Genomic DNA, 106,667 nt, shown 5'->3' on the forward strand with positions numbered 1-106,667 from the left:
CGAGATCGCGTTGGTGATCACCGTGGCCACGATCGCGAACAAGAACGAGAAGCCGTAGGCCCTGAGCACCCGATCGTCGCGGAAGATGTTGACGTAGTTCGCGATGCCCACGAAGTCCCACGTGCCGTATCCGGCGTAGTTCGTGAAGCTGAAGAAGATGCCGATGATGACCGGCAGGGTGTGGAACAGCGCGAACGCGATGACCGCCGGCCACACGAACCAGTAGAACGCGCGGGGCGCGAGCTTCCTCCGCTGACGCGACGGCGCCGAGTCACCCGCCGCCTGTTCCGTCTTCACGGTGGATGTCGTGAGAATGGCCATCTCAGTCCTCCTCGGGGGTGATCGTGCGGGCGGCGACCTTGCGCCACTCGTTGTCGAGGGTGCGGAGCGCGGCATCCGCGTCTTCGTCGTAGAGGAACTGCTGCACGACGCCGACGAGCGGGATCGCAGCGGGCACCTGGTGATCGATGAATCCGGTGATCTGTCCGTCGTCGAAGTACGGGGCGATCGACTGCAGGGCCGGGTCGTCGCTCAGCTCGGCGTCGGTCACAGACGGGACCATGGTCTGCGAGGCCGCGAAGCGCTCGATGATCTCGGGCTGGAAGAGGAAGTCGATGAAGCGCAGGGCCTCTTCGCGGTGGGGTGTGTCGCGGGCCATGGTGACGGCGACGTCGACTCCCGACACCAGCATCCGATCGGCCGGGTCCTCCGGCACCGGGTACGGGAAGATCGCGGCGTCGATATCGGGATTGACGGCCTTGACCGGGCTGAGCGCCCAGATGCCCTGGAGCATCATCGCCGCTCCGCCCTGCGCGAAGAGCGAGGTGCTGTCGTCGTAAGAGGCGCCGCGGTAGCCCTCCTGCGAGTACTGGAACAGCTGAGCCTGACGCTCCATCGCCTCGGGGAAGTCCTTCTCGAACGACACGGGCGAATCCGGTCCGACCGAGTCCCCCTCGGCGCGCATCTCGTCGAAGAAGCCGTCCTGGCTGTAGTACGCGCCGATGCCGTTCCACGACGGCATCGCGGTCCAGTTCTCGGCGAGCGATGTCGAGAACGGAGTGATGCCCCGCTCGACGAGCGTGTCGCACAGCGCGATCAGCTCGTCCCAGGTCTCGGGCACCTCGAGGCCCTGCTCCTCGAAGATCGCACGGTTGTAGATGATGCCGTTGGCGTTGTTGACGTATCCGAGGCTGTTCACCTCGCCGTCGGCGTTGCCGAGCTGCGCGAGGATCTCCTGCACGCCGGGATTGATCGTGTCGAGCACCGGCTCGTCCGAGAAGTCGTAGAACACCCCGGCCTCGGCGAGATCGCCGAAGTTCCCGTTGCCGTTGAGGGTGATCACGTCAGGGGTGCGGTCCTTGACGAGCAGCGTGCGGATCAACGTCTCCGAGTCGGCGACCTGGTTCTGCACCACCCTGATGTCGGGGTTCTCCGCCTCGAACTCGGCGATGATCTCGTCGAAGTCCTCGAGCGCTTCGCCCTTGAACTGGAAGAAGTCCAGGGTCGTGACCTCGGAGTCGGCGCTCGACGCGCACCCTCCCAGGGCTCCGGCGAGAGCGACCACGGCTACAGCCGCGGCGACCCCTCGGAGCGGATGGATGATCTTCATGTGCTGCGCCTCCTTGCGCGAGTGCGAGCCGGCCGAGACCGGCCCGGGTCAGTTGTCGGTGGTGATCTCGACCACGGTCGCTCGACCGGGGTACTGAACGGGGGGACGGATGCCTGCCACGGCGAGCTGGCGTCCGGTGAGCTCGACGCCCTGCAGCGCCCAGAGCAGCTCGGACTGTCCGGCGTCGGGGCGCGCTCCGGCGGGAGCGGCGATCGAGACGCGGTAGGTGCGGTCCTGGTCGAGACCGGGGAACCGCACACGGCCGGCGGGGTACGCGACCGAGGTGGTCTCCTGAGTGATGGTGAAGACGGCTTCGGAGGCGTCGGCGGCCACGATCCCGCGCACGTCGATGCCGTCGTCCGTGCCATCGACGTGCACGACGTGGCCGGTGGCGATGAGCGGTCGGATGCGCTTGGCATAGTCGACCCAGGCGGCGATGCGCGTGCGGTCGGCGTCATCGGCGACCGATATGTCACGTTCGATGCCGAAGTGTCCGATCAGGGCGATCGCGGCGCTGAGGTCGAGGTCGGTGACGCGACCTGTCGAATGCACCGTCTCGCTGGTGATGTGCGCACCCATCAGTTCCGGCGGCAGCAGCAGACCGGTGTATCGCTGGATCGAAAGACGCTCGAGCGGATCGAGGCAGTCGCTCGTCCAGATGCGGTCCGTGCGGTCGAGGATGCCGAGGTCGACGCGTGCGCCTCCCGACGCGCAGCTCTCGATCTCGAGGCCGGGGTGCTGCGCCTTGAGCTCGTCAAACAGCCGGTAGGCGGCAAGCGTGTGCTCGTGAACCAGGGCGCCGGAGCCCGGTCCGCGTCCGGCATCGACGAGGTCGCGGTTGTGATCCCACTTGAGGTACGCGATCGGGTACTCGTCGAGCAGGGCGTGCAGGCGGGCAGCGATGTAGGCATACGCGTCGGGGTGCGCGAGGTTCAGCACCTGCTGCTGCCGTGCCGACGGTGGCAGCTCGACGCGCGAGCGCAGGATCCAGTCCGGATGCTGACGCGCCACGTCGCTGTCGGGGTTGACCATCTCGGGCTCGACCCACAGGCCGAATTCCATGCCTCGCGCCCGCACGTGGTCGACGAGGGGGTGCAGCCCCTCTGGCCATACCGTCTCGTCGACATGCCAGTCGCCCAGGCCCGAGGTGTCGTCGCGGCGTCCGCGGAACCACCCGTCGTCGAGGACGAACCGCTCGATGCCGACCTCCGCGGCGGCATCCGCCAGGTCGGTCAGGCGGGTGAGGTCGTGGTCGAAGTACACAGCCTCCCAGGTGTTCAGCGTGACAGGACGCGGCCGCTGCGGATGCTGCGGGCGGGCCCGCAGCTCGTCGTGGAAGCGCCAGGAGAGCTGGTTGAGGCCGTCTCCCCAGGAACCGATGATCCAGGGTGTCGTCAGAGTCGAACCGGGCTCGATGGTGATCTCGCCTGAGCCGTAGAGCTCTCCGCCCGCGAGGAACGCCTCCCCCGTGACCATGCGCTCGGCCAGCAGGGTGTGGTTGCCGCTCCAGGCGACATGGATGCCGTGCACGCGCCCGTGCTCGAATCCGAACCCCGGACGCCCGGCGCAGAGCAGCAGGGTCGCATCGGCGCCGGGGCGTCCGCGACGGCTGTCGCGGCTGTAGCTGCCGAACGTGAAGTCGTGACGCTGCGGGGAGCGCTCGCGCAGATGACGCCCGGTCGTGTCGAGGACCTCGGTCGCATCCCACGGGAGCGGGAAGGCCGCGGTGAGCCGCTGCACCGTGTACGGGCTCGTGCCGCTGTTGCGGAGGGTGATCCGCTGGTGGAACAGACCGCCCTCGCCGACCCGCAGCTCGAGCGTCGCGGCAAGGCGCTCTTCGTCGTCGGTCAGCGAGATGCGCGCGGAATCGGTCGTGGCGTCGACGCCCGAGACCGCCCAACGGATGCTCACGCCGTTGCCGGCGCGGTGGCCCTCGATCCCGGGGGTTCCGAGCCATCCGTGGGCCGGTGTCGGGAGAACCGAGAGGACGGGCGTGACGTCGAGGCCGCCGGACACGCGCTGGGGCGTCGCCGCCAGGGCGAGGCCGCGCAGAGTGGCCGAATTGGCGTCGCCCAGGTCTTCACCCCAGTGCACGATCGACGGCGGCGAGACCATCGACACCACGACGCTGGTCCCTCCGGCACGCAGGTGCAGGACGTCGGCGTTGCGAACGTCCAGCGGTGCCGTCGGTTCAAGGATCACGTCATTGGAATGCATGGATTGTTTCTATCACGGAATTAATTAGGCGGTCAAGGGCGCGCGCGGGGGGTCCGGAGTCATTGATATATGCCATGATGAAAGAAACGAGGGGGTTGCGAGTGCTATCAGAGAGCGAAGCAGCGGTCGCGAAGACCGTGCTGATCCACGGCCCCATCTCTCGCACAGCCCTGGCCGCCCGCCTCGGCCTCTCTCCTGCCAGCCTCACCCGCTTGACCCGCCCCTTCGTCGATCGCGGCATCCTCGTCGAACTCGATGACGTCGCCGAAGGCGTGGGCAGGCCGTCCCGACCGCTGGAGATCTCGTCCGATCTCGGCAGCTTCGTCGGCGTGAAGATCACCGGCGAGCATGTGTACGCCGTGCTGACCGACGTCCGCGCCCGCCTGATCAGCGAGCACGTCGCCGCACTCGAGTCGCACGCGCCCGCAGACGTGCTCGACGCGGTGAAGAACGCCGTCGAGCGCGTTTCGGGGTCGACCCCTCCCCCGGTGGGCATCGGCGTGAGTCTCGGTGGCATCACCGACGGCACCACGGTGGAGTGGGCGTCCTTCCTCGAGTGGACCGACGTGCCGTTCGGCACCATGCTCGCGCGGGCGACCGGCCTCCCTGTGCGGGTCGAGAACGACCTGATCGCCCTCACCGAGGCGGAGCGCTGGTTCGGAGCAGGCAGGGGCCTCGACGGATTCGCCGTGATCACCATCGGTGCCGGCGTGGGCTACGGACTGGTCGCCGGCGGCGGCGTCGTGCGCACGCCCGACGCGGGGATCGGGCTCGGAGGACACATCCCCCTCGATCCGCACGGCCCCATCTGCCAGGAAGGGCACCGCGGATGCTCTCAGGCGATGCTGACCTCCGGATCCATCGCCGCCCAGGCCACCATGGCGCTCGGCCGACCACTCACCTACGACGAGGCCCTCGATGCGGCGGAGTCCGGCGACCGGGCGGCATCCGCCATCGTGCACGACAGCGCCCGCGCACTCGGCCGGCTCATCGCCCTGTCGGCGAACCTGACGCTCTACTCCGACGTCGTGCTCGCGGGTGAGGGGATGCGGCTCTTCGACGTCGCAGAGGAGACCGTCCGTGCGACAGTTCTCGAGTCGCGGGACCCCCGAGCCTCGGAGGTTCGTCTGCACATCGACGACAGCGGATTCACGGGCTGGGCGCGAGGTGCCGCCGCGGTCGCCATCCAGGATGCGTTCGTCAGACTCGACTGATCCACGGTTGCTGCGTGTCGTCCGACCGCGCTGTGTCAAGGTCGCCGGCGAAGTCAGAGGGCCCGGGTAGCGTGGGATGGAGCCGGCCATCGCCGCATCCATCCCCGCTGTGCGCGGGATACGAGAAGAGGTCCATGATGGGCGGGACCCCACCGTCGAAACACCCTGGCACGTCGAACTCCATCGTCGTGACCGGTGCCCGCGTGCACAACCTCCGCGACGTGAGCGTCGAGATCCCCCGCGACTCGCTGGTGGCCTTCACCGGCGTCTCGGGTTCGGGAAAGAGTTCGCTGGCATTCGGCACCCTCTATGCCGAGGCACAGCGTCGCTACTTCGAGTCGGTGGCGCCGTATGCCCGGCGCCTGATCAGCCAGGTCGACATCCCCGACGTCGACGGCATCGAAGGCCTGCCCCCGGCGGTCGCCCTGCCCCAGCAGCGCACGGCGGGCAGCGCACGGTCGACGGTCGGCAGCGCCACGTCGATCGGCAACGTCGTGCGCATGCTGTTCTCTCGCGTCGGAACGTATCCGCCAGGAGCCGACCCGCTGTTCGCCGAGGACTTCTCGGCGAACACCGTGCAGGGCGCGTGCCCGCGATGCCACGGGATCGGGCAGGTGTACGACGTTCCCCTGCATCTCATGGTTCCCGACGAGTCACTGACGATCCGCGACCGCGCGCTCGATGCGTGGCCGCGGGCGTGGCACGGCAAGCAGCTCATCGACAGCCTGATATCCCTTGGCTACGACATCGACATCCCGTGGCGAGATGTGCCGGAAGAGCAGCGGCAATGGGTGCTCTACACCGAGGAGTCCCCTCAGGTTCCGGTCTTCACCGATCGCGGTCCGGCCGCTGTGCGCAAGGCTGTGGCGGCCGGCATCGAGCCGTCGTACATGAGCACCTTCGTCGGCGTGCGGCAGTACGTGCTCAACACCTTCGCGAACTCGAAGAGCGCGAAGATGCGCGAACGCGCGGCGAGCTACATGGTCAGCGTCCGCTGTCCCCTCTGCGACGGGCGCCGGCTGAAGCCCGAGGCGCTCGCCGTGACGTTCGCGGGTCTCGACATCACCGAGATGGCCGCGCTCCCCCTCGCCGATCTGGCGACTCTGCTCGAGACCGAACTCGATCGGCTCGACGACGACGGCTCAGAAGAATCCCGCGCCGGCGCCCTCGCCCCCGAGAAGCGTCTTGCGGCGCACCGGCTCGTGAACGAGCTGCACGATCGGGTCTCCCCCATCATCGAGCTCGGTCTGGGCTACCTCTCACTGGACCGGTCGACGCCCACCCTCTCATCGGGCGAGCTTCAGCGCATGCGTCTCGCGACGCAGGTGCTCTCGCAGCTGTTCGGGGTCATGTTCGTGCTCGACGAACCGTCCGCCGGCCTCCACCCCGCCGACGGCGAAGCGCTGGTGCGCATCCTCCGCTCGCTCCGGGATTCGGGCAACACGGTGTTCTTCGTGGAGCATGCGCTCGACGTGATCCGGAACGCGGACTGGATCGTCGACATCGGCCCCGGCGCCGGCGCCACCGGGGGCGAGATCGTCTACTCCGGTCCGATCGACGGGCTGCGGCAGGCGGAGAGCTCCCAGACCCGGCGCTACCTCTTCGCGGATGAGCTGCGCGACGCGATCCCGCACGAACCGCTGCGCGACCCCCGGGTCCCCGACACCGTGCTCGAACTCGCCGATGTCTCTCGGAACAACCTCCGCAGCGTATCGGTCTCCATCCCCCTCGGCTGCCTCACCGCCGTCACGGGCGTCTCGGGTTCGGGCAAGTCGTCGCTGGTCACCCAGGCGCTGCCCGATCTGCTGCAGAAGAGCCTCGCCAGTGAATTGGACAGCGCGACGATCGATGCGTCCGCTGACGAGCAGAACCGCGCGGCCGCCGACCCCCTGATGTCCGCCGTGACCACGGAGACGACCGGACGCGCCTCCGGTCCCGCCGGCCGCGTGAGACGCGTCGTGCAGGTGAGTCAGAAGCCCATCGGTCGCACATCGAGGTCGAACGTGGCCACCTACACCGGCCTCTTCGACCGTGTGCGCGCACTCTTCGCCGCGACCCCCGAGGCACGCAGACGGCGCTACGCCGCGAGTCGCTTCTCGTTCAACCTGGCGAGCGGACGATGCCCCACCTGCAAGGGCGAGGGCACGGTCGAGGTCGAGCTGCTCTTCCTCCCCACCGTCCACGCTCCATGCGGCACGTGCGGCGGCACCCGCTACAACCCCGAGACCCTCGAGATCGAATTCGAGGGCCACACGATCGCCGACGTCCTCGCGACCAGCGTGAACGATGCGCGCGCGATCTTCGCCGACGACGCCGAGGTCACCCGGCATCTCGACGCCCTCCTCGACGTCGGTCTCGGGTATCTGCCGCTCGGCCAATCGGCGACGGAACTCTCCGGCGGCGAGGCGCAGCGCGTGAAGCTGGCATCCGAACTCCGCCGCGCCCAGCACGGCGACACGCTCTATCTGCTCGACGAGCCCACCTCGGGGCTGCATCCGTCCGATGCCGATCGTCTGCTGGTGCATCTGCAGCACCTGGTCGACGCCGGCAACACCGTCGTCATGGTCGAGCACGACATGCGCGTCGTCGCGCAGGCCGACTGGGTGATCGACATGGGGCCCGGCGCGGGCGACCTCGGTGGGACGGTCGTGGCGGAGGGGACGCCGCAGTCGGTCGCCGCCGCAAGCGGAAGCACGACCGCGTCGTACCTTGCCGCCGCCCTCGCGGCCCACGAGCGCGGAGGCGGCGTCTGACGCCGGGTTCGCTAGCCTCGTCTGTATGCGTCGCTCATTCTCGGTCGTGCCCCTCGCCCTGCTCGCCCTCGCACTCTCGGCGTGCACGCCGCCGATGGACGACGACACGAAGTCCGCACTGAACAGTTCGGCCTGCATGTGGGTCGACACCGTGGCGACCCAGGCCAACATGAGCATGGTCTCCGTGGATCCGACGGCACTGGTGACGGCCGGTGATCACCTCCGCGACGGGATCTCCCTCCCCGAAGGCGACCTCCGGAACGCGATCGCGGCCGCGGGAGACGCCGCGCCCGAGCTCGAGGCGAAGACGGTCATCCTCCCCGCAGACCTCGACTCGTTCAACGAGCATCTCGACACGATCGCGTCGATCTGCGCTGATCTCGGTCATGATGAGGTCGATACCCGCGTGAAGTATCCCGATTCCGACACCACCGTCGAGGTTCTCGACGGCTCGTACGGAGGATGATCACAGACCCGAGAAAGACACTCTCATCGGGATTTCATACTGCGGAGACGAGGGGATTTGAACCCCTGGTCCCCTTGCGGGGACTCCACCTTAGCAGGGTGGTGCACTCGGCCGGACTATGCGACGTCTCCAGGCATCCGGTCCGTGAAGATCGGATGCACCTTGCAAGCATAACGGGTTCGGCGGGCAGCCACGAATCGAGACTCAGGCCCCCGGCCGGGTCATCTGCAGGACTCGAGCACGAATGCAGGAGCACACCGGTCAAAATCCTCCTGCAGCCGTGCCCCGGTCCTGCAAACGGCACGGCGAATGCCGCACAGCGGACGGGGCAGCCACGAATCGAGACTCAGGCCCCGGGGCCGCTCGACTCCCGCACGACGAGTTCGGGCTGGAATCGCACACGACGATCGTGCTCGACCCCGTCGAGCTCCTTCAGCAGCAGATCGACCCCGGTCCAGCCGAGCAGCCTAGCGGGTTGGCGCACCGAGCTCAGCGGTACGACGGTCGCCGAGGCGAAGTCGATGTCGTCGTAGCCGACCATCGCGATGTCCTGAGGCACGCGGATGCCGGAGCCGAAGCTGAACGCCTGCAGCAGCCCGACGGCGAGCAGGTCGTTCGCGGCGAAGACGGCATCCGGGCGTGAGCCCTCGGGCCGCGCTGCGATGGCCTCGCCCGCGGCCCTCCCCTGGAGCACGGTGAGCGCGGACTGCTCGAAGATCTCGAGACTGGCATCGGGATGCGCGGCGACCGCCGCCTGCACGCCGCGCAGACGATCGGCGACCTGCTGCACCGACTGCGGACCACCGACGAATGCCAGACGGCGACGCCCCGACGCCAGCAGGTGATCGGCGGCCAGGCGCCCGCCTTCGACGTCATCGACCGAGACCGAGGGCAGCACGCCCTCCTCCACCTCGCGGTCGACAAGGATCACCGGCATGCCGCCCGTGGCGAAGCGATGCACGGCCGAGAGGTCGTCGGTGGCCGGGGTGAGCAGCACGCCGTTGACCCGTTGCTCCTGGAAGAGCTCGAGGTGCGCGACCTGGCGCTCGTCGCGCTCGTCGCTGTTGCCGAGCAGCACGGTCATGCCGGCATCCGCTGCTCTGTCCTCCGCGCCGCGCACGACGTCGGCGAAGAACGGGTTGCCGATGTCCGGCACCACGAGCCCGATGCTGCGGCTGCGACCGGCGCGCAGCTGCCTGGCCGCGTCGTTGCGCACGAAGCCGAGTTCCTGGATCACGCGCTGCACGCGCTCGACGGTCTTCGCTGAGACGCGCTCGGGCTGATTCAGGACGTTCGAGACGGTGCCGACCGAGACGCCGGCCGCAGCCGCGACGTCCTTCACCCCTACCGCCATGGCCTGCCTCCGTCCGTCCGCGCGTGCGCCACGACTACCTTCTCACTCCGCGGGCTGAACTCCGCGCCGACGACGCGCGGGCACGGCGACGACGGCGAGCGCCGCGCAACCGATGCCGGCGATGAAGAGGGGCGTGAGCGCCCAGGTCACGACACCGGCGAAGACGGCGGCCGCGGCGATATACGCCGCTCCGGCGACATCCCCCGCGACCGTCGCGGGGACCGCGCGCACGGCCGCTGTCCACCCGAGCGTCGGAGACCACGCGCCGGCCGCGAGCAGCACGGCGACCGCGAGGACGAGAAGCCCTGCCCACCCGATCACCGCGATGGCCTCACCCCCGGGCAGAGCGCCCGAGCCTGCGAGCACGACGTCGACCGTGAGAACTGCGGCGATCACCGCAGCCGGGACTCCCACCCGTAGCGAGGGCAGGATGCCGATGCGCACGTCGTCCCAGAACAGCGCCGTGCGCGAGTCTTCGGCAGCGACGAACCGCCGCAGGTGTCGGATGCCGGCAGCCAGAGCGATCGGAACGGTCACGACCCCGAGGGCGATGATCGTCATGAGCAGCCCGACCATGAGCACCTCGCCGAACAGGCCGAACTTCGACGTCGCTCCGGGGTTCACGCCGGGTTCGACACCGGCGACCGTGGGGCCCGCGCCCGACCGCGCCTCACGCGTCGCCGCACGGTTCGCCTGACGTCCTGCCCTGGTGACCGACATGGCTAGCCCTTCAGTCCCTGCGTGGCGACGCCGTCGACGAGGAAGCGCTGGAAGACCACGAAGAACAGCAGCACCGGCACGAGGGCGACGAACGAGGCCGTGACCGTCGCGCCGTAGTCGGACGACGAGGTCTGGTCGTTGTAGAGACGCAGCGCGATCGGCAGCGGATAGTTCTCGGGGCTCGTAAGGTAGAGGAGAGGTCCGAGGAAGTCGTTCCACGCCCAGATGAACGAGAAGATCGCGCAGGTGATCAGCGCGGGCTTGATGAGCGGCAGGATGATCGACCAGAAGATCCGCAGGTGTCCCGCGCCGTCGATGCGCGCCGCCTCGTCCATGTCGCGGGGCATCTGGCGGATGAACTGCACGAGGAGGAAGACGAAGAAGGCCTCGGTGGCGAGGAACTTCGGCAGGATCAGCGGGATGAAGGTGTCGACCCATCCGAGCTGGTTGAAGATGATGTACTGCGGGATGATCACGACGTGGAACGGCAGCAGCAGCGTGCCGATCATCGCGGCGAACAGCACGCCGAGTCCCTTGAACTGCACGCGGGCGAACGCGTACGCGGCCAGCGCCGACGAGAGCACCGTGCCGACGACGGCCGAGACCGCGAGGATCAGCGAGTTCAGGAAGAAGCGCCACATGGGCACTCCGGCGATGCCCTCCATGACCTTGCCGTAGTTGTCGAGCGTCGGCGCCTGCGGGATCAGACCGGGGTTCTGACCGAACTCGGAGTTCGGCTTGAACGTCGACAGGAACAGCCACAGCAGCGGGTAGAGCACCACCGCGGTGAGGACGAGGAGTCCGATGAACCAGATGACGGTCTGCCAGGTCTTGCGCTTGATGCGGCGACGCGGGGGCGTGTCTGATGCCGTGACGACAGCCTCGGTGGTGGGGGTGGTGATGCTCATTTGTCGTCTCCCGAGTAGTGCACCCACGACCTCTGGGTGCGGAAGAGGATGAAGGCGATGACCGCGACCACGACGAGGAGAACCCAGGCGATCGCCGCGGCGTAGCCCATCTGGCCGTCGCTGAATCCGCGCTTGTAGAGGTACACGGTGATGAAGTTCGTCATGCCGGCGGGGCCACCGGTGCCGTTCGAGATGATGTACGCCGAGGCGAACACCTGGAAGGCGCCGATCAGGCCCAGCAGCAGGTTGAAGAAGATCACCGGGGAGAGCATGGGGATCGTCACCGCGCGGAACCGGCGGTAGGCGTTGGCGCCGTCCATCTCGGCGGCTTCGTAGAGCTCCTTCGGGATCTGCTTGAGCCCCGCGAGGAAGATGACCATCGTGGCGCCGAACTGCCAGACGGCGAGCAGGATCATCATCGGGAGCACGAGGCTCGGGTTGCCGATCCATCCGCCGAGATCGATGCCGAAGATCTGCAGCCCGCTGTCGACCGGACCGTCGGAGGAGAACATCGCCCGCCACACGATCGCGACCGACACCGAGCCGCCGATGAGCGAGGGGGCGTAGAACGCGGAGCGGAAGAAGCCGGCGCCCTTGTCGCGGTAGTTCAGGAGCATCGCGACGGCGAGAGCGGCAGCGAGGGTGATCGGGGTGCCGATGAAGACGTAGACGAGCGTGATCTGCGCCGACTGGATGAAGTTCGGGTCGCTCGTGAAGAGCCGGATGTAGTTGTCGAGCCCGATCCACTTGGGCGGCTGGAAGATGTTGTACTTCGTGAAGGAGAGGTACAGCGAGTAGATCATCGGCACGGCGGTGAGACCGAAGAAGCCGATCAGCCACGGGGTGAGGAACGCATAGCCGGTCGCGGTCTCGCGCCGCACACGTGCGCGCTGGCCGGGCCGTGCAGGTTCGTTCTCGGGGCGGCGGCCGCTGCGCAGCGCCCGCCCTCGCCCGGACTTCGTGCCCGTGACGATCGTCCTGGTCGCCGTCGTGCTCATGACAGCTCCTTCCGAAGTGGATGGGATGCGGTGGGCCGGGCGCATGCCGCCCGACCCACCGACGGGATCACTGGTTGAGGACGACGTCCATCTCGGAGAAGAACTGCGTCACGGCCTCGTCGACCGTCGTGGTGCCGAAGTTCAGCTCGGTGCCCAGCACCCGGAACTTCTCCTCGAGGGTGCCGTAGCCGACGATCGGCACGGGCGGGGCGTCGCCGAGACGGTCGGCGATCGACTCCTCGTAGTCCTTGACGAGCTGGCTCATCGGGTCGAGCTCTGCGGCCTCGAGAGCGGTCTCGGAGGCGGGGAGGCCGCGGTTGGTGCCGAAGATCTCACCGGACTCGGGAGAGTTGACCAGGAAGTTGACGAGCGTCGCCGCCGCCTCCGGGTGCTCGGTCTTGGCCGAGATCGTGTGCAGCATCGAGGGCTTCAGGTACAGATCCTTCGCGCCCTCCTTCGTCACCGGCGGGGCGACGAGGCCGAGCTCGGTGTAGCTCTCGCCGAGGTTGGCGAGGTAGCCCGCACCGAAGTTGTCCCACGTCAGCTCGCTGGCGTTCTTGGCGGCGTCGAACGCCGTGAGCGGGTTGAGCTCCTCGACCACCTGCTGCGGAACGACGACGCCGTCGCGGATGTCGTCGCCGGACTCCCAGAACTCCTTCAGACGGTCTTCGTCGAAGCCGGGGGTGCCGTCCTCGTCGAACAGGTTCTTGCCCTCGCTGCGCAGCTGCAGCTCGAAGTTCTGAATACGACCCGTCCAGTCGGAACCGCCCCAGAACTCGCCCGCGCCGGCGTCGGTGATCTCACCCATCCACTCGTCGTAGTCGGCCCAGTCGCCGCCGGCGAACTCCTCGACGCCCGCGGCCTCGAGCAGCTGGGGGTTGGTGAAGACCGCCCACGCGTTGGTGGACGTCGCGATGCCGTAGGTCGTGTCGTCGACGACGCCGATGCCGAGGATGTTCTCGGGCAGCGGGTCGGTGTCGATGACGGATCCGAGGTAGGGCTCGAGGTCGAGCAGCAGGCCGTTCTCGGAGTACTGACGCAGGTAGGAGTAGTCGAACTGCATGACGTCGGGAAGTCCGCCGCCCGCGGCCTCGGTCTGGCGCTTCTCCCAGAACTCCGGGAATCCGAGGAACGTCGCGTTCACCGTGATGTTCGGGTATTCCTCGTTGAATGCCTCGATCGCCTGGTTGTAGAGGTCGGCGCGGACGTCGTTGCCCCAGAAGGCGAGGTCGAGCGTGACCTTCTCGTCGGGGTCGTACGTGGGCTCACCCTCGGGGCTGCTGCCGCCGGCGCAACCGGCGAGCACCAGCGCGGTGCTCGTGGCGACGGCCGCTGCGGCCGCCAGACGCTTCTTGCTGAACATCGTTGTCCTCTCTGATGAACGTCCTCGTTCGGCAGGGCCGCGGAACGCCTGTGTCCATGTGGTGCGGGATGCGATCTCCATCGTGCGGGGAAAACGCTTACCTGCACGCTAATCCAGATTGAAACGTTTCGCAACCGGCAATTCAGAGGGGATTACATCGATTACCGCGGGGTGTTCCAGTCTTTCACGACGAGGTTCCCGGCTTCGACGTCGAGACCCAACCGATATACCGCCGCACGCCTCTGCTCGCCCGTCGCCGCATGCGCCGGCGCGCCCTCGGCGGCGCCGAAGAAGTAGAACCACATGTCAGCCCCGTGACGCACATGCGCTCCGTGGTTGCCATGTCCCCCGTTCGGCAGATCGGCGAGGATCACGGCATCCTCATCGCCCTGACGCGTCCAGCGGATGCCGTCGTCGGAGCGATACACGCCCATCCCCCGCCACTCGTCGACGATCATCCACCAGAAGCCGCCGAGCTCGAACACCGTCGGCCCTTCGTGCGGGCGTCCCCCGATCGCGACGCCGTCGAGCGACCAGTCCGTGAGATCGGGCGAAGAGGCGACCATCGTCACCGAGTCCGCCGCCTCATCCTTGTACCAGAGACGCCACAGCCCGTCGGGCGTGCGCGCCACGGCCGCATCGATGACCCGATCGCTGCTCAGCGCGAGCGGCGCCCGACGCTCCCACCGACGGAGATCGTCGGAGACGTACTCCACGATCTCGCGCACGAATCCGGGCCATCGGTCGGGGATGCCGTCGATCTCGGTCAGATACATGCGCCAGCGCGAGCCGTCCCAGACGACCTCGGGGGCCCAATGCGTGCGGTCGACCTCGGTGGGCGGCGGGCCGGGCTCCAGGACGAGATCGGATGCCGCGGGCTCGAGCGTCCCGTCATAGCGCCAGTGCACTCCGTCGGCCGACGTCGCGACCCCGATGCGGCTGCCGTGCACCCAGGACACCCCTGGTCCGGCATCCGCGAGGCTCGCTCGGCGCTGGGTGTAGAACATCCACCACCGCCCGTCGGCGTCGATCACGACCCGCGGGTCGGTGGCTCCGTCGTAGACCGGATCGCGATAGAGCTCCCTCATCGCCGCAGATCGGTCACGGGGCTCGCGAAGCCGGCCCGGTGCGTGGGGTGCGAGCCGAGCAGCTCGGGCGTGATCACCGCGCCGTCCGCGGTCGCCGACGCGTAGATCGCCGCCACGATCTCGAGCGAGCGTGCGGGTGCGTCGGCCGTGGGCGGCAGAGGCGCGTCGTCGAGCAGAGCATCGAACACGTCTCGCAGCAGCGGCTCGTGGTCGCTGCGCTCCTCGGCATCCGGGAACCGCCAGCCCTCGGCCTCCGATTCGAAGCCCGGCGCCGGGGTGATCCGCCAGTTCTCATGCCCGTGGCCATAGACGTGATCGACCGTGATCGTGGCCTTCTGGGTGTCGATGCGGATGGAGCTCGCCTCCCGCGGCGACACGGCGCTCGTGATGAGCTGCGCGACCACGCCCTGTTCGAAGACGACCGTCGCGGTCGACACGTCTTCGGTCTCGGTCTCTCGGTCGAGCCGCCAGAGCCTGCCCTGCACCGACGACCAGTCGCCCAGCAGGTGCGCGAGCAGGTCGATCTGGTGGATGCCGTGTCCCAGGGTCGTGCCACCCCCCTCGGTCTCCCACTTGCCCCGCCACGGCACCGCGAAGTAGTCGGCGTCGCGGAACCAGAGCGTCTGGCACACCGCGACCAGCGGGCGTCCGAGCGCTCCGCTCTGCAGCAGCGCTCGCACGTGCGCCGCGGCCGTGCCCGTGCGCTGCTGGAAGACGACCGCCAGCTGCCGCCCGGCGGCCACGGCTCCTGCGCGCATCTCGTCGAGTTCGTCGAGCGACGGTGCCGGGGGCTTCTCGACGATCACGTGCGCGCCCGCCGCGAACGCGGCGAGAGACTGCGCGCGGTGCGGCCCCGGCGGCGTGCAGACGAGCACGACGTCGGGCTGCTCGGCGGCGAGCATCTCGTCGAGGTCGCCGTAGGCGGCCGAGATGCCGTAGCGCTCGGCGAACTCCTGTGCCTTCTCCCGACTCAGGTCGGCGACCGCGACGAGTTCGGCGCGCGGGTAGGCGGCGACCGCGCGGGCGTGCGCGTTCGCGACGGCCCCGGTGCCCACCAGGGCGGCGCGGAGGGTCTTCTCGGCTGTCATCGTTCCTCCTCGGGACGGTGGGTCGGGATCATCTGATGCCGTTCTGCACCAGGTGCAGGCGGGCGTATCGCCCGTCCGCGGCGAGCAGCTCGTCATGCGAGCCCTGTTCGACGATACGTCCGTGCTCGAGCACGACGATGCGGTCGGCCTGGCGGATCGTCGACAGACGGTGCGCCACCACCAGAGTGGTCCGCCCACGCATGAGTCTCTCCAGGGCCTCTTTGACGAGCCCCTCGGATTCCGGGTCGAGGGCGCTGGTCGCCTCATCGAGCAGCAGGATCCGCGGATCACGCACGAGGGCCCGGGCGATGGCCAGACGCTGGCGCTGTCCACCCGAGAGGCGCGCTCCGCGCTCGCCGACCACCGTGTCCCACCCCTGCGGCTGCTCGCGCACGAACTCCCACGCGTTGGCGTCTCGCAGAGCCTGTTCGACACGATCGGGTGTGACGTCGGGCATGCCGTAGGCGATGTTGTCGAAGACCGACCCCTCGAACAGCACCGACTCTTGCGGCACGACCGAGATCGAGCGGCGCACGGTACGCAGGTCGAGCTCCTGCATGTCGGTGCCGTCGAGCACGATGCGACCGCTCGTCGGCCGGACGAAGCCGAGCACGAGATTGAGGAGGGTCGACTTGCCCGAGCCGGACGACCCGACGAACGCGACCGTCTCACCGGGCGCTATGCGCAGATCTATCTCGAACAGGGCGTCCTCGTCGGCATCCGCGTAGCGATGCGTCGCGGAGTCGAGCACGATCTCGCCGACGACGGCCGAGACGACGCGCTTGCCGGAGTTCTGCTCGACGTCGGGCTCCTGCAGCACCTCGGCGATCGAGCGCACCGACTCGAGACCTCGGGCACCGACCGGGATGAGCATGAGGAGCTGCGTGAGCCCGCCGGTCAGCAGCGTGAAGTAGCTCGAGAGCATCACGACCTCGCCCGGCGTGATCGGGAGGAAGCCGGTGAGCGCACACACCGCAGCGAGCATGAGACACGCGACCCCCAGCAGCTGCATCGCCACCCATGAGATCGAGGCCACCCTGCCGTTCAGCAGGTCGAGGTCGAGTCCGGCGCGGCGGACTCCATCGGCGCCGCCCGCGACGCGGTTGATCGCCGTCTCCTCCAGTCCGTGAGCTCGCGTTACCGGGATCAGCGATGCCATCTCGCCGACGCGGGCCGACAGGGTCTCGATCTCGCGCCGGAACACCTCATTGCGACGCTGCGATCGATTGCGCATGCCGTAGCGGATGCCGATGGCGATCGGCACCGCGAGGGCGTAGACGGGAAGGAACTGCGGCACGGTGACTGCCGTCATGCTGAGTGCACCGAGCATCACCATGGTCGACGACAGCAGCGGATGCGTGACCTGCTGCAGCATGAGCTCGACGTTCTCGACGTCTCGCACCACCTTCGTCTGCACGATCGAGGAGCTCATCCTCGTGTGGTACCCGATCGAGAGGCTCTGCAGTCGCGCCGTGAGGGCGTTGCGGAGGTCGGCACCCAGGTCTCGCACCACCGTCATGAAGTTGCGCGTGTAGATGATGTGGTTCGGGTAGTTCTGCAGCAGCAGCACAGCAGCCAGGGCGAACCACCACAGCACCTCGGCGACATCACCGTCGCTCGCCACCACGTCGATGATCGCGGCGGTGATCACCGGGAGGAACCAGAGCGGGATCTCCTTGATCGCGAAGGCGGCGATCGCGAAGGTCAACCTCCAGGGTCGACGGGCGACCAGGCGCAGCACAGACCGGGTGGGGTGATCACCGTCGATGAGCGCGGCCGGATGGGAAAGCGCTTTCTGTGCCATGGTCCTATCGTAGAGTCAGCGCACCCGTCTGGGAAGCGCGGCGATCCGGATCGGCAGGAGCACCATGACCTTCGACGCAGCATTCGACTGGGCCCGCGGGCATGTGCAGGCGGAACGCCTGCCCACGGCCGTGCTCGGCATGGCCACCGCCGACGGGATCATCGACCTCGAGGGGTTCGGCGCCGCGACGGATGCGGTCTATCCGCTGTTCTCGATCACGAAGGTGCTCACCGGCATCACCGCGACGCGAGCCATCGAGCGGGGACTGCTCACACCGAACACGCCTCTGACGGACGCGCTGCCGGAGTTCGGCGCCTCGCGCGACGACATCGTGCGGCTGTGGCATCTCGCCTCTCACACCTCGGGAATCTCCGAGCCTGCTCTCGACACCGCGCGTCCGCTGCGTGATGAGCTGCTCAGCCAGGGGCGGGACTTCGCCGCGGGCACCGCGTCACGCTATTCCACCCTGGCCTTCGAGGGCATCGCCGCCCTGATCGAGCACGCGACGCGGTCGACGTGGGATGCCGGCACGTTCGACTGGGCGCATCAGATCGGCGCGATCGGCCTGACCCTCGACACGAGCGAATCCGTCGGAGTTCCGGATGCGGCGGCGGGCGGTCTCGACCTCGACCGGTTCCACGCCACGCGCGCTCCCGGCGCAGGGCTGCTGGGCAGAGCCGAGGACCTGCTCCACCTCGGCGCGGAACTGCTGCGCATCGGGAAGGGCGCGAAGGGGGGCATCCTGTCGCCGGCAGGGCTGGCGATGATGCTCCGCCCGCTCACCGGGCAGATCCCCCGCCTCGACCCGTACCCCGCCGAGCGGGGTCAGGACTGGGGCTTCACCGTCAACCTGCGCTCGCGAGCGGCGGGGCTCGTCGATCGCGACGTCTTCGGTCACGGCGGATGGGCCGGCACGGAGTTCTGGGTGCACCCGACGGCGGGCATCTGCTGGGTGCTGCTCACCAACGCGGCCGTGCGCCCGGGCGTGGATGCCGACGAACTCGACAACGCCATCGTCGCCGCGGTCTAGCCGCCGACCCTCGCTTGACACGTCGCCCACCCCGTGTCTAGGGTTGACCCATTGAATGAAACGATTCAAAACTGCTCGATGAAGAGAGAACCATCATGACCCGCGTCGCGTTCCAGTTGCAGGTGCGTCCTGAACTGCTCGACGAATACCTCGCCCGCCATTCCCCCGTCTGGCCCGAGATGCTGGCCGAGATCTCAGCCGCCGGCCGCCGAAACTACTCGCTGTTCCTCGCCGAGGGCGGCACGCTCATCGGCTACTACGAGACCGACGACGACGCTGCCGCTCAGGCCTACCTCGCCGCGTCCCCCGTCGCCGCGCGCTGGGAGGCCGAGATGGGGCGCTTCTTCGTCGACCTCGGCGGCCGCCCCGACCAGGCGGCCACCCCGCTCACCGAGGTGTTCCACCTCGAAGATCAGCTCGCCGCGGCGAGCGCCCCCTCAGCATCCGACAACGACACGATCACGACCGAAGGCAGCGCCTCATGAGCATCCTCTCGTCCGACAATCTCGCCGCCCTCGAGCAGCAGGGCATCGAACTCCCCAGCTGGGCGTTCGGCAACTCGGGCACCCGCTTCAAGGTGTTCGGCACGCCGGGCACGCCCCGCGACCCGTGGGAGAAGATCGCCGACGCCGCGCAGGTGAACAAATACACCGCGCTCGCTCCCTCGGTCGCCCTGCACATCCCGTGGGACCTCGTCGACTCGTTCTCCGATCTGCGCAAGCACGCCGAGGATCTCGGCGTGACCCTGGGCACCATCAACTCCAACACCTTTCAGGACGACGACTACAAGTTCGGCGCCCTGACCCACGAAGACGCGGCGATCCGGCAGAAGGCGATCGACCACCACCTCGCCTGCATCGACGTGATGGACGCCACGGGCAGCCGCGACCTCAAGATCTGGCTCGCCGAGGGCTCGAACTACCCGGGCCAGGCCGACCTGCGCGGCCGCCAGGACCGCTTGCAGGAGTCGCTGCAGCAGATCTACGCACGTCTCGGCGATGACCAGCGCCTCGTGCTCGAGTACAAGTTCTTCGAGCCGGCGTTCTACCACACCGATGTTCCCGACTGGGGCACGTCGTACGCCCAGGTCTCGTCGCTGGGCGACAAGGCGATGGTGTGCCTCGACACGGGCCACCACGCCCCCGGCACGAACATCGAGTTCATCGTCATGCAGCTGCTGCGCCTGGGCAAGCTCGGCTCGTTCGACTTCAACTCGCGCTTCTACGCCGACGACGACCTGATCGTGGGCGCGGCCGACCCGTTCCAGCTGTTCCGCATCCTGTTCGAGGTCGTCCGCGGCGGCGGTCTGAACAACCCCGACGTGGCGTTCATGCTCGACCAGTGCCACAACGTCGAAGACAAGATCCCCGGCCAGATCCGCTCGGTGCTCAACGTGCAGGAGATGACGGCACGCGCGCTGATCGTCGACCGCGACGCCCTGACCGCCGCGCAGAAGTCGGGCGACGTGCTCGCCGCCAACGCCGTGTTCATGGATGCGTTCTACACCGACGTGCGTCCCGCGCTCGCCGAATGGCGGGAGAGCCGCGGACTCGCGGCCGACCCGATGGCCGCCTACGCCGCATCGGGATACCAGCAGAAGATCGCCGCCGATCGCGTCGGCGGCGTGCAGGCCGGCTGGGGCGCCTGAGCCCGCACAACCGACCCGTCGGGGTGCGGGAGCCGATCCCCGCATCCCGACGTCTCACCCACAGAACGGATGATGTCGTGAACGAGCAGGTGCTCGACGGACCACACGGGCCGCTGCGCGTGCGGGTGTACGTCCCGGCCTCTCCCGCCGGTCCCGGCCTCGTCTGGGTGCACGGCGGCGGTTTCGCGGCCGGTGACCTCGACATGCCGGAGGCGCACTGGGTCGCGCAGAGCTTCGCCGATCGTGGCATCGCCGTGGTGTCCGTCGACTATGCGCTGGCCCCCTTCCCACGCACCTGGGCTGCGGCAGCCGGGGCACCCGAACGCGAGGGCGTGCACTACCCGATCGCCTCCGACGAGGTCGAGGCCGCCTTCCGCTGGGCTGTCGAGTCGGGTCTCGCCCCGGGGCCCTGGTCGATCGGCGGAGCCAGCGCCGGCGGCAACCTCGCGGTGGGCGCCGCGCTCCGACTCAGCCACAGTCCTGGACCCTTCCCCGCGCTCGTGGTGCTCGCCTATCCGACGGTGCACGCAGTGCAGGGCGCCCCCGATGCCGCGCTGCGTGCGGCTCTCGACGCGGACCCCGACGCCGATGTGTTCGGCCCCGAACCGGTGCGCGGGATGTACGAGAACTACCTCGGCGGGCCGGTCAGAGGCGGAGACGTCTACGCGATTCCCGGCACCGCATCCCCCGCCCAGCTCTCGCACTTCCCCGCCACGATCATGATCAACGGCGAGGTCGACGAGCTGCGGGTCTCCGGTGAGGCGTTCGCCGTCTCGCTCCGGGAGGCCGGAATCGACGTCGACGTCTCGACCGAGCCCGGCACTCGCCACGGCCACCTCAATCAGCCCGAACTCGCGGCGGCGACAGCATCGATCGATCGCTTCGCCGCCCGCATCCTCGCCACGTCTCCAGAGAACAGGGAACAGCCATGACCAACCCCACCGCCGCCGCCCTCATCGAGCGGTCGAACCGCCTGGGCTCCGACCCCAAGAACACCAACTACGCCGGTGGCAACACGTCGGCCAAGGGCACCGAGACCGACCCGGTCACGGGGCAGCCCGTCGAGCTGATGTGGGTCAAGGGATCGGGTGGCGACCTCGGAACCCTCACCGAGCAGGGACTGGCCGTGCTGCGCCTCGACCGCATGCGCGCGCTCGTCGACGTCTACCCGGGCGTGGATCGCGAAGACGAGATGGTCGCGGCCTTCGACTACACGCTGCACGGCAAGGGCGGCGCCGCCCCGTCGATCGACACCGCGATGCACGGCCTCGTCGACGCCGCGCACGTCGACCACCTGCACCCCGACTCGGGCATCGCGATCGCAACCGCCGCCGACGGCGAGGCGCTCACGACGAAGATCTTCGGCGACAAGGTCGTGTGGGTGCCGTGGCGTCGCCCCGGGTTCCAGCTCGGACTCGACATCGCGGCGATCAAGGCCCAGAACCCGCAGGCCGTCGGCACGATCCTCGGCGGCCACGGCATCACCGCCTGGGGCGACACCTCGGAGGAGGCCGAAGCCAACTCCCTCTGGATCATCGACACCGCGGCCGCCTACATCAAGGCGAACGGCACGGCCGACCCGTTCGGCGGAGTCCGCGCCGGATTCGAGGCCCTCCCCGAGGCCGAGCGGCGCGAGCGCGCTGCCGCGCTGGCGGGCACCATCCGCGGCATCGCGTCGACCGACAAGCCGATGGTCGGCCACTTCACCGACTCCGACGTCGTGCTCGACTTCCTGGCCTCCGAGCGGGCTCCTGAGCTGGCGGCTCTCGGCACCAGCTGCCCCGACCACTTCCTGCGCACCAAGGTCAAGCCGCTGATCCTCGACCTGCCCGTAACGGCATCCGCCGACGAGCAGATCGCCCGCCTGCACGAGCTCCACACCGAGTACCGCGCCGACTACCAGGCGTATTACGACGCGCACGCGACCGCCGAGTCGCCCGCGATCCGCGGTGCCGACCCGCTCATCGTGCTGGTGCCCGGCATCGGCATGTTCTCCTACGGCGCCAACAAGCAGACCGCCCGCGTCGCCGGCGAGTTCTACGTCAACGCCATCAACGTCATGCGCGGCGCTGAGGCACTGTCGACCTACTCCCCCATCTCCGACGCCGAGAAGTTCCGCATCGAGTACTGGGCGTTGGAGGAGGCGAAGCTGCAGCGGATGCCGAAGCCGAAGTCGCACCAGGGCCGCATCGCCTTCGTCACGGGAGCCGCGAGCGGCATCGGAAAGGCCATCGCCACGCGTCTCGCGGCAGAGGGCGCCTGCGTCGTCGTCGCCGACCTCGACCTCGAGAAGGCGCAGGCCGCCGCGGCCGAACTCGGGAACGCCGACGTCGCGATCGGCGTCGCGGCGAACGTCGCCGATGCGGATGCGATCCAGGCCGCACTGAACGACGCCGTGCTCGCGTTCGGCGGTGTCGACCTCGTCGTCAACAACGCCGGTCTCTCACTGTCGAAGCCCCTGCTCGAGACCACCGAGAAGGACTGGGACCTGCAGCACGACGTCATGGCCAAGGGCTCGTTCCTCGTGTCGAAGGCCGCAGCCCGCGTGCTCATCGACCAGAAGCTCGGGGGCGACATCATCTACATCTCGTCGAAGAACTCCGTGTTCGCGGGCCCGAACAACATCGCCTACTCCGCGACCAAGGCCGATCAGGCCCACCAGGTGCGACTGCTCGCCGTCGAGCTCGGCGAGTTCGGCATCCGCGTCAACGGCATCAACCCCGACGGCGTCGTGCGCGGTTCGGGCATCTTCGCCTCGGGCTGGGGCGCGAACCGCGCCGCCACCTACGGCGTCGCGGAAGAGGACCTCGGCCAGTTCTACGCCAACCGCACGATCCTCAAGCGCGAGGTCGTTCCCGAGAACGTCGCGGATGCCGTCTACGTGCTCACCGGCCCTGAGCTCAGCCGCACCACGGGCCTGCACATCCCGGTCGACTCCGGCGTCGCCGCGGCGTTCCTGCGATGACGATCCGGTCCGTCGCCGCCGTCGACCTCGGAGCGACCAGCGGTCGCGTCATGATCGGCCGGATCGGCGACGGCCGGCTCGACCTCGAACTCGTCTCGCGCTTCCCCAACGGTCCCGTCGAGCGCGAGGACGGCCTGCACTGGGACTTCGCCGCGCTGTACGAGCACGTCGTCACCGGCCTGGCCGAGGCGGTGCGCCGCGAGCCGGGCATCGAGAGCATCGGCATCGACTCGTGGGCCGTCGACTACGGACTGCTGCGGGACGGCGAGCTGCTCGCGGAGCCCTTCCACTATCGCGACGAGCGCACGGCTCGGGGCGTCGACGAGGTGCACGCGATCGCGCCCTTCGCCGAGCTGTATCAGCGCAACGGGCTGCAGTTCCTTCCGTTCAACACGCTGTACCAGTACCGCGTCGACGCACATCTCGCCGACGCCGACACAGCGCTGCTCATCCCCGACCTCATCGCGTTCCTGCTCACGGGCACAGCGGTCGCCGAGCGGACGAATGCGTCGACGACGGGCCTCCTCGGCGTCGAATCCGGCGAATGGGACACCGAGCTGGCCGATCGCCTCGGTATCCCGTCGACCGTGTTGCCGGCGCTCGTCGACCCCGGCGACACGATCGGCACGCTCCGACCCGAGCTCGCCGCGCGTATCGGCAAGGAACTCCCCGTGATCGCGGTCGGCTCGCACGACACCGCATCCGCCGTCGTCGCCGCTCCCCTGTCGACGCCGCATTCCGCGTACATCTCGTGCGGCACGTGGGGCCTGGTCGGCGTCGAGCTGATCGAACCCGTGCTGACGGATGCAGCACGAGAGGCCAACTTCACGCACGAGCTCGGCGTCGATGGGCGCTACCGCTTCCTGCACAACGTGACGGGGCTCTGGCTGCTCAGCGAGACCGTGCGGGCGTGGGAGGCGGAGGACGGCTCCTCGATCGATCTGCCGGAGCTGCTCGCCGCCGCCTCCGCCGTCACCGATGACGTGCCGCTGTTCGACGCGAGCGATGCGTCGCTCAGCGCACCGGGTGACATGCCTGTGCGCATCGCGGCGCTTCTGGGTTCTGCGGCGCCGTCGTCGCGATCCGCGTTCACCCGGTCGATCGTTGAGTCGATCGCGACGGCGTTCGCGGATGCCGCGCAAACGGCATCCGATCTGTCAGGGCGCGAGCTCGACCGCATCCATCTGGTGGGAGGCGGCTCGCTGAACCGTCTGCTCTGCCAGGCGACGGCCGATCGCACCGGGTTGCCCGTGCTCGCGGGTCCGGTCGAGGCGACGGCCCTGGGCAACGTGCTCGTGCAGGCTCGCGCTCTGGGCGCGGCCCCGCAGACCCTCGAAGAGCTGCGCGCCCTCGTCGCGGCCACCCACGAGCCGGAGCGCTTGGACCCGCGCTGATCCACAGGGTCCGCAGCCGCCGCAGCCTCTCGCAGCCGCACACTCGGCTGCCCAGATCACAGATGGATGCCGAGAACACCCCGTCCCGGCATCCATCCGTACTTCCGACAGCCATTCGGCCGCGGCTGCACCCTGTGCGCAACACAACCGAGGCACGAAGAAGGGCGCCGAGGCCGACGCCCCGACGCCCCTCGCGACTCCGACTCAGAAGTCGAAGTCGCCGATGTTGTCTGCGTTGAACTCGAACGGGTCGCCGAGCAGCACGACGCCGTCAGCCCCGACGGTGTACTCGCCCAGGTCGCCGGCCTCGAACGTGTCGCCCTCTTCGCCGGTGATGTCGCCCTCGATCAGCGCCTTGGCAGCGAAGGCCGCCAGGTAGCCGAGGTCGGCCGGGTTCCACAGGGCGAACGCGGTGACGGTGCCGTCTTCGACGTACTCGCGCATCTGGTTCGGGGTGCCGAGACCGGTGATCGCGACCTTGCCCTTATAGTCCGAGGTCGAGACGTAGCGAGCCGCAGCCGCGATGCCGACCGTGGTGGGCGAGATGATGCCCTTGAGGTTCGGGTGGCTCTGCAGCAGTGCTGCCGTCTTGTCGAACGACGTCTGGTCGTCGTCGTCACCGTAGACGGTCTCGACGAGCGTGATGTCGGGGTAGTCGCTGGCGATGTACTCCTTCATCAGGTCGATCCAGGCGTTCTGGTTCGTCGCGTTGGCCGATGCCGAGAGGATGGCGACCTCGCCGGCTCCGCCGATCTGGTCGGCGATCAGGTCGACCTGCACCTTGGCGATGCCCTCGGAGTCCGCCTGGTTGATGAACAGGTCGCGGCACTCGGGGTTGGTGTCGGAGTCGAAGGTGACCACCTTGACGCCGGCGTCGCGGGCCTCGTTCAGCGCGTCGCAGATCGCCTTCGGGTCGTTGGCCGAGACGACCAGTGCGCCGACGGCCTGCTGCGTCGCGGTGTTGATGTAGCTGACCTGAGCATCGGGGGTCGCCTCAGCCGGTCCGACCTCGGCGAACGTGCCGCCGAACTCGTCGACCGCGGTCTTGCCGCCCTCGCTCGAGGTGTCGAAGTAGGGGTTTCCGAGGTTCTTGGGCAGGAACGTGATGGCGAGGTTGTCGGACCCGCCTTCGGATCCGGAGCCCGAGTCGCCCGACCCGCCGCTGGTGTCGGCGCAGCCGCTCAGCACGAGCGCTGCGGCCACGGCGACCGCCGCGAACCCCGCGATCTTCTTACGTGCAAACATCATTGTTCTTCCTTTCGTGATGATCACCGCAGGCGGATGCCGACGATGAGAGGCTGCCTCATGGTGCGGGAGAGGCTGCTACGCGCAGTGGCGGGCCGGCCTTCGCTCGGACGCGCTGCGCCCAGGCGAGGACGCTGGCTGCGACGACCGAGAAGATCAGCAGACCGCCGGTGATGATGTTGATGACGTCGCTGGTGACGCCCGCGAGGCGCAGGCTGCTGCCGAGCACCCCGATCAGGAGCACCGCGGCGACGACGCCGTGCAGATGACCCCGGCCCCCGAAGACCGACACACCGCCGAGCACGACCGCCGCGATGACCTGCAGTTCGAGGCCTGTGGCGTTGTCGCCTCGGGCGCTGCCGAATCGCAGGGTGTAGAAGATCCCGGCGAAGGCGGCGACCACCCCCGAGAGCACGAAGAGGATGAACTTCGTCCGCTCGACGTCGACGCCCGAGAACCGGGCCGCGTCCTTCGAGAGCCCGATCGCGAACACTCCCCGCCCGAACGGCGTGAAGTGCAGAAGCACGACGAACACCACGAGCAGGATGAGGAACGGGATCACGATGTAGGGGATCGTCGTGCCCGCGATCTTCGCCTTCGCGAGAGCGGTCCACGTCTCGGGGAAGTCGGTCACGGCCGTGGTGCCGAGCAGCCCGACGGCCAGACCGCGGAAGAGCGCGAGCGTGCCGATGGTGACGGCGAGCGACGGCAGACCGACGATCGTGACGAGGAAGCCGTTGAACGCCCCGCCGACGATTCCGACGACCAGTGCCGCGAGCGCCGCGACCTCGAACGGCGCGCCGGACTCGGTGAGCACGCCCGTGACGACGCTCGCGAGCCCGACCATCGACCCGACCGAGAGGTCGATCTCGCCGGTGATCATGACGAGCGTCATCGGCAGGGCGATGAGCAGGATCGGGGCGACGTCGAGCAGCAGGTAGTTGACCGTGATCGGCTGCGCGAAGCCCCGGATCGTGACGGCCGCGACGAGCGCCACCAGCACGAGCAGCCCGATGATCGCGAACTCGCGGTTGATGAAGATGCGCCGCCAGAGCGGACGGTCGTAGTCGCGGATGACACGTGTCGACGTGGTCGTCGTTGTCGTGGTCATGATTCGTCCCTCGCCTCGATGAGCTGGCGTCTCTGTCTGACCGCGAGCACCCGGTCGAGCACGATGGCCCCGATGATCAGCACTCCGACCACGGCACGCTGCCAGAAGTCCGGGATGCCGAGGATCGGCAGCGCGCGGTTGATGGTCATCAGCAGCATCGCCCCGATGGCGGCGCCCCACACCGTGCCGACGCCTCCCGTGATGGCGATGCCGCCGATGACGGCGGCGCCCACGGCATCCAGCTCCCAACCGCTGCCGGCCTGCGAACTGATGGATCCGTAGCGCGCGGCGTAGAAGACGCCCGCGAGGCCTGCGAGCGCACCCGAGAGCACGAACGCCGAGAGCACGCGGCGGGTGACCTTGAGGCCGTAGAGCTCGGCGGCGGACGGGTCGGAGCCGATCGCGTAGTACTCACGACCGCCGCGGATGTTGCGCAGATACCAGGCCGCGAGGGCGAGCACGATCACGGCGATGATCGTCAGCACCGGGATGAAGAGGATCTGCTGCGTGCCGAGCGCGAGGAAGTCCTTGGGCATGTCGGACGCGTTGATGCGGTCGCTGCCGGTCCACAGCACGTTTATGCCGCGGTAGGCATACAGGGTGCCGAGGGTGATCACCATGGCCGGCACTTTCGCGAACGCGACGAGCGCGCCGTTGACGAGGCCGAGGAACGCGCCGAGCAGCACGGCAGCCAACACGACGACGACGATCGGGATGCCGGGCACGTCGACGAACAGGCGTCCCGTCAGATACGCCGTCAGTCCCATCACCGATCCGACCGACAGGTCGACGTTGCGGGTGATGATCACGATCGCCTGACCGACCGCGACGAGCATGAGGATCGACGGAGTGAGCAGCAGGTCTCGCCAGCCGTCGGAGCTGAAGAGGAAGGCGGGGTTCTTGATGGTCGCCGCGATCACGACGAGCACGAGCGCGGCGAGGATGCCGAACTCGCGCGCGCGGCCGATGCCGCCGGGCTTCTTCGCGATCGCCGGAGCGGCGGCCGCGGGTGCGGTGGTGGTGCTCATGAGTGCAGCTCCGATGAGTGGGTGGCGGCGAACATGACGTTCTCGCTGGTGGCGTCGTCACGGGAGATCTCGGCGGTGATGCGGCCTTCGCGCATCACGAGCACGCGATCCGCCATGCCGAGGACCTCTGGCAGCTCCGACGAGATCATCAGGATGCCCATGCCCTCGCCCGCGAGCTGCGACAGCAGCCGGTGCACCTCGGACTTCGTGCCCACGTCGATGCCGCGAGTCGGCTCGTCGATGATGAGGACGCGCGGGTCGGTGGCGAGCCACTTGGCCAGCACGACCTTCTGCTGGTTTCCGCCCGAGAGGGTCGATGCCACGGTGTCGAGCGCGTGCGTCTTGACCTCGAGGCGGGATGCCCATTCCTTGGCGGCGCGGTTCTCGATGCCGCTGGTGATGAGTCCCCACTTCGCGAGCCGTCGGCGGATCGCGAGCGTGATGTTGCCTCCCACGCTGGCGTCGATCACGAGGCCCTGCTTGCGGCGGTCCTCGGGAACCAGCGCGAGACCGCTGCGCATCGCGGCGGTCGGGTTGCGGCGGGCGACGGCCGCTCCGACCATCCGCACCTCCCCCTCGTCGTAGGGGTCGACGCCGAAGATCGCGCGGGCGACTTCGGAGCGACCGGCGCCGACAAGGCCCGCGAGGGCGACGATCTCGCCCGCGCACACCGTGAACGAGATGTCGTGGAACACGCCTGGACGGGTGAGGCCGGTGACCTCCAGCAGCGGCTCGCCGACGACGGCCTCCTGCTTGGGGAACAGCTCGGTGACGTCGCGACCGACCATCTGGCGCACGAGTTCGTCGACCGTGGTCTCGGCGATGGGAGTGGTGTCGATGTATGCCCCGTCTCGCATGACCGTGACGGTGTCGCACAGATCGAACACCTCGTCGAAGCGGTGCGAGATGAAGAGGATGGCACGGCCCTCGTCGCGGAGGCTCCGGGCTACCGCGAACAGTCGATCGACCTCCACGCCGCTGAGTGCGGCGGTGGGCTCGTCCATGATCAGCACGCTCGCATCGAGAGAGATCGCCTTCGCGATCTCGATGATCTGCTGGTCGGCGATCGACAGCCCCTCCGTGATGCGGTCGGGGTCGAGACTCACGCCCAGACGGCGGAAGATCCGGTCGACCTCGGTGCGCATGGCCTTGCGATCGATGCGGCCGAGGATGCCGGTGGGCTGGCGCCCCATGAAGATGTTCTCGGTGACCGAGAGATCGGGGAACAGCGTCGGCTCCTGGTAGATGACCGCGATGCCGGCGGCCTTCGACTGGGCGGTGCTGGTGAAGTCGACATCCTCGCCGTGCAGACGGAAGTCGCCCGAATCACGGCGGTAGAGACCGGCCATGATCTTCACGAGCGTCGACTTTCCCGCGCCGTTCTCGCCGATGAGGGCGTGGATCGAGCCCGGGCGGAGCGTCAGGCTGCCGGAGCGGAGTGCGACGACGGGGCCGAAGGACTTCACGACCCGATGCAGCTCGAGCGCGGTGGGGGGAGCGCTGCGGGCGGAGGCTGCGTCTACCACTGGCTTTCCTCTCCGTTGAGGGGGATGATGATCGGAATGAACTCTACCTGAATCGATTCAAGCTCGTTTCAGGCTAGTGTATGTGATGCCGGTCTCAGGTCAACCCCTGATGCCGAAGCGTGATCCGCCCGACGACGAGAGGACAGCCGAATGCCGATCAGCATCCGCGATGTCGCCGTCCGTGCGGGCGTCTCCGTCGGCACGGTCTCGAACGTCCTGAACCGGCCCGACGAAGTCTCCAGCGAATCGGTCGAGCGCGTGACGCAGGCGATCGAGGAGCTCGGCTACGTGCGCAACGACGCCGCCCGAAAACTCCGGGCAGGCGTGAGCACGACGGTCGGATTCGTCGTGCTCGACGGACAGAACCCCTTCTACAACGACGTCGTGCGCGGCGCGGAAGACGAGGCGTCCAGCCACGGCATCGCCATTCTCTACGGCAACACCGACGACGATCCCTCGCGCGAGAAGGTCTACCTCGATCTGTTCCGCGAGCAGCAGGTGCGCGGACTGCTCATCGCTCCCTACGGCGACGTCATGACCCAGCTGCGGAGGTTCCGCGCGAGCGGGATCGCGACAGTGCTCGTCGACCGGTTCAGTGCCGACAGCGGATTCTCGTCGGTGTCGGTCGACAGCGTCGCGGGCGGCCGCCTCGCGGTCGAGCACCTCATCGAGGGCGGGCGTCGGCGCATAGCCTTCGTCGGCGGGCCCTTCGACATGCGACAGGTCACCGACCGGCTCGCCGGCGCTCGTGCCGCCGCCGAGAACGCCGCCGTGCACGTCGAGCTCGAGGTCGTGCCGACGGCGGCGATGACGGTCGACGAGGGCGTCGCGGCGGGCGCACGGCTGCTCACCCGCCCTCGACGCGAGTGGCCGGATGCGCTCTTCGCCGCGAACGACCTGCTGGCCCTCGGACTGCTGCAGTCGCTCGTGTCCGGCGGACGCCTGCTCGTCCCCGACGAGATCGCGCTGATCGGCTTCGATGACAATCCGTTCGCCGCAGCCGCCGCGGTGCCGCTGTCCTCCATCCGGCAGCCCAGCCGCATGATCGGGCGGACCGCGCTGCGCATCGTGCTCGAAGAGGCGGCGGACCCCGAGAGCATCCCCCGTCAGACCGTGTTCCCGCCGGAGCTCATCGTGCGCAGCTCGACCGGCGGCTGACCCGGCGGGACGGGTCGATCGATGTCCGGCGGAGCGGATCCCCCCTCGTGTACGATGGAGGGAAAGCGCTTCCCCACGTGAGATCGATCAAGGATGACGATGACGAAGACCCGCTATGCCCTCGCCGGAGCCGGAGCCCGCGCACAGATGTACGTCGAAGGGATCCTCGGCACGCACCGCGATCGCGCCGAGCTCGTCGCGATCGTCGAGCCGAACCCGGTGCGGGCCGCCCACTATGCCGACCGCATCGCGGAGGTCGGCGCACCCGCGCCGCGGCTGGCCGCGCCGGGCGAGCTCGAAGAGGTGATCCGCGACGAGCGCGTCGACCGGGTCATCATCTGCTCGCGCGACGACCTGCACGCCGAGCTGATCGTCCGTTCGCTCGAGGCGGGCGCCGACGTCGTCGTCGAGAAGCCGCTCACGATCGACGCGGCGAGCGCCGCACGCATCGAACACGCCGTCGAGCGCACCGGTCGCCGGGTCGTGCTGACCTTCAACTATCGCTACTCCCCCCGCAACAGCGCGCTGCGCCAGGTGATCCAGGACGGCGCGATCGGCGACGTGACCTCCGTCGACTTCTCCTGGATGCTCGACACGAACCACGGCGCCGACTACTTCCGCCGCTGGCATCGCGAGAAGAAGAACTCCGGCGGGCTGCTCGTGCACAAGTCGAGCCACCACTTCGACCTCGTCAACTGGTGGATCCGCTCCCAGCCGACTCGCGTCTTCGCCTCCGGCGGGCTGCGCTTCTACGGTGCCGAGAATGCGGCGACCAGGGGTCTGGGAGAGCGTCCGGCCCGCGGGACGCATGACGACGGCGATCTGTTCGAGCTCGACCTGCGCACCGACGAGCGTCTCACTGCTCTCTACCTCGACGCCGAAGAGCACGACGGATACCGGCGCGACCTGGACGTCTTCAGCGAAGGCATCACGATCGAAGACAACCTCGCGCTCGTCGTCGACTACGCGTCGGGGGCGACCATGTCGTACTCCCTGAATGCGCACTCCCCCTGGGAGGGCTACCGCGTCGCGGTCAACGGCACGCTGGGTCGGGCCGAGCTCGAGGTGGTCGAGCGGGGGGCCGTGCTCGCCGGCGAGGGCCTGCACCCGCACATCGACCCCAGCCTCTCCGGCGGTGACGGCACGACCACCCTGCGCCCGGAGAGCGAGCGACTGATCGTGCAGCGCCACTGGGAAGAGGCCTACGAGGTGCCGATCCACGGCGGCGACGGAGGGCACGGCGGCGGAGACGAGCTGCTGCTGTCCGACGTGTTCGACGGCCCCGGCGACGACCCGCTCGCACGTCCGGCGGACTGGACCGACGGCATCCGCTCCATCGCCGTCGGCATCGCGGGCAACCGCTCGCTCGAGACGGGTCTTCCCGTGAGCGTCGACGACCTCGGGATCGCCCTGCTGGCCCGCCGATGAGGATCGTCGTCACCGGCGGCTCGGGTCGGCTCGGGCGCACGCTCGTGGCCGGTCTTGCGGATGCCGGGCACGAGATCATCTCGATCGACCGGGAGCCGACCGCGGCGCTCGACCGGGAGGGGGTCGAGCAGTCGTCCCTCGATCTGACGGATGCGGATGCCACGGCATCCGCTCTCGCCGCGACATCAGCCGATGCGCTGATCCATCTCGCGGCGATCGCTGTGCCCTTCAGTGCGCCCGAAGACGTCATCCTCCGCACGAACGCCGCCCTCGCCCAGTCAGTGCTCGGCGGAGCGGTGCGCGCCGGCATGCACCGCATCGTCGCCGCATCGAGTCCCACCGTGATCGGTTACGGCGCACCCCGGGGCTGGGTTCCCGAGAGCCTCCCCCTCGACGAGACATCGCCGACCGAGCCGTGGAATGCGTACGCCCTGTCGAAGCTGCTGATCGAGCAGACCGTCGACATGCTGCGGCGTCAGACGGGCGACGACGTGCGGTTCGCCTCCTTCCGGCCGTGCTACGTGATCGCCCCGGAAGAGTGGGCCGGCGCACTCACTCAGCAGGGCCACACCGTGCTCGAACGCCTCGATGATCCGGCGCTCTCCGCGCCTTCGCTCTTCAACTATGTCGACGCCCGCGATGTCGCGGCCTTCGCCCACACGCTCCTCGCCGCGCTCGACGACATCCCGAACGGCGAGCGGTTCTTCGTCGGCGCCGAGGATGCCTTGGCCCGCCGCCCGTTGAACGAGCTGCTGCCTGAGTTCCACCCGGGCACCGAGCGCGCGGCTGCGGCCTTGACCGGCTCCGCCCCCGCCTTCTCGTCCGACAAGGCCGCCCGCCTGCTCGGCTGGCGGCCGGCCCGCACGTGGCGCACAGAGCTGGCACAGCCGTGACGACGATCCGCAGCCTGACCTCTCGCCTGCAACGGGTGCCGCTGACGCGCCCGTGGGCCGCCGACGTCACCTCGGTCGGTGTGATCGCGACCCATGTCGTGCGATCTGACGGCGCGGAAGGATGGGGCTTCTCGTGGAGCCCGCAGATCGGTGCGTCCGCCGTGCACGCGCTGCTCGACCACGACATCGCCACCGCCGCGGTCGGCCGCTCCGCCACGCCCGTCGAATGCTGGCAGGGGATGTGGGAGCACCTCCATGAGGCCGGGGGCGGGGGGATCACGACGATCGCACTCGCCGGTCTCGACCTCGCGCTGTGGGATGCCGAGGCGCGGTCGAGCGGTCTCTCGGTGTCGGAGTCGATCGGCCGCCGCCGCGAACGGGTGCGCACCTACGGCTCGGGGGTGAACCTGCACTACTCGCTCGACGACCTGCTCGCCCAGGTGCAACGGTGGATCGATGCGGGATTCGAGGCGGTGAAGATCAAGGTCGGAAAGCCCGACATCGCCGAGGACGTCGACCGCGTCGGCGCCGTCCGCGAGCTGCTCGGCCCCGATCGAGGGCTGATGATCGACGCGAACCAGCGGTGGGATCTGGCGCGGGCGACCGCATCCGTCGAGGCCCTGTCGCGCTTCGACCTCGCCTGGATCGAAGAGCCGTTGCGCGCCGACGACCTCGACGGCCACACGGAACTCGCGCGACGCATCGACGTGCCGATCGCGCTCGGCGAGAACCTGCACACGGCACATCGCTTCGGCGACTTCCTGCGTGCGGGGGCGGCACAGATCGTGCAGCCGAACATCGTGCGCGTCGGCGGCATCACGCCGTTCCTCCGCATCGCCGAGGTCGCCGCCGAGCACGGCGTGGCCCTGCACCCGCACCTGCTGCCGGAGCTCTCGGGCCAGCTCGCTCTGTCATTGCCTGACACGGCGGCCGAGATGCTGGTCGAAGACGTCGAGGATGCCGGATTCGGAGCGCTCGGCGCTCTGGCCGACCCTTCGCCGGTGACAGTCGCCGACGGCTGGCTCACCGAGAACGCGCACGACGGACTGGGGCTTCGGTTCTCTCCCGTTCTGTCCGCCGATGCGTCCAGCCGCGATCAGGCCTGAGTCAGCACCTGTGCGTTCGCCTCGTCGAGCAGCTCCTCGACCTGCTCGTGCGTGACGTCGATCCCCGGGAATCCGATCAGGCGCCCGATCGGGAACGACGCCATCATCTTCTGCATGGCCTCGTCGTTGGGCATCATCGATGCGGCCGACGAGTCGGCGCCGCTCAGTTCGCCCAGGAACCCGCCGAGCGCGTCCATCACGATGGGACCGGCCACCGGGTGCGCGACGACATCGCCGATCGAGGAGTTCATCGTGAGGGGAAGCGAGACCACATCGCCATCGACCTCCACGCGCACAGACGAGCGGATGTCCCGGCTGGATGCTGCGACCTCGACCGCGTACTGGCCGCTCTCGACGACCCAGCGGTCGACGCGGACGTCCCAGTAGGCGAGGTCCTCACGGCGGATGACGAGGTCGACCGTGCGCGTCTCTCCGGCGGCGAGCGCCACCGAGGCGAATGCCTTGAGCTCGCGGGGCGCGCGCTGCACGACGGATGCCACCGGCGTCGCATACACCTGCACGATCTCGCGACCGTCGCGCGCTCCGGTGTTGCTCACCGCGACGCGCACGGCGATGTCGCCGTTCCCGGCCACCGTGGCCGAGGCATCGCCATACGAGAACGTGGTGTACGAGAGTCCGTGCCCGAAGGGGAATGTCACATCGAGCCGCTTGGCGTCGTACCAGCGGTAGCCGACCAGCACCCCCTCGCCGTAGCGGACGTGACCGAACTCGCCGGGGAAGCTGCCGAACGACGGGTTGTCCTCGAGGCGCACCGGCACCGTCTCGGTGAGTTTTCCCGAGGGGTTCACGGCGCCGTAGAGCACGTCGGCCACGGCACCGCCGCCGGCCTGTCCGAGCAGCCAGGTCTCGACGATCGCCGGCACCCGGTCGGCGAAGGGCAGAGCGACGACGCCGCCGTTCGAGAGTACGACCACGGTGGTGGGGTTCGCCTCGATCACGGCGTCGAGCACCGCGAGCTGAGCCGCGGGAAGATCGATGTGCTCGCGGTCGAAGCCCTCCGACTCCTCCGCGGCGGGAAGGCCGAGGAAGACGACCGCGACATCGGCCGCCGCGGCCGCAGCCACCGCCTCGGCACGCAGATCGTCGGATGAGCGACCGGATGCCGCGATGTCGCCGCCCTCCACGGCGAAGCCGGCCGCGTATGCCACGTTGTCACCGCCGATCGCGCGCAGCTCATCCAGCGCCCTGTCGACCCTGGTCGGGTTGATGAGCGACGACCCCGCTCCCTGGAACCGCGGTTCGGTCGCGAACGCCCCGATCACCGCGATCCGCTGCTCGGCGGCGAGCGGCAGAAGGTCGCCGTCGTTCTTCAGCAGCACGATCGAGCGGCCCGCCGCCTCTCGGGCGAGCGCATGGTGCGCGTCGACGTCGAGCGGGCCGGACACGGACGGACGCCGCTGGGCTTTGCGGACCAGGTCGATCGCGCGATCGGCCGCGGTGTCCAGCACGCTCTCCGCGAGCTCGCCGGCGCGCACGGCGGCGACGAGCTGCGCATCCGTCCGCCCACCGGACGACGGCATCTCGAGATCGAGGCCTGCCGCGACACCCGCGACGCGGTCGTTCACGGCGCCCCAGTCGGACACGACGAGCCCGTCGAAGCCCCAGTCGTCGCGGAGCACCTGGGTGAGCAGCCACGGGTCCTCCGAGGCGTACACGCCGTTGATGCGGTTGTACGAGCACATGACCGTCCAGGGCTGAGCGTCCTTGACCACGCGCTCGAAGCCGCGCAGGTAGATCTCGTGCAGCGGACGCGGGTCGACGTCGGAGCTCGCGCGCATCCGGTCGAACTCCTGGTTGTTCGCGGCGAAGTGCTTGAGCGAGGTTCCGACCCCCTGCGACTGCACGCCGCGCACCGAGGCGGCGCCGAGGACGCCCGAGACGATCGGGTCTTCCGAGAAGTACTCGAAGTTGCGGCCGCACAGCGGCGATCGCTTGATGTTGATGCCGGGTCCCAGCACGATCGCCACGTCTTCGATGGCCGCCTCGACGCCGATGGCAGCGCCGACGCGTTCGATGAGCTCGGGGTCGAACGACGAGCCGATGCCGACAGCCGGCGGGAAGCAGGTCGCCGGCACACTGCTCGACAGACCGAGGTGGTCGGTTCCCCCCGACTGCTTGCGCAGGCCGTGCGGCCCGTCGGTCATCATGATCGACGGCAGACCGACGCGGTCGATGGCCTTCGTGGTCCAGAAGTCGGCGCCGCTCGTGAGCGATGCCTTCTCCTCGAGGGTGAGATCGGATGCCGAGGTGTCGGTCATGGTCTTCCTTTCGCAGCGACGGCGATGTCTTGCGAAAACTATATGCCAGTAAGTATTGGATCTCAAACGTTGTTCAGGATTACTCTCGAGGGATGGCACGACGAGGTTCATACGCGAAGGGCGTCGCCAGACGTGAGGAAATCCTCGAGAGCGCTCTCGACGTGATCGGGCGCAGGGGTTACCAGAACGCCTCCCTCAAGCAGATCGCCGAGATCGTCGGTGTAACCCCCGCCGCCCTGCTGCACTACTTCGGCAGCAAGGAAGAGCTCTTCACCGAGGTGCTGCGCACGCGCGACGAGCACGACGAGATGGCTCCCCGGCCACAGAGCCCTGCCGACGCGAAGTCCGCGTTCATCGACGTCATCCGCCACAACACAGAGGTCCCCGGCGTCGTGGAGCTGTTCTCACGCCTCGCGGTCGATGCCGTCGATCCCGCGCATCCGGCTCATCGATACTTCCTCGAACGCAGCGAGCGGCTGCGCGAGAGCATCACCGACGCCTTCGTCCACGATGCGGACCGCCGAGCGGCGCTCGACCCCGACACCATGGCACGCGTGATCCAGGCGGTCGCCGACGGGCTGCAGCTGCAGTGGATGATCGACCGCTCGGTCGACATGCCCGGCATCATCAGCGCTCTCATGGATGTGCTGTACCCGCCGCTGGGCGAGGCCGACGAGCCGCCGCGCTGACCGGGAAGAACCGCCCACGGCTGCCGGGCAGCGGAGCGGCGCTTCGTGAACCCGGATGCGGTCAGCGCACGAAGGTCAGCGCGCGAAGGTCAGCGCACGTTTCCGTTCGAGCAGGTCTGCTGTGCAGCAGAGTTGCCCTTGATCGTGTCGGGCAACGCCACAACGTTCTCGGGCGTCGCCGCCGGGTCGGTCGCTGCGGGGTCGGGCGTCGTGCCATCCGCGGGCGTCTCAGTCGCCGGATCCGTGACGACGACGCCGTCGTTCTCCGTGTTCTGGTGCGTGACCTGCAACTGCGCGTTCTGGTTGATCGCGTCCCACATGGACTCGGCTGATGCCTTGTCCGGCACGACACGGTTGGGGTCGGCCGGGTCGGTGAACGTCGGGTACTGCAGGAAGACGATGTCCTCGAACGGCACCGACTTGACCGCGAGAGCGATCTGGACGATCTTCATCGGGTCGGCCAGCGACGTGCTCGCCTCGACGTTGTCGAGTCCGGTCGTCGCGAGCTTCAGCATCATCGGGACGTTGCCGAGCGTCTCGCCGCTGATGAGCGTCCGCGCGAGGCTCGACATGTACTGCTGCTGGTTGCCGATGCGGCCGAGGTCGCTGCCGTCGCCGACGCCGTGCCGCGTCCGCAGGAACTGCAGGGCGGTGATGCCTTCGATCACGTGGTTTCCGGCGGCGAGGTCGAGCCCCGTGTAGCGGTCCTTGATCGGAGAGGCGAGGCACACCTCGACACCGCCGATCGCGTTGGTGATCTCGATCACGCCGCCGAACGTGACCGAGGCGGCGAACTGGATCTCCTGACCCGAGAGGTCGGAGACCGTCTTCGCCACGCAGTTGAGTCCGCCGTCGGTGTAGGCGACGTTGATCTGCTGCTTGGTCATCGCGGAGTGCACCTGGCCCTCGGCGTCCTCGCACTCGGGGATCGGCACCATCATGTCGCGCGGAAGGCTGACGACGGTGATCCGGCGCGGCTCCTCCGACACGTGCATGAGGAGGTTCACATCGTTGAGAGTGCCCTCAGAGTCCGCACCGGTGCAGCGATCGCCGAAGTACTGCGCGTACGCCTCTTCGCACGTGTCGACACCGGTGAGCAGCAGGTTGAATCCGCCCTTGTACTCGCTGATGTCGGGCGGCAGCTCTGTCGTGCTGTCGAGTTCGACCGCATTGGCCGACACCGTGCTCGAGAGGTCGTAGACGATGTAGGAGACGACCCCGAAACCGCTCACGAGGACGACGGCGAGACCGATCGCGATGAACTTGAGAAGCTGACTGAGGGGGCCCGGCGAGTGGAGCTGTCCGTGGCGCGCGATGGTTCGACGGCGGCGGGTGTGAGGACTCACTCGGGGCCTTTCGGTTCAGCGTGCGGTGCGGGGCACCGTCCCTGGAATGCGGAGGGTGTGGGATTCGAACCCACGAGACATCTCTGCCCACTGGTTTTCAAGACCAGCTCCATCGGCCACTCGGACAACCCTCCCGACAGACGAATCTGCCGACAAGCCGTGAGTCTAGCCGAGTTCTATTCTCCCGCGCTGACCTGGGCGGCCGCTGGAAGCGTGTTCAACGCCATCGCGAGGCCTCCGTCCTCGACGGCTGCGGTCACCTCGCCGGCTGCATCCTTGACCTCAGTCGGCGCCTGCCCCATGGCCACCGCACGTCCGTCGAGCCCCAGCGCCCAGCCGAACATGCCGATGTCGTTGCGTCCGTCACCGGCGACGAAGACATGTCCGGGCTCGATTCCGAGCTCGGAGCGAACACGCTCGAGCGCCGTGCCCTTGTCGACGCCCTGCGGTGCGATGTCGAGCCACGCCGTCCATCCGATCGCGTACGAGACCTCGTTGAGCCCCGCGTCCGCGACGAGGCGGTGGAAGTCCTCCTCGTCGTGCCCCGGCGACACGACGACGACGCGCGAGACCGGCTCGGCGACCAGCTCTTCGAAGCCCACCTGCCGTCCGCCGTCGAGGGTCCAGTCGTCCAGATGCTCGGTGAAGAGCCGCAGACCGGAGCCGAGCTCGACCATGTAGCGGGCATCGGGCAGCCGGTCGCGCAGCAGAGCGAGCACGGGCGACGGATCGAACGTCTCGATGTGCCACCGCTCCCAGTCGTCACCCACCCGGCGCATGGTCACCGCACCGTTCGAGCACACCACGAACTCCGGTGCCAGCTCGAGCTGCTCGACCCAGCGACGCGTCGCCATCCAGCTGCGTCCGGTGGCGATCGTCACCTCATGGCCGGCGTCCCGCAACCGTGCCACCGCTTCGGGCACGCCAGGGCTCATCGTCTCGTCCTGCAGGATGATCGTGCCGTCGACGTCGAGCCCGACGAGCCAGGGCGCTGTCACGCGGTCGGCTCCAGAACCTCGAGCCCGCCGAGGTACGGGCGCAGGACCTCGGGCACGCGCACCGAGCCGTCCGCCTGCTGATGCGTCTCGAGAAGTGCGACGATCCACCGGGTGGTCGCCAGCGTGCCGTTGAGGGTGGCGACGGGCTGCGTCTTCGCGGTCTGACCCTCCTGAGCCTCGGGTCGGTGCCTGATGTCGAGGCGGCGGGCCTGATAGGTCGTGCAGTTCGAGGTGGAGGTGAGCTCGCGGAACGCGCCCTGCGTGGGAACCCACGCCTCGATGTCGTACTTGCGCGCGGCGCTGGAGCCCAGGTCGCCGGCGGCCACGTCGATCACGCGGTAGGCGAGGCCGAGCGAGGTCAGCATCTCCTCCTGCAGCGCGACGAGGCGCAGGTGCTCGGCCTCGGCGTCCTCCGGATCCGTGTAGACGAACATCTCGAGCTTGTTGAACTGGTGCACCCGGATGATGCCACGGGTGTCCTTGCCGTGCGAGCCCGCCTCACGGCGGTAGCACGTCGACCAGCCGGCATACCGCAGCGCACCTTGGCCGAGGTCGAGGATCTCGTCCTTGTGGTAGCCGGCGAGGGCGACCTCGCTGGTGCCGACGAGGTAGAGATCGTCGTCCTTGTCGAGGTGGTACACCTCATCGGCGTGCTCGCCGAGGAATCCGGTGCCCTGCATGATCTCCGGCCGCACCAGCGTGGGCGTGATGAGCGGCACGAAGCCGTTCTGCAGCGCCTTGTCGAGCGCGAGATTCATGAGCGCGATCTCGAGACGTGCCCCGATGCCGCGCAGGAAGTAGAAGCGGGCGCCCGAGACCTTCGCACCGCGCTCCATGTCGATCGCGCCCAGGATCTCGCCGAGCTCGAGGTGGTCGCGCGGTTCGAAGTCGAATGCGGGAACCTCGCCCACGCGGCGCAGCTCGACGAAGTCCGCCTCTCCACCGGCAGGAACGCCGTCGACGACGACGTTCTCGATGCGCGCGAGGGCGGCGGCCAGGACGTCTGCGGCCTCGTTCGCCGCCTGCTGCGCCTGCTTGACGCGGTCGGCGAGGTCCTTGACCTGAGCGACGAGCGCCGCCTTCTCCTCTTTCGGGGCCTTCGCGACCTGCTTGCCGAACGCGTTCTGCTGCGCCCTCAGCTCTTCGAACGCGGCGAGCGCGGCCCGACGCGATCGATCGGCCTCGAGCGCGGTGTCGACGGTGCCCTGGTCATTGCCACGGGCGGCCTGAGAGCGGCGGACGATCTCCGGATTTTCGCGGAGGAGTGCGAGGTCGATCATCCACCAAGTCTATGGTGCGGCCCGGGCGCGTCCGCCGCGACCGGACCGGCGAACGCCCGGGCTAGAGTAGCGCCATGACCACGAGCGCCACCGGCCGACGCCAGGCAGCGCTCGTCTACAACCCGATCAAGGTCGACGGCACGCAGCTGCGGGAACGTGTCCGCGTTCTCTCGCACGAGGCCGGGTGGGAGCATCCGGCCTTCTATCCGACCACGATCGACGACCCCGGTCAGGAGGTGACGGCCGAGGCTCTCGCACGCGGGGTGGATGTCGTGCTCGTGGCCGGCGGAGACGGCACGGTCCGTGCTGTCTCCGAGGCGATCGCCAACACCGGGGTGCCGCTCGCGATCCTGCCCAGTGGCACCGGCAACCTGCTGGCACGCAACCTCGGACTCCCGTTGACCGACCCCGACGAGATGATCCGCGCGGCGCTCGGCGAGTTCCGGCACGCGATCGACATCGGCTGGGCACGCCTGACCAGAGAGAACGGCGAGCACGAGGAGCACGCGTACGTCGTTCTCGCCGGTGTCGGGCTGGATGCCGACATGATCGCCAACACGCGTCCCGACCTCAAGAGATCGGTCGGCTGGATCGCGTACGTCGATGGGGCCGCGAGATCACTCGTGACCGCCGAGCCGTTCCGATCCGTGTTCCAGATCGACGACGGGCGCCTGCACTCGACGAAGGTGCACAGCATCCTGTTCGCCAACTGCGGCACTCTGCCTGCGGGAATCGCCCTGATCCCCGACGCCTCCATCACCGACGGCGTCCTCGATGTCGCCGTGATCCAGCCCACCGGCGTCTGGGGCTGGCTCGGCGTGTGGCGCAAGATCTGGTGGGACAACTCGGTGCTGCGCCGCTCCCGCGCCGGCCGCCGTGTGCTCGAGCGCCGAGGCAGAGACGCGTCGGTGCACTATTTCCGGGGCGCCGTCGCCGAAGCCGCCGTGACCTCCGCCACCCCCATCGAGCTCGACGGTGACGAGTTCGGGATGGCGGTGCGCGTCACATGCCGCGTGGATCCCGGCGCTCTCCTGCTGGCGCTGCCCGGCGATCACCCCGTCGCATCGCTCTGAGGGGCCGAGCCGCCCGCTCCTGGCTCGAGGTCAGCCGCGCACCTCGACGGTGCCGTCGAGGTTCCCGCCGACGAGCGTGAGGGTGAAGGCGTCGTCGTTGACGGCATCCTCGCCGAACTCGAGGATCGTCGCGCGCGGTGCCATATCCATGGTGCACACCTGGCCGTCGTCGGTCGTGAAGGTCGCCGTGCCCGACGCACCCGAGCCCTCGAGGCTCTCGACCACCGGCGGGCAGCTCGATGAGCCCCAGGTGAGCAGGACCAGCGAACCGTCATCGAACCAGCCGGCGCTCGGCGTGTACTCGGTCGAGGAGCCGGGGGTGCCGGTGAACGACGGGTCGCCGTCGAGGTCGACGTCGTCGACCATGTCGCCGTAGGTGACCTGCAGAGTGATCTCCTTCGTCGGATCGACTCCCTCGGGCAGCGCCCCGACGCTCGCCCGCGGTGCGAGGTCGGCCGTGCACGCCTTCTCGGTCTCGCCTCCGCCGTCGACGTCGACCAGCGTGACCGACACGGTCTGGCCCTCAGCAGTGATCTGGTCGACCTGCGGAATGCAGGTGGACGATCCGAACGTCACCACCGCGAACATCCGGCCGTCGTCGAGCAGCGCGCCCTCGACGTCATCCGAGTCATCCGTGCTCTGCCCGGGTCCGCTCGAGGGGTTCGAGGTCGCCTGCGACCCCGTGGCGCCGGGCCCGATCGTGCACCCCGCGAACAGCAGCACGGCGGCGAGGGACGAGAGTGCGGCGATGACGCGCGACGGGGTGCTCATGCCACTCAGGGTACCGGCCGCGGTCTTCGAGGGCACCCCTGTCTTGCGGCCCTACTGCAGCGCCGAGGTGAGACGGGCGAGGTTGTCGAGCACGGTCGACCGCAGGGGCTGCTGCATCCACTCCTCGAGGGTCAGCTCACGACTGAGCGAGCGGTACACGTCTTCGACCGCTCGCATCTCGACGACGAATTCCTCACCGCGGACCAGCATCGACACCTCGAGGTTGAGGCCGAACGACCGCATGTCCATGTTGCTCGAGCCGATCACCGCGACCTGGTCGTCGACGGTCAGGCTCTTGGTGTGAAGGATGTACGGCTTGCGGTACATCCAGATCCGCACCCCGGCCCGGAGCAGCGCCTCGTAGTAGCTGCGCTGGGCGTGATAGACCATCGCCTGGTCGCCCTGTTCGGAGACGAACAGTTCGACCGCGACACCACGGTCGACTGCGGCGGTGACCGCGAGCAGCAGGGCTTCGTCCGGCACGAAGTACGGGCTGACGATCATGATCTTCTCTTTGGCCGCGTAGAGCAGCCCGAGGAACAGACGCAGGTTGTTCTCGACCTCGAACCCGGGCCCCGACGGCACGACCTGGCAGTCGAGGTCACCCGACCCCGCCTGGGCGTGCGAGATGTCGATCTCCTGCAGCACCTCATCGGTCTCGCTGTACCAGTCGCTGAGGAAGATGGCGTTGACGCTCAGCACGACCGGTCCGTCGATGCGCACCATGAGGTCGACCCAGTGCAGCCCGCGCTTGATGTTCTTGGGCAGGTTGTAGGTCGAGTCCGTCACATTCTGCGAACCCAGGAACGCCACCTTGCCGTCGACGACGAGGAGCTTGCGGTGATTGCGCAGGTCGGGCCGCTGCATGCGCCCCTTGAGCGGCTGCACGGGAAGCATGAGGTGCCAGTTCGCGCCCATCCGGTTCAGTCGCGCGACGGTCTGCCGGTACTTCGGTTTCCACCGGTTCGCCCAGTGGTCCAGAAGCACTCGAACATGCACACCGCGCTCGGCGACCTCTTCCATCGCGCGGAAGAAGTTGTCGGTCGACGCATCGGACTGGAGGATGTAGAACTCGATGTGGACGTAGTCCTCGGCCTTGCGGATCTCGTCGGCCATCGCATCGAGCGAGTCCTGATAGTCCGCGATCAGGTGCGCGCCGTTGTCGCCGGAGATCGGCAGCGCTCCGAGGCGGTGGTTCATCTCGACGAGCGGGGGGAACCAGCTCGGCGCGTTCGGACGGAGAGTGCCGAAATGGAGGTGCTCGCTCGTCTCGGCGATGTACTCGTTGATCTGATCCTGCTTGCGGCGCCGCGCGCGCGGCAGCCGCGGATTTCCGATGAGCAGGAAGAGGAACACGCCGACGAACGGGATGAAGAAGACCGCGAGCAGCCATGCCATGGCCGCGGTGGGACGACGATTGCGCGGGATGATGATGATCGCCGTGATGCGGATCGTCAGGTCGAGGGCGATCAGGAACGCCGCGGTCCACCATGCCCAGATCTCGGGGGTCATCCCTCGTCCTCTCGGCCGCTCGGCACTTCAACGCCGGGCGCTTCAGTGGGCACCGACGAAGGTGCGCTGGCTACACAGTAGCCGATGGTTCCGACGCCGCTCAGGAGCGCGGCGGCAGACCGCGTGCGGCCCGCTCCTCGGCCTCGATCCGTGCGTGCACCTTGCGCTCTGTGCGATCGAACCGCAGGATCCCGCGGAGCACGAAGAAGAACACGACGCTCACCCCGATGGTCGGAATGATCGACCATGCGGCTGCGAGCCAGAAGTTCTCCATGCCTCCATGGTACGCGACCCACTGCTCCTCCACACTCGGTCGCGGGAGGCGGAACGGCGAGCGGCGCTGTGGAACCGCACCACGACGACCATCGTGCGATGAGACTCGCCCGATGACAACAGTGCTCCGCGCCTCCGGCTCCGCTGAGTTCCTCAGCATCGTCCCCTCCCTCGCAGGCTTCACCCCCACCGAGAGCCTCGTGCTGCTGCCGTTTCGCGGCCCACGCACGTACGGCGCCATGAGACTCGACCTCCCTCACGATCGCGACGATCCTGCAGACTACGCAGACGCCGCGATCGGTCTCGTCTCGCGTGTCGACCGAACCGACGCGGTCGCCCTCGTGGTCTACACGGATGATGCCGTGCAGCAGACCCGCGACGGGCTGGTGCTGCCCTTCGCCGTCGAGGTCGACGAGCTCCTGGGTCGGGCGGAGGACGCCGGCCTGCGCATCGTCGATGCGCTCTGCGTGACCTCCGACGGATGGTCGAGCTATCTCGACGACGACCCGCAGATACGCTCCCTCGATCGCTGCGCGCCCGAGGTGCCCGGCATCGGCGACGTGTCAGGCGACCAGCACTCGGGTGCTGCACTGCCTGCGGCGGACTTCGCCGGCAAGGAGCGGGTGGGGCGCGCGCTTCGGGACATCACCGCCCTGCTCGAACGAGGCAGCGCGCCCGGGACGAAAGGCACGGAGGACCCTCAGGCGATCGCCGCTCTCGTCCTGCTCGAGGACCTCCCGGCATTCTTCGAAGCGGTCCTCGCGTCGCCGGAGGAGCTGCCGCCGTTCGCCACCGCCGCACTCCTCTGGTGCCTCGAGCGACCGCTTTTCAGAGATGTGGCGCTGATGCAGTGGGCCACCGATGTCCGCGGCGGGGAGCGCACGCTCGAGGCGCAGCTCGACTTCGCGGGCGCGAAGACGGCGGTGCCGGACGACCTCGGCGACGTCTTCCTCGGCCGGGGTCCCACTCCCGATCCGGCGCGTCTCGGAGCGGCGCTCTCGCTCGTCCGCACGGCCGCCGCGCTCGCGCCTCGCGCGATGAGGCCCGCTGCGCTCACGGCTGCGGCATGGCTCTCCTGGGCGCTCGGCCGCTCCAGCCACGCCGCGCAGTACCTCGATCTCGTGCGGGCGATCGATCCGGAGTACGGTCTCGCGGCGCTGCTCGCGACGATGATCGACGCGGCGATGCTGCCCGAATGGGCATTCAGACGCGGTGCGACGCCCGCTACTTGACCAGCGGGAAGAGGATCGTCTCGCGAATGCCGAGCCCGGTGATCGCCATCAGCAGACGATCGATGCCCATACCCATGCCCCCGGACGGCGGCATGCCGTGCTCGAGCGCCCGCAGGAACTCCTCATCGACCGGCATCGCCTCGACATCGCCTCGTGCGGCGAGCTTGGCCTGCTCGACGAAGCGCTCGCGCTGGATCACGGGGTCGACGAGCTCGGAGTACCCGGTCGCCAGCTCGAAGCCGCGGATGTACAGGTCCCACTTCTCGACGACGCCCTCGATCGACCGGTGCTCGCGCACGAGAGGCGAGGTGTCGACGGGGAAGTCCATCACGAAGGTCGGACGCACGAGGTCGCCCTTCACGAAGTGCTCCCACAGCTCTTCGACGAGTTTGCCGTGCGTCGCCTGAGCGGGCAGGTCCACACCGTTCGCCTCGGCGAACGCGATGAGGTCCTCGACGGGTTCGCTCGGAGTGATCGCGCGACCGGATGCCGCCGAGAGCGACTCGTACATCGAGATCCGATCCCACTCGCCACCGAGGTCGTACTCGGTGCCGTCTGCCCAGGTGACCGTGGTCGAACCGGCGACCGCGATCGCCGCCTGCTGCACGAGCTCCTGCGTCAGCGCGGCCATCTGGTTGTAGTCGCCATAGGCCTGGTAGGCCTCGAGCATCGCGAACTCCGGGCTGTGCGTCGAGTCGGCGCCCTCGTTGCGGAAGTTGCGATTGATCTCGTACACCCGCTCGATGCCGCCGACGACAGCGCGCTTCAGATACAGCTCAGGTGCGATGCGAAGGTACAGCTCGGTGTCGAAGGCGTTGGAGTGCGTGATGAACGGCCGAGCGGACGCTCCTCCGTGCTGCACCTGCAGCATCGGCGTCTCGACTTCGAGGTAGTCGTGGCTGGTGAATGTCGCCCGGAGGCTCGCGTTCACGGCGGCCCGGGCGCGCACGGTGGTGCGGGCCTGTTCGCGCACGATGAGGTCGAGGTAGCGGCTGCGGACGCGTCCCTCTTCACTGAGCTCCGAGTACGCGTTCGGGAGCGGCAGGATCGCCTTCGAGGCGATCGCCCAGTCGTCGGCCATGATCGACAGCTCGCCGCGACGGCTGGAGATCACTTCGCCGTGCACGAAGACGTGATCGCCGAGATCGACGTATTCCTTCCACTCGGCGAGCGACTCCTCACCGACGTTCGCGAGCGAGATCATCGCCTGGATCCGCGAGCCGTCGCCGGCCTGCAGCGTGGCGAAGCAGAGCTTGCCGGTGTTGCGGCTGAACACCACGCGGCCGGCGACGCCGACGACGACGCCCGTCTCGGCTCCCGCCTCGAGCTCGCCGTACTCGGCGCGCAGCGCAGGGATCTGGTGTGTCACAGGCACGCTCACCGGGAAGGCTCCCCCACCGGCATCCGTCCGATTCGCGACCAGTCGCTCGCGCTTCGCCAGGCGCACGGCCTTCTGCTCGTGAACGTCTTCTTCGGTGGCGGCGGTGGTCGTCTCGGGCGCGGCAGACGCGTCAGTCATTCGGGGCTCCTTGAAAAGTCGTGTCCAGTTTACCGAGGTCCGCTCCCTCGCCCCGCGGTCGGGACTCGCTAGCCTCGAACCATGGCAGCCACCAGACTCGCCCGCACGCTCATCACAATCGGTCTCACAGCCGCGGCACTGATCGTGTCGGCGGCCCCGGCGGCTGCGTCAGGGCCCGCGCCGGCCGTCGACTCGACAGTGGTCCGCACCGATGTGGACGACTTCTCGTACGCGTCGTGGGATGCGCGGTACGAGGTGGGACTGGACGACGACGGGCGCTCGCGAATGCACGTCACCGAATCCCTCACGGCGCGATTCCCTGATGCCGATCAGAACAAGGGGATCGTCCGAGGACTGCCCACCAGCTACGAGGACGCCTGGCTCGACGTGCGGGTGCTGTCGGTGACCGACGAGACCGGGGCAGACGTCCCGTTCGAGACCGACGAAGAAGACGGACTGCTGCTGATCCTCACCGGAGACGACGACTTCGTGCACGGGCTCACGACCTATGTGATCGAGTACGAGATGCGCGACGTGATCCTGGCGGCGGACTCGGGAGTCGACGAGTTCTACTGGGACCTCCTTCCGCTCGACAGCACCCAGTCCATCGAGGTGTTCGACGCTGACATCACGTTCGACGACGCGATGACGGAGCGCATGACCGGCGACGCGCGCTGCTACGCCGGATACCAGGGGTCGACGGATGAATGCGAGCTGGTCGCATCCGCGGACGGCTCTCGGTTCAGCGTCGAGGCGGCGGACCTCGCCCCCGGCGAGGGGATCACCGTCGCGGTCGGTTTCGAGTCGGGCACTGCGACGCAGCCCGCCGCTCGGCAACCGAACCCCGTCACCGACACGGTGCCCGCGATCGCCGCACTCGGCGGAGTCGCGCTCTCCGTCGGCAGTTGGATCGCGGTATCCGTGTTCGCGAGGAAGCGACGGACGTCGAGCGGCATCATCGTCGCGCAATACGACGCTCCGGATTCCCTGCCGCCGCTGGTGGCCGCCGCAATCGTGCCCGGCGCAAAAGACCCGATACCCGCCGAGATCGTCCACCTCGCGGTGCGCGGTCTGCTGCGCATCGAGGAGGGCACCGACGTCGAGCAGCCACGGCTACGACGTCTCCCCGGCGGACGGATCCCCGACGAGCTCGACGCCCAGGCACTGGACGCTCTGTTCGCCGACGCGGACGCGGAGGGCGTCGCCGAGCTCCCGAATGCGAGTGAGGGCTTCGCCGCTCGCATGAAGACGCTCTCGCAGAGCGGTGTCGATGCGGCAGCCTCGCGCGGGCTCACCACCAAGGCACGCAGCAGGGGCGCGATGATCCTGCAGTGGTGCGCCATCGCTCTCGTCGCTGCCGGGTTCGCCCTCGGCCTTTCGGGAATCATCGCCGGACGCGTCACGGCCATCCCCGCGTTCGTCGCGATCGCCTTCGGCCTGTTCCTGGTTCTGCTGTCGTCGTTGTACGGATTCTCGAAGCACACCGTCCTCACCCCCGAGGGCGCTCGGCAGTATGAGTACCTCATGGGCGTACGGGAGTTCATCCGCGTGGCCGAGGCCGACCGCCTCACGATGCTGCAGTCCTACTCCGGAGCCGAGAGGCGCCAGGACGGCACCGCGAACGTGATCGTCGTCTACGAGCGCCTGCTCCCCTACGCGATGCTGTTCGGCATGGAGAACGAGTGGGGCGCCGTTCTCGAGCAGGTCTATGCCTCCGAGCGACGTGGGGCGTCGTGGATCGGTGACCCCGGCATGCCGTTCGTCTACGCACAGCTCGCGGCGTTCACGACTTCCTCCCACGCGTCCGCGACGTACTCGGCACCGAGCGCGGGCTCGTCGTCGAGCGCAGGCGGATCCTTCGGCGGCGGGTTCTCAGGCGGAGGAGGCGGCGGCGGGTTCTCCGGCGGCCGCTGAGCTCGGAGCAGCCGTCGAGATCAGAGCAGCGGCGGAGGCGGGGATGCGTCGCGAAGCGCCCGCTCGACGGTCGACTGCACCAGGGCCGAGAGATATCCGCCGGGATTCTCGACGCCCAGTTCCCCGAGGCGCGCGGTGGACTGGCCGATGATCGAGCGCGAGAACTCGGTGACGGTGTGGATCGCGTCGGCATACGCTTCCCGATCCGCCTCCGAGATCACCACCGGCTCGCATCCCATCTCGACCGCCAGTGCCTGCGCGATGGGGAGCACACCGGCGGGGGCGGTGACCGCCGCGTAGCTGGCCTGCAGCTGACGCAGATCGATCGACGTGCCCGTGAAGGTGATGGCCGGATGCACGGCGAGAGGGATCGCTCCGCTCGAGGCCGCCGGTCGCAGCACCTCGATGCCGTGACCGGGGTCGGTGTGCAGCACGAGCTGGCCGAGCTGCCACCCTCCGACCTCGGCGATGCCGGCGATGAGTCCCGCGAGCTGATCGTGAGGCACGGCGACGACGACGAGCTCGCTGCGACGCACGACCTCCAGCGCCTCGAGGATCGGAACGTCCGGCAGCACCGCGGATGCCCGGTCGTCATCGGAGCCGCTCGTGATCCCGGTGATCGCGTGACCCGCGCCGGCCAGGGCAGCACCGATGACCGGTCCCACACGTCCGGCGCCGATGATGCCCACACCGAGGCGCCCATCGCGTCGCGTCGGATCACTCACCGTTCGACGCCGGAGGAGCGGGTGCCGCGGGCGAAGCCGCGGGCGGTGCCGGCGGAGCCGCGGGCGGTGCGGGCGGAGGGAGGGGGGCGCCAGAACCGGGTGTCCCGGCATCCGCTTCCGCGACGGGGTACCCGGGCACATGCGCTCCCTCGGCATCCGTCACGTACTCCCCCCACCGGTGGGTGTGATCGCGCGCGGCCGCGGCGACGGCCGCCGAGCTCACCCCGTCGAGGAGGAAGAGCGCGTCGTCGCGCTCGAGGCCCGACAGAGTGCCCGTGATGAGCCCCTGCACAGAATGCACCTGCGCGCCGGAGACGCGCTGCGCGCGGTCGATCGGCCCCTGCGAGAGCGACACCCCCTGCAGCCGAGCGAGCGGGAAGATCGCCAGCTTGCGCCAGACGATTCCGCGCCGGAGCAGGAGTCCGAACTCGGTCAACGCGAAGCCGTGCCGCTTCCACGACACAGGTCGGCGCCACCAGGCGCGCCGCGGCATCGTCCGATACGGATCGCCCTCGACCGGTCCGAGAATGCCGTGCTCCCACACCAGGGGAATATCGGTGATCGGAGCATCGGGGAGGATCAGCGCGAGCACGCGTTCGACGTCGGCGCGCTTGCCGACCGGCAGCACAACGTTGAACTGCTGAGCCGAGCCGGACGACTGCTGGGCGGCGCTCTTGCCGCTCATGCGGTTGATCCTGATGGTCCACCAGCCGAAGGGACGCCACAGCAGCGACTGGGTGACCTCGACGGCGAAGATGCGCCCCGGCGGCAGCGTCTCGGTGACCGTCGTCAGCAGACCGTAGGTGATGCGGACGCCGTCGGGCGTGGGAGCGATCGAGTAGCGCAGCGACTTCGAGATCTGCGCCCAGGTGATTCCGGCGATCGCGATGACCATGGGGATCCCGATGCCCAGCGTGATACCCAGACCCAGGAACCCGCCGATCGGATCGCCGTCCAGAAGCGAGCCGATCGCGACGCCGCCGACGGCCACACCGAAGATGATTCCGAAGAAGACGAGCCAGAGCACGCTCGAGATCAGCTGGGATCCGACCAGTCGACCCGTGGGGATCTTGACCACGCTCTCGGGCTCGACGTCGGCGAGGTCGACGCCGCTGATCAGGCCGTTCACGCCGGCGTTCATCGATCCGACCAGCTGCGCTCGCGCCGAACCCGGCGCCGCTGCCGCGGGGCCGACCTCGGAGGAGCGCACGCCTGCCGCGGCATCCGCAGCCGTGAGCCTCGCCGCACGCGCTCCCGAGGCGAGGCGCAGGATGTCGGTGCGCACAGCCTCTGCGCGCGGAGTCGCCAGGTACTCGAGCTCGACGTTCGAGTCGGTGCCCGCGCCGACGACCTCGAGCTTCGCGAGCCCGATGATGCGTGCCGGGAAGGGACGGGTGAGGTTCACGCCCTGCACCCGATCGAGCGGAGCACGGCGATGCGAGCGGAAGACGATGCCCTTGCGCACCTCGACGTGATCGCCTGTGATCCGGAACTGCTGGAAGCGCCAGACGATCCAGAAGACGAGGACGAGGACGAGGACCAGCGCGAGCACGCTGAGCAGCACGATGACGATGAGGTTGTTCTGCAGCACCCAGTCGACGGGGTCACCGCTGTTGAAGTCCTCGAGGTGCGCCTCCTCGGGGGTGAAGAGGTCGACGAACCAGGCGATGAGCCGATCCCTCAGGTTGGCGATCGCGATTCCCGCGATGATGATGAGCGCCAGCCCGCCCTTGAAGAGCGGGGTGAGGGGATGCATCCGGTGCCACTCGCCATCGGCAAGGGTCTCCGGCCCGGTGGTCCCGACGGTCCGCTCCCCGGTCGGCGCCGGAGCCTGATGCTCGCTCACAGGCCCGTCCGGCGGGTCTCGGCGACCTCGATCAGGGTGTCGCGCAGGGCTTCTGCGGCCGCCTGCGTGAGGCCGGGGATCTGCACTCCGGTCGTCGCGGCGGCGGTGACCATCTTGAGCTGGGTGACGCCGAAGGCGCGGTCGAGCGGCCCCTGGGTGATGTCGACGAGCTGCATGCGCCCGTAGGGCACGGCGATCATGCGCTGCCAGAGGATGCCCTTGCGGAAGACGATGTCGTCTTCGCGGAGCATGTACCCGATGGCCTTGGCCTGTCTCGGGAGGATGATCAGCGTGAGCAGCGTGATGAGCACGACGACGGCCGCGGGGATCCACACCCACGTCTGATGCAGGACCAGTGCCAGCACGATCGCGACCGCCAGAACGACGGCGATGAAGATCAGGTTCTGCAGGATCTGCGAGACCACGTAGCGCGGGGAGATCTGATGCCAGGCCCCGTCGAGCTCGAGCCTCGCCTCACTGCGCGCGGTGCGCAGCTGCGTGTATGTGCCCTGGTCGAGCGCTGCGCGGTCAGTGACCTCCGCCGTGTTCAGCGGGGCCGGGATCCCCGGCTCGATCTCTGGGTTCTGAGTCATCAGGATCCTTCGGAAGTGTGCAGAACTGTTCGGCGATGAGCGCGGCGACGACCAGCACGATCGCACTTCCGATCAGGGCCAGCATCGCCACAGTCGACCCTACCGGGGGATCGATCGGCCGGGAGAGGAGGAACGCGAGCAGACCTGCACCGAACCCCGCCATGATCGCGCCCAGCAGACTCGACGCGCGGGCGAGCGTCACGGCACGTGTCGCACGGAACGGATCGATGCGGATGCCGTTGCGCACACTCGCGCGCACGGGCCAGGCGACGCCCAGAGAGGCTGCGGCGATGAGCAGCAGCAGCACGGGAAGCAGCAACGACGGGGTGAACGTCGTGCGGCCCATCGCCGTCAGCATGTGGTCGAGCACGAAGCCTCCACCGGCGGAAAGCACGGCGAGGACCACGAGGAGTCCGATCGAGGTGCGCTTCATCGCTGCTCGCGACGTCGCAGATCGGCGACGAGGTCGGCCACGCGGCCCGAGCCCGGGAGCACGGCGTCGCGGTCGAGTTCGAGCCAGGGCTCGAGCACGAACAGCCGCTCGAATGCCCGGGGATGCGGGAGCTGCAGCCCGTCGCCGTCGGCCGACTCGTCGCCGTAGGCGATCAGGTCGAGGTCGAGCGTCCGATCGCCCCACCTCTCATGGCGCTCGCGTCCGTGCTCGTCTTCGATCGCGTGCAGCATGCCGAGCAGGATGGACGGAGCGAGGCGCGTCGTGACGAGCGCGACCGCGTTCACATAGCCGGGGGCGTCGGGATCCGGCCCGTCGAGCCGAAGCGCCACCGTCTCGACCAGCGAGGACAACCGCACGTCTGTGACCAGCGGCAGTCGGGAGATGCGCTCGGCGGCGGAGCGGATCGTCTCTTCTCGATCTCCGAGGTTGGCACCGAAGGCGACGACCGCGACGGCCTCCGCGCGTCCCGGCCGCGGACCGGGAACGGACGGCGGGTTCGCGAGATTGCGACTCATCGCGACTGCTCCCCGGCACCCTGCGGTCGCGACCGATGCACAGTGACGGCGACGTCCGAGAAGGTCAGCGCGATCGGAGCATGCGGCTTGTGCACGGTGACCGTGACGGAGTGAACCCGGCTGTCGGCGAGCGCGACGGCCGCGATGCGCTCGGCGAGCGTCTCGATGAGGTTCACCGGTTCTCCCGAGACGACCTGGGCGACAGCCTCGGCCAGTTCTCCGTAGTGCACGGTGTCGGCGACGTCGTCGGATGCGGCGGCATCCTGCAGCGGCATCCTGAGGCGCAGGTCGATCGTGAACTCCTGACCGTTCTCGCGCTCGTGGTCGTACACGCCGTGACGACCGAAGACGGTGAGTCCCGTCAGGACGATCTCGTCGAGAAGCTCCATGATTCATCCCTCCCAGGCATGCACGATGGCCAGAGCATCGCGGGTGGCACCGACATCGTGCACTCGGACGGCCCAGACTCCGGCACGGGCGGCGAGCGCGCTGGTCACCGCTGTCGCGAGGTCACGGCGTGCCTCGGAGACCCCGGCAGGGTCTGCATCGAGGGTCTCCGCGAGGAATCTCTTCCGGGAGGTGCCCACCAGCACCCGTGGGCCGAGTGCGATGATCTCGTCGAGCCCGCGCAGGACGCCCCAGTTCTGGCCGCCCTTCTTCGAGAACCCGATCCCCGGGTCGACGATCAGCCGCGACGGTGCGATGCCCGCGGCGGCCGCCTCTCCCATGCGCTCGCGCAGCTCCCCCGCGACCTCGCGGGCGGCACGACGATACTCGGCGTGCGCGTACATGTCGGCGGAGAACCCTCTCCAGTGGCCGATCGCGTAATCCGCGCCGGACTCGGCCACCGCAGCGAGCATGTCGGGGTCTGCCAGCCCGCCGGAGACGTCATTGACGATCCGCGCGCCGGCTCTCACAGCCGCCGCGGCGGTCGACGCGTTGATGGTGTCGACGCTCACGGGTGCCCCGGCTGCGGCGAGGCCCTCGATCACGGGGAGCACGCGCTGCTGCTCCACGTCGGCTCCCACGCGCTCGGCGCCGGGCCTGGTCGACTCGCCGCCGACGTCGAGCACCATGGCGCCCTCGGCGCGCAGCCGAAGCCCGTGCTCGACGGCCCGATCCGCGTCGAGGTAGCGGCCGCCATCGCTGAACGAGTCGGGCGTGACGTTGACGATCCCCCAGATGCCGGTCACGGGTGCCCCGCGTTCGAGGCGCCGATCAGCGTGATGAGCTCTGCTCTCGCGATCGGATCGACATACTCGCCGCGGGCCGCGACCGTCAGCGTCGAGGCCTCCGGCTGCCGTCCTCCGCGCATCGTCACACAGCCGTGGCTCGCATCGAGCACGACGAGCACGCCGCGGGTGTCGAGGTGGTCGGCGACCGTGTCGGCGATCTGCTCGCCCAGTCGTTCCTGAACCTGAGGACGGGTGGCGAGGATCTCGACGACGCGCACGAGCGCTCCGAGTCCGACCACCTGCTCACCGGGGAGGTAGGCGATGTGTGCGCGCCCTGCGAACGGCAGCAGATGGTGCTCGCACACCGAACGGAATCGGATGTCCCTGAGCAGCACGGCACCCGACGGAAGCGTGTCGGGTGCAGGACCCCGCGCGACGCTGATCGTGTGCGCGAGAGGCGCCGCCGGGTCTTCGCCCACCCCGGCGAAGAACTCCGCGTACAGATCGCCCATGCGCGTGGGCGTCTGCTTCAGCCCGGGGCGATCAGGATCCTCGCCGATCGCCTCGAGCAGTTCCCGCGTGAGCCGCTCGACGCGTGCGCGGTCGACGGACACGGGTCAGGCCGTCGCAGGTCGAGCCTGACCGGCTCCCGCCGATCCGGGCTGCGTGCGAGGAGCCGTCGCCGGTGCCTCGACGGATGCGGCGACAGGCACGACCTTCTTGGGAACCTCGATCGGCGGCTGCTCGGAGACCGGGCGGCTCTCGCTCGAGAGCCAGAGCGGACGCTCGGGGAGCTTCTTGATCTCGGTGAAGATCTCGGCGATCTGGTTGTGGTCGAGCGTCTCCTCTTCGAGGAGCGCGAGAGCGAGCCTGTCGAGGATGTCGCGGTTCGCGCTGATGACCTCGTAGGCCTCGTTGTGCGCCTGCTCGATCAGCGCGCGCACCTCGGCGTCGACCCGCTCTGCGACCTTCTCGGAGTACTCGCGGCCACGACCCATGTCGCGAGCGACGAACATGTCGCCGCCCTCGCTGCCGAGCTTCACCGGTCCGACCTCGGTCGTCATGCCGTACTCGATGACCATCTTGCGGGCGATCGACGTGGCCTTCTCGATGTCGTTCGACGCACCGGTGGTCGGGTCGTGGAAGATGATCTCCTCGGCGACGCGCCCGCCCATCGCGTACGTCAGCTGGTCCTGCAGCTCGTTGCGGGTGACGGAGTACTTGTCGTCGAGCGGGAGCACCATCGTGTAGCCGAGCGCCTTGCCGCGAGGGAGGATCGTGATCTTCGTGACGGGGTCGGTGTAGTTCATCGCCGCCGCGGCCAGCGCGTGTCCACCCTCGTGGTACGCGGTGATGAGCTTCTCGCGGTCTTTCATGACGCGGGTGCGTCGCTGCGGGCCGGCGATCACGCGGTCGATGGCCTCGTCGAGCGCACGGTTGTCGACCAGCTGCGCGTTCGATCGGGCGGTCAGCAGGGCTGCCTCGTTCAGGACGTTGGCGAGGTCGGCTCCCGTGAACCCCGGGGTCTTGCGCGCGACGACCTCGAGGTCGACGCTCTTCGACAGCGGCTTTCCCTTGCTGTGCACCTCGAGGATCTTCTGACGGCCCTTGAGGTCGGGGGCGTCGACGCCGATCTGGCGGTCGAAGCGGCCGGGGCGCAGCAGCGCGGGGTCGAGGATGTCGGGGCGGTTCGTCGCCGCGATCACGATGACGTTCGCGTTCGGGTCGAAGCCGTCCATCTCGACGAGCATCTGGTTGAGCGTCTGCTCGCGCTCGTCGTTTCCGCCGCCCATGCCGGCGCCGCGGTGGCGACCGACGGCATCGATCTCGTCGATGAAGATGATGGCGGGAGAGTTCTCCTTGGCCACGTTGAACAGGTCGCGCACTCGCGATGCGCCGACACCGACGAACATCTCGACGAAGTCGGAACCGGAGATGGAGTAGAACGGCGCCCCGGCCTCACCGGCGACCGCGCGGGCGAGCAGCGTCTTTCCGGTTCCCGGAGGGCCGTACAGCAGCACGCCCTTCGGGATGCGGGCGCCGATCGCCTGGAACTTGGCCGGATCCTGCAGGAACTCCTTGATCTCGTGGAGCTCCTCGATCGCCTCGTCCGCGCCCGCGACGTCGGCGAACGTGACGGTCGGGGTCTCCTTGTTGACGAGCTTGGCCTTGGACTTGCCGAACTGCATGACCTTGCCGCCGCCGCCCTGCATCGACGACAGGAGCCACCAGAACAGCAGACCGAGCAGCACGAGGGGAAGAAGAAGGGAGAGGATGCCGTCGAACCAGGTGGCACGCGGGACGGCGTCGTTGAAGCCGTCCTTCGGCTCGGCCGCGTTGATGGCCTTCACGACCTCCTCGGCGCGGGCGTCGACGTAGTAGAACTGCACGTTCTCAGAGCCCTCGAACGCCTTGGACAGCGTCATGTCGACCCGCTGGTCGCCGTCGGTGTTGACGACCTCGGTGACCGTCGTGCCGCTCAGCAGCTCGAGACCCTCCTGGGTCGTGATCTGCTTGGGGGCGCCGAGGTTCGAGATCAGCAGGAAGCCGCCGAACAGCAGCAGACCGATCAGGGCGACGTAGATCAGCGGGTTCCGCGTGAGCTTCTTGACATCCATGGTCGGATCAGCGTATCGCGCGCGCCCTAGGTGGCCGCTGTGCGTTCACCCACGGCGTAGCGGTGCGCCGTGGTGCCCGATCAGCTGTAGACGTGGGGGGCGAGCACGGCGACGTCGCGCAGATTGCGGTAGCGCTCGTCGTAGTCGAGACCGTAGCCGACGACGAAGTCGGTGGGGATGTCGAAGCCGACGTACTTGCAGTCGATCTCGACCTTCGCGGCCTCCGGCTTGCGCAGCAGCGCGAGCACCTCGATCGACGCCGCGCCGCGCGAACCGAAGTTCTCCAGCAGCCAGCTGAGGGTCAGGCCCGAGTCGATGATGTCCTCGACGATCAGCACGTGCTTGCCGTTGAGGTCGGTGTCGAGGTCTTTGCGGATCTGCACGACACCGCTCGACTTAGTGCTCGCGCCGTAGCTCGAGACGGCCATCCAGTCCATCGGCGCATGGAAGGGGAGCGCCCGGGCGAAGTCCGCCATGACCATGACCGCGCCCTTGAGCACGCCGACGAGGATGATCTCCTTGCCCTCGTAATCGACCGCCACCTGGGCCGCGAGCTCATCGAGCTTCGCGACGATCTCCTCCTCTGTGACGAGGATCTGAGCAAGGTCGTCCTGGATCTCCGCGGCGCGCATGGATCGATTTTAGGCGACGCATCGCCATGGTCCCGCACAGCATGGAGGATCGTCGACCAGTATTCCGGCTCGGGGGCAGGCATCCGCACTACTCTGGCGGTGTGACGGGCGGACGCCCCGGACGGAAGGATTCACCCATGGCTCTCGACGACATCCTGAAGCAGGTCCCGATCGACGACATCGCCGCGAAGCTCGGAGTCTCCCCCGACGTCGCCAAGGAGGCGGTCGAACAGGGCGGAGCCGTGCTGCTCGGCGGCCTCGCCAAGAACGCATCGACCGCCGAGGGCTCCTCCGCGATCGAGAACGCTCTCAAGCGGCACGAGGGCACGACGGGGGCCGCGAAGGTCGACGACATCGATCAGGCCGACGGCGGCAAGATCGTCTCGCACATCCTGGGCGACGACGAGAAGAAGGTCACCCAGAAGCTCACCGAGTCAGAGAAGACCGCCGGCATCGACTTCGACAAGCTCCTTCCGATCCTCGCCCCGATCGTGATGGGCCTGATCGCCAACGCCACCAAGGACAAGTCCGCGAAGTCCACGCCGTCCGAGTCGCAGTCCGGCGGCGGTGGGATCGGTGACGTGATCGGCGGGATCCTGGGCGGCGGCAACAGCTCGTCGGGGGGCGGTGGAATCGGCGACATCCTCGGCGGGATCCTCGGCGGCGGCAACAGCTCGTCCGGGGGCGGCGGAATCGGCGACATCCTCGGCGGCCTGCTGGGAGGCAAGAAGTAGCCCAGTCGTCCTGATCGACGAGAACCCCTGCGGCTCCCACCCGAGGACGAGGCCGCGGGGGTTCTCGCGTCTGCGCGGGTGGGATGCCGCGGCTCAGCGCGCCGAGAACACGATGCGGCCGCCCACTCGAGCCGCCGAGCATGCGGGCAGATCGATCGGCCCCTGGCCCGACCAGTCGATCGCGAGACGAGCGACCTCGAGGGTCTGCAGTCGGGTCAGGCTCACCCCGAACTCGCTGTCGACCACGAGTCGGATGATCCGGTTGCGAAGAGCTGCGGGGTTCGCGGCCAGCGCGGCGACGCTCACCGAGATACCCGCCTCCGCATGCTCGACGATGTCCTCGATCGTCTCGTGGATCATCTCGTCGAACGCCTCGGCGTCCTCCCGCAGCTGTTCGGCGGTGCGCGCCAGCGCCTCGGCGATTCCAGGACCGAGCTCCGATTCGAGCACCGGAAGCACCCGGTCGCGCACCCGCACCCGGGCGAACCGGTCCTCTGCGTTGTGCGGGTCGTCCCACACGGCGAGATCGGATGCCGCGCAGAACGCCCGCGTGGTCTCGCGCCGCACCGAGAGCAGCGGCCGCAGCCACCGCATCCCGTCGTCGTCTTCGCGCACCGGCGCCATCCCCTGCAGACTGGCGGCCCCGGATCCGCGGGCGAGACCGAGCAGCACCGTCTCGGCCTGGTCGTCGAGCGTGTGACCGAGAAGAACGGCTGCCGCTCCGGCATCCGCCGCGGCGTCCCTCAGCACCCGGTACCGCGCGTCGCGCGCCGCCGCCTCGGGGCCGCCATCGGCCCCGACCTCGACGCGCACGACGAGGGCATCGAGCCCCAGCGCGGCCGCCGCGCTCGCAGCGCGCGCCGCGACAGCATCCGACCCGCTCTGCAGGCCGTGGTCGACCGTGAGCGCACCGACCCGGAGTCCGAGCTTGGGAGCTTCGAAGGCGGTCGCCGCAGCGAGCGCGAGCGAGTCCGCTCCTCCGGAGAGGGCGACGACGACGGTCGAGCCCTCCGGCAGACCGACGAGCGCGGTGCGCACGGCGAGGCGGATCTCGGCGATGACGGGAGAGAGCGACGGCACAGACCAACGGTAGATCACCCGGGTGGATCCCCGCGCAGCGCTCGCGCTCCAGGGCCGCCGCGGCCTAATCTGGCGCCGTGACGGATCACGCACTGCGGTTCAGGACCGAACGCTTCACGACGTTCGTCGATGCGGTCGTCGCCATCGCGATGACGCTGCTGATCCTGCCGCTGATGGAGTCCGTGTCCGAGGCCGCCGACGGGGGCCTGGGCACCGGGGAGTTCTTCCAGGAGCATGCCGGGCAGCTGCTGAGCTTCGGTCTGAGCTTCGTGCTCATCGCGAACTTCTGGATGGGCCACCACCGGCAGTACGCCGAGGTCTCGCAGATCACGACGCCGCTCCTGTGGCTCAACGTGGCCTGGATGGCGACGATCGTCTGGCTGCCCGTGCCCACGGCGATGCTGGGGCAGATGGACACCGACCCGCTGCAGGTGATCGTCTACATCGGCACGCTCATCGCGACGCAGATCACCACGCTCGGCGCGCGCATCTATCTGCTGCGGCACCCCGACCTGACCAAGACCCCGCCGTCGCGCATCCGCCACGGTGCCGCGGCTGACATCGCCACGATCGTGCTCTCGGCAGCGGCCATGCTCCTGGCCATCGGCCTCGGCGGGGTCGGATACCTCGCTCTTCTGCTGCTCTGGCTCACCGGACCGCTGTCGTCGCTGCTGGATCGACTGTGGGCACGGCGGGGTGGTCATCGCGCCGACCAGCCCCCGTCCATCGCATAGCTCGCCCCGGTGACCATCGACGCCTCGTCGCTCGCCAGCCACGCGACCAGCGACGCCACCTCGTCGGGCTCGATCAGGCGCTTGATGGCGCTCTCGGTCAGCATGATCTTGGTGAGCACCTCCGCCTCGGGGATGCCGTGCACCCGAGCCTGGTCGGACAGCTGCTTCTCGACGAGCGCGGTGCGCACGTAACCGGGGTTGACGCAGTTGCTGGTCACCCCGTGCTCGCCCCCTTCGAGCGCGGTCGCCTTCGACAGACCTTCGAGTCCGTGCTTGGCCGCGACGTACGCCGACTTGTAGGGCGATGCGCGCAGCCCGTGCACCGACGAGACGTTGACGATCCGGCCGAGACCGCGCTCGTACATCCTGGGGAGCGCCGCGCGGATCAACAGGAAGGGAACCTCCAGCATCAGAGTGACGATGCGCCGGAAGTCCTCGGGATCGAAATCCTGGATCGGGCTGATGTGCTGGATCCCGGCGTTGTTCACCAGGATGTCGACGCCGGCGAGGGCGTCTGCCAGCCGATCGTCGGTGACGGCTGTCGGATCGAGCAGATCGACCACCCAGCTCGAACCGCCGACCTCCGCCGCGGCGGCCTCGCATTGCGCGCGGTCCCTGTCGGCGACGACGACGTGAGCGCCCCGGGCAGCCAGGGATCGAACGACCGCCAGGCCTATTCCGCTGGCGCCGCCCGTGACCAGCGCACGCCGGCCGCTCAGCGATGGACCGACCGCACTCGGCCTCTCGACGCTGCGCTCGGTCATGCGGCGCTCACCCGCGACGTGGTCAGCCCGTGCTTGCGCGCATCCGCGTCATCGATGTCGTGCAGGGACACACCCCGGGTCTCCTTGAGGGTGACCACCGCGATCGCCGTGACGGCGCAGGCGCCCGCGACGTAGATCGCCACCGGGAGCCACGAGTCGAAGTCCTGCAGCAGCGCTGTCGCGATGATCGGCGCGAGAGATCCCGCGACGATCGAGGTGACCTGGTAGCCCAGTGAGACGCCGGAGTAGCGCATGCGGGTGGGGAACATCTCGGCCATGATCGCCGGCTGCCCCGCATACATGAGCGCGTGGAAGCACAGGCCGATCGTCACGGCTGCGATGATCACGAACGGGTTCTGGGTGTCGAACATCGGGAAGGCGAAGAACGCCCAGCTTGCTCCGAGCACCGCGCCGGCGAGATAGACCGGCTTGCGTCCCCAGGCGTCCGAGAGCCGGCCGACCTGCGGGATCACCACGAAGTGCACGGCATGCGCCACCAGCAGCGCCAGCAGCAGCTGGCTCGTGTCATAGGCGTGCACGGTCTTCAGGTACACGATCGTGAACGACACGATGATGTAGTACAGGATGTTCTCGGCGAAGCGCAGACCCATGGCTCCGAAGATGCCGCGAGGGTACCGCCGCACGACCTCGAGCACTCCGTAGCTGACAGCCTTGTCGGCTTCGACCTGCGCGCGGGCCTCGAGGAAGATGGGCGCCTCGCTGACGTGCCTGCGGATGTAGTAGCCGATGACGACGACGATCGCCGAGACCCAGAACGCCACGCGCCATCCCCAGCTCAGGAACTGATCGGAGGGAAGCGCCCACGACATGCCGAGCAGCACCAGCGTCGCCAGCAGGTTGCCCACCGGGACCGCGGCCTGAGGCCAGCTCGACCAGAACGCGCGGGATCTGTTCGGGCTCTGCTCGGCGACCAGCAGCACGGCTCCGCCCCATTCGCCGCCGACGGCGAAGCCCTGGATGAAGCGCAGGGCCACCAGCAGCGCCGGCGCCCAATAGCCGATCGAGTCGAATCCGGGCAGGCACCCCATCAGGAACGTGGCGACGCCGACCAGGATGATCGTGATCTGCAGGGTGTGCTTGCGCCCGAGCTTGTCGCCGATCTGGCCGAAGACGATTCCGCCGAGCGGACGGGCGATGAATCCGACCGCATAGGTCAGGAATGCGGCGATGATGCCGTCGAGCTCCGTGCCCGCATCGGGGAAGAAGAAGGTGCCGAACACGAGCGATGCGGCGGTGGCGTAGAGGAAGAACTCATACCACTCCACCACCGTGCCCACCATCGAGGCGGCCACGATCTTCTTCAGCCCGGATGCTCGGGTCTGGACCTGCGAATCGACCGGTTGCGAGACGCCCATGAATGCACTCCTTCGTGTTCTGCAGCGTCCTCATCGACAGCTGCCTGGCGGGCCGGGATCCCGACAGCGGGCGGCCTCCGCCAGTATGCGCACGCCGCGCACTGTGCGCCAATGACCAGTCGAGCAGAGAAGGAGTGCACAATTGCAGATGTGACGCCTTCTCCCCGCTCATCCGAGCCGAACGCCGACGATCTCCTCGTCCTCCTCGCCGTGTCGCGTACCGGGCGTTTCACCACTGCCGGCCAGAGCATGGGGCTGAACCACACGACGGTGTCGCGACGCATCGCGGCATTGGAAGGAGTCCTGGGCGGGCGCGTCCTCGCGCGCAGCTCCGGAGGGTGGGAGCTGACAGACCTCGGGCGGCGGGCCGTGCGGGCCGCCGAGGACGTCGAGAGCGCAGTCGCGACGATCCATGAAGGAGAGGCAGAGTCCGATCAGGTCGCCGGGGTGGTGCGGATCTCCGCCACCGACGGGTTCAGCGCGTTCGTCATCGCACCAGCGGTCGCCCGGCTGCGGCGGAAGTATCCGCGCCTCAGCGTCGAGATCGTCAACGTCACCCGACGCGCCCTGCAGTACCGTTCCGGACTGGACCTGGAGGTGGTGGTCGGGGAACCGCAGGTGCACCGCGCGGAGGCCATCCGACTCGGGTTCTACACCCTGGGCATGTACGCATCGCGCGATTACCTGGACGAGCACGGGACCCCCGCCGACTCCCACGAGCTGAGCACGCATCCGCTGGTCTACTTCGTCGACTCGATGCTCCAGGTCGATGATCTCGATGCTCCTCGTCGGCTGGTTCCGGGGATGCAGGATTCGCTCAGCTCGACCAACGTCTTCGTCCATGTCGAGGCCACGCGCGCCGGCGCCGGGATCGGCTTCCTGCCGTGCTTCCTCGCCGACGGGCACCCCGACCTGGTGCGACTCCTCCCCGACGACTTCGCCGAGCGTCTGCCCTATTGGATGGTGCTGCGCGCGGACTCGCTGCGCCAACCCGCCGTCGCGGCGGTGGCCGCAGCGATCCGCGACCGCACGGCGACCGTGCAGGAGGCGCTGCTCGGCATCTCCCCGGCGACGGAACCCTGACAGCACGCGTCGACGGCCCGACTAGGCTAGTGCGCGGCATCCAACCGTCATTTCTGAGGAGCACACGCATGGGCGCACACGACGCCGTCATCGAGATCCCGCGCGGCAGCCGCGTGAAGTACGAGGTCGACCACGAGACCGGACGAGTGCACCTCGACCGCGTGCTCTACACCACCTTCGGGTACCCCGCCGACTACGGCTACTTCGACAACACCCTGGGTGAGGACGGCGACCCGCTCGACGTGCTCGTGCTCCTCGACCACGCCATCTACCCCGGCGTCGTCGTCGAGGTGCGCCCCGTCGCCGTGCTCAAGATGAGCGACGAGGCCGGCGGAGACGACAAGCTCGTCGCCGTGCTGTCGAAGGATCCCCGCTGGGCTCACATCCAGGACATCGGCGACCTCGCCGAGTACACCAAGAAGGAGATCGAGCACTTCTTCGAGCACTACAAGGACCTCGAGCCCAACAAGTGGGTCAAGGTCGACGCATGGGGCGACGCCGCCGAGGCGCAGCGCATCCTCGACGAGGCGATCGCCCGCTTCGGCGAGCAGGGTCACTGACCCCGCGCTTCACCGAGAAGACCCCCGGTTCCGCTCAGCGGCCGGGGGTCTTCTGCATGTCGGAGGCGGGTGTCAGACCGAGACGCCGCGATCCGCGAGGAACGTGATGGGGTTGGTGTACGCGCCGTTGATGTACACCTCGAAGTGCAGGTGGCAGCCGACGGATGCTCCGGTGTTGCCGGCATACGCGATGACCTGGCCCGAGTTCACATACGACCCGCTGCGGACGGCGAAGCCACCGTCGCGGATGTGGGCGTAGCCGGAGGAGATTCCCCCACCGTGCTGGATGCGGATGTAGTTGCCGTAGTTGCCGCGCGGACCCGCGTAGTCGACCGTGCCGGACTGCGCCGCGTAGATCGCTGCGCCGCATCCGTTGGCGAGGTCGACGCCGTAGTGGTAGCCCGAGCAGGCGGCGCAGGGCTTGGGCCGGGGGCCGAATCCGGCGCTCCGGTGGCCTCCATGCGGTCGGACCCAGCCGCCCGAACCGGGCGAGCCGCCGACGCCACCGCCTCCCCCGCCGTTGCCCGCGGCAGCTGCTGCGGCCTCGGCCGCTTCGCGGCGCTTGCGCTCCTCTTCCGCGACGCGCACGCCCTCCTTGTAGCCGGCCACAGTCGTCGCGGTGGCGTCCTTCAGGGCGGAGAGCTGGGCCTGCATCGTCGCGAGGTTCGCCGACTGCTCGTCGAGCGCGGCCTGCGCGGCGTCCGCGGCGGCCTGGGCCTCGATCATCTTCTGCTCGGCGATCTGCTGCAGTCGATCGCGCTCGGTGCGGGCGACGACGGCCTGGTCGGTGAGCTGCTGGGCGGAGTTGCGCGCGGCCACCGCGTTGTCGTGCACCGTCTGGTTGTACTGATAGACCTTGTCCATCGTGCCGAGACGCGAGAGCAGCTGGTCGGCGTTGTCGGCCGATCCGGCGAAGAACAGCTCGAGGGCTGTGTCATCGCCGCCGTTGCGATACAGCTGCGCGGCGAGCTGGGCAGCCTTCTTCGTCGCATCATCGGCGGCGACGGCCTGCTCATCGGCCTTCGACTGGAGTTCCTCGGCAACGGCGATAGCGTCGAAGTAGGCGAGCTGTGCGGCGTTGTACTCTTCGCCGGCAAGGACGGCCTTGGCCTGCGCATCGGCGACCCGCTGCGTGAGCGACTGGATGAGCCCCTCGATGCGCGTGACCTCCGCGGCCTTGGCGGACTCGTTGTTCATGGCGTTCTGCACGTCGTCCCAGCTCGGGTACGAGGCGGCGTACGCGGCGGTCACGCCAGAGGAGACTCCGAAGGCGCTGAGGGCGACGACGCTGAGCGCACCGAACGTGAGCGCGCTGCGACGGGTGACCGAACGGTCCTTCCAGAACGCGCGGCTCTCCGCAGGCGTCGGCGCGCAGCCGCAGTCCTCGGATGCCGCAGCAGCAGCATCCGACGTCGAGTGTTGGTCGTTCACACGGCCCCTTCCGCCGGTTTCACAGATGCCACACTAACAACTTCTTTCACATCCGCACCAGGGACGGGCAGCGCGAGCGGGCACAGCGATGTGAGTCCATCGTCCTCCTGAACACGCCCGGGAGACAGCAGGCTCGCCCTCGATTCGCGTTTTGCTCAGATCTTCCCTTATGCTTGAGCGTCGGCAAGGAAGTCCTCCGGGACAGACTTCGGCCCCATCGTTTAGCGGCCTAGGACGCCGCCCTTTCACGGCGGTAGCACGGGTTCGAATCCCGTTGGGGTCACTCCTTCCGGTACAATTGAAAACAAGTATGGCCCTGTAGCGCAGTTGGTTAGCGTGCCGCCCTGTCACGGCGGAGGTCGCGGGTTCAAGTCCCGTCAGGGTCGCTCTAAGCGACGGGCCTTTCTCTTCGAGAAGGGCCTTTCGTCTAGATGCGACAGGTCTAGCCGGTCGCATGGCTCTGTAGCTCAGTTGGTAGAGCGCACGACTGAAAATCGTGAGGTCACGGGATCGACGCCCGTCGGAGCCACAAGGACCATCATTACAGTGGTCCCAGAAACCCTCGCCTAGCTTCTACATGGCGGGGGTTTTGCTTTGCCCTGGGACGATCTAACAGTCGGGCATCCCGCGAGAACCCCGCACTTTCAGAACAGGCCCTTGAGCTGTGCCTGCAGCACCGTCGCCGGCTTCGTCCCGCCCCGATTCGTTCAGCGGATAGCCCCAGTCAGCCAGGGCGGGCCATCTCTACACCCGAAGTCGAGCAAGACACCCCGTCACTCCCCGGTGCATCGCATGAAGACGTCGACGGGATCTTCACTTTCGACCGTGAAGCCGAGTCGCTCGTCTAGTCGACGAGCTGATCTGCCTTCGAGGACACTCAGCCGGACGGTCTGGAGAGAACCGCGCAGTTCCTCCAGGATCGACGCGAGCACTTCACTCCGTACTCCGCGACCTTGGTTCTCTGGTCGGAGATAATAATGCTCGAGCCAGATCGTCCCTCCCTCCGGACGGACGGCGATGAGACCGTACCGAGCATGATCACCCGAGTCGAAGCTGGCTGGAATATGCCGAGGAACAGGTCCCGGACCCGCATCTCGTCGAATCCGCCCAGGCGCTGGAGGTCAGACTGCAGCACAACCGCGCGTAGGTCTGCCATCCGCCCGGCGTCGGCATGCGTGCTTGATCGCAGGGTCCATCTCGATTCCACGCTCATCAGCCTGTCACCCACGGCGCGTGCGTCGTCGGAGCACGATCGCGCCACCGAGGGCGATGAGTAGCAGCCCCAGTCCGATCCAGGGTGCAGGCTCCGCCCCTGTGCTCGCAAGACCTCCGGTCGCGTCACCACCCTCCGGAGGGATAGTGCTCCCCCCGCTTCCCGGACCACCCGTTCCCGGGTTCCCCGCGTCCGCCGGGACCACGGTCGAGATGTCGTCGACGCGCAGCTCCCCCGTGCCATCGCCGCCCAGGTAGAACGCGAGCTGCGTCACCGAGGTCGGGTCGAAGGGTGCGGATTCGGCCCAGGCGGGAGGAGCGAAGTCGGAGAACGGTATCTCTACCTGCTGCCATCCGTCGCCCTGCACGGGCACCGCAGTCTCCCAGTAGGTGCCGCGGGTCACGAATTGCACCGTCACGGTGTCTCCAGGCGTTCCGCGCACGGAGAGCTCGAGGCCGGTGTATCCCCACCAGTCCTGTGGTGTCGTGAATGTGCGGACCACGCCGGCGTAGCCCGGGCCGCCGAGATCGTAGGCGGCGAGCATGGCCTGGGATCCTGTCTCGGGGTTCGCGACGAGGGTCGGCGTGATCGCGCCGCCGCCGGTGTTGCGGACGTAGGTCACCTGAAGCGCGGCGTCATCCGGGTAGGACTCGAAGTCCTCGACGACGAGGGGCTCGGTCGGCAACGCCTTCATCGTGAAGTCGGAGGGTCCGGTCGATGACGCGGTGATGCCCGCGCCGTTCACGGCCTCGACCGACCACCAATAGCGAACCCCTGCCCGGAGCTCGACAGACGGGCGCAGTGTCGTCGTGCGGAGTCCGTCGGCGACGACCACCGGACCCCGGAGATCCGCGGTGGTCGCGAGCGTCAGGCGGTAGTAGGCGGCGCCGGACGACGGCTGCCATTCGAACGTGGGCGTCGCGGTCACATCGACAGTGCCCGGGGCGGGGGTGAGGGTCGCGAATGCCGCGGGTGGTCCGCTCGGGGCATCCACGTCGGACCAGAGCGTCGCGCGTGACACCGATGCCCCGCCGTCGAGCTCGAGACGGATGTACGGACCCGTCACGTCGTCGACCACGACGGCTCCCCCGTCGGAACGAGTCACCGCAGGAATCCACGAGGCTCCGTCTGTACTCGACTCGACGACGACAGTGCCGGTCGTCAAGAAGGATGCAGCGGTCAGCCGATCCTGCTTCCACGTGATGCTTCCTGCCGCACCGTCGGCCACGACGCTCGCGCCGTCGGCGCGCGGAGCGATCCGCACGTCGGCCCTGCTGTCCGTCAGGAGCCACGACTCGAGCGGGTCAACGAGTACCCGGGTGTCGGTCGCGGTCGCCACCGGATCGGACACTGTCGCGTCGGCGCCGGACGAGTCGATCGTGACGACGCGGTAGACCGAGCCGGCCGGCGACGAGAAGTCCGTGCTCGCACCGACCTCCGCGCCCACCTGGGCGGCAACGGGGACCCAGGGGTCGCCGTTCACGGATCGTTCGAGGCGGTAGCCCGCCGCTCCACTCGCGCCCCGCCAGGAGACGGAGTTGATGCCATCGACGCGCTCGACGGCCGTGATCAATGCGGTACCGACGGCGGGAGCGGAGGGCTGCGACCCCAGCGCCGCCGCGTATGCCGTGATGGCCGCCACCCGGCCGCGCTCCCCGTCACTCGTTCCCGGCGCGTGCAGGGTGAAGCCGTCGTCGTGAGGGACGAGGCCGCCGCGATCGCTGTTGCCGAACTGCGACCAGAACAGCATGCCGGTGACGTTCGGATCCGCCACGAGCGGATCAAGCAGCGCGGGCGATGCGGCCGTGGAGGCGTACTCCCCCGCCATGTAGACCTTCCCCGCTGCGGTAACGGTCGCGGCGTCGGCCGAGACCCTGGCAGCCGTCGGCGGATAGTAGTGCACATCGACGATGTCGAGCGCGGGGACGGCGAGCGTGTCCGGATCGATGTCGAATCGACGGCCGGCCGCGACGAGCTGCTGCGGTGCGCGCTGCCGGATGAAATCGACCTGCTCTTCGATCCACGGCGCGGTCATGCCCTCGAGCTCGTTGCCGAGCTCCCACGCCATGATCGTCGGATCGTTCACGTAGGGGATATTGGTGAGCTCATTCGTTCGTCCGAGGATCATCGCGACGTAGTCCTGATACGCGGCGATCGCGCGATCGTCGCTGTAGAAGTCGGCCGGAGAAAGTCCGAGCGGCGTCGTGAAATCGCGATGTCCGCCGTGGTAGTACTGCCACTCGTCGGTGAGAGGAAGGATGAGGCGAATGCCGAGCGTGCCCGCGTAGGCGATCGCAAAATCGATCGTGGCGAAGGCGTCGTCGTTGTATTCACCGAGTGCGGGCATGATCGCGAGCGGGTTCGCGTCGTTCTGCCCGGTCGAGGTCATCATGTGGGTGCGGACGACCGTCGAGCCCATCCGGGCCGCCGAGTCGAGGGTGTCCGCGATGCGGAACGCGGTCGGATAGTCGACACCGCCGACGTTCTCGTCCAGCCCCAGCCAGTAGATGTTCGGGCCGCTGAAGCGGAACGTCTCACCGTCGAGCACGAGACGGCTGCCGTCCCGCTGCACGAAGCCGGTGTTGAGCGACGTCCAGTCGGACGGCGCGGCGGCGACGGGTGCGGCCACGGCTGGTGCGAGGGCCGCCGTCATCGTCACGGCAAGGGCAGCGGCGGCAAGTCGCCGCATGCGTCGCCCGCGCGGCGGCGTCGTGTGTGCATCGTTCATGGGACCAGGCTCCTTCGTCTGGGTGTGTTCCGTGCTTGCGGGGCGGCGCCGAGCGCCTCGGGGCGGTGGATGAGGGCGGCGGCTCCGAGGATCGGCCCCGAGCCCCCGAGGGTGGACCCGGCGACGGTGACGTCGGCGGCGTAGCCCAGGACCATGGATTCGGCGACGGCATCACGAACGAGGTCGAGGTAGTCCGGGCTGACGCCCGTGAAGCCTCCGCCGACGGCGACGACCTCCAGATCGAGCAGGGTGGTCGTGCTCGCGATCGCCTGCCCGACGGCGGTGGCGGATCGGACGACCGCCGCCCGTGCGACGGGATCGCCGCGCGCGGCGTCCGCGGCGAGGTCCTCGCCGCTCGTACCGGACCATCCTCGAGCCCGCGCCCACGCGACGCTGCTCGGCCCCGAGGCGATCCGCTCGAGAGTGGCGTCGTCCGCCGAGGTGCCCTCCTCGCGCGTGGCGATCTGCACCTGACCGATGTGACCGGCGTTGCCGCTGCGGCCGGAGATGAGCCGGTCATGCAGGATGATGCCGCCCCCGACGCCTGTCGAGACGATCATCGCCATGGAGTGCGATGCCCCGCGCGTCGCGCCGAGCCAGTTCTCGGCGAGCGCGATGCAGGTTCCGTCGAGGCGGACCACCGCCGGGGTTCCAGGGAGCATCCGACCGAGATGCTCGATGAACGGGAATCCGCGCAGGGACGGGAGGTTCTTGGGACTCACGGCGCCGTGCACGAGATCGACGGGTCCCGCGGAGCCGACGCCGACTCCGACGAGGGCCGCGTCCTGCGGCAGCGCACTGAGCGCGGATGCGGCCACGCGGTCGATCGCGCCCTCGATCTGAGCTCTGGTCGATGTGGCCCCTGTCGACGCGCGTGCTTCGCTCCCGCTGACGATGCCGCCGTCGGAGCTCACCAGCGCGGCGTCGACCTTGGTACCGCCGAGGTCGATCGCGAGTGCGACCGCCCCCGGCGGAGTCGGGTGGATCTTCACCGGCTCCAGTCCTCCACGAGCTGGTTCGCGGTGCGGATCACGCGGGTCGACAGCAGGGCCTCTCCGTCGATCTCCGATGCGCTGCGCACGCGGAAGACCACGTCCTCTCCGGGGAGCAGAGTGACCAGCTGGTCGTCGACGACTGCGTCCGGCGCGACCTTGTCCACGAGGAGGGTCAGGTCGCGCAGGAAGCCGTCGGCGTGGATGCTGACCGCGTATCCCTCGTCGTCGCGGCGAACCTCTGCGGTGAAAGACGGAGCAGGGATGTTCGAGTCGCGAGCCTCCGAGAAGTACCAGAACCCGCGGTCCCCACCGATGGTCGCGACGATGAGCTCGTCACGAGCGGAACCGACCTGGGCGACGCGCTCCGGCACGTCGACCTCCGTCGACGAACGTCGCTCGAGCGACAGCGGGACGGTCGCGCTTGCGAGCTCCGTGCCGTCGAAACGCAGCCGGCGGACGACGAGGTCACCATCGAGCGCATCCGGGGAGTCGTTGAGCACGGCGACCACGAGGCGCTGCCCGCGTGGCTGCACCGTCACGAGACGGTCCGCGTACACGTGACGCAGAGCGTAGAGAAGCGGTTTCGCCCTCTCGTCGCCGTCGACGGCCGCCCAGGACGTGACGGGCCAGCAGTCGTTCAGCTGCCAGACCACGGAGCCCATGCACCTCGGGCTGAGCGAACGGAAGTGCTCGATCGCCACCGTGACCGCGTTCGCCTGATTCAGGGACATCGCCCAGTGCCAGTCCTCGGTGTCGTCCGGAAGAGGCAGGTGAGCGACGAGACCGTCGGTGAGCTTGTCGTTGCCGTCCGTCGCCTTCTGGTGATGGATCATGCCCGGTGACTCCGGAGTCAGCGGCCAGTCGGAGATGGAGCGCTGGATGGTCGACCAGGTCGCCGGTCCCTGCCATCCGAATTCCGCGACGAACCGCGGCGAGACATCACGGTACGCGGGATAGTCGACCCGGTTCCACAGTTCCCAGAGATGCACGGAGCCATGGTCGGGATCGTTCGCGGGGATCTCCGGCGTACCCGACCACGGGCTGCCTGCGGTGTAGTTCCCGGCGGGGTCGAGCTCGGCGACGAGACCGGGAAGCAGGTCGAGGTAGTACCCCATCCCCCACGTGCGTCCTTGGACGCGCTTCTCCCAGCCCCATTCCTCGAATCCCCAGATGTTCTCGTTGTTGCCGTTCCACAGCGCGAGGCTGGGGTGCGGCATGATGCGGGTGATGTTGTCGCGCGCCTCCGCCTCGACCTCGCTCCACAGAGGTTCCTCCTCCGCATACGCGGCGCAGGCGAAGAGGAAGTCCTGCCAGACGAGGATGCCCCGCTCGTCGCACAGCTCGTAGAAATCGTCGGACTCGTAGTAGCCGCCGCCCCAGATACGCAGCAGGTTCATGTTGGCGAACTCGGCCTGGTCGAGGCGGCGGGAGAGTCGATCACGGTCGACCCGCGTGACGAACGCATCGTCGGGGATCCAGTTGGCGCCGCGGATCCATACGGGTACGCCGTTGACCACGAACCGGAACGACGTGCCTTCGGCATCGGGTTCGAGTTCCACGCGGATGGTGCGGAAGCCGATGCGCGACGTCCAGTCGCCGATCTGCTCACCGCCCTCGAGGAGCGCGACCTGCAGGTCGTACAGCGGCTGCTCGCCGTACCCTCGGGGCCACCAGAGGTCGACATCAGCCACCGAGAGCTCGAGCACGGTCGAGGTCTTCCCGGCGGCCAGTTCGAGGGTCGTCTCGACCCCGGCGATCGTGGCGAGGAGGGCGACGGGCGCCTCCGAACGGGAACGCTCCACATCGACATGCACCGAGACTCGCCCTTCGGCGCCGGCGACGGTGACGACCGGGCGCACGGCGGCGATGCGGGCACCCGACCAGGAGTGCAGCGACACCGGCTTCCAGATGCCGGCCGATGCGGCATCCAGCCCCCAGTCCCATCCGAAGTTGCACGCCGCCTTGCGGAGGGCGTTGAACGGGTGGAAGTAGGTGTGCGGCCGATAGCCGATCTCGAGGCTGGCGCGGTCGGCGGCGGCGACCGGCGACTCGAAGTGCACGACGAGGGTGTTCTCGCCCTCCCGGAGCAGTCGCGTCACGTCGATGCGGTACGTGCGGTGCTGGTTGCGTGTCTCGGCGATGACCTCGCCGTTCACCGCGACCCGCGCGACCGTGTCGAGACCGTCGAAGACGAGGTCGTGCCGGTCGTGCCCGTCAGGCGCCCAGTCGAACGTCGTGCGGTACTCCCAGTCGGTGGACCCGATCCAGGTCACCTTGTGTTCGTTGCGGTCCAGGAAGGGATCGGGGATGAGGCCAGCGGCGAGCAGGTCCGTGTGGACCAGGCCAGGCACGGTCGCCGGGATGCTCGCGTCCGAGAAGGACTCGGGGATCGCGCCCCCGACGGCACGGAGGCTCCACCCCTCGTGCAGCGCCCGGGTGCGGGACGGTCGTGCGGTGGTGATGTCGGTGATGCTCACTTCGTTGCTCCAGAGGTCAGGCCGTTGTAGATGTATCGCTGCAGGAAGAGGAAGGCGATCAGCGTGGGGATGATGACCAGCACCGTCCCCGCCGCGATGATCTGCCACTGCGCGCCGAACGGTCCCATGAACCGGAAGAGCGAGGTGGAGATCACCCCCAGATCCTGCGAGGGCATATAGAGGAAGGGGATGTAGAACTCGTTGTAGATCGCGATGCCCTTGATGATCACCACCGTGGCGATCGCCGGCTTGAGCAGCGGCAGGATGATGCGCCAGTAGACCGTGAACCGGTTGGCGCCGTCGAGCATCGCGGCCTCGTCGAGCGACACGGGGATCGACTGCATGAATTGCAGGAAGATGTAGATCGCGATGATGTCGGTGCCCATGAAGAGCAGGATCGCGGCCCCGCGGGTGTTGAACAGGTCGAGTGCGGAGATCACCTGGAAGGTGGCGACCTGGGTCGTCACCGACGGGACGAGCGTCGCGATCAGGAACAGGCCCATCACGAGTTTGCGCCCCCGGAACCGGAATCGGTCGAGCGAGTACGCCGCCATCGTGCCGATCAGGATGGTGCCCGCCACCGACACCAGCAGGATGATCGCGGTGTTCAGGAAGCCCGTGATCATCCCACCCTGCGTGAACGCGGTGATGAAATTGTCGAGGTTGAGCCAGTTCGACGGCGGGCTGAGGGGACCTGTGGTGCGTTGTTCGCGATCGGTCTTGAACGCGAGCATGAAGATGGTCACGAGCGGGACGATGGCGAAAAGGCTCGCGATCACGAGCGAGACGTACTTCACCGTCGACGCGGTGAGGGCAGCGGCGCCGCGACGGTGCGCCGTCGATCGGCGAGCCGAGCGGGGTGCGCTGCTCGACGCGTCTGTCGGAGCGGGCCTCTGAGGGCGGACGGCTGTCGAGGTCACGACTCGCCTCCCTTCTCGTCGGGGAAGACCCGACGCTGGACGAACGTGATCACGAGGACGATCAGGAGGAGGACCACGGCCATCGCCGAGGCGAGCCCGACCTTGGAGAACTTGAACGCCGTGTTCACGGTCTGGATGACGAACGTCTCGGAGCCGTTGGCACCGCCCGTCATGATGTAGGGCATCTCGAAGGCTGAGAGCGCACCTGCGATCGCAAGAATGAATGACAGCCCGAGGATGCGGCGGATGCTCGGCAAGATGATGAACCGGAACTTGTGCCAGGAGTTCGCGCCGTCGAGGTCCGCCGCCTCGTACTGCTCGGCGGGGACCGACTGGATGGCGCCGAGGAACAGGACGAAGTTGAGCCCCATGTACCGCCACACCGAAGTCGCTGCCAGCGAGGCGTTGACGAACGACGGATCACCGAGCCACTGGGGAGGATCCTGCACACCGATGCCGACCAGGAGCGCATCGAGCGTGCCGCCGGGGCGCAGGAAGTACAGGAACACGAGTCCGATCGCGACGCCGTTGATCAGATACGGGAAGAAGATGACGCCTTTGAAGAGATTCTTGAAGCGTGTGCGGAAGCTCAGCAGAGTTGCGAGGTACAGCGCGAGCACGAGTTGGGCCACGGCGCCAACGAGGTAGTAGAGGCTGACGAAGAAGACCTGGAAGATCTCCGGCTTCGTGAAGATCTGCACGAAGTTGTCGAGGCCGACGAACTCCTTCTGCGGTTCCAGCCCGTCCCACGACGTGACGCTGTACCAGAGCATGTTCGCGACCGGCACGTAGGTGAGCACGATGAGGAGCGCGAGTGGGACCAGGAGAAAGAGCCAGGGCGTGATGCCCGCGGTGGTGCTCTTCGCTCGTGGTGGCCGTCGTCGACCATCACCGCGCGATCGGGTCGTCACGAGCGCCCGGGTGGCGGGGGACGTTCCCTGTCCGATTGCCATGCTGTGTGCTCTCTTCTGTGAGGTGACCGTCCGGCTCCGCACATCTCGGAGCCGGACGATCCGGGGGGGATTATTCGGAGACGGCCGCGCGGGCAGCGGACCACCGCTCGTTGAGGTCGGCGAACACGCTGTCCTTGTCCCCGTCGGCTGCGCCGCGCGCGACGTCGATGAGCTTCTGCCGGTAGGTGTTGCCGAACAGGTCGATCTCCGCCTCGTTGGCGATGTCGTTGATGACGGCTTCCTTGCCGACCGGGTCCGGTGCGAGCTCGAGGTAGGTCACTCCGAGATCAGCGAAGTCCGACAGCGTGTCCGGTGCCGGGTCGCGGATCACCGGGCTGATGGCACCCTGGCTCTCGGCGAAGCCCGACTCGTTCGTGAACCAGTCGATCCAGGCCTTCGCCGTCGCCTTGTTGTCGGAGTGCTTGCTCACGGCGAGGAACTTGTCAGACGCGGTCACCGACGTGAAGCCCTCATCGGTCTTCCACGGCATCGGCCAGAAGCCGATGACGTCGCGCGATTCACCTGCCTTCTCCGCAGCATCCTGCATCTGCGACACCGCCCACGACCCGAGGACCATCGAGCTGATCTCTCCCGATGCCAGGAGATTCTTCGACTCCTCCCAGTTCGTCGTGGTCGGGTCGGGCTCACTGAGCCCCGCCGCGACGGTGTCGAACAGCAGGCCGTCGATGTTGTACTGATCATTGCCCTCGGACCAGGGGTCATCGGTCTCGATCATCTCCGACCGCACCTCGGGTCCCTGAGTGGCGCCGAGGTTCCCCTCGAGAGTCGCGAGAGGCCAGCCGTCCTTGTAGTTCGTGTAATACGGAATCGAGCCGGTCGCCTTGATCTTCTCGAGCGCGTCCAGGTACTCCTCCTCCGTGGCGGGAGGCTCGGTGATGCCCGCCTCGGTCCACACGTCGCGGTTGAACACGTACCCCATCGCCGAGCCGAAGGTCGAGACTCCGTAAACGGTGCCGTCGAAGGACGCCTCGTTCGCGAACCGATAGGTCTTGGACTGCTCCTCCACTGTGCCCAGCGGTTCGAAGAAGTTCGCGTACTGGTCCTTCGTCACGTTGGAGCTCGGGATGAGCAGAACGTCTCCATAGTCCTGCGAGTTCAGACGGATCTTCGTGTCGCCCTCGTAATCGGTGAGTGCCTCGAACTTCACCGTCGTGCCCGGGTACTTCTTCTCGAACTCATCCGCGTAGTCCTGGAACGTCGTGTCGACGAGGTCGGTGCGGTTCGTGAGGACCGTGATCTCTCCCGAGGGGTCACCGTCGTCGTTGCTCGCTCCGGCGGAGCAGCCTGCGAGGACGATGCCGCCGACTGCCGCCATGGCGGCGAGACCGAGGACCGGTTTCCGGTTCATTGAGAACTCCTTCGTTCGCGGACGAAGGGCCGGGTTGCCTCGTCGCTCGAGTTCCAGCATCACTTGCGCGGGGCATGCAGTCAAGAAGAAATATTATTAATTTATGTAACAAATCGGTGTCGGAAAGATCGCCGAGCTCGCCTCACTGGACCGGCGCGGCTCCCGTGGTAGACCGTTCGATGAACACGGCCTGCGGAGCCTCCCGGGTTCGCCCCGGTCTACCGGAGAGGATCTCCAGCAGTTCGGCGCCCGCGATCTCACCGATCCGTTGCACATCGTGGCTGAGAGCCGAGAGCGGCGGATCCGACAACTGACACTGGGCGGAATCGTCCCACGCCACGATCGAGATGTCCTCGGGCACCCGTACTCCCGATCGCTGCGCCGCCTCCAGTCCCCCGAGGGCCATCACGTCGCTGTCGAAGATGACCGCCGTCGGGCGCTCGTCGTATGCGAGGAGCGCGTTCATAGCGGCGAAGCCCGACGCGCGCGAGTAGTCACCGGCCAGCGAGATCGCGTCGACATCGAGGTCGGAGACCAGCGCGGCGAACGCCTCCACCCGCGATTCGGTGTGAGAGAGCTCGCTCGGCCCGGTGACGTGCGCCAGGCGTCGGTGTCCTCCTCCGACGAGATGGTCGACCGCCTCCGCCATCGTGAGGGCGTCATTCGTCCACACGGCGGGGAGTTCGCCAGCGGCGTTCGGTGACCCGATCACGATGGCAGGGATACGGCTGCGCCGCACCAGCTCGACGCGCGCGTCGTCGTCGACCACGTCGACGAGGATGAACGCGCTGACGAGGCCCTCCTGCTGCCAGTGCGCCAGTTGTGCGAGCTCTTCTTCGCGTGTAGGGAGCACCCGGAGCATGACGGAGAGACCGCGCGGGCGGACGACGCGATCGATCCCCGCGATCAGTTCGTGGTAGAACGGCTCGGCGCCGTAGATCTCGGAGGCACGGAACAGCGTGAGACCGATAGGTCGGGACTGCGCGATAGTCTGTTCGAAATCGAGACCCATCGGGGTTGCGGCCTTTCGTCAGCAGCGGTCGTGTGCGCCCCTCACAGTACGCGCTCGATGATCGGGAGACACACATGGCCAGGCGTGAGTCCATTCAGTCAGGCCCGGGCAGCCAGGCGCTGATCGTCGATCTGATCAGATCGGCCGGTCCGATCAGTCGCACGGAGCTGACGCAGGCGACCGGCCTCACCCAGCCATCGGTGTCGAACATCGTGCGTCGCCTGATCGAGACGGGCCTCGTCCGCGAGACCGGTCGCGCCGCATCGCAGGGAGGGAAACCCCGCACGCTCCTGGAGATCAATGCAAGCGCGAAGTACGGCGTGGGCGTACAGCTGGGCTTTGAATCGATCACACTCGTCGCCACCGACGTCCGAGGCGGCGTCGTCGGTCGTCAGCTCGTCAACGGCGCGGGCTCCGCAACGCCCGACGAGGTCACGGCCCGCCTGGCCTCCCTCTACCGGGACTTCGTCGTCGCCGTCGGCTTGCCCGCCGCATCCGTCGCGGGTCTCGCGGTCGTGGCACCCGGCCCCATCTCACACGCGGGCGGCGTTCTTCTCGCGCCGCCGACGCTCTCCCAGTGGGACGACTTCCCCTTGAAGCAGGCCCTGCAATCGGCGCTCGACGTGCCGGTGATCGTCGACAACGATGCCGCCGCCGCTGCCATCGGCGAGTTCTGGAGCAGGCAGGTCTCGCGCACCGAGTCTTTCGCGTGCGTCTACATGGGCACGGGCATCGGCGCCGGGATCGTTCTCGACGGCGCACTGTACCGCGGGTCTAGTTCGAACGCCGGGGAGCTGGGTCACATCAGCATCGACGCGCAGGGCGTTCCCTGCCACTGCGGCAATCGCGGATGCCTCGAACGGTACGCGGCACCGGAGGCCGTCGTGCTCGCCGCTCTCGAGGAGCGTGACGCGCTCGTCTCTCTCGAACTCGGCTTCGAACCGGAGAGTCTCGGGCGCGACTTCGATCAGTTGTCGAGGGCCGCCGTGAGCGGACACGAGACCGCCCTCCGCCTCATCCAGCGTTCGGCCGACCAGATCGCTTCCGCGACCGTCACGCTTGCGAACCTCCTCGACATCGACCGCATCGTTCTCGCCGGACCAGGAATGGCCGTCGCCGGCTCCCTCTACACGCGTGCCATCCGCGGTCGCCTCGATCGGAGCTTCTTCGCTCGACGTGCGCACTCGATCGCGGTCGATCTCTCCGCGAACCCCCGAGACACCGCCGCCATCGGCGCTGCGTCTCTCGTGCTTCAGGGAACGATCGCACCCGGCCACGGGCCAGCGTTCGGCTGACGGGGTTACCGGGGAGGTTTTGCGAGCCAGCGTCGTCGAGCGGCGAAGGGATCGTTCGCGAGACGGTTGATCCGGTCGAACACGATCGTCTCTCGAGCGTCCTGAAACATCGGCCAGCGGCATTCCCCGTCGTCGTCAGGACGCCCCGAGCCGGCGAACGTCGCCCAGGCGGCACTCATCAGATCCCGAAGCGCTATCGGCGCCTCCGCACCCACCTGCTCACGCGCCTGATCGCTGTCTTCCAGATGACGGAAGACGAAGGGCAGCTCGAGGGAGTGTCCCGCTCGACGCGCCCATGCCCCCGTGTCCGCACGGTTCCAGGCGAAGAGATACGCGTACGTCCGAGCTCGCGCGGCGAGGCGAGCCTCGATCAGCCGCAGCATCGGCCCGCGGTACTCACGGTCCGTGATGTAGGACTCGAGAGCCTCGGCGGGAGTGAGCGGTGCGCCGTCGTCACGACGGCACGCAGCGAGGTAGGAGTCCAGGTCACCGTCCCTCCCGTCGTCCCGTAGGGCGGCGCGGAGCGCGCTCGTCGCTTCCCGATCATCGAGGCGCAACAGGTCGACGTGGGCGCTCGCCTCGTTGCGCACGGTGCCGATGATCGCGTCCACCGACGACCCCGCCCCTGCGGCGATCCGATCCACAGGCCTGCCGTGCACGAACCTGCCGTCGACGATTGGACGGAACGGCGTCGCCGGTCCGCTCCGTCGCAGCTGCCACCGCGAGACGACGCGCTGCTGAGCGGCGATCAGCACGCCTGGCGGTGCTCGCAGCACGGCGCGAGGGTCCGCTCCTCCGCCGAGATCGGACAGGAGTTCCGTGGTGACCTCGGCGGCCTGATCGAGGGTATGCGTACGCTCCGCAGTGGCGCTTCCGATGATGACCCGCTGGAAGAGCCCGTCGCCTCCACACTCGGCGAGCAGTGTGGCGACGATCGCTCCGCCGGCCGACTGCCCCATCACTGTGATGCGACGAGGATCCCCTCCGAAGCCCGCGATCTCGTCGCGCACCCAGGCCACACCGGCGACGACGTCCCTGAGCGCGAGATTCCCCGCATCCGCATACTCCTCGCCGAGTAGGTGATCGAGTCGAAGGTGCCCGAAAGCGCCCAGCCGGTATGCGATCGCGACGACGATCACCCCGTATTTGGCCGCCAGTCGCGCCCCGTCGCAGAGAGGATCGGCGTTCGACCCGGCGACATGGGCGCCGCCGTGCACCCAGATCAGGACAGGAGACGGATGAACTGGAGGAATGCCGGGGAGCCACACGTTGGCTGTCAGGCATCCCTCCTCGTCCATCGTCAGACCTGCGGGTGGGCCCGCCGCCTGCCAGGCGAGGGGGCCCTGTTTGCTCTCGCGCACCCCTCGCCACGGATCAGGAGGAACGGCCGGACGGAACCGATCGGGAACCCGCGCTGTGGGGATACCGAGCACAGCGATCGCCTGCCCGTCCGGTGTCATGATCGGCGCCCCACGTACACGTCCTCGCGATGTCGCGAACTCGGACATTGCCTCTCCCCTCTCCGCCGATGTCGACGCGCCCGATCAGGGCAGGACCACCTCGCCCTGATTCAGCACCCTCGGGTGGAAGTAGGTGTTCTGAATCTCCGTGTTCGAGTTGTTGCCTCGCAGCTGCTCCGACCAGATCATGAAATACGACCAGCGCGTCTGCGACTGCAGAAAGTTCGCGTCCGGCACCTTGCCCATCTCGGCGATCGCGATCGGCTTGGCGCCGGCGATCGACTGCAGCTGCTGGTAGTCCGCCGCACTGGGGTAGTTCTTGTACCAGGCGTCGATCGACACGACATCGACGTAGTTCGCGCCAGGGTAGTAGTTCGACCACCCGCCGGCTGGATTGTCCTGGATGTTCCAGACCCAGATCAAGTTGTCGAGACCCTGCGCGTCGAAGTAGTCGCGCATCTGCTGGAAGATCTTGGCTCCGCCGTTCGCGCCCGGGCGCCCTCCCCACCAGTTCCAGTTCTCGTTCATCTCATGGAAGGGCCGGAACAGCACCGGCACACCCGCATCCTTGAGCTGTCGAAGATAGGGCACGACCTCAGCCATGCGCTGCCGCCAGGTGTTGTTCAGCGCAGTCCCACCCGTCACGATCTGAGTGAACTGCGCGTCGGAGATCCGGCTCTTCACTCCCCCTTCGAACTCGCACGTCGACGGGCCGGTCGGTGGGCAGACATGCCAGGAGAGCGTGACCAACGAGCCGTTCGCCCACTCAGTCTTGGCCTGATCGATCACACGTTGACGGTTCGCGGCATCCTGAGATCGGAACATGAGGTCACCGCCCCAGAGCCCTGGGTACTGACCCGTGATGTCCTTGACCTGCTGGGTGTACTGGCCAGGCGAACTCGCCGGCTCCTTGTTGTGCTGGCCGGACACGATGTTCGCGCCCGCGATGTTTCGCAAGTACTGCAGCACCGTGGCCTTCGCCTTGGGGGTGAACGCCTCTGCGGGAGCGGGTTGCGCTGCTGCGGAACCGAGCAGTCCGACGAGGACTGCGGCGCCCACCACCCATCGGGCCCGAGCTCTCATGCGTGAATACATCTCGATCTCCTTCCGACACCTCGTCGTCGAAGCGTCTTCAGGATCCAGGCTGGCTAGCGCCACGAAAGGAGTCAAGAGTTAATTCAATAATTTATGTAAGTGATCGACTGCTGAGTCGAGCCTATGCTCGCCTAGCTTCTACATGGCGGGGGTTTTGCTTTGCCCCGGCGAGAGGGCGGTCCCCCGCTCAGCGCGTCCAGACGGGCGGACGCACGTCGATGCCCGCCCGACGCTCGAGCTCCGCGGCGACCGCGAGGATCGTCGCCTCTGCACCAGGGCGACCGATCAGCTGCACGCTGACGGGATGGCCATCGGCCGCTGTCGTCACCGGCAGGGTCAGCGCGGGGAGGCCGGCGACGTTGACGAAGCTGCTGTACGGGGCATAACGGACCTGCTGCGCGAAGTTCTCGAGCGCATCGTCGGCGTCGAACCACCCGACGGGGCGAGGCGTCTCCGCGAGCGCGGGAGTGAGCACGACGTCGAAGGACGAGAAAGCCGCGATCGTCTGCCGCTCGAACTCGGTGGCCGCGGCGAGCGCACCCAGCACGCTCTCCGCGCCGAGGCCTCGACCTTCGCGCACCAGCCACGCCGTGATCCCTTCCACGCGCGCGAGGTCGACTTCCGACACCGCGACGCGAGCCGCGCTCGCCCGCCAGATCGTACGGAACATCTCCGCATACCCGCGTGGATGCCAGGTCAGCGCCTCGACTGCGTTGCCCGCATCGCTGAGCAGCGCACTCGCCACGTCGACCGCGGCCGCCGCATCGCGATCCAGCCGGATGTCCTCGTCGTCGTCCCACGGCGACACCGTCGTCACGCCGACGCGCACTCTCGCCGTGCCGGCTCGGGCGGCCTGCAGGAAGGCCGTGGGCCCGGGCGCTCCCGTCGCGTGGCGGTACGGACGGCCGGCGACCATGACCTCGAGCGCGAGCGCGGCATCCTCCACCGTCCGCGCGATCGGCCCGGCGACGACGAGCCCCGCCGGCCCGTCGAGCCCGGTGGCGAACGGCACCCGGCCACGCGACGGCTTGAGGCCGATCACGCCGACGGTGGCGGCGGGGATGCGGATCGACCCTCCGCCGTCCGAGGCGGGCGCGATCGGGAGCAGACCCGCAGCCACGGCCGCAGCGGCGCCGCCGCTGGATCCGCCCGCGCCGTTTCGGGCATCCCAGGGGTCCCGTGTCGGCGGGCCGATCAGCGTCTCGGTGTACCCGGTGAGGCCGAATTCCGGTGTGGCCGTCTTGCCCAGGCTGATCGCCCCGGCCTCGTCCCACACCGCCGCCTGGTCTCCTGTGACGTCCGGCATATGATCGACGAAGAGGCGCGACCCGAAGCGGGTCGGCACGCCCGCTCTCGGCACGAGATCCTTGTCGGCGAACGGCAGACCGTGCAGCGGTCCCCATCTCGCACCAGCCGCGATCGTCCGCGCAGCGGCACGCGCGGCATCCGGCGTCACCGTGACGAACGCGCCGATGCCGCTGTCCAGGCGGTCGATGCGCGACAGGTAGTGCTCCACGAGGTCGATCGGCTCGAGGTCGCCTGCCTGCAAGCGGTCGAGTTGCTGGACGGCGGTCAGATCGTGCAACTCCGGCATGACACGAGCCTACGGTCGGAGCGCGGACTCGGTGGGGCACGAGGGCGTCAGCCAGGGAAGCGCACGCGCTGATAACCTTATCAACAGCCCGACGCGCTGATAATGTTATCAACATGCGCGATGCACTCGACAACCCGTTCAGCCCGGGCTCCGACACGATCCCCGAAGTATGGGCGGGGCGCACTGCGCAACTGAGCGATTGGCGCGATGTCGTGCGGCCGCGACGGCTCGCCGGCCTCCCGGAACGCGGCAGGACCGTCCTCGGCGAGCCCGGCCTCGGCAAGTCGACCCTCGTGCGGCGCATCGCTCAGGAAGCCTCCCGCGCCGGCGACTGGGTCACGCCTCAGCTGCGCATCCCCGCCGGAGCCGATCCGCTGAAGCTGGTCGCCGAAGCCGTTCTGAAGCTCGCGGCCGACGCCGGCCTCCCCTCGTCCCGTGAGAAGCGCATCGGTGACGCGATCGCACGGGTGCAGGCCGTCGCCGTCTCGGGCATCTCCCTCACCCTCCGCGGAGCCGACGGCCGCGAGCCCTTCTCCGCGCTCACCGACCTTCTGGTCGAGGTCGGTCTCGCCGCGATCGCCGACGGACGCGTCATGGCGCTGATCCACGTCGACGAGGTGCAGAACATCACCGATGAGAAAGCACTGTCCCAGTTGCTCATCGCGCTCGGCGACGCCCTCACGCGCGAGGTCGAGGTCACCGTCCCCGGTGGCGCACGTGTCAGCCGCTCGCTGCCGATCGCCGTCTACCTCACGGGTCTCCCCGACTTCGAGGACATGGCCGGCGCTCGCATGGGTGCGACGTTCGCGCGCCGATTCAAGACGACCACCCTCTCTGCCATCGACGACGAGGATCTCGCCGAAGCGCTCCAGGAGTTCGTCCTCGACGGCTGGAGCGTCCCCGACGGATCGGGCGGATCCGCTCGCATCCGAATGGACCCGGATGCGGCAACGAGCATCATCGACGTCTGCCGAGGAGAACCGTTCCTGTTCCAGCTCGCCGGCGAGCAGTCCTGGTACGCGGCAGCCACTCCGACCATCACGGCCGACCAGGTCCGCCGTGGCTGGCGAGGGGCGCAGCGCGAGGCGACAGCACACGTCGAACGCATCCTCGAGCGCCTTCCCGCCCGAGAGCGCCAGCTTCTCCAGGCGATGTCGGAGCTTCCTGCTCCCGAGCGCACGGCCACGCGCATCGCAGAGGCGATGGGGTTCTCGAAGGTCACCGAGGTCGGCCCCACGGCGCAGCGCCTCGACACCGTTCGCGGCATCATCGACCGCGGCAAGCCCTACACGTTCCGGCATCGAGCGGTCGAGGCGTACCTGACCAGCGACTGGCCGCGGGTCTGAGCACCCGCTGCAGAAGGAGGTCCCCGATGCGTCGAGGCGGAGCGATGGCTGCGGGTCGGACACGCACGTGCTCCGCCGAGCGTGTCGGCATACCTCTGCGACGTAATATACCGATATGGGACCTGAACTTCCCGTTGTGCCTGGGGCGCAGCGGCACCTCGGAGCGGAAGAGCTCTTCCGCCGACTCGCGACGTCGATCGCCGACGGAACCTACGCGCCCGGCGCGAAGCTGAGCGACAAGGCCATCGCCGACGATCTGGGGGTGACCCGCACTCCCGTCCGAGAGGCCGTGCAGCGGCTCGCCCGTGCCGGGCTGATGGAGGTCCACGCGAATCGCTACTCGATGGTCACCGACATCACCGACGAGCGATCGCGCATCACCCGCGAATTCGCCGCGTCCCAGGGCGGAGAGATCATCCGCGAGGCAGCGCTCGCGCTGTCCGAGGCCGACCTCGCCATCGCGTGCGAGCTGATCGGCGATGCCATCCAGTCGGTCGAGTCCGGCGAGGGATGGATCGAAGCCCATGTCGAGCTCTTCGAGTTCCTCACCGACCGTGCTCTCAACGACCTCTACCGGCTCATGCTGAGCGACTTCTGGTATCTCGTCTTCCGCGACCTCTATCTGGGTGAGCCCCGGGTCGACACGAAGGAGTCGCTCGAGGAGCTCGAGTCCGCGATGCGCGCCCGCAGCGCGAATGCCGGCGTGAAGGCCGTGCAGCGGATGCTCCGCCTGAAGTAGGTCCGCACTCGCGGGGAAGTTGGTTCCGGTCCCCCGCGCCCGAACGGGGGGACCGGAGCAGCCGATGAGAAGGTCCGCAAGCGCACCCACCCCCATGTGGGCACTCAAGACCGAGAGAACTCGAGGGCACCGTCTGGTTCGACCGACGGAGAGCGGCAGATGCGGCTCGTCGTGATCCCAGCGTATGGCCGCACCCCGTCATGGCACCCATCGTGGGTCATCCGTTGACGGGAGACCACTCGGACTGCTAAGGCAGAGACCCCGCGACCGGGCGATGGCATCGACGCCCCTCTGGGCTGGATACGCTCGAAGCATGCTCGAGACGCTCACCGGATTCGCCGTCGTGGGGGTCGCGATCGCGCTCGGCTACCTGCTCGGCCGGATCGATCTCCTCGGCCCGCACGCCCGGCATGTGCTCGGGCGCCTGATCTTCTTCGTGCTGTCGCCCTTCCTGCTCTTCACCGTGCTCGCGCACGCCGACGCGAAGATGCTCTTCTCCTCACTGCTACCCGTCTCAGCGATAGCGGCCGTCGCGATCATCGGGATCTACGCCCTGGTGGCACGACTGTGGTGGAAGCGCCCGGTAGGCGAGACTCTGATCGGAGCGCTGTCAGCCGGCCAGGTCAACTCGAACAACATCGGCATCCCGTTGTCGCTCTACCTTCTCGGCAGCGCCGCGTACCCGGCACCCGTGGTTCTCATGCAGCTGCTGGTGTTCACCCCGATCTCGCTGACGATCCTCGATGCCGTCACGAGCGATCGCGTGTCGCTGCGCAAGACGCTCGTGCGCACGGCGACGAACCCCATCATCATCGCGTCGCTCCTCGGCACGCTCATCTCCGTACTGGGCGTCACGGTGCCGCCCATCATCATGGAGCCGGCGCAGCTGATCGCCGATGCGGCCGTGCCGGTCCTCCTGATCAGCTATGGCATCTCCCTGCACGGTCAACGCGTGCTCGGAGCCCCTGGCCACCGACGCGACATCATCCTCGCCACTTCGCTCAAGCTCATCGCGATGCCGCTGATCGCGTGGGTGGTGGCCGAGTTCGTCTTCGCTCTCTCACCCGCGGAGGTGCTGATCGTCGTGATCCTCGCAGCGCTCCCCACCGCGCAGAACGTCTTCAACTACTCGCAGCGCTACGACATCGGCGAGACGATCTCGCGCGACACCGTGTTCCTGACCACCCTCGGCTGCCTGCCCGTGCTGATCCTCATCATGTTCCTGCTGGGCTGAGCACTGCGTGAGGTGCACGTAGGTTGGATCCGTGGACAGCCCCGTCATCTACCTCGGCGCGATCGGCGCGATCATCGTGCTCGCGATCTTCCTCCCCCGATGGGTCCGCCGCTCCACCGACGCGGCCGGCGGCAGGGCCGGGCGGCGTCACGCGACGAGCCGCCTCGCAGGGATCCTCGGCGAACTGGGCACGACGCTGGTGCTGCGGACATCCGGGGCCAGGGCGAGGGAGATCATCGACCGGGTCGTGCGCCAGCAGCCTCGCAAGTTCACCCGACTGGACGACGGCGGCTACGGCATCCGGTTCATCGAGCCCGATGACGCGATCGTGCGGGTCGTCGACGCCGAGGACGGAATCCGCCTGGAGGTGGAGAGGATCCGCGAGCATCTGGGCGTGCCGAACACCTCGGAGTTCTGGGCCGACCTGCGCTCCGACGTCTCGGCCGCCGCCCGCGCCGAGGGCATCGAGGTCGCCCCGGGGCAGCCGTTGCGGCACCGGCGCGACGATGCCACCGGATCGTGGGTGCCGGAGTAGAGGGCGCTCAGTGCGTACCGGAACATCGGGTGCATCTCACAGCCGCCGCAACTAGGCTGTGTTACTGCCGATCGCACACCGGCCCGCTCACAGCCGGCCTCGCGACCGCACCCTTCTCCTCACAGCTCTCCGTCCCTGTGACCTGCGCCGGAAAGGCCGACCATGAGTGAATCCCCCGACAACGACCGGACCCCCGACTTCTTCGACAAACTGATCGAAGAGACGCCGCGCGAGCAGTCCGGCTTCACCGCCTCGTTCCGCGGATACGACAAGGGCGAGGTCGACTCGGCCCTCAGCGCGCTGCGCAATCAGCTGCAGCAGGCGAAGGCCGACCTCGCGGCCACCGAGGCGCGCCACGAAGACGCCGTCGAGGCGCTGCGCGAAGAAGAGCGCATCGCCCGCGAAGAACTCGAGGCGGAGCTCCTCGCCACCAAGGCGAAGGCCGCGGAGACCGAGCTGCAGGTCGCCACCCTCACCAACGAGCTCGTCGACACCCCGCGTGCTGACGGTCAGGAGGCGCCGTCGCGCGAGCAGTTCGAGGCGATCCTCCGGGTGGCCGAGGAGCAGGCGAACGTGCTCATCCAGAACGCCGCGGTGCAGGCCGATCGGCTGATGGCCGCCGCGCGCGAAGAGGTCGCCGCCCAGCGCAGCGAAGCCGATGCCGATGTCACACGCATCATCGCGCACGCCCAGCACGACGCCGACCAGGTGCGACTGAAGATCGACACCGAGTACACCGCCCACCAGGCGACGCTCGAGCGCGAGGCCGCTCACGCCGCAGAACGCGTGCACCAGGCGACGCAGGAGGCGACGGCGATCCGCACGGAAGCCGAGAAGGGCGCTGCGGCGCTCCGCTCGCTCGTCACCCGCGAGACCACCCAGCTGCGGGCCGAGGCCGAGCGGGAGGTGCGCGAGATGAACGCCCGCGTGCTCGAATTCGAAGAGACCCTCACCCGTCGCCAGGACGACGCTCAGCAGGAGTTCCTGGTGCTGCATAACCAGGCCGTCTCCCACGCCGAACGCATCACGACCGATGCCAACGAGCAGGTGGCCGCCTCGCTCGAGCATGCGCAGCGCATCTCGGCCAAGGCCGACGACTACGAGCGCCTGATGCGATCGCAGGCGCAGACGATCGAGGCGGACGCTCAGGTGCGCGCCCGTGACACGCTCGACCGTGCGCGCGTCAAGTCGCAGAAGATCGTCGATTCCGTGACGGGCCACACCTCCGCCGTGCTGCGCGATGCCGAAGACCACGCGCGCCAGCTGCGCTGGCAGCAGCAGCAGCTCGCCAGCTTCATGGCCGAGGTGCGCGAGCTCATCCGACCCGAGGGCGTCTTCAGCGACGACCTCACGGGCGCCGGCTCCCCCGCGACCGCGTCTCCCGCCGAGAGCGGACCCGAATCGGATGCTGCCGACGTCGCCGAACTGATCGAGTCCGACGACGCTGCCGACGACGAGATCACGGCCGACGACGAGTTCCTCGGCGACGAGGAGTTCCGCGGCGATGAGGCGCTGGACGACGAGCTCCTCGACGAGGATGCAGCCACCATCGACGGCAAGATCACCATCGAGGTCGTGGAGTCCGATCAGAAGCACTCGCGCTGAGCACCCTCCCCTGACGGTTCGCGACGCGGGCATCCACCGACCGGTGGATGCCCGCGTCCGTCATTCCACGGCTATCGCTCGATGAGCACACCGGGCACTCTGGGAACATGACAGAGAACGTGATCGAAGTGCGGGGTCTGCGCAAGGAGTACGGAGGATTCACCGCAGTCGACGGCATCAGCTTCGACATCCGGCGCGGAGAGACGTTCGCCCTGCTCGGACCGAACGGCGCGGGCAAGTCGACGACCATCGAGATCCTCGAGGGCTACCGGCACCGCACCTCCGGCGACGTCCGCGTGCTCGGCATCGACCCCCAACGCGGCGGCCTCGATTGGAAGGCGCGGCTCGGCATCGTTCTGCAGTCCACCGGCGAAGCGGGCTCGTTCACCGTGCGCGAGCTGCTCGTCGAATTCGCCGGCTACTACCCGAACCCGCGCGACGTCGATGAGGTGATCGCCGCCGTCGGACTCGAACAGAAGCAGCGCGTGCGGGCGGGCAAGCTGTCGGGCGGCCAGCAGCGTCGGCTCGACGTCGCGCTGGGAATCATCGGGCGCCCGGAGCTGCTGTTCCTCGATGAGCCGACCACGGGCTTCGATCCCGAGGCTCGCCGCCAGTTCTGGCAGCTCATCCGCTCCCTGAAGGCCTCGGGCACGAGCATCCTGCTCACCACCCACTATCTCGATGAGGCCGCGCAGCTGGGCGACCGGGCGGCCGTCATCGTGGGTGGTCGCATCGCGGCCATCGGAGCCGTCGACGAGATCGGCGGACCCGAGGCGCGCACGCCCGTCGTCCGGTGGACGGATGCGACGGGCACGCGACGCGAGGAGCGCACGCCCGCTCCCGGAGCCTTCGTCGCCGACCTCCAGCGCCTCAGCGGCGAGCCCGACGGCCTCGAGGTCGTCCGGCCGACACTCGAGGACATCTATCTGGACCTCATCCGGGCGGGAGACGATGCGACCGCACCCGACCCGACCGCGGGCGACGACCGCACCCCACTGAAGGAGTCGGCATGAGCACCGCGATCACGACGGCGAGATTCGGTCTCCTTCGCACGATCCGGCTCGGCATGCGTCGCATCGGCTTCGAGCTGCGACAGTACTTCCGAGCGGGCGACCAGGTGTTCTTCACCTTCTTGTTCCCCACCGTGATGTACCTTATCTTCGCGACGATCTTCACCGGCGATGTCGGTCAGGGCCCCGACCAGGTCAGTATGGCGACGTACTACCTTCCGGGGCTGGTCGCCGGTGGCATCTTCCTGTCCGGGGTGCAGGGGCTGTCGATCGAGATCGCGGTGGAGAAGAGCGACGGAACCCTCAAGAGACTCGGCAGCACTCCGATCGCGCCCGCCACATACTTCATCGGCAAGATCGGCGAGGTCTTCGTGACGGCGATCCTGCAGATCGGCCTGCTTCTCGCGGTCGCCGTCGTCTTGTACGGCGTCGAGCTGCCGGCCGACGCGGAGGCCTGGGGCCGCTTCGCCTGGGTGTTCGTGCTCGGTCTGCTCGCGTGCGCGCTGCTCGGAGTGGCACTCTCCTCGGTGCCCCGCTCGGGAAAGACCGCGTCCGCTGTGGTGATCCCCGTCGTGCTGCTGCTGCAGTTCATCTCGGGGGTCTACATCGCCTTCACGACGCTGCCCGAGTGGCTGCAGAATGTCGCCGCGGTGTTCCCGCTCAAGTGGATCGCGCAGGGCATGCGCGCGGCGATCCTGCCGGATTCCTTCCAGTCGGCTGAGCCGGGCGGAACCTGGGATCTGGGGCTCATCGCCATCATGCTCACCGCCTGGCTCGTCGTCGGGATCGTCTTGAGTCGTGCGACGTTCCGGTGGATCCGACGCAACGGATGACGTGGATGACGATCCGACCACGAGCATGAGAAAGGCCCCATCCGGAGGGATGGGGCCTTTCTCCCGGTGATTTCGGTCCCGCGGAGATTCCGGCTTCTACGCGCGGACGAACTGCGTGGCCGCGGGGCAGTCGAACGGATCGGCGCCGGCGGCGAGTCCGACACGGTTGAGGTACTGGATGACGATCGCGTACGACCGGCCGAGGCTGGTCTCGGTGTACGGCACGTCGTTCGCCGCGCAGTAGTCGCGCACGACCTCGCGAGCCTTCGAGAGGTGCGGGCGGGGCATGTTCGGGAACAGGTGGTGCTCGACCTGGTAGTTGAGCCCGCCCATGAGCCAGGTGGCCCACCATCCGCCGCGGATGTTGCGCGACGTGCGCACCTGCTTCGAGAAGAAGTCGAGTCGGGCGCTCGGGTCGATGATCGGCATGCCCTTGTGGTTCGGAGCGAACGAGGCGCCCATGTACACGCCGAACACGGCCAGCTGCACCCCCATGAAGGCGAAGGCCATGCCGAGCGGCAGGAGGAGGAACACCGGGACGAGCACGACGGCGAAGCGGAGGGCGATGAGCCCCAGCTCGATCCAGCGACCCTTGGCCTTCTTGCTGCTCACCAGGTGCTTGACGCCGAGGTAGTGGAGGTTCAGCCCCTCGAGCGTGAGGAGGGGGAAGAACAACCAGCCCTGTCTGCGGGTGATCATCTTGATCAGTCCGCGCGACTTCGCCGCGTCGGTCTCGAGGAACGAGATCGTGTCGACCTCGATGTCGGGGTCCTTGCCCACCTGATTCGGGTTCCCGTGATGCTTGGTGTGCTTCGAGTCCCACCATGAGTAGCTGATGCCGACCACGCCGGCGGCCAGGATCCGCGCGAGGCGGAAGTTCGCCGGCCCCGTCGAGAGGATCTGCCGGTGCGCGGCCTCATGGGCGAGGAACGCGACCTGCGTCAGGATGATCCCGAGCGCGCCGGCCATCAGGAGCTGGAACCAGCTGTCCCCGAGCAGGATGAAGCCGGTGACGACTCCCCCGAGGGCGACGGCGAGGCCTGCGGCCACGAGGATGTAGAACCATCCCGCGCGATTGAGCAGGCCCGTCTCTCGGACCACCTGCGACACCTGCTTGTAGGCGTGCGCCATCGGGGGGATCTCTGCATTGCCCGAATACGTCTGACGTACCGGCCCGAGAACCGCGCCGATCTTTTCGACCTGTGAAGTGGAGATGTTGCTCTCCCGTCGATAGGAGCCCTTGAGCTGTGGAAAGCCCAAGGCAGATCGCCCAACGCTTACCTCAACCTAACCCGCCGCGCATGCACCGCGAGGCATACGTCGCGGACTCTGTGGACACTCTCTGAGAGGTCACAGGGGATGGTCAGGCGCGGGCGCGACGAGGCCGCCGCATGAAGGCCCGACGCAGCCGAACGGCCAACGTCGACGGGTGAGGTGTCGCTCGCGTCCGCTCGAGAGCGGCGCGAGCGGCGTCGAGGGACTCGAACGAGCCGAGCTCGGTGCCGCGCTGGTCGCGGGCGAGGTGGGCGCTGCCGTCGAACTCGACGAATCCGGCGAACTCGCCGGCTCGGGTCGCTACATGCACATCGGTGTCGGCCTGTTTCCAGGTCAACGGATCGGACGGGGAGAAGATGGTCGTGCTCATGGTGATACTCATTGCTGTGTGACGGGCACGCTCGATGGCGACCCGCAAGATGATGAGATCGAGGGCGGATACCGCGCGCATCGATGCGCATGGTCCGTGATGGCCCTGATCAGTGGCTTCGCGGCGGCCTAGAGGGGGGCCAGAACACACGTAGCTTCATCAGTCTAGCAGGTCAGCGATCCGTACGCTCGCCTCAGTCCTCCGCAGGAACCCACACACGCCGCGGGTGGCCGGACGAGCCTGCCACCACCCAGGCACCCGCCGGCTCGAGCGTCGGGGCGTCTCCGGCATCCGGGTGTGCGGCATCCGGGTGCGCGGCATCCGGGTGCACGGCATCCGCGCCGGTGTCCTCGCCCGTCCTCCCGGCCGGCACCGACGTCGACGCCGCCAAGTCCCCGGCAGCCCAGGCGTCGCGGATGATCCGTCGAGGGTCGTACTGCCTCGGATCCAACGCGGTCCACTCCTGGCGGAGGCTCGCCACACCGGCTTCCTGCTCGGTTCGACGCGCCGCATCGCCGAGGGTCACAGTGAGCCGGCGAAGGAGCGCCCGGGCCCGACCGGCGTATTCCGGCAGGCGGCGGGGGCCGATGATCACCGACGCGATCAGCGCGACGACGAACAGCTTCTCGATCGTGAGCCCGAACATCGTCAGGTCCTCGTCGCATCTGCGACCAGCGCGTCGGAGCTGCGGTCTGATCGCCGGTCATGGAGCCACGAGATGAGCAGGGCGACCAGGAACAGCGTGGTCATGGGAACGGCGATGAGGAACATCGACAGCACATCGGCCGCGGGGGTGACGATCGCACTGAACAGGACGATGGCGACGACCACCACCCGCCAGCTCTTCGCGATCGCCCGAGCCGACACGACGCCGAGCAGGTTCAGCATGACGACGAACACGGGGAGCACGAATGCGATGCCGGTGGCGAGCACGATCTTGAGGATGAAGTCGACGTAGTACGACGCCTGCAGCAGGGTGCTGTCTTCGGTCGAGGCGAAGCTCGCAAGCAGCTCGACCATATGAGGGAAGAGAAGCAGGCCCGTCAGGCATCCGCCGACGAACAGCGGAACGGATGCCGCCAGGAATCCGAACGTGTACCTCTTCTCCCTGGTGTTGAGACCGGGGGTGAGGAATGCGAGCAGCTCGTACATCCAGACGGGGCTCGACAGGGCGACCCCGGCGAAGAGGGCGATCTTGAGTTTGAGGTCGAAGGCCCCGGTGATGCTGTCGTAGTTCAGGCTCGCGTCGCGCGACTCCGCGAGAGCGGCGATCGGCGCTCGCACGACCTCGAGGATCTGCTCCGAGAGGAGATAGCCTGCGACCACCCCGACCAGGAGCGCAGCGACCGCGCGGAGCGAGCGCGTGCGCGCCTCCCGCAGGTGAGACGACAGCGGCATCCCCGCCCGGGCGGGCGCAGTGCCCGCCCGGGCGGTGTCAGCGGCGAGCGCAGTCACGTCCTACTCCGCTGCTCGCAGGACGGGCCGAGTGACGTCGGCGGCATCGCGGGACTCGAGGCGGTCCTCGGCGCTCGATGCCGAGTCCTCCCGCGCGACGCTCTCGGGATCGGCGACCTCCGACTTGAGGATGCGCATGGACTGACCGACGCTCTTGGCGAGCGCGGGGAGTTTCGCGGCGCCGAAGATGAGGACGACGATGGCGAGGATGATCAGGGCGTGCCACCCTGTGAGGTTCTGGAGCATGGTGTCTTCTTCTTTCGTGGGAGGGTCTGTCGGGGCTTCGGTTCAGTCGGAGGGCGGCTCTCCGCCGCTTCCCGGGCCGCCTGCACCACCGGACGGCGCGGAGCCGGCGCTGGGCTCCGTAGTCGTGTCGACGCCGACCACGAGAGTCGCGGTGTATCCGCTGCTCGCGTCACCGGACACGGTGGCCAGCTGAAGAGCGCCGGAATCGTCACCGAAGACGTTGTCGCCGGCGAGACTGGTCTGCGACAGATTCTGCGTCGACCCCGGGTAGCGGGAATCGGCGTAGACGACGGCGCAGACGTCTTCGGGCAACGCCAGCTGGGAGGTGGCGATGGCGTTGGTCGAGTCGGTGATCGAGGCGACGTCCGGGTAGACCTCGAAGTGGATGTGCGGCCAGCGGCCCGAGTAGCAGCCGGGGAAGATCGATGTGAACGACACCGTGCCGTCGGCATCCGCCACCTGGACTCCACGCAGGTAGGTGACGTCCTCGAGACCCGAGGAGTACATGGAGTACTCCCCCTCAGCCGTGCAGTGCCACGCGTACACCGCGACTCTCTCGAAGGGCACGCCGCCGTTCGCGAGGTCGAGCACCTGGAACTCGAAGGTCAGCGGGATGCCGTCGGCCGTCGCCGACCCGTCGATCGACGTCGTGATGTCCTGACGCACGATGCCCGAATCCTCCAGGACGTCCGGGCCGTTCGACCCGTCTCCCGGGTAGGGGCCGGCCGTCTCGTCGGGGATCTCCCCCGACGCTGTCGTGGTCGAGGTCGCGGACGACGCCCCTGTGTCGGTCGTCGAGGTCGACTCGCTCGCGCTGCCGCCCTCCGACGGCGCGCATGCGGCGAGAACCATGGCACCCACCCCGAGCCCCGCGAGCCCGAGGACGCCGCGGCGGGTCACCAGCGTGCGGATGTCGAAGGCGGCGCCCTGATCCACGACCTCCTCATCGGCGCGGTCGAGCAGGCGCCCCTCGTAGGTCGGGCCCTCAGGTGTCTGGACGGGTTCGGGGATGCGGCTCATGATCGTGCTCCTCTCGATTCGGATGGGTGTCGATGCACCCATGGTCACGGAGGAGTCGATCAGCGAGCTATGTCGCGCCTATGGGGAGGCTATGACGTGCGCGCCAGGGGCGGATGCCGCACGAGCACGACGACGATCACCACGAGCACGACAGCGCTGATCGCCACGGGGATGGGCAGGACGGCGTCGAGGAGGACGACCGCCGCGCCGAGCGGTATCGCGGTGTTCACGACGCGGTCGGCGTTCTCACGGATGGCGATCCACCAGACACCGAGCAGGAAGATCGCGATCGGGATGGTCACGGTGAAGGACGCCTGGATGCTGGAGAGATCGCTCTGCCCTGTCAGGACGTCGAGCTCGACCTCGATCCCCGCCGAGAAGGCGGCTGCGGCGGCGAAGACGAAATAGTGCGCATACCCGTAGCGGATCGACCGGCCGAACGTCGTGATCGCCCTGTGGTGCGGCGCCCAGAAGTAGATCCACCACAGAGAGGCGGTCACGACCAGCGTCAGCACCGAGATGGAGATGAGCGGGACGAAGGAGTCGAGTTCGTTCTTCGCGTCGATGATCGCATTGGCGGACGCGAGGAGACTCTCCCCGAGCACGATCAGGGTGAACAGCCCGTAGCGCTCGGTGATGTGATGCGGATGCCAGGGTGTCTGCCTGCGGTACTCGGCGAATACGGGCACGCTGATCTCGATCAGCGCGAAGACCACGAAGGCGAGGACCTGCGGCGGACCCGATGGGATGAGCAGGAAGGTCACCCACAGCACCTGCACGCCGACGATGCCCGCCGCGTACCGCCGCGTGGCGCCCTTCAGTTCACCGGCGCCGCGCGACGCACGCAGCCACTGCGCGACCATGGCGACGCGCATGACGATGTATCCGACCACGGGGACCGTGAAGTCGCCGTGCTCGAACGCCGCGGGGATGCCGGCAGCGAGGACGAGCACTCCTCCCATCTGCACGATCGTGGTGACGCGGTAGAGCCAGTCATCGGTGTCGAAGGAGGTCGCGAACCAGGTGAAGTTCATCCAGGCCCACCACACCGCGAAGAACACCATCGCGTACGAGGCGATCCCGTGCGCGACGTCGCCATGGCTCCGCGCATGGTGCAACTGGGCGGACGCGATGCTCACGGCGACCACGAAGACGAGATCGAAGAAGAGCTCGAGCGTGCTGGCGGTGCGATGGGGCTGAGCCGGGTCCCGCGGCAGCATGCGACTGAGGTGGAATCGAGGCTGTGCAGTGGTGGTCACGCGGTCAGAATATCGGCGCCCCACGCCGCCCTAGCGGCTGTACCGGAATACAGGTTGATCCACTCCCGTGAATTATCTTCCGCTGAACGTCCGGTTCCGCTAGAGTGAACAAAGTCTGCAGAGCCTGCTGCCAGCACCACCGTGTGGGACGGTGACCGCTACTCGTGATTTGGGATCACGAATGCAGCAGGACCCGAGGGGTCGGGAACGCAGGCGATGCCATGGACGTGGGGTCCGTGGTCTGGGGAATATCTGGGGAAACTATGGCGCACTGGGGAATTCTGCGTACATTCACGGCTCAAGGGGCCTCGGCATGACTTCCGTCGAGGATGCCCTGAGCATCACTCGTACGGGCACGGTCTTCACGCCGGTCTCCGCCCCGCGAGCCGCGAAGTCGGTCACGCGCACGGTGGTAACACCTCGCGTGTCCGCAACGCTGGAGCGACGTCGCCAGTGGGAGCGGCGATATCGGATGCGGCTGAGGATCACGGATGCCGGGGTCATCCTGTTCTCGGTCGGGATCACCGCAGCGGTTCAGCTGATGACCGGAGTCGCAGGGGAAGAGGCCCTGCGCAACGGCATTCTGCTGGCCGCGCTCTGGTATCTGATGCTCGGAGCGCTGCACACCCGTGACGCAGCGCTCTTCCGCGCCAGCGCCACCGAGTACCGCGGTGTGGCACACGCAAGCGGGCTGGCGTTCGGGATCATCGCCATGCTCAGCGTCGTGCTCGGCTGGCAGACGATGCAGCTCGTGCTGCTCGTCGGCCTGCCGCTCGGTGTCCTCACCCTGCTCGTCACGCGTTGGGCGGGGCGGCACTGGCTGACGGCGCAGCGTGCGCGAGGTCGTTTCGCCTCGCGCACGCTCGTCGTCGGCAACCGCGACGACGTCGAGTACGTCATCCGCACCCTGCACCCGATCGGGGCCTCCGGATACCAGGTCGTCGGCGCCACGCTGCTCGACGGCAACGCGCGAGATGTCGAAGTCAGGGGCGAGCAGTTCCCGGTGCTGGGCAACGTCAACTCGGTCTCGACCGTCGCCGCCGAGCTGGGTGCGGACACGATCATCGTCGCGAGCCGCCCCGACGGCGATCCCGACTTCGTCAAGCACCTCAGCTGGCAGCTCGAGGGCACCGCCGCAGAGCTCGTGCTCTCCAGCCGTCTCACCGATGTCGCCGGCCCTCGAATCTCCTTCGCTCCCGTCGAGGGCCTCCCCCTGATCCAGGTGCAGATCCCCTCGTACGAGGGCGGTCAGCACGTGCTGAAGCGCGCACTCGACATCGCCGTCGCGTCTGTCGCGCTCATCCCGATCGCACTCATCACGCCGCTCCTCGCGCTCCTCGTGAAGCTGGACTCGCCCGGACCGCTGTTCTTCTCGCAGGAGCGCGTCGGTCGCGACGGCCGCACCTTCAAGATCATGAAGTTCCGCTCGATGAAGACCGACGCAGAGCAGCAGCTCGCGACGCTGAAGGACCAGAACCAGGGAGCGGGCCTGCTGTTCAAGATGAAGGACGATCCCCGCGTCACCCGGGTCGGCAGGATCCTGCGCAAGCTGTCGCTCGACGAGCTGCCGCAGTTCTGGAACGTCCTGGTCGGCGACATGAGCGTCGTGGGTCCGCGTCCGCCGCTGCCGAGCGAGGTCACCGCCTACGACGGCACCGTCTTCCGTCGTCTCTACATCAAGCCCGGAATCACCGGCCTGTGGCAGGTGTCGGGTCGCAGCGACCTCTCGTGGGACGAGAGCGTGCGCCTCGACCTCCGCTACGTCGAGAACTGGTCTGTCATGAACGATCTGCAGATCATGTGGCGCACCGCCAAGGTCATGGTGCAGCCCAGCGGGGCATACTGACTACATGATCAAGGGGAATGCCCTCACCATTGCGATGGTGGGGACACGGGGAGTGCCTGCGGCATACGGAGGATTCGAGACCGCTGTCGAGGAGGTCGGGCGGCGACTCGCTGACCGGGGCCACCAGGTCGTCGTCTACACGCGCGGGTCGAAGAGTCGTGAGAAGACGTACCTCGGGATGCGGGTGGTCCATCTTCCGGCCGTTCCGGTCAAGCAGGTCGAGACTCTGAGCCACACCGGATTCTCGGCGCTGCACCTCATCTTCCGGCGGCGCCCGGATGCGGCATTCGTCTTCAACGCGGCGAATTCACCGTTCGTGCCTCTGTTCCGCCTGCGACGTGTGCCCACAGCGCTTCACATGGACGGCTTGGAGTGGCGGCGGTCGAAGTGGGGCCCGCGCGGCAAGGCCTACTACCGGTGGGCAGAGCAGTTCGGCGTTCGCACGAGCGACGCTCTGATCGCGGATGCGCCCGGCATCGCCGACTACTACACGCACCAGTTCGACGTGCCCACCGAGATGATCCGCTACGGCGCGCCGATCCTCGACACCGTCGCCGACGCCCGCCTCGACGAACTGGATCTCCGCCCGGGCGGCTACCACCTGATCGTCGCGCGTTTCGAACCCGAGAACCACGTGCTCGAGATCGTCGAGGGCTACCGTCGCAGTTCTGCGTCCTTGCCCCTCGTCGTCGTGGGCTCAGCCCCGTACAGCAACGAGTACACCGAGCGGGTCCGGGAGGCCGCCGAGGGCGACGATCGCATCCGGCTCGTCGGCGGCGTGTACGACCAGGAACTGCTCGACGCCCTCTACTTCCACGCCCTGACCTACGACCACGGTCACTCCGTCGGCGGCACGAACCCATCGCTGCTCAGGGCGATGGGCGCGGGCACGGCGACCATCGCCTTCGACGTTCCGTTCAACCGCGAGGTGCTCGACGGCGACGGATGGTTCTTCACATCCCCCGACGAGGCCGCGGCGTCCTTCGAGCGCGCAGAGGCCGATGTCGACGGCACGCGCGCGAGCGGCCGACGCGCACAGCAGCGAGCGCGGGCGGCGTTCCGTTGGGATGAGGTCGCGGACGCGTACGAAGACCTTGCCCGCCGGTTGTCCGCCGGCCACAGCGTGCACCGGACCGCCCGCCGTGCGCATCGACGGGCGGAGGACTGGTGACCGGCCCCTCACCCCGGACGGTGCTCGTCGCACATCCCGGCGCCGAGATGTTCGGCTCCGACCGGATGCTGCTCGAGAGCGTCATCGGCTTCGTCGCCAGCGGTGCGCGCGTCGTCGTCGCACTTCCTGCACGCGGCATGCTCGACGTCGAACTCCGCAGAGCCGGTGCCGAAGTCGTCATCCTCCCGATGCTCGTGCTGCGGAAGGTCCTCCTCACACCGCGGGGCCTGCCCACGCTCTTCCGCGACATGTTCCGCGGCCTCGGCGCAACCTGGCGGCTGGTCGGTCGGGTGCGCCCGGACGTCGTATATGTGTCGACGATCATCGTGCCGCAGTGGCCCCTCATCGCACGCGTCCGGGGCATCCGAGCCGTGAGCCACGTACATGAAGCCGAAGCTTCAGGAAACCGCCTCGTGAACGCGCTGCTCTACCTGCCGCATCTCGCGGCTCACCGCACACTGGTGAACAGCCGCTTCAGCCTCGACACGATCACGCACGCGCTCCCGCAGCTCGCACGCCGAAGCGTCGTCGTCTACAACGGCGTGGCCTCGCCTCAGCTCACTGCCACGCCGCGCCGTAGCATCGATGGCCCTTTGCGGGTCCTCTACATCGGACGCCTCTCTCCCCGCAAGGGACCGGATGTCGTCATCGACGCCGCTGCCCGACTGGCTCAGTCGGGCCAGGACGTGCGGGTCACGCTGCTAGGTGCAGTCTTCGCCGGGTATGAGTGGTTCGAGGATGATCTGCGACGCCGTGCCGCTGATGCGGGCATCGACGTGGTCTTCGCGGGATTTCACCAGAGCATCTGGCCGTTCCTCGAAGACGCCGACGTGCTGACCGTACCGTCTCGCGTCGACGAGCCCTTCGGGAACACCGCGGTCGAGGGCATCCTCGCCCGCCGTCCGGTGATCGCGAGCGACAGCAGCGGTCTCCGTGAGGCCGCGGGAGGCTACCCCACATCGATACTCGTGCCGGCTGATGACCCGGAGGCCCTCGCTGCCTCACTCGCCCAGATCATCGAGCGCTGGCCGGAGATGCGGGACGCCGTCGACGACTCGCGTCGCATCGCTCTCGATCGCCACGCCCCCGAGCAGTATCGGTCGACGGTGACCGGACACGTGATCGACCCGACGTGATTCCTCGCGCCTTCGCTCGCGTCAGGGCGCTGTCGTGAGCGACCTGACAGCTGCGCCAAGACGAGTCGACGCCATCTCGACGGTTCGCAGGACGCGCTCGTGGCGCGCCCGGCTCGTATGCGCATCGGGGATGTCGAAGACCGACTCCGGCCTCGGGCGGCGCCAACGCGACGGCTTCGCGGGTTCGACGAGCCCGCGCTGCGCGTTCATCAGATCGGCGAGCGCCGAGAGGTCGAATGCCGCCGCCGCGACCCGCTCCGAGGCCGCGTGCTCCGCGAGTGCGGCAGCCTCGAGCAGGGTGAACGTACGCGTCCGCGCCGATGGCCTCATGAGCGCGACCGCCCCTCGCTCTGCCGCGGTCGCTGTGAGGATGAGCTCCGCCGCGTCGATGTGCTCCGGCACCAGTCGCACCGACCGGTATCCCGCCGCGAAGTCGGACCACCCTGCCCGCTCAGCCAACCTCGACCGCATGGTGTGGCACACCGCGACACCGCCGCGAGCGCTGGCCCCAGCCGAGGCGAACACCGACCCCTCGGGCGCGCCGAGCGCCGAGAACTCCCGAGCCATGAAGAACGAGATCACCGGTGATCGGCAGACATTCGCCGCACAGACGGCGAGCACCGAATCGGGCCGCATTCATTCTCCTCACATGCCGGTGCCCCTAGGCTATACAGCGCACCTGCGTGCCTGCTCTGTGCGAGTGAATCCTGTGGGGGGCGAATCGACACGGATCGCAGGCAGCTGGACTTGGTACGGGGGAAGAACATGGATCTGAAGGATTACCTCACGGCTCTGCGAGACCGGTGGTATCTGCTCGTCGCTGCGACCGTGATCGGCGGGGTCGCCGGTTTCGCGTACGCCACGGTGCAGCCCGACCAGTACGAGGCGACCACGAGCGCATACGTGTCCTCGCAGCGCGGCGACACCGTGAGCGAGCTGGTCCAGGGGTCGCAGTACACTCAGAGCCTCATGCAGTCGTATGCGAACCTCGCGACGACCCCCGCCGTCCTCGAGCCGGTCATTGAAGACCTGAAGCTCGACAAGACCGTCGAAGGCCTGGCCGAGTCGATCTCCGCCGAGGTGGAGCTCAATACCGTCATCGTCACCCTGACCGTCGTCAGCACCGATCCTCAGCAGGCTCAGGAGACGGCTGAGGCCGTCATGGACTCGCTCGCGACGGTCACCAGCGACCTCTCCCCGAAAGACGCCGCGGGGCGGCCGTCGATCGTCCTGACGACGGTGACACCGCCGAGCGTCCCGAAGTTCCCGTTCGCGCCCAACACCCGCTTGATCGCCATCACCGGTGCGGCACTGGGCCTGATCCTCGCCGTCATCTACGCGGTGCTCAAGCAGCTGCTGGACACTCGCATCCGCTCGGAAGAGGACGCCGAGCGTTCCGCCGGTATTCCGTTCCTGGGGCGCGTGCCCCGCCCGAGCGGCAAGCGCCGGTCTCAGCGGTCTTCGATCAGCGGCCAGTGGGACTCCTCCGCCTCGACGCGTGAAGCATATCGACGTCTCGCCGCGAGCTTGGACTTCGCGGACATCGACGGAGATCTCCGCATGGTCGTCGTGTCGTCAGCATTCGCAGGCGAGGGCAAGACGACGACGGCGGTGAACCTCACGCTCGCTCTGGCGGAGCGCCGCCCGCGCGTGCTTCTGATCGACGCGGATCTCCGTCGCCCGCGCATCGCGGAGGCGTGCGGACTCGACGGGTCGGTGGGACTCACCACAGCGCTCACGCACCAGGCCTCGCTCGCGGATTCCATCCAGAACTGGGGCACCCGGAACATCGATGTGCTCACCAGCGGACTGCGCCCGCCCAACCCGACCGAGATCGTGAGCTCGACGGCGATGCAGGATCTCCTGCGCGAGGTGCGCGAGAACTACGACTTCGTGGTCGTCGACTCCGCACCGGTGCTTCCGGTGAGTGACACGCTCACTCTCGCGCGCGCCTCGGGCGCGAGCCTGCTGGTCGGCCGCTACAAGGTCACACGCCGACAGTCGCTGCGCAGGGCTGTCGACACCCTGACCGGTGCCGGAGCCCGCGTGATCGGCTTCGTGCTGAATGCGGTTCCGCCCGAGCACTCCTCGTCGAGCTACTACGAGGATGCGGCGCCGGCAGACGTGGCGAGCGGGAAGAAGACACCCGAGACGCGCGCCTCAGAGAAGCAGGCCTCTGCCAAGAAGAAGTCGGAGAAGAACGAGTCGGCGAAGATCGCTCGGTGATGCGCCTCAGCTGAGCGACGCCAGCGTGTAGGCGAAGTCGCCGCCGTGTTCGCGGCGGTGGTGTTCTGCCGCGGTCACGGCGACGACGTCCATCGCGATCGTCGGAGTGAGGATCGACGAGTCGACTCCTGCGGCCGCCAGCAGGTCGCGCCACTCCTTCGCAAGATCGCCTCGCGACAGCGCGGCGCGCATCTCGCCGTCTCTGACCGCCAGCGACAGCGCATCGTAGAAGAACGGGGCGGGACGCGCGTCCTCGAAATCGATCGGTCCCCACTCCTCGGCTCCGTGGCCGAGAATGTTCTCCGGCGTGAGGTCGCCGTGTGAAACGACCCACGGCACGTCTCCCACGATTTCTGCGACTCTCGCCACGCGGTCCCACCGCGGCTCGCCGGACAGCGCGCCGAGCGCCGCACGGGAGTCGGCCACAAGGGGAGCGCGCGGAGTGTCACGCGTGAGACGGGCCGTCGACAGCTCGAGGACGACGCGCAGCAGTGCGATGCGGTCTGCCATGGCCCAGTACCGAGCGGGACGACCCGGAACGCGCGCCTCGGTCAGCAGCGTGCCCTCATCGTCGAGATGCCACTCCACGGCGGCGTAGACCTCGCCGAGCTCGCGACGACGCTGACGATACTCCGGAGGGAGGGGTGTGCGGCGCAGGTGAGTGACAGTCGAATCGGCGCGGTCGAAGCCGACGAGCCCGCCGTCCTTGGTCATCAGGACCCGGACCGGGAGGTGCGCGGAGTCCGTCCCCGCCTCCGGCCCATCGACGTCCGTGCGCCTCGGCGACGCGAGAAGGCGTCGGATGTCGAGCATCGCCCTCTTCACTCCGCGGCGCCGTTCCACCTGAGAGAAGATAGCCCACCAGCCCTCGCCCGGCGCGGGAAGAACCGCCGACCTGGTGTCCAGGATCCTCCAACGGCCCGGCGCGAGGGCGCCGCTGCGATCACGGAGGGCCGCGGCCAACGCGGACTTGGCCGCACGCTCGCGAGCGAACCCGTTCATCGCGACCGCTTGCCGAGCGAGCGACGGATGAACGAGACCACGGTGAGCAGATCCTCCCGGGTGCGACGCGAAACGAGGGTGAGGAGCAGCAGGTAGACGACGCTGGCGCCCACCGCGACGAGGACCGTCGCGATCGACGCCCAGCCCAGCGCGCTGATGCCCAGAGCGAGGAGACCGCACGGCACGGAGACGGTCAGGAGGATCCGGAGGATGTTGGAGATGAGCGGCTTCGCCGGGACGCCTGTCACTCGGGAAGCCCAGATGAGCGAAGCGATCCAGTGCAGCGCGTACGCTGCCGTGCTTCCGACCGCGACGCCGAGCGCACCCCATGGGAGTCCGGCCAGGATGATCACGATCATGATCGGACGCACGACGAGGAACATGCGCAGCTGGGCGCCGGTGTTCGCGGTCGCGAGGAACATCCAGTAAGAGACCTGCGCCGTAGCGCGAAGAACTCCGCCGATGGCCAGCACCGCGAAGATCGGAGCCATCGGAGCCCATTGCGGGCCGAAGAGCACATCGACGATCGCCGGGGCCATCCCCGCCGCGAGGGCGAAGAGCGTCGCCGTCGCGTATCCGCCGACGATCTGCGCTTTCAGCAGGTAGCCCGCGAACCGCTCCCGCTCCTCGTGGATTCGAGAGAGAACAGGAAGCGCGACACGCGTCATCGGCGCGTTGATCTGGTTGAGCGGCGCCATCAGGAGCTGGTACGCACGGTCGTAGTAGCCGAGCGGGCCCGCACCCCATACGACACCGATCGCGATGTTGTCGACGTTCTTGGTTCCGTACGAGATCAGCTGGGTCGCGAAGAGCGCCGCGCCGAATCTCATGAATCGCCGGATCGATGTGCGCCGCTGCGGAAGTCCGGGGAGCCAGCGGGCGATGGCGACGGACAGCACCAGGAGCACCAGCGACGAGGACAGCTGCTGCACGACCAGCGCCCAGTAGCCGAATCCCTGCAGCGCGAGGACGATGCCGACGGCGAACCCGACGGTGGGGGCGACGGCTTCGGTGACCGAGAGTCCGAGGAATCGCATCCGGCGGGTCAGATCGGCCCGGTACTGCGTCACCATGCCGCTCAGCACGAAGCCGATCGACATCACCACCACGATCGCCGGCACCTGGTCGTTCGAGTAGAGCAGACCGACCAGCGGCGCGGCAAGAGCGACGATGACGGCGCAGCCCGCACCGAGGGCGGTGTTCACCCAGAACAGGTTCGTGCGCTCACCGATCGAGACGTGCTTGGCCTGGATGGCAGCGCTCGACAGCCCGAAGTCACGGAAGAGCTCCGAGATGCCGATCACCGCGGCCACCATGGCGATCAGGCCGAAGTCGTCGGGTGTCAGCAAGCGCGCGAGGACGAAGATCGAGACGAATTGGAGGACCGTCCGGTACAGCTGTCCGGCGAGTGTCACACTCGCTCCGCGTGCGGCCGCATCCCCCAAAGATGCGCGCTGAGAGACCACTCCCGATACCCCCAGTATTCCGCCCCGATGAGCCCGTAGACTCGATGTGGGTAATACTACAGCCGCACGCGGACGAGGGGGGTCACGCACGATGACGATCGCGCCTGGACTCACACGTCTGCACCGCACCTTCTTCACCGATGCGGAGGCGGCGCTCGCCCTGCTGACCCTCTTCCTGATCGGCGCTCGCATCTTCGTCGGCTCCGGCGTCAGCGTCGGCCAGGTCTTGGCGCTCGCTCTGCTCCCCCTGTGGGTGCCGCGGCTGGCTGCGAGCAAGGCCGGCTTCTGGCTGGCGATCACCGCCGCTCTCTCGGCCGTGTCCGGCGTCTGGCTGACGGCGGTCGCTGCGCAGGACCACGAGAGCTCACAGAGCACGCTTATCGCTACCACCCTGCTTTTCCTGAGCGTGCCCATGGTCGCCGGCGTCGTGGTGTGGGCGCAGCGATTCGTCCCGCTGTGGACGATCGGCGTGACGTTCGGCCTCGGCATGGTCGCGGCAGCCGTCATGCGCCCTTCGACGTTCGCCGAGAACCCGTGGAAGTTCGCGATCGGGCTTCCGGTCGCGGTCATCGTGCTGTCACTCACCCTGCGATCACGACGGCGACTGTCGGACATGATCGCCCTCGGCGGTCTGGCTCTCGTGTCCGTGGCGATGGACTCACGCGCGTTCTTCGGAGTGTTCACCATCGTGCTGCTACTGCTCGTGTGGCAGGCGATGCCTCGGATCTCGAACAAGCGGATGTCGGCGGCCAAAGTCCTCGTCTGGGCGGCGGCCATCGGCGTCACCGTCTATGTGATCGGGACGAGTCTGCTCGTCGAGGGTTACCTCGGCGAGGACGCCCAGGCTCGTTCCGTCGAGCAGCAGGACCGAGCGGGTTCGATCCTCGTCGGGGGGCGTCCCGAGCTGGCGGCGACCGCGGCCCTGTTCCTCAGCCGTCCGCTCGGATTCGGTGCAGGCACGATCGCCTCCCCGACCGACATCCTCGTGGCGAAGTCCGGAATGCAGGTGATCAACTACGACCCCAACAACGGCTACGTCGAGAACTTCATGTTCGGGCCGACGAAGTTCGAGCTGCATTCCGTGACAGGCGACCTGTGGGCGTATTTCGGTTGGCCGGTCGTGATCTTCCTCGTGATCGCAGTCGTCGTCATGGTGCGCCGGGTCGCCGTGGAGTTGGCGCGCGGGACCGCCACGGCTCTGCTGCTGTTCGCGGTCATCATCACCGCATGGAACCTCTTCTTCAACCCGATCTACAGTTCAGCCCCCTTCTTCGGTCTCGCACTCGGGCTCGCCCTGGCGGGGCCCCATCTTCGCTTCGAGGAGTCACCGTGGCGCAGGAAGCTCCCTCTACGATGAGCACGAGACGCCTCAGGGTCATGATGTCGACACCGGCCATCCGGGACACGACGAATCCCTATATCGTGCAGCTCGTCGACGCGGTGGGACGCGAAGTGGACGTGCAGCTGTTCTCGTGGCGTTCGGCCGTCCTCGGCCGCTATGACGTCTTGCACGTCCACTGGCCCGAGATCTTCACATCTGCATCGAGCGGTCCGAAGCGCTGGGCCCGACGCATCCTGACGTCGACCCTTCAGACGCGCCTCGCAGTGACGAAGACCGCTCTCGTGAGGACGGCTCACAACGAACGACCGCACGAGTCCACCTCGAGGGTGGACGGCGCGATCCTCCGCCGATGGAACCGCCTGACCACCCTGTGGATCATCCTGAACGAACGCACGCACACCGAAACGGCAGCGGAGCGAATGCTGATCCCGCACGGGCACTACCGCGATCACTTCGCGTCGTTTCCGCGACTCGAAGCTACCGAGGGTCTCGTGAGCGTCGTCGGACACATCCGCCCCTACAAGGGCATGGAAGAGCTGGTGGCGGCTGTCGCCGACGACTCGGGCGACGGCGCCTTCCGGCTCCACGTGGCGGGGAAGCCCGCAGATGCCGCTCTGGGCGAGACGCTCACCGAGAACGCATCAGGATCGGATCGGATCACCCTGGAGCTGGACTTCGTCGACGATCGGCGGATAGTCGAGATCATCTCGACATCCTCACTCGTCGTGCTCCCCTACCGTCAGCTGCACAACTCCGGAGTGGCGCTCCTGGCGCTGTCACTCGACCGACCCGTGCTCGTGCCGGACAACGCGGTGACCCGGGATCTACAGCGGGAGGTCGGCGCGTCCTGGGTGCACCTGCTCGGTGCCGACACCGAGCTCACGCAGGACATCCGCGATGCGCTCGGCGAGGGCATCCCTGAGGGATCCCCCGACCTGAGTGCGCGCGAGTGGCCGCTGACCGCCCATCAGCACGCGATCGCCTATGCCCGCGCAGCAGAGGTCCGCGGGGGGGGGGGGGGGCCCCCCGGCCCGCGCGGGTGGGGAGGGGGGGGGCGGGGGGGGGGGCGGGGCGACGCGGAAAGGGGCCAAACCCCCCCAGGCACGCCCCCCGGGGGAGA

At 68.2% G+C, this 106,667-nt stretch carries 92 protein-coding genes and 5 tRNA genes (1 of these 97 only partly in view); 38 read left to right on the forward strand and 59 right to left on the reverse strand.

Annotated features, from left to right (window positions below):
* The 3 genes in view from AB0N61_RS11285 to AB0N61_RS11295 are tightly spaced (at most 48 nt apart) and all read right to left on the reverse strand, a layout consistent with a single transcriptional unit that may run on beyond the window.
* Positions 1 to 321: the 5' end (the start) of a sugar ABC transporter permease gene (locus tag AB0N61_RS11285; RefSeq protein WP_363364062.1), read on the reverse strand. 609 nt of this gene lie to the left of the window's left edge; 321 of the gene's 930 nt are visible here — the first part of the coding sequence; its start codon is at positions 319 to 321; the stop codon falls past the left edge of the window.
* A 1-nt stretch (position 322) separates the two neighbouring features.
* Complete coding sequence (locus tag AB0N61_RS11290; protein WP_363364064.1) at positions 323 to 1,609, reverse strand: extracellular solute-binding protein; 1,287 nt, start codon at positions 1,607 to 1,609, stop codon at positions 323 to 325.
* A 48-nt stretch (positions 1,610 to 1,657) separates the two neighbouring features.
* Positions 1,658 to 3,826: an alpha-galactosidase gene (locus AB0N61_RS11295; protein ID WP_363364066.1), complete on the reverse strand. Its 2,169-nt coding sequence runs from the start codon at positions 3,824 to 3,826 to the stop codon at positions 1,658 to 1,660.
* A 101-nt stretch (positions 3,827 to 3,927) separates the two neighbouring features.
* Here AB0N61_RS11295 and AB0N61_RS11300 point away from each other — a divergent pair, with 101 nt between their 5' ends.
* The 3 genes from AB0N61_RS11300 (at position 3,928) to AB0N61_RS11310 (ending at position 8,259) form a co-directional block, all read left to right on the forward strand.
* On the forward strand, positions 3,928 to 5,040 hold the full coding sequence (locus tag AB0N61_RS11300; protein WP_363364068.1) for an ROK family transcriptional regulator: 1,113 nt from the start codon (positions 3,928 to 3,930) through the stop codon (positions 5,038 to 5,040).
* A 134-nt stretch (positions 5,041 to 5,174) separates the two neighbouring features.
* On the forward strand, positions 5,175 to 7,793 hold the full coding sequence (locus AB0N61_RS11305; protein ID WP_363364070.1) for an excinuclease ABC subunit UvrA: 2,619 nt from the start codon (positions 5,175 to 5,177) through the stop codon (positions 7,791 to 7,793).
* Between the two features lie 25 nt (positions 7,794 to 7,818).
* Complete coding sequence (locus AB0N61_RS11310) at positions 7,819 to 8,259, forward strand: hypothetical protein (RefSeq protein WP_363364072.1); 441 nt, start codon at positions 7,819 to 7,821, stop codon at positions 8,257 to 8,259.
* Positions 8,260 to 8,301: 42 nt separating this feature from the next.
* Here the strand turns inward: AB0N61_RS11310 and AB0N61_RS11315 are convergent.
* From AB0N61_RS11315 to AB0N61_RS11355, 9 genes are all read right to left on the reverse strand, one after another.
* A tRNA-Ser gene (locus AB0N61_RS11315) sits at positions 8,302 to 8,390 on the reverse strand.
* A gap of 215 nt (positions 8,391 to 8,605) precedes the next feature.
* A complete protein-coding gene (locus AB0N61_RS11320; RefSeq protein ID WP_363364074.1) occupies positions 8,606 to 9,613 on the reverse strand; it encodes a LacI family DNA-binding transcriptional regulator in 1,008 nt (335 codons plus the stop codon).
* A 42-nt stretch (positions 9,614 to 9,655) separates the two neighbouring features.
* Positions 9,656 to 10,333: a hypothetical protein gene (locus tag AB0N61_RS11325; RefSeq protein ID WP_363364077.1), complete on the reverse strand. Its 678-nt coding sequence runs from the start codon at positions 10,331 to 10,333 to the stop codon at positions 9,656 to 9,658.
* A gap of 2 nt (positions 10,334 to 10,335) precedes the next feature.
* The gene (locus AB0N61_RS11330; RefSeq protein ID WP_167945593.1) at positions 10,336 to 11,241 is read right to left on the reverse strand and encodes a carbohydrate ABC transporter permease; all 906 of its coding nucleotides are present in this window, start codon (positions 11,239 to 11,241) and stop codon (positions 10,336 to 10,338) included.
* A complete protein-coding gene (locus AB0N61_RS11335; RefSeq protein WP_363364080.1) occupies positions 11,238 to 12,239 on the reverse strand; it encodes a sugar ABC transporter permease in 1,002 nt (333 codons plus the stop codon). The genes AB0N61_RS11330 and AB0N61_RS11335 overlap by 4 nt, the downstream gene beginning before the upstream one ends.
* Before the next feature lie 67 nt (positions 12,240 to 12,306).
* Positions 12,307 to 13,602, reverse strand: a complete 1,296-nt coding sequence (locus AB0N61_RS11340) for an extracellular solute-binding protein (RefSeq protein WP_167945589.1) — start codon at positions 13,600 to 13,602, stop codon at positions 12,307 to 12,309.
* A 161-nt stretch (positions 13,603 to 13,763) separates the two neighbouring features.
* A complete protein-coding gene (locus AB0N61_RS11345; protein ID WP_363364083.1) occupies positions 13,764 to 14,690 on the reverse strand; it encodes a hypothetical protein in 927 nt (308 codons plus the stop codon).
* A complete protein-coding gene (locus tag AB0N61_RS11350) occupies positions 14,687 to 15,778 on the reverse strand; it encodes a Gfo/Idh/MocA family oxidoreductase (protein WP_167945585.1) in 1,092 nt (363 codons plus the stop codon). The genes AB0N61_RS11345 and AB0N61_RS11350 overlap by 4 nt, the downstream gene beginning before the upstream one ends.
* A gap of 28 nt (positions 15,779 to 15,806) precedes the next feature.
* Complete coding sequence (locus AB0N61_RS11355) at positions 15,807 to 17,582, reverse strand: ABC transporter ATP-binding protein (RefSeq protein WP_363364085.1); 1,776 nt, start codon at positions 17,580 to 17,582, stop codon at positions 15,807 to 15,809.
* A 64-nt stretch (positions 17,583 to 17,646) separates the two neighbouring features.
* On the opposite strand from AB0N61_RS11355, the gene AB0N61_RS11360 reads away from it, so the two are divergent.
* From AB0N61_RS11360 to AB0N61_RS11385, 6 genes are all read left to right on the forward strand, one after another.
* Positions 17,647 to 18,612, forward strand: a complete 966-nt coding sequence (locus AB0N61_RS11360; RefSeq protein ID WP_363364087.1) for a serine hydrolase domain-containing protein — start codon at positions 17,647 to 17,649, stop codon at positions 18,610 to 18,612.
* 95 nt (positions 18,613 to 18,707) lie between these two features.
* The gene (locus tag AB0N61_RS11365) at positions 18,708 to 19,097 is read left to right on the forward strand and encodes an L-rhamnose mutarotase (protein WP_363364089.1); all 390 of its coding nucleotides are present in this window, start codon (positions 18,708 to 18,710) and stop codon (positions 19,095 to 19,097) included.
* A complete protein-coding gene (gene rhaI / locus AB0N61_RS11370; RefSeq protein ID WP_363364091.1) occupies positions 19,094 to 20,260 on the forward strand; it encodes an L-rhamnose isomerase in 1,167 nt (388 codons plus the stop codon). The genes AB0N61_RS11365 and rhaI overlap by 4 nt, the downstream gene beginning before the upstream one ends.
* 77 nt (positions 20,261 to 20,337) lie before the next feature.
* Entirely contained in the window at positions 20,338 to 21,192 is an 855-nt protein-coding gene (locus AB0N61_RS11375) for an alpha/beta hydrolase (RefSeq protein ID WP_363364093.1), read from the forward strand.
* Entirely contained in the window at positions 21,189 to 23,225 is a 2,037-nt protein-coding gene (locus AB0N61_RS11380) for a bifunctional aldolase/short-chain dehydrogenase (protein WP_363364095.1), read from the forward strand. Before AB0N61_RS11375 ends, AB0N61_RS11380 begins: the two co-directional genes overlap by 4 nt.
* On the forward strand, positions 23,222 to 24,619 hold the full coding sequence (locus AB0N61_RS11385) for a rhamnulokinase family protein (RefSeq protein ID WP_363364098.1): 1,398 nt from the start codon (positions 23,222 to 23,224) through the stop codon (positions 24,617 to 24,619). The genes AB0N61_RS11380 and AB0N61_RS11385 overlap by 4 nt, the downstream gene beginning before the upstream one ends.
* A 204-nt stretch (positions 24,620 to 24,823) precedes the next feature.
* Here AB0N61_RS11385 and rhaS read toward each other — a convergent pair whose 3' ends face one another.
* From rhaS to AB0N61_RS11405, 4 genes are read right to left on the reverse strand one after another with little or no spacing between them, the layout of a single operon-like run.
* The gene (gene rhaS, locus AB0N61_RS11390) at positions 24,824 to 25,867 is read right to left on the reverse strand and encodes a rhamnose ABC transporter substrate-binding protein (protein ID WP_363364100.1); all 1,044 of its coding nucleotides are present in this window, start codon (positions 25,865 to 25,867) and stop codon (positions 24,824 to 24,826) included.
* A 55-nt stretch (positions 25,868 to 25,922) separates the two neighbouring features.
* Entirely contained in the window at positions 25,923 to 26,975 is a 1,053-nt protein-coding gene (locus AB0N61_RS11395; RefSeq protein WP_363364102.1) for an ABC transporter permease, read from the reverse strand.
* Complete coding sequence (locus AB0N61_RS11400; RefSeq protein WP_167945565.1) at positions 26,972 to 28,003, reverse strand: ABC transporter permease; 1,032 nt, start codon at positions 28,001 to 28,003, stop codon at positions 26,972 to 26,974. The genes AB0N61_RS11395 and AB0N61_RS11400 overlap by 4 nt, the downstream gene beginning before the upstream one ends.
* Complete coding sequence (locus AB0N61_RS11405; protein ID WP_363364105.1) at positions 28,000 to 29,529, reverse strand: sugar ABC transporter ATP-binding protein; 1,530 nt, start codon at positions 29,527 to 29,529, stop codon at positions 28,000 to 28,002. The genes AB0N61_RS11400 and AB0N61_RS11405 overlap by 4 nt, the downstream gene beginning before the upstream one ends.
* Positions 29,530 to 29,679: 150 nt before the next feature.
* Between AB0N61_RS11405 and AB0N61_RS11410 the strand changes: the two genes are divergently transcribed.
* The 4 genes from AB0N61_RS11410 (at position 29,680) to AB0N61_RS11425 (ending at position 34,114) form a co-directional block, all read left to right on the forward strand.
* Complete coding sequence (locus AB0N61_RS11410; protein ID WP_363364106.1) at positions 29,680 to 30,687, forward strand: LacI family DNA-binding transcriptional regulator; 1,008 nt, start codon at positions 29,680 to 29,682, stop codon at positions 30,685 to 30,687.
* Between the two features lie 99 nt (positions 30,688 to 30,786).
* Complete coding sequence (locus tag AB0N61_RS11415) at positions 30,787 to 32,115, forward strand: Gfo/Idh/MocA family oxidoreductase (protein ID WP_363364107.1); 1,329 nt, start codon at positions 30,787 to 30,789, stop codon at positions 32,113 to 32,115.
* The gene (locus AB0N61_RS11420; RefSeq protein ID WP_363364110.1) at positions 32,112 to 33,008 is read left to right on the forward strand and encodes an NAD(P)-dependent oxidoreductase; all 897 of its coding nucleotides are present in this window, start codon (positions 32,112 to 32,114) and stop codon (positions 33,006 to 33,008) included. Before AB0N61_RS11415 ends, AB0N61_RS11420 begins: the two co-directional genes overlap by 4 nt.
* Entirely contained in the window at positions 33,005 to 34,114 is a 1,110-nt protein-coding gene (locus tag AB0N61_RS11425; RefSeq protein WP_363364112.1) for a mandelate racemase/muconate lactonizing enzyme family protein, read from the forward strand. The genes AB0N61_RS11420 and AB0N61_RS11425 overlap by 4 nt, the downstream gene beginning before the upstream one ends.
* Here AB0N61_RS11425 and AB0N61_RS11430 read toward each other — a convergent pair.
* Positions 34,105 to 36,393 carry a glycoside hydrolase family 3 C-terminal domain-containing protein gene (locus tag AB0N61_RS11430; RefSeq protein WP_363364114.1) on the reverse strand — a complete coding sequence of 763 codons (2,289 nt, stop codon included), beginning with the start codon at positions 36,391 to 36,393 and terminating at the stop codon, positions 34,105 to 34,107. The genes AB0N61_RS11425 and AB0N61_RS11430 overlap by 10 nt on opposite strands.
* 92 nt (positions 36,394 to 36,485) lie before the next feature.
* Between AB0N61_RS11430 and AB0N61_RS11435 the strand changes: the two genes are divergently transcribed.
* The gene (locus tag AB0N61_RS11435; protein ID WP_363364115.1) at positions 36,486 to 37,082 is read left to right on the forward strand and encodes a TetR/AcrR family transcriptional regulator; all 597 of its coding nucleotides are present in this window, start codon (positions 36,486 to 36,488) and stop codon (positions 37,080 to 37,082) included.
* Between the two features lie 89 nt (positions 37,083 to 37,171).
* On the opposite strand, the gene AB0N61_RS11440 is transcribed toward AB0N61_RS11435, so the two are convergent.
* The 4 genes from AB0N61_RS11440 to serS all read right to left on the reverse strand — a co-directional run bounded on the left by AB0N61_RS11440 (position 37,172) and on the right by serS (position 40,706).
* A complete protein-coding gene (locus AB0N61_RS11440) occupies positions 37,172 to 38,428 on the reverse strand; it encodes an LCP family protein (RefSeq protein WP_363364117.1) in 1,257 nt (418 codons plus the stop codon).
* Between the two features lie 49 nt (positions 38,429 to 38,477).
* Positions 38,478 to 38,562: transfer RNA gene (locus tag AB0N61_RS11445), tRNA-Ser, on the reverse strand.
* Between the two features lie 42 nt (positions 38,563 to 38,604).
* Positions 38,605 to 39,426 carry an HAD family hydrolase gene (locus AB0N61_RS11450; protein ID WP_363364118.1) on the reverse strand — a complete coding sequence of 274 codons (822 nt, stop codon included), beginning with the start codon at positions 39,424 to 39,426 and terminating at the stop codon, positions 38,605 to 38,607.
* Positions 39,423 to 40,706: a serine--tRNA ligase gene (gene serS, locus AB0N61_RS11455; protein WP_363364120.1), complete on the reverse strand. Its 1,284-nt coding sequence runs from the start codon at positions 40,704 to 40,706 to the stop codon at positions 39,423 to 39,425. The genes AB0N61_RS11450 and serS overlap by 4 nt, the downstream gene beginning before the upstream one ends.
* 74 nt (positions 40,707 to 40,780) lie before the next feature.
* Between serS and AB0N61_RS11460 the strand changes: the two genes are divergently transcribed.
* Entirely contained in the window at positions 40,781 to 41,779 is a 999-nt protein-coding gene (locus AB0N61_RS11460; protein ID WP_363364122.1) for a diacylglycerol kinase family protein, read from the forward strand.
* A 30-nt stretch (positions 41,780 to 41,809) separates the two neighbouring features.
* Here AB0N61_RS11460 and AB0N61_RS11465 read toward each other — a convergent pair whose 3' ends face one another.
* The 3 genes from AB0N61_RS11465 to AB0N61_RS11475 all read right to left on the reverse strand — a co-directional run bounded on the left by AB0N61_RS11465 (position 41,810) and on the right by AB0N61_RS11475 (position 44,336).
* A complete protein-coding gene (locus tag AB0N61_RS11465; protein ID WP_363364123.1) occupies positions 41,810 to 42,550 on the reverse strand; it encodes a hypothetical protein in 741 nt (246 codons plus the stop codon).
* A 51-nt stretch (positions 42,551 to 42,601) separates the two neighbouring features.
* Positions 42,602 to 44,062: a cardiolipin synthase gene (gene cls, locus AB0N61_RS11470; RefSeq protein WP_167945543.1), complete on the reverse strand. Its 1,461-nt coding sequence runs from the start codon at positions 44,060 to 44,062 to the stop codon at positions 42,602 to 42,604.
* Positions 44,063 to 44,162: 100 nt separating this feature from the next.
* Positions 44,163 to 44,336: a hypothetical protein gene (locus AB0N61_RS11475; protein WP_164481682.1), complete on the reverse strand. Its 174-nt coding sequence runs from the start codon at positions 44,334 to 44,336 to the stop codon at positions 44,163 to 44,165.
* 112 nt (positions 44,337 to 44,448) lie between these two features.
* Between AB0N61_RS11475 and AB0N61_RS11480 the strand changes: the two genes are divergently transcribed.
* Positions 44,449 to 45,567, forward strand: a complete 1,119-nt coding sequence (locus AB0N61_RS11480; protein WP_363364125.1) for a DUF4192 family protein — start codon at positions 44,449 to 44,451, stop codon at positions 45,565 to 45,567.
* Here the strand turns inward: AB0N61_RS11480 and lysS are convergent.
* The gene (gene lysS, locus AB0N61_RS11485; RefSeq protein WP_363364128.1) at positions 45,560 to 47,086 is read right to left on the reverse strand and encodes a lysine--tRNA ligase; all 1,527 of its coding nucleotides are present in this window, start codon (positions 47,084 to 47,086) and stop codon (positions 45,560 to 45,562) included. The two genes, AB0N61_RS11480 and lysS, sit on opposite strands and share 8 nt — an antisense overlap.
* Positions 47,087 to 47,167: 81 nt before the next feature.
* Between lysS and AB0N61_RS11490 the strand changes: the two genes are divergently transcribed.
* Entirely contained in the window at positions 47,168 to 49,000 is a 1,833-nt protein-coding gene (locus AB0N61_RS11490; protein ID WP_363364130.1) for a DUF2207 domain-containing protein, read from the forward strand.
* 20 nt (positions 49,001 to 49,020) lie between these two features.
* Here the strand turns inward: AB0N61_RS11490 and AB0N61_RS11495 are convergent, their stop codons facing one another.
* From AB0N61_RS11495 to hpt, 10 genes are all read right to left on the reverse strand, one after another.
* The gene (locus AB0N61_RS11495) at positions 49,021 to 49,725 is read right to left on the reverse strand and encodes a DUF2520 domain-containing protein (protein WP_363364132.1); all 705 of its coding nucleotides are present in this window, start codon (positions 49,723 to 49,725) and stop codon (positions 49,021 to 49,023) included.
* Positions 49,718 to 51,571: a PH domain-containing protein gene (locus AB0N61_RS11500; RefSeq protein WP_363364134.1), complete on the reverse strand. Its 1,854-nt coding sequence runs from the start codon at positions 51,569 to 51,571 to the stop codon at positions 49,718 to 49,720. The genes AB0N61_RS11495 and AB0N61_RS11500 overlap by 8 nt, the downstream gene beginning before the upstream one ends.
* Positions 51,568 to 52,164, reverse strand: a complete 597-nt coding sequence (locus AB0N61_RS11505; RefSeq protein WP_363364136.1) for a PH domain-containing protein — start codon at positions 52,162 to 52,164, stop codon at positions 51,568 to 51,570. Before AB0N61_RS11505 ends, AB0N61_RS11500 begins: the two co-directional genes overlap by 4 nt.
* Entirely contained in the window at positions 52,100 to 52,597 is a 498-nt protein-coding gene (locus AB0N61_RS11510; RefSeq protein WP_363364138.1) for a DUF3180 domain-containing protein, read from the reverse strand. Before AB0N61_RS11510 ends, AB0N61_RS11505 begins: the two co-directional genes overlap by 65 nt.
* Positions 52,594 to 53,133: a 2-amino-4-hydroxy-6-hydroxymethyldihydropteridine diphosphokinase gene (folK, locus tag AB0N61_RS11515; RefSeq protein ID WP_167945527.1), complete on the reverse strand. Its 540-nt coding sequence runs from the start codon at positions 53,131 to 53,133 to the stop codon at positions 52,594 to 52,596. The genes AB0N61_RS11510 and folK overlap by 4 nt, the downstream gene beginning before the upstream one ends.
* Entirely contained in the window at positions 53,130 to 53,522 is a 393-nt protein-coding gene (gene folB / locus AB0N61_RS11520; RefSeq protein ID WP_363364140.1) for a dihydroneopterin aldolase, read from the reverse strand. The genes folK and folB overlap by 4 nt, the downstream gene beginning before the upstream one ends.
* A gap of 3 nt (positions 53,523 to 53,525) precedes the next feature.
* Complete coding sequence (gene folP / locus AB0N61_RS11525; RefSeq protein ID WP_363364142.1) at positions 53,526 to 54,326, reverse strand: dihydropteroate synthase; 801 nt, start codon at positions 54,324 to 54,326, stop codon at positions 53,526 to 53,528.
* On the reverse strand, positions 54,323 to 54,922 hold the full coding sequence (gene folE, locus AB0N61_RS11530) for a GTP cyclohydrolase I (protein ID WP_363364144.1): 600 nt from the start codon (positions 54,920 to 54,922) through the stop codon (positions 54,323 to 54,325). The genes folP and folE overlap by 4 nt, the downstream gene beginning before the upstream one ends.
* 3 nt (positions 54,923 to 54,925) lie before the next feature.
* The gene (ftsH, locus tag AB0N61_RS11535; protein ID WP_363364146.1) at positions 54,926 to 56,926 is read right to left on the reverse strand and encodes an ATP-dependent zinc metalloprotease FtsH; all 2,001 of its coding nucleotides are present in this window, start codon (positions 56,924 to 56,926) and stop codon (positions 54,926 to 54,928) included.
* A gap of 80 nt (positions 56,927 to 57,006) precedes the next feature.
* Positions 57,007 to 57,558 (reverse strand): hypoxanthine phosphoribosyltransferase, encoded by a 552-nt coding sequence (gene hpt / locus AB0N61_RS11540; RefSeq protein WP_363364147.1) that lies wholly within the window; start codon positions 57,556 to 57,558, stop codon positions 57,007 to 57,009.
* Between the two features lie 137 nt (positions 57,559 to 57,695).
* Between hpt and AB0N61_RS11545 the strand changes: the two genes are divergently transcribed.
* Positions 57,696 to 58,292 carry a DUF937 domain-containing protein gene (locus AB0N61_RS11545; protein ID WP_363364149.1) on the forward strand — a complete coding sequence of 199 codons (597 nt, stop codon included), beginning with the start codon at positions 57,696 to 57,698 and terminating at the stop codon, positions 58,290 to 58,292.
* Between the two features lie 93 nt (positions 58,293 to 58,385).
* On the opposite strand, the gene tilS is transcribed toward AB0N61_RS11545, so the two are convergent.
* The gene (tilS, locus tag AB0N61_RS11550; protein ID WP_363364151.1) at positions 58,386 to 59,372 is read right to left on the reverse strand and encodes a tRNA lysidine(34) synthetase TilS; all 987 of its coding nucleotides are present in this window, start codon (positions 59,370 to 59,372) and stop codon (positions 58,386 to 58,388) included.
* A gap of 77 nt (positions 59,373 to 59,449) precedes the next feature.
* Between tilS and AB0N61_RS11555 the strand changes: the two genes are divergently transcribed.
* Positions 59,450 to 60,106 (forward strand): TMEM175 family protein, encoded by a 657-nt coding sequence (locus tag AB0N61_RS11555; protein WP_363364153.1) that lies wholly within the window; start codon positions 59,450 to 59,452, stop codon positions 60,104 to 60,106.
* Here AB0N61_RS11555 and AB0N61_RS11560 read toward each other — a convergent pair.
* Together AB0N61_RS11560 and AB0N61_RS11565 are read right to left on the reverse strand one after the other, a co-directional pair.
* The gene (locus AB0N61_RS11560) at positions 60,073 to 60,870 is read right to left on the reverse strand and encodes a 3-hydroxybutyrate dehydrogenase (RefSeq protein ID WP_363364155.1); all 798 of its coding nucleotides are present in this window, start codon (positions 60,868 to 60,870) and stop codon (positions 60,073 to 60,075) included. The two genes, AB0N61_RS11555 and AB0N61_RS11560, sit on opposite strands and share 34 nt — an antisense overlap.
* Positions 60,867 to 62,246 carry an MFS transporter gene (locus AB0N61_RS11565; RefSeq protein ID WP_363364157.1) on the reverse strand — a complete coding sequence of 460 codons (1,380 nt, stop codon included), beginning with the start codon at positions 62,244 to 62,246 and terminating at the stop codon, positions 60,867 to 60,869. Before AB0N61_RS11565 ends, AB0N61_RS11560 begins: the two co-directional genes overlap by 4 nt.
* Before the next feature lie 111 nt (positions 62,247 to 62,357).
* Between AB0N61_RS11565 and AB0N61_RS11570 the strand changes: the two genes are divergently transcribed.
* A complete protein-coding gene (locus AB0N61_RS11570) occupies positions 62,358 to 63,329 on the forward strand; it encodes a LysR family transcriptional regulator (protein ID WP_363364159.1) in 972 nt (323 codons plus the stop codon).
* 68 nt (positions 63,330 to 63,397) lie between these two features.
* Complete coding sequence (ppa, locus tag AB0N61_RS11575) at positions 63,398 to 63,889, forward strand: inorganic diphosphatase (RefSeq protein WP_363364161.1); 492 nt, start codon at positions 63,398 to 63,400, stop codon at positions 63,887 to 63,889.
* A 72-nt stretch (positions 63,890 to 63,961) separates the two neighbouring features.
* On the opposite strand, the gene AB0N61_RS11580 is transcribed toward ppa, so the two are convergent.
* Positions 63,962 to 65,320: a M23 family metallopeptidase gene (locus AB0N61_RS11580; protein WP_363364162.1), complete on the reverse strand. Its 1,359-nt coding sequence runs from the start codon at positions 65,318 to 65,320 to the stop codon at positions 63,962 to 63,964.
* Positions 65,321 to 65,530: 210 nt separating this feature from the next.
* On the opposite strand from AB0N61_RS11580, the gene AB0N61_RS11585 reads away from it, so the two are divergent.
* The 3 genes from AB0N61_RS11585 to AB0N61_RS11595 all read left to right on the forward strand — a co-directional run bounded on the left by AB0N61_RS11585 (position 65,531) and on the right by AB0N61_RS11595 (position 65,849).
* Positions 65,531 to 65,603 (forward strand) — tRNA-Glu (locus AB0N61_RS11585).
* Between the two features lie 29 nt (positions 65,604 to 65,632).
* Positions 65,633 to 65,706, forward strand: a tRNA-Asp gene (locus tag AB0N61_RS11590).
* Between the two features lie 70 nt (positions 65,707 to 65,776).
* Positions 65,777 to 65,849: transfer RNA gene (locus AB0N61_RS11595), tRNA-Phe, on the forward strand.
* 691 nt (positions 65,850 to 66,540) lie between these two features.
* Here the strand turns inward: AB0N61_RS11595 and AB0N61_RS11600 are convergent.
* The 7 genes from AB0N61_RS11600 to AB0N61_RS11630 all read right to left on the reverse strand — a co-directional run bounded on the left by AB0N61_RS11600 (position 66,541) and on the right by AB0N61_RS11630 (position 76,987).
* Positions 66,541 to 69,261 (reverse strand): CIA30 family protein, encoded by a 2,721-nt coding sequence (locus tag AB0N61_RS11600; protein ID WP_363364164.1) that lies wholly within the window; start codon positions 69,259 to 69,261, stop codon positions 66,541 to 66,543.
* Positions 69,258 to 70,253 carry an ROK family protein gene (locus tag AB0N61_RS11605; RefSeq protein WP_363364166.1) on the reverse strand — a complete coding sequence of 332 codons (996 nt, stop codon included), beginning with the start codon at positions 70,251 to 70,253 and terminating at the stop codon, positions 69,258 to 69,260. Before AB0N61_RS11605 ends, AB0N61_RS11600 begins: the two co-directional genes overlap by 4 nt.
* Positions 70,250 to 72,733, reverse strand: coding sequence for a glycoside hydrolase family 2 protein (locus AB0N61_RS11610; RefSeq protein ID WP_363364168.1), 2,484 nt, complete (start codon positions 72,731 to 72,733; stop codon positions 70,250 to 70,252). Before AB0N61_RS11610 ends, AB0N61_RS11605 begins: the two co-directional genes overlap by 4 nt.
* Positions 72,730 to 73,530, reverse strand: a complete 801-nt coding sequence (locus AB0N61_RS11615; protein WP_363364248.1) for a carbohydrate ABC transporter permease — start codon at positions 73,528 to 73,530, stop codon at positions 72,730 to 72,732. Before AB0N61_RS11615 ends, AB0N61_RS11610 begins: the two co-directional genes overlap by 4 nt.
* 119 nt (positions 73,531 to 73,649) lie before the next feature.
* Positions 73,650 to 74,606 (reverse strand): sugar ABC transporter permease, encoded by a 957-nt coding sequence (locus AB0N61_RS11620; protein ID WP_363364169.1) that lies wholly within the window; start codon positions 74,604 to 74,606, stop codon positions 73,650 to 73,652.
* A 70-nt stretch (positions 74,607 to 74,676) separates the two neighbouring features.
* Positions 74,677 to 75,975 carry an ABC transporter substrate-binding protein gene (locus AB0N61_RS11625; RefSeq protein ID WP_363364171.1) on the reverse strand — a complete coding sequence of 433 codons (1,299 nt, stop codon included), beginning with the start codon at positions 75,973 to 75,975 and terminating at the stop codon, positions 74,677 to 74,679.
* Between the two features lie 142 nt (positions 75,976 to 76,117).
* Positions 76,118 to 76,987 carry a substrate-binding domain-containing protein gene (locus tag AB0N61_RS11630; RefSeq protein ID WP_363364173.1) on the reverse strand — a complete coding sequence of 290 codons (870 nt, stop codon included), beginning with the start codon at positions 76,985 to 76,987 and terminating at the stop codon, positions 76,118 to 76,120.
* Between the two features lie 74 nt (positions 76,988 to 77,061).
* On the opposite strand from AB0N61_RS11630, the gene AB0N61_RS11635 reads away from it, so the two are divergent.
* Positions 77,062 to 78,282, forward strand: a complete 1,221-nt coding sequence (locus tag AB0N61_RS11635) for an ROK family transcriptional regulator (RefSeq protein WP_363364175.1) — start codon at positions 77,062 to 77,064, stop codon at positions 78,280 to 78,282.
* A gap of 5 nt (positions 78,283 to 78,287) precedes the next feature.
* Here the strand turns inward: AB0N61_RS11635 and AB0N61_RS11640 are convergent, their stop codons facing one another.
* The 3 genes from AB0N61_RS11640 to AB0N61_RS11650 all read right to left on the reverse strand — a co-directional run bounded on the left by AB0N61_RS11640 (position 78,288) and on the right by AB0N61_RS11650 (position 82,431).
* The gene (locus AB0N61_RS11640; protein WP_363364176.1) at positions 78,288 to 79,790 is read right to left on the reverse strand and encodes a carboxylesterase family protein; all 1,503 of its coding nucleotides are present in this window, start codon (positions 79,788 to 79,790) and stop codon (positions 78,288 to 78,290) included.
* Positions 79,791 to 79,826: 36 nt separating this feature from the next.
* Positions 79,827 to 80,837, reverse strand: coding sequence for a glycosyl hydrolase (locus AB0N61_RS11645; RefSeq protein WP_363364178.1), 1,011 nt, complete (start codon positions 80,835 to 80,837; stop codon positions 79,827 to 79,829).
* Positions 80,838 to 81,024: 187 nt separating this feature from the next.
* Entirely contained in the window at positions 81,025 to 82,431 is a 1,407-nt protein-coding gene (locus AB0N61_RS11650) for an amidase (protein WP_363364179.1), read from the reverse strand.
* A gap of 113 nt (positions 82,432 to 82,544) precedes the next feature.
* Between AB0N61_RS11650 and AB0N61_RS11655 the strand changes: the two genes are divergently transcribed.
* The 7 genes from AB0N61_RS11655 to AB0N61_RS11685 all read left to right on the forward strand — a co-directional run bounded on the left by AB0N61_RS11655 (position 82,545) and on the right by AB0N61_RS11685 (position 89,733).
* Positions 82,545 to 83,777 (forward strand): ATP-binding protein, encoded by a 1,233-nt coding sequence (locus AB0N61_RS11655; RefSeq protein ID WP_363364181.1) that lies wholly within the window; start codon positions 82,545 to 82,547, stop codon positions 83,775 to 83,777.
* A 115-nt stretch (positions 83,778 to 83,892) separates the two neighbouring features.
* Positions 83,893 to 84,516 (forward strand): GntR family transcriptional regulator, encoded by a 624-nt coding sequence (locus AB0N61_RS11660; protein ID WP_167945507.1) that lies wholly within the window; start codon positions 83,893 to 83,895, stop codon positions 84,514 to 84,516.
* A gap of 313 nt (positions 84,517 to 84,829) precedes the next feature.
* Positions 84,830 to 85,750, forward strand: a complete 921-nt coding sequence (locus AB0N61_RS11665; protein ID WP_363364183.1) for an AEC family transporter — start codon at positions 84,830 to 84,832, stop codon at positions 85,748 to 85,750.
* 31 nt (positions 85,751 to 85,781) lie between these two features.
* A complete protein-coding gene (locus AB0N61_RS11670; RefSeq protein WP_363364184.1) occupies positions 85,782 to 86,285 on the forward strand; it encodes a hypothetical protein in 504 nt (167 codons plus the stop codon).
* A gap of 162 nt (positions 86,286 to 86,447) precedes the next feature.
* Positions 86,448 to 87,890 (forward strand): cell division initiation protein, encoded by a 1,443-nt coding sequence (locus AB0N61_RS11675; RefSeq protein ID WP_363364186.1) that lies wholly within the window; start codon positions 86,448 to 86,450, stop codon positions 87,888 to 87,890.
* A gap of 107 nt (positions 87,891 to 87,997) precedes the next feature.
* Complete coding sequence (locus tag AB0N61_RS11680) at positions 87,998 to 88,903, forward strand: ABC transporter ATP-binding protein (protein WP_167945498.1); 906 nt, start codon at positions 87,998 to 88,000, stop codon at positions 88,901 to 88,903.
* On the forward strand, positions 88,900 to 89,733 hold the full coding sequence (locus AB0N61_RS11685; protein ID WP_363364188.1) for an ABC transporter permease: 834 nt from the start codon (positions 88,900 to 88,902) through the stop codon (positions 89,731 to 89,733). The genes AB0N61_RS11680 and AB0N61_RS11685 overlap by 4 nt, the downstream gene beginning before the upstream one ends.
* Before the next feature lie 96 nt (positions 89,734 to 89,829).
* Here the strand turns inward: AB0N61_RS11685 and AB0N61_RS11690 are convergent, their stop codons facing one another.
* The 7 genes from AB0N61_RS11690 to AB0N61_RS11720 form a co-directional block, all read right to left on the reverse strand.
* Positions 89,830 to 90,948: an acyl-CoA desaturase gene (locus tag AB0N61_RS11690; RefSeq protein WP_363364250.1), complete on the reverse strand. Its 1,119-nt coding sequence runs from the start codon at positions 90,946 to 90,948 to the stop codon at positions 89,830 to 89,832.
* 148 nt (positions 90,949 to 91,096) lie between these two features.
* Entirely contained in the window at positions 91,097 to 91,378 is a 282-nt protein-coding gene (locus AB0N61_RS11695; protein ID WP_363364191.1) for a hypothetical protein, read from the reverse strand.
* Positions 91,379 to 91,571: 193 nt separating this feature from the next.
* Entirely contained in the window at positions 91,572 to 92,024 is a 453-nt protein-coding gene (locus tag AB0N61_RS11700; RefSeq protein WP_363364192.1) for a twin-arginine translocase TatA/TatE family subunit, read from the reverse strand.
* 2 nt (positions 92,025 to 92,026) lie between these two features.
* Positions 92,027 to 92,833, reverse strand: coding sequence for a twin-arginine translocase subunit TatC (gene tatC, locus AB0N61_RS11705; protein ID WP_363364194.1), 807 nt, complete (start codon positions 92,831 to 92,833; stop codon positions 92,027 to 92,029).
* Positions 92,834 to 92,836: 3 nt separating this feature from the next.
* Positions 92,837 to 93,079 (reverse strand): twin-arginine translocase TatA/TatE family subunit, encoded by a 243-nt coding sequence (gene tatA / locus AB0N61_RS11710; protein ID WP_363364195.1) that lies wholly within the window; start codon positions 93,077 to 93,079, stop codon positions 92,837 to 92,839.
* A 42-nt stretch (positions 93,080 to 93,121) separates the two neighbouring features.
* Positions 93,122 to 94,099: an intradiol ring-cleavage dioxygenase gene (locus tag AB0N61_RS11715; RefSeq protein WP_363364198.1), complete on the reverse strand. Its 978-nt coding sequence runs from the start codon at positions 94,097 to 94,099 to the stop codon at positions 93,122 to 93,124.
* An 89-nt stretch (positions 94,100 to 94,188) separates the two neighbouring features.
* Entirely contained in the window at positions 94,189 to 95,319 is a 1,131-nt protein-coding gene (locus AB0N61_RS11720) for a low temperature requirement protein A (RefSeq protein ID WP_363364251.1), read from the reverse strand.
* A gap of 352 nt (positions 95,320 to 95,671) precedes the next feature.
* Between AB0N61_RS11720 and AB0N61_RS11725 the strand changes: the two genes are divergently transcribed.
* From AB0N61_RS11725 to AB0N61_RS11735, 3 genes are read left to right on the forward strand one after another with little or no spacing between them, the layout of a single operon-like run.
* Positions 95,672 to 97,204 (forward strand): sugar transferase, encoded by a 1,533-nt coding sequence (locus tag AB0N61_RS11725; RefSeq protein WP_363364200.1) that lies wholly within the window; start codon positions 95,672 to 95,674, stop codon positions 97,202 to 97,204.
* A gap of 4 nt (positions 97,205 to 97,208) precedes the next feature.
* Positions 97,209 to 98,375: a DUF1972 domain-containing protein gene (locus AB0N61_RS11730; RefSeq protein ID WP_363364202.1), complete on the forward strand. Its 1,167-nt coding sequence runs from the start codon at positions 97,209 to 97,211 to the stop codon at positions 98,373 to 98,375.
* Positions 98,372 to 99,511, forward strand: coding sequence for a glycosyltransferase (locus AB0N61_RS11735; RefSeq protein WP_363364204.1), 1,140 nt, complete (start codon positions 98,372 to 98,374; stop codon positions 99,509 to 99,511). Before AB0N61_RS11730 ends, AB0N61_RS11735 begins: the two co-directional genes overlap by 4 nt.
* 21 nt (positions 99,512 to 99,532) lie before the next feature.
* On the opposite strand, the gene AB0N61_RS11740 is transcribed toward AB0N61_RS11735, so the two are convergent.
* Positions 99,533 to 100,147 (reverse strand): protein tyrosine phosphatase, encoded by a 615-nt coding sequence (locus tag AB0N61_RS11740; protein WP_363364205.1) that lies wholly within the window; start codon positions 100,145 to 100,147, stop codon positions 99,533 to 99,535.
* 129 nt (positions 100,148 to 100,276) lie between these two features.
* Here AB0N61_RS11740 and AB0N61_RS11745 point away from each other — a divergent pair, with 129 nt between their 5' ends.
* Positions 100,277 to 101,737, forward strand: a complete 1,461-nt coding sequence (locus tag AB0N61_RS11745) for a polysaccharide biosynthesis tyrosine autokinase (RefSeq protein ID WP_363364207.1) — start codon at positions 100,277 to 100,279, stop codon at positions 101,735 to 101,737.
* Positions 101,738 to 101,743: 6 nt separating this feature from the next.
* Here the strand turns inward: AB0N61_RS11745 and AB0N61_RS11750 are convergent, their stop codons facing one another.
* Together AB0N61_RS11750 and AB0N61_RS11755 are read right to left on the reverse strand one after the other, a co-directional pair.
* Positions 101,744 to 102,739: a phosphotransferase gene (locus tag AB0N61_RS11750; protein WP_363364209.1), complete on the reverse strand. Its 996-nt coding sequence runs from the start codon at positions 102,737 to 102,739 to the stop codon at positions 101,744 to 101,746.
* Entirely contained in the window at positions 102,736 to 104,397 is a 1,662-nt protein-coding gene (locus tag AB0N61_RS11755) for a lipopolysaccharide biosynthesis protein (protein ID WP_363364211.1), read from the reverse strand. The genes AB0N61_RS11750 and AB0N61_RS11755 overlap by 4 nt, the downstream gene beginning before the upstream one ends.
* Here AB0N61_RS11755 and AB0N61_RS11760 point away from each other — a divergent pair.
* Entirely contained in the window at positions 104,297 to 105,562 is a 1,266-nt protein-coding gene (locus AB0N61_RS11760) for a hypothetical protein (protein ID WP_363364213.1), read from the forward strand. The genes AB0N61_RS11755 and AB0N61_RS11760 overlap by 101 nt on opposite strands.
* The coding region (locus AB0N61_RS11765) for a hypothetical protein (protein ID WP_363364215.1) at positions 105,559 to 106,667 on the forward strand (1,109 nt) is incomplete at its 3' end. The genes AB0N61_RS11760 and AB0N61_RS11765, both read left to right, overlap by 4 nt.

Source organism: Microbacterium sp. NPDC089320 (assembly GCF_040684875.1).
Lineage (GTDB): Bacteria > Actinomycetota > Actinomycetes > Actinomycetales > Microbacteriaceae > Microbacterium.

Bases quoted from the DNA above. Each gene is read 5' to 3' on its own strand.
- ftsH (WP_363364146.1), bottom strand. From the start codon at position 56,926: ATGGATGTCAAGAAGCTCACGCGGAACCCGCTGATCTACGTCGCCCTG.
- folK (WP_167945527.1), bottom strand. From the start codon at position 53,133: ATGAGTCGCAATCTCGCGAACCCGCCGTCCGTTCCCGGTCCGCGGCCG.
- AB0N61_RS11545 (WP_363364149.1), top strand. From the start codon at position 57,696: ATGGCTCTCGACGACATCCTGAAGCAGGTCCCGATCGACGACATCGCC.
- AB0N61_RS11620 (WP_363364169.1), bottom strand. From the start codon at position 74,606: ATGGCAATCGGACAGGGAACGTCCCCCGCCACCCGGGCGCTCGTGACG.
- tatA (WP_363364195.1), bottom strand. From the start codon at position 93,079: ATGCTCCAGAACCTCACAGGGTGGCACGCCCTGATCATCCTCGCCATC.
- AB0N61_RS11565 (WP_363364157.1), bottom strand. From the start codon at position 62,246: ATGGGCGTCTCGCAACCGGTCGATTCGCAGGTCCAGACCCGAGCATCC.
- AB0N61_RS11725 (WP_363364200.1), top strand. From the start codon at position 95,672: ATGACTTCCGTCGAGGATGCCCTGAGCATCACTCGTACGGGCACGGTC.
- AB0N61_RS11395 (WP_363364102.1), bottom strand. From the start codon at position 26,975: ATGACCACGACAACGACGACCACGTCGACACGTGTCATCCGCGACTAC.
- AB0N61_RS11490 (WP_363364130.1), top strand. From the start codon at position 47,168: ATGGCAGCCACCAGACTCGCCCGCACGCTCATCACAATCGGTCTCACA.
- AB0N61_RS11435 (WP_363364115.1), top strand. From the start codon at position 36,486: ATGGCACGACGAGGTTCATACGCGAAGGGCGTCGCCAGACGTGAGGAA.
- AB0N61_RS11360 (WP_363364087.1), top strand. From the start codon at position 17,647: ATGACCTTCGACGCAGCATTCGACTGGGCCCGCGGGCATGTGCAGGCG.
- AB0N61_RS11430 (WP_363364114.1), bottom strand. From the start codon at position 36,393: ATGACCGACACCTCGGCATCCGATCTCACCCTCGAGGAGAAGGCATCG.
- AB0N61_RS11350 (WP_167945585.1), bottom strand. From the start codon at position 15,778: ATGACAGCCGAGAAGACCCTCCGCGCCGCCCTGGTGGGCACCGGGGCC.
- AB0N61_RS11400 (WP_167945565.1), bottom strand. From the start codon at position 28,003: ATGAGCACCACCACCGCACCCGCGGCCGCCGCTCCGGCGATCGCGAAG.
- folB (WP_363364140.1), bottom strand. From the start codon at position 53,522: ATGGAGCTTCTCGACGAGATCGTCCTGACGGGACTCACCGTCTTCGGT.
- AB0N61_RS11650 (WP_363364179.1), bottom strand. From the start codon at position 82,431: ATGCCGGAGTTGCACGATCTGACCGCCGTCCAGCAACTCGACCGCTTG.
- AB0N61_RS11380 (WP_363364095.1), top strand. From the start codon at position 21,189: ATGACCAACCCCACCGCCGCCGCCCTCATCGAGCGGTCGAACCGCCTG.
- AB0N61_RS11460 (WP_363364122.1), top strand. From the start codon at position 40,781: ATGACCACGAGCGCCACCGGCCGACGCCAGGCAGCGCTCGTCTACAAC.
- AB0N61_RS11760 (WP_363364213.1), top strand. From the start codon at position 104,297: ATGACGATCGCGCCTGGACTCACACGTCTGCACCGCACCTTCTTCACC.
- AB0N61_RS11335 (WP_363364080.1), bottom strand. From the start codon at position 12,239: ATGAGCACGACGGCGACCAGGACGATCGTCACGGGCACGAAGTCCGGG.
- AB0N61_RS11675 (WP_363364186.1), top strand. From the start codon at position 86,448: ATGAGTGAATCCCCCGACAACGACCGGACCCCCGACTTCTTCGACAAA.
- AB0N61_RS11505 (WP_363364136.1), bottom strand. From the start codon at position 52,164: ATGACTCAGAACCCAGAGATCGAGCCGGGGATCCCGGCCCCGCTGAAC.
- AB0N61_RS11655 (WP_363364181.1), top strand. From the start codon at position 82,545: ATGCGCGATGCACTCGACAACCCGTTCAGCCCGGGCTCCGACACGATC.
- AB0N61_RS11755 (WP_363364211.1), bottom strand. From the start codon at position 104,397: ATGCGAGCGCCGATCAGGAAGAGGGTCAGCAGGGCGAGCGCCGCCTCC.
- AB0N61_RS11305 (WP_363364070.1), top strand. From the start codon at position 5,175: ATGATGGGCGGGACCCCACCGTCGAAACACCCTGGCACGTCGAACTCC.
- AB0N61_RS11365 (WP_363364089.1), top strand. From the start codon at position 18,708: ATGACCCGCGTCGCGTTCCAGTTGCAGGTGCGTCCTGAACTGCTCGAC.
- AB0N61_RS11480 (WP_363364125.1), top strand. From the start codon at position 44,449: ATGACAACAGTGCTCCGCGCCTCCGGCTCCGCTGAGTTCCTCAGCATC.
- AB0N61_RS11740 (WP_363364205.1), bottom strand. From the start codon at position 100,147: ATGCGGCCCGATTCGGTGCTCGCCGTCTGTGCGGCGAATGTCTGCCGA.
- AB0N61_RS11680 (WP_167945498.1), top strand. From the start codon at position 87,998: ATGACAGAGAACGTGATCGAAGTGCGGGGTCTGCGCAAGGAGTACGGA.
- AB0N61_RS11510 (WP_363364138.1), bottom strand. From the start codon at position 52,597: ATGAAGCGCACCTCGATCGGACTCCTCGTGGTCCTCGCCGTGCTTTCC.
- AB0N61_RS11750 (WP_363364209.1), bottom strand. From the start codon at position 102,739: ATGAACGGGTTCGCTCGCGAGCGTGCGGCCAAGTCCGCGTTGGCCGCG.
- serS (WP_363364120.1), bottom strand. From the start codon at position 40,706: ATGATCGACCTCGCACTCCTCCGCGAAAATCCGGAGATCGTCCGCCGC.
- AB0N61_RS11685 (WP_363364188.1), top strand. From the start codon at position 88,900: ATGAGCACCGCGATCACGACGGCGAGATTCGGTCTCCTTCGCACGATC.
- AB0N61_RS11355 (WP_363364085.1), bottom strand. From the start codon at position 17,582: ATGGCACAGAAAGCGCTTTCCCATCCGGCCGCGCTCATCGACGGTGAT.
- AB0N61_RS11625 (WP_363364171.1), bottom strand. From the start codon at position 75,975: ATGAACCGGAAACCGGTCCTCGGTCTCGCCGCCATGGCGGCAGTCGGC.
- AB0N61_RS11295 (WP_363364066.1), bottom strand. From the start codon at position 3,826: ATGCATTCCAATGACGTGATCCTTGAACCGACGGCACCGCTGGACGTT.
- AB0N61_RS11665 (WP_363364183.1), top strand. From the start codon at position 84,830: ATGCTCGAGACGCTCACCGGATTCGCCGTCGTGGGGGTCGCGATCGCG.
- AB0N61_RS11700 (WP_363364192.1), bottom strand. From the start codon at position 92,024: ATGTTCGGGCTCACGATCGAGAAGCTGTTCGTCGTCGCGCTGATCGCG.
- AB0N61_RS11560 (WP_363364155.1), bottom strand. From the start codon at position 60,870: ATGACCGAGCGCAGCGTCGAGAGGCCGAGTGCGGTCGGTCCATCGCTG.
- lysS (WP_363364128.1), bottom strand. From the start codon at position 47,086: ATGACTGACGCGTCTGCCGCGCCCGAGACGACCACCGCCGCCACCGAA.
- AB0N61_RS11340 (WP_167945589.1), bottom strand. From the start codon at position 13,602: ATGTTCAGCAAGAAGCGTCTGGCGGCCGCAGCGGCCGTCGCCACGAGC.
- cls (WP_167945543.1), bottom strand. From the start codon at position 44,062: ATGACCCCCGAGATCTGGGCATGGTGGACCGCGGCGTTCCTGATCGCC.
- AB0N61_RS11630 (WP_363364173.1), bottom strand. From the start codon at position 76,987: ATGGGTCTCGATTTCGAACAGACTATCGCGCAGTCCCGACCTATCGGT.
- AB0N61_RS11645 (WP_363364178.1), bottom strand. From the start codon at position 80,837: ATGTATTCACGCATGAGAGCTCGGGCCCGATGGGTGGTGGGCGCCGCA.
- AB0N61_RS11635 (WP_363364175.1), top strand. From the start codon at position 77,062: ATGGCCAGGCGTGAGTCCATTCAGTCAGGCCCGGGCAGCCAGGCGCTG.
- AB0N61_RS11345 (WP_363364083.1), bottom strand. From the start codon at position 14,690: ATGAGGGAGCTCTATCGCGATCCGGTCTACGACGGAGCCACCGACCCG.
- rhaS (WP_363364100.1), bottom strand. From the start codon at position 25,867: ATGATGTTTGCACGTAAGAAGATCGCGGGGTTCGCGGCGGTCGCCGTG.
- rhaI (WP_363364091.1), top strand. From the start codon at position 19,094: ATGAGCATCCTCTCGTCCGACAATCTCGCCGCCCTCGAGCAGCAGGGC.
- AB0N61_RS11745 (WP_363364207.1), top strand. From the start codon at position 100,277: ATGGATCTGAAGGATTACCTCACGGCTCTGCGAGACCGGTGGTATCTG.
- AB0N61_RS11720 (WP_363364251.1), bottom strand. From the start codon at position 95,319: ATGCTGCCGCGGGACCCGGCTCAGCCCCATCGCACCGCCAGCACGCTC.
- AB0N61_RS11715 (WP_363364198.1), bottom strand. From the start codon at position 94,099: ATGAGCCGCATCCCCGAACCCGTCCAGACACCTGAGGGCCCGACCTAC.
- hpt (WP_363364147.1), bottom strand. From the start codon at position 57,558: ATGCGCGCCGCGGAGATCCAGGACGACCTTGCTCAGATCCTCGTCACA.
- AB0N61_RS11320 (WP_363364074.1), bottom strand. From the start codon at position 9,613: ATGGCGGTAGGGGTGAAGGACGTCGCGGCTGCGGCCGGCGTCTCGGTC.
- AB0N61_RS11325 (WP_363364077.1), bottom strand. From the start codon at position 10,333: ATGTCGGTCACCAGGGCAGGACGTCAGGCGAACCGTGCGGCGACGCGT.
- AB0N61_RS11660 (WP_167945507.1), top strand. From the start codon at position 83,893: ATGGGACCTGAACTTCCCGTTGTGCCTGGGGCGCAGCGGCACCTCGGA.
- AB0N61_RS11310 (WP_363364072.1), top strand. From the start codon at position 7,819: ATGCGTCGCTCATTCTCGGTCGTGCCCCTCGCCCTGCTCGCCCTCGCA.
- AB0N61_RS11600 (WP_363364164.1), bottom strand. From the start codon at position 69,261: ATGAACGATGCACACACGACGCCGCCGCGCGGGCGACGCATGCGGCGA.
- ppa (WP_363364161.1), top strand. From the start codon at position 63,398: ATGGGCGCACACGACGCCGTCATCGAGATCCCGCGCGGCAGCCGCGTG.
- AB0N61_RS11330 (WP_167945593.1), bottom strand. From the start codon at position 11,241: ATGAGCATCACCACCCCCACCACCGAGGCTGTCGTCACGGCATCAGAC.
- AB0N61_RS11290 (WP_363364064.1), bottom strand. From the start codon at position 1,609: ATGAAGATCATCCATCCGCTCCGAGGGGTCGCCGCGGCTGTAGCCGTG.
- AB0N61_RS11695 (WP_363364191.1), bottom strand. From the start codon at position 91,378: ATGAGCACGACCATCTTCTCCCCGTCCGATCCGTTGACCTGGAAACAG.
- AB0N61_RS11475 (WP_164481682.1), bottom strand. From the start codon at position 44,336: ATGGAGAACTTCTGGCTCGCAGCCGCATGGTCGATCATTCCGACCATC.
- AB0N61_RS11640 (WP_363364176.1), bottom strand. From the start codon at position 79,790: ATGTCCGAGTTCGCGACATCGCGAGGACGTGTACGTGGGGCGCCGATC.
- AB0N61_RS11415 (WP_363364107.1), top strand. From the start codon at position 30,787: ATGACGAAGACCCGCTATGCCCTCGCCGGAGCCGGAGCCCGCGCACAG.
- AB0N61_RS11570 (WP_363364159.1), top strand. From the start codon at position 62,358: ATGACCAGTCGAGCAGAGAAGGAGTGCACAATTGCAGATGTGACGCCT.
- AB0N61_RS11385 (WP_363364098.1), top strand. From the start codon at position 23,222: ATGACGATCCGGTCCGTCGCCGCCGTCGACCTCGGAGCGACCAGCGGT.
- AB0N61_RS11730 (WP_363364202.1), top strand. From the start codon at position 97,209: ATGATCAAGGGGAATGCCCTCACCATTGCGATGGTGGGGACACGGGGA.
- AB0N61_RS11420 (WP_363364110.1), top strand. From the start codon at position 32,112: ATGAGGATCGTCGTCACCGGCGGCTCGGGTCGGCTCGGGCGCACGCTC.
- AB0N61_RS11410 (WP_363364106.1), top strand. From the start codon at position 29,680: ATGCCGATCAGCATCCGCGATGTCGCCGTCCGTGCGGGCGTCTCCGTC.
- AB0N61_RS11465 (WP_363364123.1), bottom strand. From the start codon at position 42,550: ATGAGCACCCCGTCGCGCGTCATCGCCGCACTCTCGTCCCTCGCCGCC.